This is a genomic window from Pseudomonas sp. KH_050, from assembly GCF_057838875.1.
Genome location: NZ_CM174478.1, coordinates 3,301,829 through 3,417,171 on the forward strand (window position 1 = coordinate 3,301,829; position 115,343 = coordinate 3,417,171).

At 59.0% G+C, this 115,343-nt stretch carries 91 protein-coding genes and 1 pseudogene (2 of these 92 running past the window's edge); 44 read left to right on the plus strand and 48 right to left on the minus strand.

Annotated features, from left to right (window positions below; translation table 11 throughout):
* The 4 genes from AC3IUA_RS15200 to AC3IUA_RS15215 all read left to right on the plus strand — a co-directional run.
* Nucleotides 1-577: the 3' portion of a WD40/YVTN/BNR-like repeat-containing protein gene (locus tag AC3IUA_RS15200; protein WP_489362173.1), read on the plus strand. It extends 497 nt beyond the left edge of the window; only the last 577 of its 1,074 coding nucleotides appear in the window; its start codon lies off the left edge, out of view; the stop codon is at nucleotides 575-577.
* A 31-nt stretch (nucleotides 578-608) separates the two neighbouring features.
* Nucleotides 609-3,065, plus strand: coding sequence for an efflux RND transporter permease subunit (locus AC3IUA_RS15205; RefSeq protein ID WP_489362174.1), 2,457 nt, complete (start codon nucleotides 609-611; stop codon nucleotides 3,063-3,065).
* 97 nt (nucleotides 3,066-3,162) lie between these two features.
* Nucleotides 3,163-4,941 (plus strand): acyl-CoA dehydrogenase C-terminal domain-containing protein, encoded by a 1,779-nt coding sequence (locus AC3IUA_RS15210; RefSeq protein WP_489362176.1) that lies wholly within the window; start codon nucleotides 3,163-3,165, stop codon nucleotides 4,939-4,941.
* A gap of 52 nt (nucleotides 4,942-4,993) precedes the next feature.
* A complete protein-coding gene (locus tag AC3IUA_RS15215) occupies nucleotides 4,994-6,667 on the plus strand; it encodes a fatty acid--CoA ligase (protein ID WP_489362178.1) in 1,674 nt (557 codons plus the stop codon).
* Nucleotides 6,668-6,818: 151 nt separating this feature from the next.
* Here AC3IUA_RS15215 and AC3IUA_RS15220 read toward each other — a convergent pair whose 3' ends face one another.
* The 5 genes from AC3IUA_RS15220 to arcD (AC3IUA_RS15240) all read right to left on the minus strand — a co-directional run bounded on the left by AC3IUA_RS15220 (nucleotide 6,819) and on the right by arcD (AC3IUA_RS15240) (nucleotide 12,099).
* Nucleotides 6,819-7,181, minus strand: coding sequence for a DUF5064 family protein (locus tag AC3IUA_RS15220; protein WP_489362179.1), 363 nt, complete (start codon nucleotides 7,179-7,181; stop codon nucleotides 6,819-6,821).
* A gap of 64 nt (nucleotides 7,182-7,245) precedes the next feature.
* Nucleotides 7,246-8,175: a carbamate kinase gene (gene arcC / locus AC3IUA_RS15225; RefSeq protein WP_489362181.1), complete on the minus strand. Its 930-nt coding sequence runs from the start codon at nucleotides 8,173-8,175 to the stop codon at nucleotides 7,246-7,248.
* 116 nt (nucleotides 8,176-8,291) lie between these two features.
* The gene (locus tag AC3IUA_RS15230) at nucleotides 8,292-9,302 is read right to left on the minus strand and encodes an ornithine carbamoyltransferase (protein ID WP_489362182.1); all 1,011 of its coding nucleotides are present in this window, start codon (nucleotides 9,300-9,302) and stop codon (nucleotides 8,292-8,294) included.
* Nucleotides 9,303-9,379: 77 nt separating this feature from the next.
* Nucleotides 9,380-10,636: an arginine deiminase gene (gene arcA / locus AC3IUA_RS15235; RefSeq protein ID WP_489362184.1), complete on the minus strand. Its 1,257-nt coding sequence runs from the start codon at nucleotides 10,634-10,636 to the stop codon at nucleotides 9,380-9,382.
* A 35-nt stretch (nucleotides 10,637-10,671) separates the two neighbouring features.
* Nucleotides 10,672-12,099, minus strand: a complete 1,428-nt coding sequence (arcD, locus tag AC3IUA_RS15240; protein ID WP_489354979.1) for an arginine-ornithine antiporter — start codon at nucleotides 12,097-12,099, stop codon at nucleotides 10,672-10,674.
* Nucleotides 12,100-12,539: 440 nt separating this feature from the next.
* Here arcD (AC3IUA_RS15240) and arcD (AC3IUA_RS15245) point away from each other — a divergent pair, with 440 nt between their 5' ends.
* A complete protein-coding gene (arcD, locus tag AC3IUA_RS15245; protein WP_489354981.1) occupies nucleotides 12,540-13,967 on the plus strand; it encodes an arginine-ornithine antiporter in 1,428 nt (475 codons plus the stop codon).
* A 60-nt stretch (nucleotides 13,968-14,027) separates the two neighbouring features.
* Here arcD (AC3IUA_RS15245) and AC3IUA_RS15250 read toward each other — a convergent pair whose 3' ends face one another.
* On the minus strand, nucleotides 14,028-15,740 hold the full coding sequence (locus AC3IUA_RS15250; protein WP_489354983.1) for a cation:proton antiporter: 1,713 nt from the start codon (nucleotides 15,738-15,740) through the stop codon (nucleotides 14,028-14,030).
* 296 nt (nucleotides 15,741-16,036) lie between these two features.
* Between AC3IUA_RS15250 and AC3IUA_RS15255 the strand changes: the two genes are divergently transcribed.
* The 3 genes from AC3IUA_RS15255 (at nucleotide 16,037) to AC3IUA_RS15265 (ending at nucleotide 19,517) form a co-directional block, all read left to right on the plus strand.
* Nucleotides 16,037-16,699, plus strand: a complete 663-nt coding sequence (locus AC3IUA_RS15255) for a hypothetical protein (protein WP_489354985.1) — start codon at nucleotides 16,037-16,039, stop codon at nucleotides 16,697-16,699.
* A gap of 147 nt (nucleotides 16,700-16,846) precedes the next feature.
* Nucleotides 16,847-17,668 (plus strand): polyphosphate kinase 2, encoded by an 822-nt coding sequence (ppk2, locus tag AC3IUA_RS15260; RefSeq protein ID WP_489354987.1) that lies wholly within the window; start codon nucleotides 16,847-16,849, stop codon nucleotides 17,666-17,668.
* A gap of 49 nt (nucleotides 17,669-17,717) precedes the next feature.
* The gene (locus AC3IUA_RS15265; RefSeq protein ID WP_489354989.1) at nucleotides 17,718-19,517 is read left to right on the plus strand and encodes a SulP family inorganic anion transporter; all 1,800 of its coding nucleotides are present in this window, start codon (nucleotides 17,718-17,720) and stop codon (nucleotides 19,515-19,517) included.
* Nucleotides 19,518-19,544: 27 nt separating this feature from the next.
* Here the strand turns inward: AC3IUA_RS15265 and AC3IUA_RS15270 are convergent, their stop codons facing one another.
* From AC3IUA_RS15270 to AC3IUA_RS15325, 12 genes are all read right to left on the minus strand, one after another.
* Nucleotides 19,545-20,999, minus strand: a complete 1,455-nt coding sequence (locus AC3IUA_RS15270; RefSeq protein WP_489354991.1) for an efflux transporter outer membrane subunit — start codon at nucleotides 20,997-20,999, stop codon at nucleotides 19,545-19,547.
* A gap of 1 nt (nucleotide 21,000) precedes the next feature.
* Nucleotides 21,001-24,210 carry an efflux RND transporter permease subunit gene (locus tag AC3IUA_RS15275; protein ID WP_489354993.1) on the minus strand — a complete coding sequence of 1,070 codons (3,210 nt, stop codon included), beginning with the start codon at nucleotides 24,208-24,210 and terminating at the stop codon, nucleotides 21,001-21,003.
* On the minus strand, nucleotides 24,207-25,577 hold the full coding sequence (locus AC3IUA_RS15280; RefSeq protein ID WP_489354995.1) for an efflux RND transporter periplasmic adaptor subunit: 1,371 nt from the start codon (nucleotides 25,575-25,577) through the stop codon (nucleotides 24,207-24,209). The genes AC3IUA_RS15275 and AC3IUA_RS15280 overlap by 4 nt, the downstream gene beginning before the upstream one ends.
* 1,562 nt (nucleotides 25,578-27,139) lie before the next feature.
* Nucleotides 27,140-28,321 carry a hypothetical protein gene (locus tag AC3IUA_RS15285; RefSeq protein ID WP_489354997.1) on the minus strand — a complete coding sequence of 394 codons (1,182 nt, stop codon included), beginning with the start codon at nucleotides 28,319-28,321 and terminating at the stop codon, nucleotides 27,140-27,142.
* 395 nt (nucleotides 28,322-28,716) lie between these two features.
* The gene (locus AC3IUA_RS15290; protein ID WP_489354999.1) at nucleotides 28,717-29,448 is read right to left on the minus strand and encodes a hypothetical protein; all 732 of its coding nucleotides are present in this window, start codon (nucleotides 29,446-29,448) and stop codon (nucleotides 28,717-28,719) included.
* A gap of 530 nt (nucleotides 29,449-29,978) precedes the next feature.
* Nucleotides 29,979-31,346, minus strand: coding sequence for an ATP-binding protein (locus tag AC3IUA_RS15295; RefSeq protein ID WP_489355001.1), 1,368 nt, complete (start codon nucleotides 31,344-31,346; stop codon nucleotides 29,979-29,981).
* Nucleotides 31,343-32,005: a response regulator gene (locus AC3IUA_RS15300; RefSeq protein ID WP_489355003.1), complete on the minus strand. Its 663-nt coding sequence runs from the start codon at nucleotides 32,003-32,005 to the stop codon at nucleotides 31,343-31,345. The genes AC3IUA_RS15295 and AC3IUA_RS15300 overlap by 4 nt, the downstream gene beginning before the upstream one ends.
* 11 nt (nucleotides 32,006-32,016) lie before the next feature.
* Complete coding sequence (locus AC3IUA_RS15305; protein WP_489355005.1) at nucleotides 32,017-32,661, minus strand: tetratricopeptide repeat protein; 645 nt, start codon at nucleotides 32,659-32,661, stop codon at nucleotides 32,017-32,019.
* Complete coding sequence (locus AC3IUA_RS15310) at nucleotides 32,658-33,467, minus strand: SDR family oxidoreductase (RefSeq protein ID WP_489355006.1); 810 nt, start codon at nucleotides 33,465-33,467, stop codon at nucleotides 32,658-32,660. The genes AC3IUA_RS15305 and AC3IUA_RS15310 overlap by 4 nt, the downstream gene beginning before the upstream one ends.
* A complete protein-coding gene (locus tag AC3IUA_RS15315; RefSeq protein ID WP_489355008.1) occupies nucleotides 33,454-34,146 on the minus strand; it encodes an iron-containing redox enzyme family protein in 693 nt (230 codons plus the stop codon). The genes AC3IUA_RS15310 and AC3IUA_RS15315 overlap by 14 nt, the downstream gene beginning before the upstream one ends.
* Nucleotides 34,143-35,624, minus strand: coding sequence for an AMP-binding protein (locus AC3IUA_RS15320; protein WP_489355010.1), 1,482 nt, complete (start codon nucleotides 35,622-35,624; stop codon nucleotides 34,143-34,145). Before AC3IUA_RS15320 ends, AC3IUA_RS15315 begins: the two co-directional genes overlap by 4 nt.
* Complete coding sequence (locus tag AC3IUA_RS15325) at nucleotides 35,614-36,291, minus strand: thermostable hemolysin (protein ID WP_489355012.1); 678 nt, start codon at nucleotides 36,289-36,291, stop codon at nucleotides 35,614-35,616. Before AC3IUA_RS15325 ends, AC3IUA_RS15320 begins: the two co-directional genes overlap by 11 nt.
* 453 nt (nucleotides 36,292-36,744) lie before the next feature.
* Here AC3IUA_RS15325 and AC3IUA_RS15330 point away from each other — a divergent pair, with 453 nt between their 5' ends.
* Nucleotides 36,745-37,203 carry a hemerythrin domain-containing protein gene (locus AC3IUA_RS15330; RefSeq protein ID WP_489355014.1) on the plus strand — a complete coding sequence of 153 codons (459 nt, stop codon included), beginning with the start codon at nucleotides 36,745-36,747 and terminating at the stop codon, nucleotides 37,201-37,203.
* A gap of 136 nt (nucleotides 37,204-37,339) precedes the next feature.
* On the opposite strand, the gene AC3IUA_RS15335 is transcribed toward AC3IUA_RS15330, so the two are convergent.
* A complete protein-coding gene (locus AC3IUA_RS15335) occupies nucleotides 37,340-37,873 on the minus strand; it encodes a hypothetical protein (protein WP_489355016.1) in 534 nt (177 codons plus the stop codon).
* Nucleotides 37,874-38,304: 431 nt separating this feature from the next.
* Between AC3IUA_RS15335 and fnr the strand changes: the two genes are divergently transcribed.
* A complete protein-coding gene (fnr, locus tag AC3IUA_RS15340) occupies nucleotides 38,305-39,057 on the plus strand; it encodes a fumarate/nitrate reduction transcriptional regulator Fnr (RefSeq protein ID WP_489355018.1) in 753 nt (250 codons plus the stop codon).
* A 253-nt stretch (nucleotides 39,058-39,310) separates the two neighbouring features.
* Nucleotides 39,311-39,853 carry an Hsp20/alpha crystallin family protein gene (locus AC3IUA_RS15345; RefSeq protein WP_489355020.1) on the plus strand — a complete coding sequence of 181 codons (543 nt, stop codon included), beginning with the start codon at nucleotides 39,311-39,313 and terminating at the stop codon, nucleotides 39,851-39,853.
* A gap of 72 nt (nucleotides 39,854-39,925) precedes the next feature.
* Here AC3IUA_RS15345 and AC3IUA_RS15350 read toward each other — a convergent pair whose 3' ends face one another.
* The gene (locus tag AC3IUA_RS15350; RefSeq protein ID WP_489355022.1) at nucleotides 39,926-41,287 is read right to left on the minus strand and encodes an MBL fold metallo-hydrolase RNA specificity domain-containing protein; all 1,362 of its coding nucleotides are present in this window, start codon (nucleotides 41,285-41,287) and stop codon (nucleotides 39,926-39,928) included.
* 296 nt (nucleotides 41,288-41,583) lie between these two features.
* Between AC3IUA_RS15350 and AC3IUA_RS15355 the strand changes: the two genes are divergently transcribed.
* The gene (locus tag AC3IUA_RS15355) at nucleotides 41,584-42,009 is read left to right on the plus strand and encodes a potassium channel family protein (RefSeq protein WP_489355024.1); all 426 of its coding nucleotides are present in this window, start codon (nucleotides 41,584-41,586) and stop codon (nucleotides 42,007-42,009) included.
* Between the two features lie 69 nt (nucleotides 42,010-42,078).
* Here the strand turns inward: AC3IUA_RS15355 and AC3IUA_RS15360 are convergent, their stop codons facing one another.
* From AC3IUA_RS15360 to AC3IUA_RS15375, 4 genes are all read right to left on the minus strand, one after another.
* Nucleotides 42,079-42,246 carry a hypothetical protein gene (locus AC3IUA_RS15360; protein ID WP_489355026.1) on the minus strand — a complete coding sequence of 56 codons (168 nt, stop codon included), beginning with the start codon at nucleotides 42,244-42,246 and terminating at the stop codon, nucleotides 42,079-42,081.
* A gap of 42 nt (nucleotides 42,247-42,288) precedes the next feature.
* On the minus strand, nucleotides 42,289-43,179 hold the full coding sequence (locus AC3IUA_RS15365; RefSeq protein WP_489355028.1) for a universal stress protein: 891 nt from the start codon (nucleotides 43,177-43,179) through the stop codon (nucleotides 42,289-42,291).
* 156 nt (nucleotides 43,180-43,335) lie between these two features.
* Complete coding sequence (locus tag AC3IUA_RS15370) at nucleotides 43,336-45,699, minus strand: phosphoketolase family protein (protein ID WP_489355030.1); 2,364 nt, start codon at nucleotides 45,697-45,699, stop codon at nucleotides 43,336-43,338.
* A gap of 118 nt (nucleotides 45,700-45,817) precedes the next feature.
* On the minus strand, nucleotides 45,818-46,729 hold the full coding sequence (locus tag AC3IUA_RS15375) for a universal stress protein (RefSeq protein WP_489355032.1): 912 nt from the start codon (nucleotides 46,727-46,729) through the stop codon (nucleotides 45,818-45,820).
* Between the two features lie 260 nt (nucleotides 46,730-46,989).
* Between AC3IUA_RS15375 and AC3IUA_RS15380 the strand changes: the two genes are divergently transcribed.
* From AC3IUA_RS15380 to AC3IUA_RS15405, 6 genes are all read left to right on the plus strand, one after another.
* Nucleotides 46,990-47,556 (plus strand): GNAT family N-acetyltransferase, encoded by a 567-nt coding sequence (locus AC3IUA_RS15380; RefSeq protein ID WP_489355034.1) that lies wholly within the window; start codon nucleotides 46,990-46,992, stop codon nucleotides 47,554-47,556.
* A gap of 246 nt (nucleotides 47,557-47,802) precedes the next feature.
* Nucleotides 47,803-48,369, plus strand: coding sequence for a phosphoribosyltransferase family protein (locus AC3IUA_RS15385; RefSeq protein ID WP_489355037.1), 567 nt, complete (start codon nucleotides 47,803-47,805; stop codon nucleotides 48,367-48,369).
* Between the two features lie 302 nt (nucleotides 48,370-48,671).
* Nucleotides 48,672-50,030 (plus strand): benzoate 1,2-dioxygenase large subunit, encoded by a 1,359-nt coding sequence (gene benA, locus AC3IUA_RS15390; RefSeq protein ID WP_489355039.1) that lies wholly within the window; start codon nucleotides 48,672-48,674, stop codon nucleotides 50,028-50,030.
* A complete protein-coding gene (gene benB / locus AC3IUA_RS15395) occupies nucleotides 50,030-50,518 on the plus strand; it encodes a benzoate 1,2-dioxygenase small subunit (protein ID WP_489355041.1) in 489 nt (162 codons plus the stop codon). Before benA ends, benB begins: the two co-directional genes overlap by 1 nt.
* Nucleotides 50,519-50,686: 168 nt before the next feature.
* Complete coding sequence (catA, locus tag AC3IUA_RS15400) at nucleotides 50,687-51,625, plus strand: catechol 1,2-dioxygenase (RefSeq protein ID WP_489355043.1); 939 nt, start codon at nucleotides 50,687-50,689, stop codon at nucleotides 51,623-51,625.
* A gap of 444 nt (nucleotides 51,626-52,069) precedes the next feature.
* Complete coding sequence (locus tag AC3IUA_RS15405; protein WP_489355044.1) at nucleotides 52,070-57,685, plus strand: putative Ig domain-containing protein; 5,616 nt, start codon at nucleotides 52,070-52,072, stop codon at nucleotides 57,683-57,685.
* Between the two features lie 278 nt (nucleotides 57,686-57,963).
* Here the strand turns inward: AC3IUA_RS15405 and AC3IUA_RS15410 are convergent, their stop codons facing one another.
* From AC3IUA_RS15410 to AC3IUA_RS15420, 3 genes are read right to left on the minus strand one after another with little or no spacing between them, the layout of a single operon-like run.
* Complete coding sequence (locus AC3IUA_RS15410) at nucleotides 57,964-59,313, minus strand: TolC family outer membrane protein (RefSeq protein WP_489355046.1); 1,350 nt, start codon at nucleotides 59,311-59,313, stop codon at nucleotides 57,964-57,966.
* A gap of 2 nt (nucleotides 59,314-59,315) precedes the next feature.
* Nucleotides 59,316-60,680, minus strand: coding sequence for an HlyD family type I secretion periplasmic adaptor subunit (locus tag AC3IUA_RS15415; protein WP_489355048.1), 1,365 nt, complete (start codon nucleotides 60,678-60,680; stop codon nucleotides 59,316-59,318).
* Nucleotides 60,673-62,394, minus strand: a complete 1,722-nt coding sequence (locus tag AC3IUA_RS15420) for a type I secretion system permease/ATPase (protein ID WP_489355050.1) — start codon at nucleotides 62,392-62,394, stop codon at nucleotides 60,673-60,675. The genes AC3IUA_RS15415 and AC3IUA_RS15420 overlap by 8 nt, the downstream gene beginning before the upstream one ends.
* Before the next feature lie 434 nt (nucleotides 62,395-62,828).
* Here AC3IUA_RS15420 and pcaQ point away from each other — a divergent pair, with 434 nt between their 5' ends.
* The 4 genes from pcaQ to AC3IUA_RS15440 all read left to right on the plus strand — a co-directional run bounded on the left by pcaQ (nucleotide 62,829) and on the right by AC3IUA_RS15440 (nucleotide 67,981).
* A complete protein-coding gene (pcaQ, locus tag AC3IUA_RS15425) occupies nucleotides 62,829-63,758 on the plus strand; it encodes a pca operon transcription factor PcaQ (RefSeq protein WP_489355052.1) in 930 nt (309 codons plus the stop codon).
* Nucleotides 63,759-63,884: 126 nt separating this feature from the next.
* Nucleotides 63,885-64,604 carry a protocatechuate 3,4-dioxygenase subunit beta gene (gene pcaH, locus AC3IUA_RS15430; protein WP_489355054.1) on the plus strand — a complete coding sequence of 240 codons (720 nt, stop codon included), beginning with the start codon at nucleotides 63,885-63,887 and terminating at the stop codon, nucleotides 64,602-64,604.
* A 12-nt stretch (nucleotides 64,605-64,616) separates the two neighbouring features.
* Nucleotides 64,617-65,219, plus strand: coding sequence for a protocatechuate 3,4-dioxygenase subunit alpha (gene pcaG, locus AC3IUA_RS15435; protein ID WP_489355056.1), 603 nt, complete (start codon nucleotides 64,617-64,619; stop codon nucleotides 65,217-65,219).
* Nucleotides 65,220-65,557: 338 nt separating this feature from the next.
* Nucleotides 65,558-67,981: a glucose/quinate/shikimate family membrane-bound PQQ-dependent dehydrogenase gene (locus AC3IUA_RS15440; protein WP_489355058.1), complete on the plus strand. Its 2,424-nt coding sequence runs from the start codon at nucleotides 65,558-65,560 to the stop codon at nucleotides 67,979-67,981.
* Nucleotides 67,982-68,332: 351 nt separating this feature from the next.
* On the opposite strand, the gene AC3IUA_RS15445 is transcribed toward AC3IUA_RS15440, so the two are convergent.
* The gene (locus AC3IUA_RS15445) at nucleotides 68,333-69,412 is read right to left on the minus strand and encodes an SDR family oxidoreductase (protein WP_489355059.1); all 1,080 of its coding nucleotides are present in this window, start codon (nucleotides 69,410-69,412) and stop codon (nucleotides 68,333-68,335) included.
* Nucleotides 69,413-69,485: 73 nt separating this feature from the next.
* Here AC3IUA_RS15445 and AC3IUA_RS15450 point away from each other — a divergent pair, with 73 nt between their 5' ends.
* Nucleotides 69,486-69,875, plus strand: a complete 390-nt coding sequence (locus AC3IUA_RS15450) for a MerR family transcriptional regulator (RefSeq protein WP_489355061.1) — start codon at nucleotides 69,486-69,488, stop codon at nucleotides 69,873-69,875.
* A 344-nt stretch (nucleotides 69,876-70,219) separates the two neighbouring features.
* On the opposite strand, the gene AC3IUA_RS15455 is transcribed toward AC3IUA_RS15450, so the two are convergent.
* On the minus strand, nucleotides 70,220-71,188 hold the full coding sequence (locus AC3IUA_RS15455; RefSeq protein WP_489355063.1) for a DNA-binding protein: 969 nt from the start codon (nucleotides 71,186-71,188) through the stop codon (nucleotides 70,220-70,222).
* A 181-nt stretch (nucleotides 71,189-71,369) separates the two neighbouring features.
* Between AC3IUA_RS15455 and AC3IUA_RS15460 the strand changes: the two genes are divergently transcribed.
* Nucleotides 71,370-72,317 carry a site-specific integrase gene (locus tag AC3IUA_RS15460; protein WP_489355065.1) on the plus strand — a complete coding sequence of 316 codons (948 nt, stop codon included), beginning with the start codon at nucleotides 71,370-71,372 and terminating at the stop codon, nucleotides 72,315-72,317.
* Nucleotides 72,318-72,351: 34 nt separating this feature from the next.
* Here AC3IUA_RS15460 and AC3IUA_RS15465 read toward each other — a convergent pair whose 3' ends face one another.
* The 4 genes and pseudogenes from AC3IUA_RS15465 to AC3IUA_RS15480 form a co-directional block, all read right to left on the minus strand.
* Complete coding sequence (locus AC3IUA_RS15465) at nucleotides 72,352-73,383, minus strand: patatin-like phospholipase family protein (protein ID WP_489355067.1); 1,032 nt, start codon at nucleotides 73,381-73,383, stop codon at nucleotides 72,352-72,354.
* Between the two features lie 7 nt (nucleotides 73,384-73,390).
* On the minus strand, nucleotides 73,391-76,576 hold the full coding sequence (locus AC3IUA_RS15470; protein ID WP_489362366.1) for an adenylate/guanylate cyclase domain-containing protein: 3,186 nt from the start codon (nucleotides 76,574-76,576) through the stop codon (nucleotides 73,391-73,393).
* 123 nt (nucleotides 76,577-76,699) lie between these two features.
* Nucleotides 76,700-76,840 (minus strand): annotated as a pseudogene (locus AC3IUA_RS15475) (zinc-ribbon domain-containing protein); the annotation flags it as partial.
* Nucleotides 76,841-77,020: 180 nt separating this feature from the next.
* On the minus strand, nucleotides 77,021-77,917 hold the full coding sequence (locus AC3IUA_RS15480) for a LysR family transcriptional regulator (protein ID WP_489355069.1): 897 nt from the start codon (nucleotides 77,915-77,917) through the stop codon (nucleotides 77,021-77,023).
* Between the two features lie 170 nt (nucleotides 77,918-78,087).
* On the opposite strand from AC3IUA_RS15480, the gene AC3IUA_RS15485 reads away from it, so the two are divergent.
* The 7 genes from AC3IUA_RS15485 (at nucleotide 78,088) to AC3IUA_RS15515 (ending at nucleotide 86,570) form a co-directional block, all read left to right on the plus strand.
* Nucleotides 78,088-80,178, plus strand: a complete 2,091-nt coding sequence (locus AC3IUA_RS15485) for an acetate--CoA ligase family protein (RefSeq protein WP_489355071.1) — start codon at nucleotides 78,088-78,090, stop codon at nucleotides 80,176-80,178.
* Nucleotides 80,175-80,966, plus strand: a complete 792-nt coding sequence (locus AC3IUA_RS15490; RefSeq protein ID WP_489355073.1) for an enoyl-CoA hydratase/isomerase family protein — start codon at nucleotides 80,175-80,177, stop codon at nucleotides 80,964-80,966. The genes AC3IUA_RS15485 and AC3IUA_RS15490 overlap by 4 nt, the downstream gene beginning before the upstream one ends.
* On the plus strand, nucleotides 80,963-82,402 hold the full coding sequence (locus AC3IUA_RS15495) for an aldehyde dehydrogenase family protein (RefSeq protein WP_489355075.1): 1,440 nt from the start codon (nucleotides 80,963-80,965) through the stop codon (nucleotides 82,400-82,402). Before AC3IUA_RS15490 ends, AC3IUA_RS15495 begins: the two co-directional genes overlap by 4 nt.
* Entirely contained in the window at nucleotides 82,399-83,220 is an 822-nt protein-coding gene (locus tag AC3IUA_RS15500; protein ID WP_489355077.1) for an enoyl-CoA hydratase, read from the plus strand. Before AC3IUA_RS15495 ends, AC3IUA_RS15500 begins: the two co-directional genes overlap by 4 nt.
* A gap of 120 nt (nucleotides 83,221-83,340) precedes the next feature.
* Entirely contained in the window at nucleotides 83,341-84,657 is a 1,317-nt protein-coding gene (locus AC3IUA_RS15505; RefSeq protein WP_489355079.1) for an MFS transporter, read from the plus strand.
* Between the two features lie 388 nt (nucleotides 84,658-85,045).
* Nucleotides 85,046-85,435, plus strand: a complete 390-nt coding sequence (locus AC3IUA_RS15510) for a GlcG/HbpS family heme-binding protein (RefSeq protein ID WP_489355081.1) — start codon at nucleotides 85,046-85,048, stop codon at nucleotides 85,433-85,435.
* Between the two features lie 118 nt (nucleotides 85,436-85,553).
* Nucleotides 85,554-86,570 (plus strand): aldo/keto reductase, encoded by a 1,017-nt coding sequence (locus AC3IUA_RS15515; protein ID WP_489355083.1) that lies wholly within the window; start codon nucleotides 85,554-85,556, stop codon nucleotides 86,568-86,570.
* Between the two features lie 197 nt (nucleotides 86,571-86,767).
* On the opposite strand, the gene AC3IUA_RS15520 is transcribed toward AC3IUA_RS15515, so the two are convergent.
* From AC3IUA_RS15520 to AC3IUA_RS15560, 9 genes are all read right to left on the minus strand, one after another.
* Nucleotides 86,768-88,126, minus strand: a complete 1,359-nt coding sequence (locus tag AC3IUA_RS15520) for a carbohydrate porin (RefSeq protein ID WP_489355085.1) — start codon at nucleotides 88,124-88,126, stop codon at nucleotides 86,768-86,770.
* A gap of 133 nt (nucleotides 88,127-88,259) precedes the next feature.
* Nucleotides 88,260-89,189, minus strand: coding sequence for an electron transfer flavoprotein subunit alpha/FixB family protein (locus tag AC3IUA_RS15525; RefSeq protein ID WP_489355086.1), 930 nt, complete (start codon nucleotides 89,187-89,189; stop codon nucleotides 88,260-88,262).
* Nucleotides 89,189-89,938 (minus strand): electron transfer flavoprotein subunit beta/FixA family protein, encoded by a 750-nt coding sequence (locus AC3IUA_RS15530; RefSeq protein ID WP_489355088.1) that lies wholly within the window; start codon nucleotides 89,936-89,938, stop codon nucleotides 89,189-89,191. Before AC3IUA_RS15530 ends, AC3IUA_RS15525 begins: the two co-directional genes overlap by 1 nt.
* 113 nt (nucleotides 89,939-90,051) lie before the next feature.
* Nucleotides 90,052-90,999 carry an ABC transporter permease gene (locus tag AC3IUA_RS15535; RefSeq protein WP_489355089.1) on the minus strand — a complete coding sequence of 316 codons (948 nt, stop codon included), beginning with the start codon at nucleotides 90,997-90,999 and terminating at the stop codon, nucleotides 90,052-90,054.
* Nucleotides 91,000-91,011: 12 nt separating this feature from the next.
* Nucleotides 91,012-92,514, minus strand: a complete 1,503-nt coding sequence (locus AC3IUA_RS15540; RefSeq protein WP_489355091.1) for a sugar ABC transporter ATP-binding protein — start codon at nucleotides 92,512-92,514, stop codon at nucleotides 91,012-91,014.
* Nucleotides 92,515-92,523: 9 nt separating this feature from the next.
* Nucleotides 92,524-93,507: an ABC transporter permease gene (locus tag AC3IUA_RS15545; RefSeq protein ID WP_489355092.1), complete on the minus strand. Its 984-nt coding sequence runs from the start codon at nucleotides 93,505-93,507 to the stop codon at nucleotides 92,524-92,526.
* 59 nt (nucleotides 93,508-93,566) lie between these two features.
* On the minus strand, nucleotides 93,567-94,670 hold the full coding sequence (locus AC3IUA_RS15550; RefSeq protein WP_489355094.1) for a sugar ABC transporter substrate-binding protein: 1,104 nt from the start codon (nucleotides 94,668-94,670) through the stop codon (nucleotides 93,567-93,569).
* A gap of 192 nt (nucleotides 94,671-94,862) precedes the next feature.
* Nucleotides 94,863-96,515 (minus strand): GMC family oxidoreductase, encoded by a 1,653-nt coding sequence (locus tag AC3IUA_RS15555; RefSeq protein WP_489355095.1) that lies wholly within the window; start codon nucleotides 96,513-96,515, stop codon nucleotides 94,863-94,865.
* Nucleotides 96,516-96,552: 37 nt separating this feature from the next.
* Nucleotides 96,553-98,064, minus strand: a complete 1,512-nt coding sequence (locus AC3IUA_RS15560; protein ID WP_489355097.1) for an aldehyde dehydrogenase family protein — start codon at nucleotides 98,062-98,064, stop codon at nucleotides 96,553-96,555.
* Nucleotides 98,065-98,294: 230 nt separating this feature from the next.
* Between AC3IUA_RS15560 and AC3IUA_RS15565 the strand changes: the two genes are divergently transcribed.
* Nucleotides 98,295-98,951, plus strand: coding sequence for a TetR/AcrR family transcriptional regulator (locus AC3IUA_RS15565; RefSeq protein WP_489355099.1), 657 nt, complete (start codon nucleotides 98,295-98,297; stop codon nucleotides 98,949-98,951).
* Nucleotides 98,952-99,007: 56 nt separating this feature from the next.
* On the opposite strand, the gene AC3IUA_RS15570 is transcribed toward AC3IUA_RS15565, so the two are convergent.
* A complete protein-coding gene (locus AC3IUA_RS15570; RefSeq protein ID WP_489355101.1) occupies nucleotides 99,008-100,519 on the minus strand; it encodes a CoA-transferase in 1,512 nt (503 codons plus the stop codon).
* Between the two features lie 190 nt (nucleotides 100,520-100,709).
* Between AC3IUA_RS15570 and AC3IUA_RS15575 the strand changes: the two genes are divergently transcribed.
* The 9 genes from AC3IUA_RS15575 to AC3IUA_RS15615 all read left to right on the plus strand — a co-directional run bounded on the left by AC3IUA_RS15575 (nucleotide 100,710) and on the right by AC3IUA_RS15615 (nucleotide 108,919).
* Complete coding sequence (locus AC3IUA_RS15575) at nucleotides 100,710-101,855, plus strand: acyl-CoA dehydrogenase family protein (protein ID WP_489355103.1); 1,146 nt, start codon at nucleotides 100,710-100,712, stop codon at nucleotides 101,853-101,855.
* Complete coding sequence (locus AC3IUA_RS15580; protein ID WP_489355104.1) at nucleotides 101,852-102,622, plus strand: 3-ketoacyl-ACP reductase; 771 nt, start codon at nucleotides 101,852-101,854, stop codon at nucleotides 102,620-102,622. The genes AC3IUA_RS15575 and AC3IUA_RS15580 overlap by 4 nt, the downstream gene beginning before the upstream one ends.
* Nucleotides 102,623-102,641: 19 nt before the next feature.
* Nucleotides 102,642-103,817, plus strand: coding sequence for a dihydrodipicolinate synthase family protein (locus AC3IUA_RS15585; protein ID WP_489355106.1), 1,176 nt, complete (start codon nucleotides 102,642-102,644; stop codon nucleotides 103,815-103,817).
* A 67-nt stretch (nucleotides 103,818-103,884) separates the two neighbouring features.
* Nucleotides 103,885-104,742: a sugar phosphate isomerase/epimerase family protein gene (locus AC3IUA_RS15590; protein ID WP_489355108.1), complete on the plus strand. Its 858-nt coding sequence runs from the start codon at nucleotides 103,885-103,887 to the stop codon at nucleotides 104,740-104,742.
* 43 nt (nucleotides 104,743-104,785) lie between these two features.
* A complete protein-coding gene (locus tag AC3IUA_RS15595; RefSeq protein ID WP_489355110.1) occupies nucleotides 104,786-106,066 on the plus strand; it encodes an MFS transporter in 1,281 nt (426 codons plus the stop codon).
* A gap of 81 nt (nucleotides 106,067-106,147) precedes the next feature.
* The gene (locus AC3IUA_RS15600) at nucleotides 106,148-106,867 is read left to right on the plus strand and encodes an IclR family transcriptional regulator (protein ID WP_489355112.1); all 720 of its coding nucleotides are present in this window, start codon (nucleotides 106,148-106,150) and stop codon (nucleotides 106,865-106,867) included.
* A gap of 83 nt (nucleotides 106,868-106,950) precedes the next feature.
* Nucleotides 106,951-107,220 (plus strand): hypothetical protein, encoded by a 270-nt coding sequence (locus tag AC3IUA_RS15605; protein ID WP_489355114.1) that lies wholly within the window; start codon nucleotides 106,951-106,953, stop codon nucleotides 107,218-107,220.
* A complete protein-coding gene (locus AC3IUA_RS15610; protein WP_489355116.1) occupies nucleotides 107,217-108,428 on the plus strand; it encodes an MFS transporter in 1,212 nt (403 codons plus the stop codon). Before AC3IUA_RS15605 ends, AC3IUA_RS15610 begins: the two co-directional genes overlap by 4 nt.
* Before the next feature lie 224 nt (nucleotides 108,429-108,652).
* Nucleotides 108,653-108,919, plus strand: a complete 267-nt coding sequence (locus AC3IUA_RS15615) for a hypothetical protein (RefSeq protein WP_489355118.1) — start codon at nucleotides 108,653-108,655, stop codon at nucleotides 108,917-108,919.
* Nucleotides 108,920-109,118: 199 nt separating this feature from the next.
* Here AC3IUA_RS15615 and fdhA read toward each other — a convergent pair whose 3' ends face one another.
* The 4 genes from fdhA to AC3IUA_RS15635 form a co-directional block, all read right to left on the minus strand.
* A complete protein-coding gene (gene fdhA / locus AC3IUA_RS15620; RefSeq protein ID WP_489355120.1) occupies nucleotides 109,119-110,318 on the minus strand; it encodes a formaldehyde dehydrogenase, glutathione-independent in 1,200 nt (399 codons plus the stop codon).
* A 268-nt stretch (nucleotides 110,319-110,586) separates the two neighbouring features.
* The gene (locus tag AC3IUA_RS15625; RefSeq protein WP_489355122.1) at nucleotides 110,587-111,390 is read right to left on the minus strand and encodes an alpha/beta fold hydrolase; all 804 of its coding nucleotides are present in this window, start codon (nucleotides 111,388-111,390) and stop codon (nucleotides 110,587-110,589) included.
* Between the two features lie 20 nt (nucleotides 111,391-111,410).
* On the minus strand, nucleotides 111,411-111,713 hold the full coding sequence (locus AC3IUA_RS15630; RefSeq protein ID WP_489355124.1) for an AzlD family protein: 303 nt from the start codon (nucleotides 111,711-111,713) through the stop codon (nucleotides 111,411-111,413).
* On the minus strand, nucleotides 111,710-112,447 hold the full coding sequence (locus AC3IUA_RS15635) for an AzlC family ABC transporter permease (protein ID WP_489355126.1): 738 nt from the start codon (nucleotides 112,445-112,447) through the stop codon (nucleotides 111,710-111,712). The genes AC3IUA_RS15630 and AC3IUA_RS15635 overlap by 4 nt, the downstream gene beginning before the upstream one ends.
* A gap of 119 nt (nucleotides 112,448-112,566) precedes the next feature.
* Between AC3IUA_RS15635 and AC3IUA_RS15640 the strand changes: the two genes are divergently transcribed.
* Nucleotides 112,567-113,031: an Lrp/AsnC family transcriptional regulator gene (locus AC3IUA_RS15640; protein WP_489355128.1), complete on the plus strand. Its 465-nt coding sequence runs from the start codon at nucleotides 112,567-112,569 to the stop codon at nucleotides 113,029-113,031.
* 157 nt (nucleotides 113,032-113,188) lie between these two features.
* Here AC3IUA_RS15640 and AC3IUA_RS15645 read toward each other — a convergent pair whose 3' ends face one another.
* Nucleotides 113,189-113,536 (minus strand): hypothetical protein, encoded by a 348-nt coding sequence (locus AC3IUA_RS15645; protein WP_489355130.1) that lies wholly within the window; start codon nucleotides 113,534-113,536, stop codon nucleotides 113,189-113,191.
* 184 nt (nucleotides 113,537-113,720) lie between these two features.
* On the opposite strand from AC3IUA_RS15645, the gene AC3IUA_RS15650 reads away from it, so the two are divergent.
* Both AC3IUA_RS15650 and AC3IUA_RS15655 read left to right on the plus strand, forming a co-directional pair.
* Nucleotides 113,721-114,629 (plus strand): peptidyl-prolyl cis-trans isomerase, encoded by a 909-nt coding sequence (locus AC3IUA_RS15650; RefSeq protein WP_489355131.1) that lies wholly within the window; start codon nucleotides 113,721-113,723, stop codon nucleotides 114,627-114,629.
* Nucleotides 114,629-115,343, plus strand: partial view of a HupE/UreJ family protein gene (locus AC3IUA_RS15655; protein ID WP_489355133.1) — the 5' portion only. 284 nt of this gene lie beyond the right edge of the window; the window shows 715 of its 999 coding nt (coding positions 1-715); the start codon lies at nucleotides 114,629-114,631; its stop codon lies off the right edge, out of view. The genes AC3IUA_RS15650 and AC3IUA_RS15655 overlap by 1 nt, the downstream gene beginning before the upstream one ends.

The following is a 115,343-nucleotide window of genomic DNA, read 5'->3' on the forward strand; positions in this document are numbered from 1 at the left end:
GCTCGACGTCTGGTTCGCCAACGACAAACTCGGCTATGCGGTCGGTGCGTTCAACCTGATCCTGCGTACCGAAGACGGCGGCCAGCACTGGACGCCTTTCCAGGACCGTACCGATAACCCCCAGGGCTTGCACCTCAACGCCATCGCCTCCACCGGTGACGCGCTCTACATCGCCGGCGAACAGGGCCTGCTGCTCAAGTGGGATGACTCGCTCCAGCGTTTCATGGCCGTCCAGACACCTTATCAGGGCAGCTTTTTTGGTGTGGTCGGCAAACCTGGGGAAGTACTGGCCTACGGTCTGCGCGGTCATGTGTTTCGCAGCACCGATGGCGGTGCCAGCTGGAGCCCGCTCAACACCGGCCTGCAGGTCAGCATCTCCGCAGCCACGCTGGACGCCGCTGGCCGCTACCGGCTTTTCACCCAGGCCGGGCACATGCTGCTCAGCCAGGAGAATGGCACGCGATTGCAAGGGGTGGCGCAGCAAAACCAGACACCGGTAGCCGGCGCCACCCTGGCCGCCGATGGCTCGCTGGTGTTGGTGGGCAGTCGTGGTGCGCGTGCGCTTCGCGTCGAATAAGAACTGGATCAATTAGAGCGAGTACCCTGACATGGGCAATATCAAGCAAGACACCATGCCGGTGATTTGCGACTTGCATGACTTCGATCGAAGCACCGGTAACCTGCTGGAACGGTGGGTGTTCAATCACCGTCCGCTGTTCATGCTGCTCATGGCGCTGATCACCCTGGTGCTCGGTTACATGATGGCGACCCGCCTGGAACTGCGTCCCAGTTTCGAGAAAATGATTCCGCAGAGCCAGCCGTATATCCAGAATTTCCTCGAGAACCGCAAGTCATTGCGCGGCCTGGGCAGTTCGGTGCGGGTCGTGGTGGAGAACACCCAGGGCGATATTTTCGACCCCGAGTATCTGAGCGTGCTCAAGCAGGTCAACGACGACTTGTTCCTCACTGAAGGGGTCGACCGCGCCTGGATGAAGTCACTGTGGAGTTCGGCGGTGCGCTGGACCGAAGTCACCGAAGAGGGCTTCCAGGGCGGTCCGGTGATGCCCGATACCTACCAGGGCTCGGCCGAAGACATCGAGCAGCTGCGCCAGAACATCAACCGCGCCGGCATCGTTGGCAGCCTGGTGGCCAGCGACTTCAAATCGAGCATGTTGATCGTGCCGCTGCTGGACAGGGCCTCGGCCACCGGGCAAGGCATCAACTATCATCAGTTCGCCCGGGTTCTCGAAGAGCAATTGCGGGACAAGATCGAGTTCGCCGGTGACAGCAAGGCGCGCAAGGCCGGGGAGGAGGGCGAGGGCAAGTACAAGGTCCGGGTGATCGGTTTCGCCAAATTGATCGGCGATCTGATCGATGGCCTGATCCAGGTGATGATGTTCTTCGGCCTGGCGGTGATTACCTCGTTCGTGATCATTTACCTCTACACCCGGTGCATCCGCAGCACCCTGCTGGTGATTTTCTGTTCGCTGACGGCGGTGGTCTGGCAGCTGGGCATCGTCGCCTGGCTGGGTTACGCCATCGATCCCTACTCGGTCCTTGTGCCATTCCTGATCTTCGCCATCGGCGTGTCCCACGCCGCGCAGAAGATGAACGGCATCATGCAGGACATCGCCCGCGGCACCCATAAACAGGTGGCGGCGCGCTACACTTTCCGTCGCCTGTTCATCGCCGGCGTCACCGCGCTGCTGGCCGACGCGGTCGGTTTCGCGGTGCTGATGCTGATCGATATCCCGGTGATTCAGGACCTGGCCATTACCGCCAGTATCGGCGTGGCCGTGCTGATCTTTACCTCGCTGCTGCTGATGCCAGTGGCCCTCTCGTATATCGGCGTCGGTCGCAAGGCCGCCGCTCGTGCATTGAAGATCGATAGCCGGGCCGCCGAGCATCGCGGTTTCGGCAAACTGTGGGATTTCCTCGACCGTTTCACCACGCCCAAGTGGGCCTTGGGCATTGTGCTGGGTGCCGTGGTCATGGGCATCGCAGGTTTCGTGGTCAGCCTGCAGCTGAAAATCGGCGACCTCGACAGTGGTGCCCCGGAGCTGCGCGCGGACTCACGCTACAACCGCGACAACGCTTACATCACCAGCCACTATGCGCTGTCCAGCGACCTGTTCGCAGTGATGATCAAGACCCCGGCCGAAGGCTGCCTGAACTATCAGACGCTGATCCTGGCCGACCGCCTGGCCTGGGAGCTGCAGCAACACCCGGGTGTGCAAGCGACTTCATCGCTGGTCAACGCGGTACGCCAGATCACTGCCGGCTCCTTCGAGGGCAACCCCAAGCTGAACAGCATCCAGCGCAATCAGAACGTGCTGAACTACGCCGCGCAACAGGCCTCGGTCAATGCGCCGGAGTTGTTCAATACCGACTGTTCGGTGATGCCGGTGATCGCGTTCCTCAAGGACCACAAGGCCGAAACGCTCGACGCAGTGGTCGCCATCGCCGACACCTTCGCCAGGGAAAACAGCACCGAGGATCGCCAGTTCCTGCTCGCCGCCGGCACCGCCGGCATTGAAGCGGCGACCAACATCGTGGTGCGCGAGGCCAACCGTACCATGCTGCTTTATGTCTACCTGGCCGTGACGCTGTTCTGCCTGATCACTTTCCGTAGCTGGCGCGCGACGCTGGTGGCGTTGTTGCCGCTGGTGCTCACCTCGATCCTTTGCGAGGCGCTGATGGTGATCATGGGTATTGGCGTGAAAGTCGCGACGCTGCCGGTCATCGCCCTGGGGGTAGGCATTGGCGTGGACTACGCGCTGTACCTGCTCAGTGTGCAGCTGCACTACCAGCGCAGCGGCATGTCGCTGTCGGAAGCCTATCGCAATGCGGTGGCCTTCACTGGCCGGGTCGTCGGACTGGTCGGCATAACCCTGGCGGCCGGCGTGGTGTGCTGGGCCTGGTCGCCGATCAAGTTCCAGGCCGACATGGGCATCCTGCTGACCTTCATGTTCATCTGGAACATGCTCGGGGCACTGATCCTGATTCCGGCGCTGTCGTATTTCCTGCTGCGAAGCACCGGGAGCCAGTCGATCCGGCTCCACTGATGGCCCCCTTGGAATTTTTTAGCACTCACCCGCGAGGGTGACACTTCCACTGACCAGGGCATGTTCAATGCCCTGGCAATGCCTGAGTAGTTCAATCATGTCTGATTACAAAGCGCCCCTGCGCGACATTCGTTTCGTACTCAACGAGGTCTTCGAAGTCTCCAGGTTGTGGGCCGCAATGCCGGCCCTGGCCGAGGTGGTGGATGAAGACACCGCCAATGCCGTCCTCGAGGAAGCCGGCAAGATTACCGCAGACCTCATCGCGCCGCTCAATCGCGGTGGCGACGAGCAGGGCTGTTCCTGGTGCGCCGGCGAGGTGACCACACCAGCCGGTTTCCCGGCCGCCTATCGGGCGTTTGCCGAGGGCGGTTGGGTCGGCGTTGGCGGCGATCCGGCGTACGGCGGCATGGGCATGCCCAAGGTGATCGGCGCCCAGGTCGAGGAAATGGTCAACGCAGCCAATCTTTCCTTCGGCCTGTATCCGATGCTGACCGCCGGCGCCTGCCTGGCCATCAACGCTCACGCCAGTGAATCGTTGAAAGCGACGTACCTGCCAAACCTGTATGCCGGCGTCTGGGCTGGCTCCATGTGCCTGACCGAACCGCATGCCGGGACCGATCTGGGGATGATCCGCACCAAGGCCGAACCGCAGGCCGACGGTTCCTATAAGGTCAGCGGGACGAAGATTTTCATTACCGGCGGCGAGCACGACCTGACCGAAAACATCATCCACCTGGTGCTGGCCAGGCTGCCCGATGCACCGGCAGGCCCGAAAGGCATCTCGCTGTTCCTGGTGCCGAAGTTCATGGTCAATGCCGATGGCAGTCCGGGCCAGAAGAACGCGCTGTCCTGCGGCTCGATCGAACACAAGATGGGGATCAAGGCTTCGGCCACCTGCGTGATGAACTTCGACGGCGCCACGGGCTGGATCGTCGATGCGCCGAACAAGGGCCTGGCGGCCATGTTCACCATGATGAACTATGAGCGCCTGGGCGTTGGCATCCAGGGTCTGGCTTGCGGCGAGCGTTCCTATCAAAGCGCCGTCGAGTACGCCCGTGATCGTCTGCAAAGCCGATCGCCGACCGGTCCGCAAGCCACGGACAAGGTGGCTGACCCGATCATCGTGCATCCGGACGTGCGCCGCATGTTGCTGACCATGAAAGCCTGCAACGAAGGCGGTCGAGCGTTTTCCACCTACGTGGCCATGCAACTCGATACCGCCAAGTTCAGCGAGGACCCGACTACACGCAAACGCGCCGAGGCACTGGTGGCGCTGTTGACGCCGGTCGCCAAGGCCTTCCTCACCGACCTGGGTCTGGAAACCACCATTCATGGTCAGCAGGTATTCGGCGGTCACGGCTACATCCGCGAGTGGGGCCAGGAGCAACTGGTGCGCGACGTGCGTATCACCCAGATCTACGAAGGCACCAACGGCATTCAGGCGCTGGACCTGGTCGGGCGCAAGGTGCTGGGCACCGGCGGCGCGTCCTACCAACTGTTTGCCGACGAAGTTCGACATTTCACCGCCACCGCGGGTGCGCAGCTGGGCGAATTCGTCAAACCGCTGAATGCGGCCCTGGACAACCTCGATGAATTGACCGCCTGGGTGCTGGATCGCTGCACAACCAACCCGAATGAGATCGGCGCGGCTTCCGTGGAGTACCTGCAGGCTTTCGGCTACACCGCCTATGCCTACATGTGGGCGTTGATGGCCCAAGCCGCCATGGGCAAGGAAGCGCAGGACGATTTCTACGCCAGCAAACTGGGCACCGCACGCTTCTACTTTGCCCGCCTGTTACCGCGAGTTCATTCGTTGGCTGCGTCGGTGAAGGCCGGTAGCGAGTCGCTGTACTTGCTCAATGCCGAGCAGTTCTGACCCCCATGAGCTGGAGAGTGATCTCCAATTAATAAAAATCAGGAAGACTACCGTGGTGACAACAAAAATAATCGCGCCCGCGCAAGGCGCCTATGCCTATCCATTGCTGATCAAAAGCCTGCTGCTCTCGGGTGCGCGATACGCACCGGAGCAGGAGATCGTCTACGCGGACAAGCTGCGTTACAGCTACCGGACGCTCAATGAACGAATCAGGCGATTGGCCAACGCGCTGACGAATGCCGGCGTCAAGGCAGGAGACACGGTGGCGCTGCTGGATTGGGACAGCCACCGTTATCTGGAGTGCTTCTTTGCCGTGCCCATGATTGGCGCGGTGCTGCACACGGTCAATATTCGCCTTTCCCCGGAGCAGGTGCTCTACACCATGAACCACGCCGAGGATGACCTGGTGTTGGTGCATGATGATTTCCTGCCGTTGATCGAGCAGATTCAGGGCGAGCTGACGACCGTCAAGGGCTATATCCAGCTCAGTGATGTCGGCACGACACCGACCGGGCTGCCGGTGGTGGGGGAATATGAATGCCTGCTGGCGCAGGCTGACGCTCACTTCGACTTCCCTGACTTCGACGAGAACTCGGTGGCGACCATTTTCTACACCACCGGCACCACCGGAAATCCCAAGGGCGTCTACTTCACGCACCGTCAGTTGGTGCTGCATACCCTCAATGCCGTGGGTACCCTGGGCGTGTACCAGGGCTTGCCGTTGTTACGCTCGGACGATGTGTACATGCCCATCACGCCGATGTTTCATGTGCATGCCTGGGGCGTGCCCTATGTCGCGACGCTGATGGGGATCAAGCAGGTTTACCCGGGGCGGTATGAGCCCAATAGCCTGGTCAGGTTGTACCGCGAAGAAAAGGTCAGCTTTTCCCATTGCGTGCCGACGATTCTGCAGATGATCCTGGGGTGCGACGAAGCCGCGCAGACTGACTTCAACGGCTGGAAAATGCTCTTGGGTGGAAGTGCGTTGACCCAGGGCATCGCGGCCCAGGCGACCGCAAGGGGCCTGCAGGTCCATAGCGGATACGGGATGTCCGAGACCTGCCCGTTACTGTGTTTGACTCACTTGCGTGAGGCAGAACTTGCACAACCCGCGCAAGCGCAGGTGGCCGCTCGAATCAAGACTGGGATTGCGGTGCCGATGGTCGATTTGCGGATCATCGATGCCAGCGGCAATGACGCACCTCACGATGGCGAGGCGCTGGGCGAAATCGTGGTACGTGCGCCCTGGCTGACCCAAGGCTACCTCAAAGAGCCGGAGCAGGGGGCACAGCTTTGGCAAAACGGTTGGATGCATACCGGTGACATCGCCTCGATCGATGCCCTCGGCGTGGTGGAGATCAAGGACCGGATCAAAGACGTCATCAAGACGGGAGGGGAGTGGATCAGCTCGTTGGAGCTGGAGAGCCTGATCAGCGAACACCCGGCAGTCAGCTCGGTCGCGGTGGTGGGCATTCCTGACCCGCAGTGGGGTGAGCGGCCAGTGGCCCTGGTAGTTTGCGCGTCAGGAGCAGGCATTACCGCCGAAATACTGGAAGTCCATCTGCATCAGTATGTCGAGAGTGGCCGTATCAACAAGTGGGCGATCCCCAGGCAGATCAGGATCGTTGCCGACATTCCCAAGACCAGTGTCGGGAAAATCAACAAGCGGTTGATCCGAGAACACGAACTGAGCGCGGGTGAGAGAGGAACGGGAGCAGATCTCTAGCGCTTTCAAGACCTGGTAACTACACATCTCGTTGGCCGAACACTCTACCCGTGGCGAGGGAGCTTGCTCCCTCGCCACAGTATTCGGTAGCCCTTAAAGATGTGTAGATACCTCTCCCCGGTGGGGAGAGGGTGAGGGCTGGCCTTCGGATTCATTCCAGATGTTCAGGCTTCACCGGGTCCCCCGATTTCATATTCAGCTGTACCCGCACGTCTTCGAACATCGCGTCGTAGTGCTTGTGTACCGAACCGATGCTGCTCAGCATCTTGGGAATGCCGTACTTCTCTGCGATTTTCGTGACATTGCTGGCGAAGTTGTAGGCCTGATCCTTGGGCAGGTAGAAGTTCTCCTTCATTTCCTTGCCCTGGATGCTGCCATGCATCGTGAACAGCATCCCTTTGCCTTCCTTGGGATCCTGGGTGACTTCATAGTCGATGAATACGTTGTAGCTGACATCGTCCTTGTTCAGCGCGTGGCGCTCGATGTGCAGATGACCGGGCTCGAACGTGGCCATTGGCGTCTCTCCTGCAAAAGGCATTATTGAAGTGGGGGCAGGCGAGGATCCTGCCCCGAGGTTTTTACTGGTAAGTGATACCGGGTTTCGCCGTGCTGATACGGGTGCCGGCCTTGCCCTCGACGATTGCTTCGATGTCCGAGAGTGAACCGATCACCGCGACTTTTCCAGTGTTGCGGGCGAACTCGCAGGCGGCCTGGACCTTCGGTCCCATGGAGCCGGCGGCGAAGCCCAGAAGTTCCAGCTCGTCCGGGTGGGCCTGGGCGATGGCCTTCTGGGTCGGTTGGCCCCAGTCGACATACGCCGCGTTGACGTCCGTGGCGATCACCAACAGGTCGCTTTCAAGCTGCTCGGCCAGCAGCGCCGAGCAGAGGTCTTTGTCGATCACCGCTTCGATGCCCTGAAGTTTGCCGTTGGCGCCGTACATGGTCGGGATCCCGCCACCGCCGGCGCAGATCACGATGCTGCCTTTTTCCAGCAGCCATTTGATCGGACGGATCTCGAAGATGCGCTTGGGTTTCGGGCTGGCCACCACCCGGCGGAACTTGTCGCCGTCGGGGGCGATGCTCCAGCCTTTTTCCGCGGCGAGTCTTTGTGCATCAGCCTTGGAGTAGACCGGGCCGATGGGTTTGCTCGGGTTCTGGAAGGCCGGGTCCTGGGCGTCGACTTCAACCTGGGTCAACAGCGTGGCAAAGGGTACTTCGAAATCCAGCAGGTTGCCGAGTTCCTGTTCGATCATGTAGCCGATCATGCCTTCGGTTTCGGCGCCGAGGACGTCCAGCGGGTAGGGCGTTACCGAGGTATAGGCGGCCGCCTGCAACGACAGCAGGCCGACCTGCGGACCATTGCCGTGGGCAATCACCAGTTCGTTGCCGGGATGAATCCTGGCGATCTGTTCGGTAGCGGTGCGGATGTTGATGCGTTGATTGTCCGCGGTCATGGGTTCACCACGACGCAGGAGGGCGTTACCACCCAGAGCAACGACGATACGCATGATGCAGTCTCCCGTAGGAGCTGCCGAAGGCTGCGATCTTTTGATCTTCAGTCAAAAGATCGCAGTCTGCGGCAGCTCCTGCCCGTCAATGGTTGATCATGAAAAAGTGGTCAGCTTTAGATATCCGCCAGCGCCGACACCAGGATCGCCTTGATCGTGTGCATGCGGTTTTCCGCCTGCTCGAAGGCGATGTTGGCCGGCGATTCGAACACCTCTTCGGTGACTTCAACGCCATTGGCCAGGTGCGGATACCGCGCGGCGATGTCCTTGCCGACCTTGGTTTCACTGTTGTGGAAGGCCGGCAGGCAGTGCATGAATTTCACTCGTGGGTTGCCCGAGGCCTTCATCATCTTGGCGTTGACCTGATACGGCAGCAGTTGCTCGATCCGTTCGTCCCAGGCTTCCACCGGTTCACCCATGGACACCCAGATATCGGTGTGGATGAAATCGACGCCCTTGACCGCAGCCAGCGGGTCTTCGGTGATGGTGATGCGCGCACCGCTGTCTTCGGCGAAGGCTTTGCACTGGGCGATGAAGTCGGCATGGGGCCACAGGGCTTTGGGGGCGGCGATGCGCACGTCCATGCCCAGCTTGGCGCCGATCATCAGCAGCGAATTGCCCATGTTGTAGCGCGCGTCACCGAGGTAGGCGTAGCTGATGTCATGCAGCGGCTTGTCGCTGTGTTCGCGCATGGTCAGGGTGTCGGCGATCATTTGCGTCGGGTGGAATTCGGCGGTCAGGCCGTTGAACACCGGCACGCCGGCGAACTGGGCCAGCTCTTCGACGATTTCCTGTTCGAAGCCACGGTACTCGATGGCATCGAACATCCGCCCCAGCACGCGGGCGGTGTCTTTCATGCTTTCTTTGTGGCCGATCTGCGACGACACCGGGTCGATGTAGGTGACGTGAGCGCCCTGGTCGTGGGCCGCGACTTCGAAGGCGCAGCGGGTGCGGGTCGAGGTTTTTTCGAAGATCAGCGCGATGTTCTTGCCTTTGAGGTGTGGCCGTTCGGTGCCGGTGTACTTGGCGCGTTTCAGGTCCCGGGACAGGTCCAGCAGGTAGTGCAGCTCGCGAGTGGTGTGGTGCATCAAGCTCAGCAGGCTGCGGTTGCGCATATTGAAAGCCATGATGGATCTCCTTGGATGTCGGTCGTCCACTTGCCGAGGCTCTTCGTGGGGGCCGCGGCAAGCACGTCAATAATGGGTTAGTAGTCGATCGGGTCGCGGATGATCGGGCAGGTCATGCAATGGCCACCGCCACGGCCTCGACCGAGTTCGCCGGCGGTGATAGTGATGACTTCGACACCGGCCTTGCGCAGCAGGGTGTTGGTGTAGGTGTTGCGGTCGTAACCGATCACCACGCCGGGTTCCAAGGCCACTACGTTGTTGCCGTCGTCCCACTGTTCGCGTTCGGCGGCGAAGCTGTTGCCGCCGGTTTCGACCACGCGCAGGGTTTTCAGATTGAGCGCTGCGGCGACGGTGTCGAGGAAGTTGGTCTCTTCGCGACGAATGTCCATGCCGCCCGGTCTGCTTTCGTCAGGGCGCAGGGTGAAGGCAACGATCTGGTTCACCACTTCCGGGAAGATGGTCACCAGGTCGCGGTCGCAGAAGCTGAACACGGTGTCCAGGTGCATCGCCGCGCGGGACTTCGGCAGGCCGGCAACGATCACCCGCTCAACCGCTTTGTGCTTGAACAGATTCAGCGCCAGCTGGCCGATGGCCTGGCGCGAAGAGCGCTCGCCCATCCCGATCAACACCGCGCCATTGCCGATCGGCATGACGTCGCCCCCTTCAAGGGTGGAACTGCCGTGCTCCTGGTCCGGGTCGCCGTACCAGATCTGGAAGTCGGCGTTGGTGAACTGCGGGTGGAATTTGTAGATGGCCGTGGTCAGCAGGGTTTCCTGACGGCGGGCCGGCCAGTACATCGGGTTCAGGGTCACGCCACCGTAGATCCAGCAGGTGGTGTCGCGGGTGAACTGGGTGTTGGGCAGCGGCGGCAGAATGAAGCTCGAGTGGCCGAGGAAATCGCGGAACATCTGGATGGTCTTGCCGCCGAAGCTGTCCGGCAGGTCATCGGCGGAGACCCCGCCAATCAGGAATTCGGCGATCTTGCGCGGCTCCAGGCTACGCATCCAGGAGTCGGTTTCGTTAACCAGGCCCAGGCCCACTGAATTGGCGGTGATCTTGCGCTGCAGAATCCAGTCCAGGGCTTCAGGGATGGCCACGATATCGGTCAACAGGTTGTGCATTTCCAGCACATCGATGTTGCGTTCGCGCATTTTGGTGACGAAATCGAAATGGTCGCGCTTGGCCTGGGCGACCCACAGCACGTCGTCAAACAGCAGTTCGTCGCAGTTGTTCGGGGTCAGCCGCTGATGGGCCAGGCCGGGGGAGCAAACCATGACTTTGCGCAGTTTGCCGGCTTCGGAATGGACGCCGTACTTAACTTTTTCCTTGGTCATTACAGTTTTCCTCCAGATGACAAATCATTCAGGTGCTACAGAGTCAGGAAGCCGTCATACAGTCCGTAAGCTGCCACCAGGGCACCCACGACGACCGCGACGAAAATCAGCTTCTCGACGTTGGTGAAAACCGGTTTGTTGACTTCAAGCTTGGCCTTGGCGAACAGAATCGCGCCGGGGGCGTAGAGCAGGGCGGAGAGCAACAGGTATTTGACGCCGCCGGCATAGATCAGCCAGACCGCGTAAATCAGGGCGATGGCGCCGATGACCAGGTCTTTCTTGCGTTCGGCCAGGGCGTTCTCATAACTCTCGCCGCGCACCGCCAGCAGCAACGCGTAGGCCGCCGACCACAGGTAAGGCACCAGGATCATCGAGGTGGCGAGGTAGATCAGCGACAGGTAAGTACTGGCCGAAAACAATGTGATGATCAGGAACAGCTGCACCATCGCGTTGGTCAACCACAAGGCGTTGACCGGCACCTGGTTGGCGTTTTCCTTGCGCAGGAACGCCGGCATGGTGTGGTCCTTGGCGGCGGCGAACATGATCTCCGCGCACAGCAGCACCCACGACAGCAGCGCCCCGAGCAGCGAGATGATCAAGCCGACGCTGATCAGCACCGCGCCCCAGTCACCGACCACATGCTCGAGCACCGCCGCCATCGACGGGTTCTGCAATTTTGCCAGTTCCGGTTGAGTCATGATCCCCAGCGACAATACGTTCACCAGCACCAGGAACAGCAGCACGGTGATGAAGCCGATCACGGTCGCCTTGCCGACATCCGAACGCTTCTCGGCACGGGCCGAGAAGATGCTCGCGCCTTCGATGCCGATGAACACCCAGACAGTCACCAGCATCATGTTGCGCACCTGGTCCATCACGCTGCCCAGGTCCGGGTTTTTCAGGCCCCAGATGTCGGCGGTGAAAATGTCCAGCTTGAACGCGAAGAGTGCGATCAGCACAAACAACAGCAGCGGTACGACTTTGGCAACGGTGGTCACCAGGTTGATAAACGCCGCTTCCTTGATCCCGCGCAGCACCAGGAAATGCACGGCCCAGAGCAGCAGCGATGCGCCGATCACCGCGGCCACGGTGTTGCCTTCGCCGAAAATCGGGAAGAAATAACCGAGGGTGCTGAACAGCAGCACGAAGTAGCCGACGTTGCCCAGCCAGGCACTGATCCAGTAGCCCCAGGCCGAGGAGAAACCCATGTAATCGCCGAAACCGGCCTTGGCGTAGGCGTAGACACCGCCGTCCAGGTCAGGCTTGCGGTTAGCGAGGGTCTGGAACACAAACGCCAGGGTCAACATGCCCACGGCGGTGATGGCCCAGCCAATCAGTACGGCACCGACATCGGCACTGGCCGCCATGTTTTGCGGCAGCGAGAAGATCCCGCCACCAATCATCGATCCGACCACCAGAGCGACTAATGCGCCTAGCCGGAGTTTTCCGGGTGATTCAGACATTGCATGACTCCAATTCAGGAGAAGAGAGACAACAGAGTAATCTGCGCGCTATTCAAACAGCTGACTTAGATCAATGCATGGCGCCATTCCTTTGTTAATGAAAGACTTATGAATCTTTCACGCCCGAGCATCACGGCGTTGCCGAAAAAGCCCTGTCCAGAGATGTCGATCAGAACTAACAGGAACATAGCTTATCGGTGGAAGTTTAGACGCTAGTTTGTTCCTGTGTTTTAAAAATGTTGATCTTTGCTTTTAGAGTGGTTGATGAGGAAACACCGACAAAACTGCTATTTGGATTTGTCTCCATAGAGTGATTGGTTATAAATAAAAGACATTCATTGGCGCTAATTGATATACGTTATTACGCTTTAGCTATTAAGTTAAACCCACTATGTGACGGTCTCGCGGCGGTAGTCGCACCGGGCAAGGGAGACGCAGGAATGTCGCAACCGACGCAAAAGCTTCGCTTGGGTGCGCTGATTGCCTTGGTGGTGGGCTCGATGATTGGCGGCGGGATCTTTTCCTTGCCGCAGAACATGGCGGAGCGAGCCGATGCCGGTGCCGTGCTGATCGGCTGGGCGATCACCGCCGTGGGCATGCTGACCCTGGCCTTTGTCTTCCAGACCCTGGCCAATCGCAAACCGGAACTGGATTCCGGGGTGTATGCCTACGCCAAGGCCGGGTTCGGCGACTACATGGGATTCTCATCGGCCTGGGGCTATTGGATCAGCGCCTGGCTCGGCAACGTCGGCTACTTCGTGCTGCTGTTCAGCACCCTCGGTTATTTTTTTCCGGTCTTTGGCCAGGGCAACACGCCGATCGCCATCGGCTGCGCCTCGGTCCTGCTGTGGGCGGTGCACTTTCTGGTGCTGCGCGGGATCAAGGAGGCGGCGTTCATCAATCAATTGACCACCGTGGCCAAGATCGTGCCGCTGATCATGTTCATTGTGATTGCCGCCGTGGCCTTTGAGGCAGACATCTTCACCCGCGACATATGGGGTCGCAGCAACCCGAATTTCGGCAGCGTGATGGACCAGGTGCGCAACATGATGCTGGTGACCGTGTTCGTCTTCATCGGCATCGAAGGCGCCAGTGTCTATTCGGCCAGGGCGCAGAAACGTTCGGACGTCGGCCGGGCGACGGTCATCGGTTTTGTCGGGGTGCTGGCGCTGCTGGTGTTGGTGAACGTGTTGTCGCTGGGGATCTTGAGCCAACCGGAACTTGCGAAACTGCAGAACCCGTCGCTGGCGGCAGTGCTGGAGCACATCGTCGGCCCTTGGGGTGCGTTGCTGATCAGCATCGGGCTGGCGGTTTCGCTGCTCGGGGCCTTGTTGTCGTGGGCGCTGCTGTGCGCCGAAATCCTCTTCGCCACGGCCAAGGACAAGACCATGCCGGCCTTCCTGAAAAAGGAAAACGCCAACCATGTGCCGGTCAACGCGTTGTGGCTGACCAATGTGATGATCCAGATTTTCCTGCTGATCACGCTGTTTTCCGCGGGTACTTACACCAGCCTGATCTACCTCGCGTCCTCGATGATTCTGGTGCCGTACCTGTGGTCGGCGGCCTATGCGGTGCTGTTGAGCGGGCGCGGTGAAACCTACGAACATGCCTCGGCCGAGCAGACCAAGGATCTGTTGATTGGCTGCGTTGCGCTGAGTTACGCGGCATGGCTGTTGTATGCCGGCGGGGTGAAATATCTGCTGCTCTCAGCGTTGCTGTATGCGCCCGGGGTGATTCTGTTCGCCAAGGCCAGGCATGAGCAGGGCGAACCGCTGTTCACGCCTATCGAGAAGGGGATTTTTACCTGCGTCATCGCCGGGGCGGGGCTGGCGGCCTATGGGTTGTACAGCGGCTTGCTGTCGTTATGAGGTTGTTGCTGGCGTATCAGTCGTGGCCGGAATGGGCATTTCAAGGGATTTTGTACAGAATCAGGATTCGTCATCTTCGGCGCCGGGATAAAAACCGTGCAGCAGGCTATAGCGGTCATGTCGTACCTGGTCGGCCCGGTCCTGCACCTGCTGCTCGGGAAGACCCAACATGATCAGCGCATGAGAGGCGAGCATCAGGCTGGATTCCAGCAACTCAGGCACGACTTCGCTGGCACCGGCCGCCTTCAACTCGGCCCTCTGACTGTCGTCCCGAGTGCGCACCAGGATTGGCACGCTCGGGTTGATTCGGCGTGCCTCCTGCAACACCTGCAATGCGGTGTCCGTCTTGTCCACGGCGATTACCAGCAGGCTGGCGCGCTCCAGGCCTACCGCGACCAGCAGTTCACCACGATGTGAATCGCCGTAGTGCACACTGCTTTCACCGACCGCTGCTTCCCGAACCCGTACCGGGTCGTTATCCAGTGCGATGTAGGACTGTTGGGCATTGCGCAGAAAACGTCCGATGGATTGCCCCACACGACCGTAACCACAAATCACCACATGGCCCTGCACCCCCGCGTTGAGCGCGCTGATCTCCTCGAGTTTGGCTTCTTCGTTGGGCTTGCGGTGCAAGCGTGCGGCAATGTGCGGAGCGGCGCGCAGCAGCGACGGGGTTACTACCATTGAGCAGAAGGTCGCGGCCAGCAGCAGGCCACCGAGGTCGGCGGGCATCAGTCGGGTTTGCTGCATCTGCGCCATCAGTGCAAAGCAGAACTCGCCGCCCTGGGCCAATGCCAGGCCGCTGCGCCAAGCGGTTTCATTATCGCTGCCGCGCCATTTGACCAACAGCGCGACCACGCTGCCCTTGATCAGCAGCAACCCCAGGGTCAGACCGAGGATCAGCAGGCCGTGGCTGGCAAACAGTCGCAAGTCGATCAGCATGCCGATACTGACAAAGAACACGCCGAGCAGGATGTCGCGAAAGGGGCGGATGTCGGCCTCGATCTGATGCCGGTAGTGGCTTTCCCCCAGCAGCATGCCAGCGAGAAATGCGCCCAGGGCAGGGGAGAGGCCGATCAGGTGAGTCAGCCCGGCGGTCAGCAGAACGATGACCAGGGCCAGCAGCACGAACAGCTCTGCGGAACGGGACGCGGCCACTTCATGAAACAAGTGTGGCAACACCCAGCGACTGACCAGCGACAGCCCGACGAACAGCACGAGGGTCTTGCCCAGCGTCAGGGGCAATGCCCAATACCAGGCTTGATCGCTGGTACCAGCGAACACCGGCACCAGGGTCAGCAACAACACCGCCACCACGTCCTGGAACAGCAACACGCCGATGGCATTCTGGCCGTGGCTGCTGAAAATCTCGCCGAGGCTGCCGAGCTCTTTACTGACAATGGCCGTGGAAGACAGCGCCAGACCGCCGCCGAGCAAAAACGCAGACGTGGCCGGCATGCCTGAGATCATCAGCAACGCGCCCAACAGTGCCCCGGACATCAGCACTTGAAGGCTGCCGAGGCCAAACACCACCTGACGCAGTGCAATCATTTTCGACAGGGAAAACTCCAACCCCAGGGAGAACAGCAAAAACACTACGCCCAGTTCGGCGAGGAGCGGCAACGCTTCGCTTTCGTTCACCCAGTCGAACGCCGTCGGCCCGACCAGCAGCCCCACACAGAGGTAACCCAGCACCGGCGGCAATCGCAGGCGATGGAACAGAGCAATGACTACCAGGGAGGAGGCGAGGATGATTAACAGGCTGACGAACATAAAAACTCCGCTGACGGCTCTGGTGCATTTATATGAGCTTCCTGCTTGATCGATAAGCCACCTATGAGCCTAGACCGAAAACGGCTCATGTCATTTAGTGGCTGGAGCTGTCGACCGCGCAAGTAGCGCATGTGTGTCCCGTTGAATGCGTTCACCCTTGCCCGTCTGTCATTGCGGCAACAAAATCGTTTCAAACTACAATGAAAGGGGGCTGGAAAAGACCTTCCCCGAAAAACCGGCCCATGAACCTGCCCCAAAGGGCATCACACAGGCCCGGATCCGCCGAGGTTGGACGCATGCAAAGCACTGGAGATCAAAAACCGCCACGTGTGCTCGATCCGATCGAGCGTGTCACCGAGGTGATCTTCGGCCTGCTCATGGCGATGACCTTCACCGGAACGATCAGCGTGGCGACGGCTGGCCAGGAGGCGGAACGGACGATGATGATCGCCGCGCTCGGCTGCAACCTCGCCTGGGGGCTCGCGGACGCGGTGATGTACCTGCTGCGTACCCTGATCGAGCGCACGCGCAACCGCACGTTACTGGCAAACCTGTGCGGCGGGGCGGACGCGGCCACCGGGCAGGCGCTCATTGCTGATGCGTTACCGCCGCGTCTGGCGGCAGCGGCCGGCACCGACGGGCTGGAATTGTTGCGCCGCCGTCTGGTCGAAGATCCCGCCATGCCGGTGCCGCCGCGCCTTGGCCGGGATGACTTCAAGGGCGCACTCGGCGTTTTCCTGCTGGTCGTGTCCTCGACATTCCCGCTCGTGGTGCCCTTCCTGTTGCTCGACCAGACGACTCTCGCAGTACGGGTGTCCAACCTGGTCGGACTCGGGGTGCTATTCGTGGCCGGTTGGATTCTTGCGCGATACGCCGGTGCAAAACCGTGGCAGGGCGGGATGGCGCTGGCAGTCACCGGCACGCTGCTGATTGCCGCGATCATAGCGCTCGGCGGATAAGGGGAGTGCACATGCGCGCTTGATCGGGTCATGGACTAAACTCACGCGATTAGTTACCGGAGTCAAACGTAAAGAGCAGAGGGGCCGTCCAAAACCGACGCTGCGCTTTGCTCGAAGCAATGCGCGATCTACTGCGAGGACTTGGTCATGGCAAAGGATAAGAAGGGCGCCCCTAAGAGTAATTCCGCTGAAAGCTTGAAGCTGACGAACAAAGACTATCTTGATCAGCTGCGCCGACTGCATGTCGAACTGGTCAAGTTGCAGGAGTGGGTCAAACAAAAGGGCATCAAGGTCTGTATCGTCTTCGAGGGGCGCGACGGTGCCGGCAAGGGCGGGACGATCAAGGCGCTCACCGAACGGGTGAGCCCGCGGGTCTTTCGAGTGGTGGCGTTGCCTGCGCCGACCGATCGCGAGAAGAGCCAGATGTATATGCAGCGCTACCTGCCGCACCTGCCCGCGGCGGGTGAAGTGGTGATCTTCGATCGCAGTTGGTACAACCGTGCGGGCGTCGAGCGCGTGATGGGCTTCTGCACCGAAAAGCAGGTTGCCAGTTTCCTGAAGTCAGTACCCCTCGTGGAGCATGCGATCGTCAACTCGGGAGTTATCCTGCTCAAGTATTGGCTGGAAGTCAGCCCGGAGGAGCAGACCCGCCGACTCGAGGCGCGGATCAAGGATGGACGCAAAATCTGGAAACTTTCCCCTATGGATCTCAAGTCGTACGGCCGCTGGTATGACTACTCGCGCGCACGTGACGACATGTTCAAGGCGACCGACACCGAATATGGGCCGTGGCTGGTGGCCAACTCAAACGACAAGCGCCGGGCTCGCCTCAACATCATCACCGACTTGCTCAGCCGCATCCCGTACAAGAATGTGCCGCGCGAGAAGGTGACGTTGCCCAAGCGGCAGAAGCCAGGCGGCTATCGCGAACCGGATTATCCGTTCAGGCGAATCCCTGAAAAATTCTGACGGGTACGTTTAAACGAATTTGCGCTGTATACCAAAGGGCCACAGTCCTATGAGCCATCCGGATTCTTCGCCCCCCCTCCCGGAGCCGGGCCGGATTGCGCGCCGGGGTACGGGCGACGATCAAACCGGCTGGGGCCGTTGGCTGCCGGGACTGCGCACGTTGCGCGGATACCCGGTGGCCTGGTTGCGGCACGACATCGTGGCGGGGCTGGTGCTGACCACCATGCTGGTGCCCGTCGGCATCGCCTACGCGGTGGCATCGGGCGTACCCGGCATCTATGGCCTCTACGCGACCATCGTTCCGCTGCTCGCCTATGCGTTGTTCGGCCCCAGCCGGATTCTGGTGCTGGGGCCGGATTCCTCGCTCGCTGCCGTGATCCTCGCCGTCGTCCTGCCACTGTCCGGCGGCGATCCGCAGCGCGCAATCGCCCTTGCGGGCATGATGGCGATTGTCTCGGGGACGGTGTGCATCCTCGCTGGCGTAGCGCGCCTGGGCTTCGTCACGGAGCTGCTGTCCAAACCGATCCGCTACGGGTACATGAACGGGATCGCGTTGACGGTATTGATCAGCCAACTGCCCAAGCTTTTCGGCTTTTCGATCGAAACCGACGGACCGCTGCGAAACTTATGGGCCATCGTTACAGCGGTGATGGATGGAAAGACCAACTGGACCACGTTCATGGTCGGCGCATCCACCCTGGCGGTGATCCTGCTGCTCAAGAACCACAAGCGCGTGCCGGGCATCCTGATCGCCGTGGCGGGCGCGACCGTCGCCGTTGGCGTGCTGGACCTTGCGGCGCGGGCTAATGTGGCGGTCCTCGGCTCACTTCCACAAGGCCTGCCTGCGTTCGCCATCCCCTGGATCACCAGCGCCGATATCGTCCCCGTGCTGATCGGCGGTTGCGCCGTCGCCCTCGTCTCGTTCGCTGACACCAGCGTGCTCTCGCGTGTCTATGCGGCGCGGACCCAAACCTATGTCGACCCGAACCAGGAGATGGTGGGGCTCGGCGTCGCCAACCTGGCCGCGGGATTTTTTCAGGGCTTCCCGATCAGCAGCAGTTCGTCACGTACTCCCGTGGCCGAGGCCGCAGGCGCCAGGACCCAGCTGACCGGAGTCGTCGGCGCGCTGGCGGTTGCCTTGTTGCTGATGGTGGCGCCGGACCTGCTGCAGAACTTACCCTCCAGCGCACTGGCTGCGGTGGTGATTGCATCGGCTATCGGCCTGATCGAGGTCAGCGACCTGCGACGAATCTATCGCATCCAGCGTTGGGAGTTCTGGCTGTCAATTGCCTGTACGGTAGGCGTGGCCGTGCTGGGTGCAATTGAGGGCATCGGCCTGGCCATCGTGATTGCGGTCATCGAATTCCTGTGGGATGGCTGGCGCCCGTACTCGGCGGTTCTGGGACGCGCCAAAGGCATTCAGGGCTACCACGACATCACGCGTTATCCCGACGCGCGCCTGATCCCCGGCCTGGTCCTGTTTCGCTGGGATGCGCCGTTGTTTTTTGCCAACGCCGAGCTGTTCAATGACCGAGTGCTGGACGCAGTGGCGACATCGCCTGCACCCGTGCGCTGGCTGGTCGTTGCGGCGGAACCGGTCACCAGCGTGGACGTGACCTCTGCCGACATGCTGGCCGAGCTGGACGAAACCTTGCACACGGCTGGCATCAAGTTGTGCGTGGCCGAGATGAAGGACCCGGTCAAGGACAAGCTGAAGCGCTTCGGGCTTTTCGCGCGGTTTGGCGAAGCGGCGTTCTTTCCGACGATAGGTGCCGCCGTCAGCAGCTATCTCGAGACCCATCCGGTGGATTGGAGGGATGAGGGGGATCGGGAGGACGAGGATCGCTGAGCGGATGACCGGCGATCTGCACCCCGCTCATTGCCGCGGTTTGCCGCTGCTCGCTGACGTGGGCACCTCAGTGGCCGTCAGCCTGGCAGCCTCGTTCACCCAACCTCCGCCAGTCGCCTTGTACACATCAATCATGGCGGTGAACACCTGGCCCTGGGTGCGGGTGTAATTCAACTCGGCGTCAAACAGGCTGCGTTCGGCATCCAGAACTTCAATGTAGCTGGTGTAGCCATTGTCATAGCGCAGCCGCGCGAACCGGGCGTAAGTCCGTAGCGCCTCGACCTGATTTGCCTGGAAGGCCATCTGCTCGCGGGATTTGCTCGATACGATCAGGGCATTTTCCACATCCCTGAAGGCCGATTGAATCGCCTGCTGGTAGCTCAGCAGCGCTTGTTGTTGAAAGGCTTGCGCTTGTTGCACCTGCCCGGAGATTCCACCGGCAGTGAAGATCGGCATGCTCGCGGCGACAGCATAAGACCAGGTTTCGGCGGGCCCGGTGAACAGGTTCGAGAGTTGGTTGCTGACAGAGCCCAGCAGCCCGGTCAGGGAAATGGTCGGGAAGTACAGGGCCTTGGCCGCACCGATACGGGCGTTCGCCGAGATCAGGTTCAGCTCGGCCTGGCGCAAATCAGGTCGCCGTTCCAGCAAGTCCGAAGGTAAACCGGCGGGCACCGACGGTAGCGTCAGTCGGGCCAGTTCACGCCCCCGTATGATGGGCCCCGGGTTGCGGCCAAGCAGCACTGCCAGGGCGTTTTCCTGTTGCGCCACCAAGGGCTCGAATTGCGCGACCGAGGCCAGGGTCCGCTGGTACTCGGATTGGTTCTGTGCCAATTCCATTTCGGAGATGGTGCCGGCGCCAAAGCGCAGTTTGAATATGTCATAGGAGTCCCCCCGCGCCTTGGCAGTTGTGCGGGCAATTTCCAGCTCCCGATCAAGATCGCGCAGCGTCACGTAACTCGACGCCACCGACGATACCAGGCTCAGTATGACGCTACGGCGACCTTCCTCCGAAGCTAGCAGATCGGCGCGGGCGGACTCGTTGAGGCGCCGCAAACGGCCCCAGACATCCAGCTCCCAGTTCACGCTGAGGATGGCCTGGTAGTTGTTGAAGACCGGATCGACGCTGGAATCCAGGGGGACGGGGCCGTTGTCTCGGGGAGCCTTGGTCCGCTCACCTTGCGCGCCAGCCCCGACTTGGGGAAACAACCGGGAACGGGTCTCGCCGTAACGGCCCTGGAATTCCTCCACCCGTGCGGCGGCGATCTTGATGTCTTTGTTCTCGAGCAATGCGGTCCGGATCAGGTCATTCAGGACGGGATCCTGAAACTGCTCCCACCACAGGGTATTGGATAGATTCCTGGCCTCCTGGTCCGCGTAGCGATAGGCCGCCGGGGTGTCAGTTTCAGGGCGCTGGTAGTCCGGGCCGACCATGCAGCCAGCCAGGCCCAGGCACAGCAATAGTGGGAGAGGGGGTTTGTGCATCTCAATCTCCCTCATGTCTGTTTTGCGCTGCGCCACCTGGAATCTCTGCACCTGGCGTCGGTTCTCCGGGCTCACCAGCCTTATTGACCTCGCCCTTTTTCTCGGTCATCCGCTCCACCAGGTAGTAGAACAGCGGGATGAAGAAGATCGCGATGACTGTCGCCGCCAGCATCCCGCCGATCACCCCGGTACCGATGGAGTGGCGGCTGTTCTCGGATGCGCCGACGGCAATGGCCAGTGGCACGCAGCCGAGGATGAACGCCAGGGACGTCATCACGATAGGCCGCAGGCGTTCCCTGGCGGCGGTCATCGCGGCATCGTAGGCGGACATTCCGTGTTCCCGGTTCAGTACCGCAAACTCGAAGATCAGGATCGCGTTCTTGGCGGCCAGGGCCACCAGCATGGTCAAGCCGATCTGGAAATACACGTCATTGCTCAATCCCCGGATCAACACGGCGAGCAGGGCCCCGAACAACGCAAAGGGCACCGCCAGCAGCACGCCCACGGGCAGTGACCATTTCTCGTACTGGGCCGCCAGGATCAGGAACACCATGATCAGGCCGAAGATGAATACCTGGGAGGAGGTGCCGCCGCTTTTCTTCTCCTCGAACGCCTCGCCACTCAAGGCGAGGGCATAGTCGTTGGACATGATCTCGGCGCTGACTTCCTCCAGGGCCTGGAGCGCTTGCCCGGAACTGTAGCCGGGGGCCGCGTTGGCAGTGAGTTTGACCGCCGGGAAGTTGTTGAAGCGGGTCAGCAGATCGGGCCCGGTGACGTACCGGGTGGTCAGCAGGGCTTTGAGTGGCACCATCTCGTGGGTGCTGCTGCGCACGTAGATCTGTTGCAGATCCTCGGCCTTGAGGCGATAGGCCGGCTCGGCCTGCAGAATGACCTGCCACAGGCGGCTGAACTTGTTGAACTGCGAAACGTACAGGGAACCGAACATGGTTTGCATGGTGCTGTAGACATCCTCCACCGGCACACCCAGTGTTTCGGCCTTTTCCCGGTCCACGTCGACCAGCAACTGCCGGGAGAAGACGTTGAAGGTGGAGGTAATGGCGCCGAGTTCCGGACGCTGCCTGGCCTTTGCCACGAGGTTGCCGACCACTTCCGCCAATTGGTCGGTGCTGGCGTCCCCCTTGCTCTGGACCCACACCTCCATGCCGCCGGTGGTGCCCAGGCCGGGAATGGAGGGCGGGTTGACGGGCAGGATGATACCGCCCTGCACTTGGGAAAAGGCCTTGGCAGACGCCTGGATCACGGCAGGGGCGCTTTGCTCCTTGATAGTGTCCGAGTCCTTGTAGCGCTCCTCGAAATCCTTGAAGCCGACGAAGAAGGCTGCGGCATTGTTCTTGTTCTGGCCGTCCAGCAGGCTGTAACCGTTAACGATGGCGACGCCCTCGACGGCCTCATTATTCATGTAGTAATCGCTGGCCACTTTGCCCACCTCGCCCGTGCGATCCAGGCTGGCAGCGTCGGGCATGATCACGGCGCCCAGCAGATAGCCCTGATCTTCCGGCGGCAGGAACGCACCGGGGATGCGCTGCGCCATCAACAGGATCAGTCCAATCATGCCGGCAAAGAGCAACAGCGCGAGCACGAAGCGCTTGATCATGAACGCCACCGAGCGAGAGTAACTTTCGGTCATGCGTTCGAAGCTGTGTTCGAACCAACGGAAAAAGCGGTTCTTTTCTCCGTGCTGAGGCTTGAGCAGCAGCGCTGCCAGGGCCGGTGAAAGCGTCAGCGCCACCAGGCCGGAGATCACCACGGAGATGGCGATGGTGATAGCGAACTGTTTGTAGAGCTGGCCGGTGATACCACCCATGAAGGCCACTGGAATGAACACTGCGCACAGCACCAGCACGATGGCGACCACGGGGCCTGCCACTTCATCCATGGCCCGTTTGGCGGCCTCCTTGGGCTGCATCTTGTGGACCTGCATGTTGCGTTCGACGTTTTCGATCACCACGATCGCATCGTCGACCACGATGCCGATGGCCAGCACCATGCCGAACAGCGTCAGCATGTTCACGGAAAATCCCAGGGCCGACATGCCGATGAAGGTGCCGACGATGGACACCGGCACCGCAAGCACCGGGATCAGGGTGGCACGCAGGCTTTGCAGGAATAGGTAGACCACCACGACCACCAGCACCAAGGCTTCGAAGAAGGTGTGGATCACCTCGGAAATCGAAGCACGGGTAAACGCAGTGGTGTCCATCACGATCTTGTATTCGATGCCCTCGGGAAAGGTCGTTTTCATTTGTGCCAGGGTCGAGGTGACCGCCGCGGAGACGTCGAGGGCGTTCGCGCCGGGTTGTTGATACACCGCAATCAGTGTCGCCGGACGGCCTTGGTAGGTGCTGCGCAGGGAGTAGTCTTTCTGCCCGAGCTCGGCCCGTCCGACGTCCTTGAGCCGAACGATCGCGGCCCCACCGTTGCTGGCGCGCAAGATGATGTTCTCGAATTCCGCCGGCTCGGTCAGGCGTCCCTTGGTGGTCACGGCAAACGACTGCTCCACTGCCTGGCCGGTGGGGGATTGGCCGACGCGGCCTACCGCGAACTGCTGGTTCTGGTTGGCCACGGCTTTCTGCACGTCGGCGGCGGTGATCCCCAGCTGGGCCATGCGGTCGGGCTTGAGCCAGATTCGCATGGCGTAGTCCGGGGTGCCGAAGATGCTGGCCTGGTTGGCGCCCGGGATGCGCTTGATCGCATCCAGAATGTACAGGTTGGCGTAGTTGGCGACGTAGGTGCTGTCATAGCGGTCGCCGGCGGAGAACACCGCAAGGACCATCATGAAAGCTGACGACTTCTTCTGTACCTGTATGCCCTGACTCTGGACGGCGGAGGGAAGTTGCGGCAGGGCCAGATTGACCCGGTTCTGCACGTCCACCTGGGCAAGGGACGGGTCGGTGCCAATCTCGAAGAACACATTGAGGGTCATGTTGCCCGTCGCGGAGCTCGACGAGTTCATGTAGATCATGTTGTCGGCGCCGTTGACCTGCTGCTCGATGGGCGCCGCCACGTTATTGGCCACGACCTGCGCATCGGCTCCCGGGTAGGTGGCGGCAACGGTGATTTGCGGTGGCGTGATGTCCGGGTACTGGGCGACCGGCAGCGTGACCATGGCCACTGCGCCGGCCAGGGTGATGATGATGGAAATCACCGAGGCGAAGATCGGCCGATCGATGCAATAGTGGGAAATGCTCATGGGCTATTCCCGCTGGCAGCCCCCGCCGGGGCGGCCTTTTCCGGTTGTCCTGGTGCTGCGCCTGCCGCCGCAGCGCCAGGCGCCTCGACGATATTTAGCGGCCCACCGGGAGTGACCCTGATGGCACCATCGACCACTATGCGCTCGCCGGCACTCAGGCCCTTGCTGATAAACCAGTCATCGCCGTGCCAGTCACCCACTTCGACAATGCGTTGCTCGGGCTTGCCCTCGGCATTGATCACCCAGACGAAACGGCTCCTGGCACCCTCCAGGACTGCCTTCTGCGGCACAAGAATGGCGTTCGGTCGGGATGCCCCTTTGACCAGGGCCCGCACGAACTGACCGGGCCGCAGCACGCCCGCCGGGTTGGCGACCACTGCCCGGACCAGAAAGGTGCCGGTTGCCTGACTAAAAGAGGGCGCTAGAAAATTCACCTGACCGCGGTCAGGCACCACCGTACCGTCAGCCAACATCACTTCGACGACAAAGTCGCTGCGCAATGGAAACTTGAGGCGTCCGGCGGCAATCTCGTCGCGGTATTTCAGCGTTTCGTTTTCCGAGAGACTGAAGTTGACGTAGATAGGGTCCATCTGTGACACGGAGGTCAGCAGTCCCGATTCACCTGGCGTTACGTAACTGCCTTCCTGCTTTTTGGCAAAGCTCGAAAGGCCGGTGAGGGGAGAGGTGATGGTGGTGTAACTGAGGTTCAACTGCTCAGTGCGCACGGCGCCCTCTGCCGCAAGCATGGCGGCCCGGGTCTGACGCTCGTCGCCGACGGCATTGTCCAGATCCATCTTGCTCACTGCGTTCTGCGCCGCCAGGGGGCGAACGCGGGCCAGGGTAGCCTTGGCCACTTCCCAGCGCGCCTGTTGCTGGGCCAATTGCCCCTGGGCCGACAGCAGCGCTGCCTCGAAAGGTTTGCGGTCCATCTGGAACAGTGTTTGCCCGGCTTTCACCAAGTCGCCTTCGGTGTACAGGCGTTTATCCAGAAAGCCGGCGACCCGGGCGCGGATTTCCACCTCACGGGAACTCTGCGTCTGGGCGACAAATTCAAACGTAACCGGGGTATCGCGCGCGGTGACCGTCATGACAGTCACATCCGGGGGCTGACGCGCCGGGGAAACCGGCTCTTTGTCGCAGCCTGCAAGCAGGCCGAAGACCCCCGCCAGAAAGGCGATTGGCAAGCCGATACAGCTCGAAAACCTGATGCCACCCAGGCGCATGCACGGTGCGGGGCAGGTGTGTTTTTCGAGGTTTTCTACTTTACGAGAGCCTTCGCAACTGTCATTGCCCTGGGGAGTGGCAAGTGGTGACAGCCAGTCGCCTTCGAGCCGGGCGGCAATGTCCATGTTCATGTTCACGCCCATGCCCATGCTCCATAAAGGTCTTTCGAAGAGAAGCGTTGTATTACTAGCTTATAAAGGGTAGTCCAATATCCTGACTGCGAAGACGATGCTGGCCAGGCGTCGTGGGCCGAACCAGCGGATGGCGGCGATGCCGATGAGAGTCTGACAAACAGGCTACATTGGCGAAGAGAAACGAGGGGGTGAGCTCGATCTATTTCCAGGGTGGTACATGCACGAGATTATAACTCAACTAAACAGTCATTTAGTTGAGTTATAATTAAATCAACTAAAAGAGAGAGCAGGGCGCAAGAGCGTTTTTCCTTTATTCAGGTCTTTTTTTCCAGAAAAATCTTACTCTATTCGAGTGTTTCCAGATGATCCGTCAGTTCATCTTCGTCTTGGATCTGGAAATGTCCGTGCACCAGGTTCGCAAACTGCGCTCTAGACCTTTGCGGCTTGTCTGGTTGTGGCTTTGGGTTGCCAATCACCTTGCCAACTCTCGCTGCAATACCGGCTTTGCGTAACATTACTTCAGGGTTGGCCACGCCGAATCAACATCAACATCGACCCTGACTCGGCATGAGCCCTGATTACCGCGAACATGCGTCGCTGATCTGCCTGCGACAAATGAAAGAACTGTTCCAGGCCAGGATCCCGGCAAACTTTTCACCCAGCTGCAGACTTCGCCTATCAGCCGTCAGTCAACGCTGATGTGCAAAACGATGGCGGTATAAACGCACAAGCGAATCTCAAGCGTCGACGCCCGTGACGTTACATCCGACTTCGATCAGATAACGAGCGACAGGTTCACCGGAACCACAGCCCGGATCCAGTACAGATCCATGGCCACCCATGGCTTGAAGAAAACCTGTCGAACCAATGGCGCTCGATAAACTGATTGGCACGCAGACGATCCCATGTCGGAGCGTGACGTGATTGGAGGTCGATGAGGTGATTGGCCGATTCGTGCATGGAGTGGACCCCTGAATGTTCAAAGAGTGAAAAGGCAAGATCGCTGCTTGAAAAGCACCCTGGGGAAGACCCACGAGGAATATCCAGCACTACGCATAATGTATATTATGTTAAATCATGTGCTATGTCAGATATGTTCATGAGCAGCTTAACCCACTGATTCGACAAACCCGCTTCTGGCGTCCACTCTCTCAACGGGCCATGTACTTCGTGTTCATGGCGCGTCATTGAATATCGATTGCGACCAGGTTTTCTCCGAACTGTCCCAACTGCTGACACAGTGTTGACGGCGTCGGCGACAACAACCTCGAACACCGGAGCAAGCGAAATTGGATTTTTCGCACTGGCCTTTATAGCCGGCTTCAACGTCGACAAGTTCGTGGCGAAAATTGAAGAAGTCACGAAGGCAGTTTGGGGCATTGATACAACGCGTAGCGGGCAGGCCAAAGCGGATCAGGCCGAGCCATCCAAACCGTCTACCCTAAAGGTGCCTCAAGCCTGACCTTGATTCCGGCTGGGAATGTAGAACAACAGGTTCTCAGCCTGCCGCCCGAGACTTGGCATGGGCTCTCAATCGTGTAGCCATGCCTGGGACTTCGTCATTCAGCACCTCAAAGCAGGCTTGGCAGGAGAATCTTCAGCTGTAGGAAAACAAACCACACGAAGCAGCCACCGCTGGCCAGGAACAGGCTAATGAGTACGAACCGACTCAATGGGCGCACCGTGTTTTGCCACTGCGCAATAATTCGAGTGAATGTCAGCGCAGAAGCGTCGGTGCGAAACAGGTAGATGAGACCTTCTGCGTAGGCAGACACCATCAGATTTCGATGCGTCGGTAGCTGCGAGTGGAAGTTCAGTGGGCAGTCAAGCCAGCGCACCACTAAATCGCCCTCCTTGCCCACCTTAGCCATTTTCACCTCACTCCCATTCATGACGCTCAAGTGGAGGCTACGCAGAGGCGTATTAAGTGGGCAAAATCGATGTCCCGGCGTGAACTCTTGGTACTCGTTCGGCTTGAAATCTTCCCGCCAGATCGCTGTAGATGTCAGCAGGGCGTACTCATGAAGTGCATATTCGATCCGTGCGGATGCGAATTCACTAAAGCCACCGAAGCCTGGAATGTCACCATGCTGAGTGATTGCAAGCGCAAGCTGGTGTTTATTGGACTCTGACTTAATTCTGCCCACATCCAGCTCATAGTGTTTAACGCTCCACCAGCGTCGCAGCTCATCCTCAACGAGCGCGAGCAACCAACGCCGCCCTTCAATGCCAAGGTACTCATCCTTCCCGGCAAGCGTGCGTTTTAGCAGAACCGGACATTTCCACTCGAACCAGATCACCGCCAACAAGTAGAAGCCCCCGCCGACCAGCAACCAGCTCAAGGGCCCGACCGCCGCCTCCGCGCCTTTCAGCGATGGAGCTGCCTGAAGGAATGCGGCAACCAAGCCCCCCACCGCTGCGAGCTTGATACCGGCGCCAGACTTCATCCGCGACCAGAACGACCAGCTCGTCATTTGTCGAAACCGGTGATACGCCATTTCCTGGCGCGTGTTGCGTCGCTCAGCCAGAGCTGGCCTGTTGACCTCTTCATTCGGAAATTCATCGCAAAACCAGGAAATCCAGCTGAACTCAAACCGTTTCTCCCGACGCTTGTAACGACGGTGCTCCTTTTCCGATTCCGCCATCCGCTGCCGCGCCTCGTCGGTGAGCACGAAGGCCTTTTTAGGCTTGTCGATTGAGTCGCTTTGTTCGTTTTGGCTTTCGGGTTCTGATGGTTGGTTTTCAGCTGACAATGTGTTGCTCCTTGTCTTTTTTCTTCCTCGCGCTCCGGGCTTCGGCACTGCAAGATCAGAGGCCTAGGTCGCGCTACAGACGAAACTCCAGCAGGTCTGGGGGAAAAGTTTCCAAAGGGCAGATTTCGAAAGCTTTCCAGATCAGCGTGCGCCAGATGTCAGCCTGAATGATCATCATGCCATATATACTCCGGACTCCCCTTCTTCTACATAGTCAACCGGGTAGATTACTCTAGGACGAAGCATTTCCTGGATGAGCTCGGTGACAGGCCACGGGTAGACGATCTACCAGCGCCGGGCGTATAGACAACTTGGCAGAACCCTATATGCCTTGACCCGCACGCTGTAGCGAACCACCGCCTGCAAGTGAAAGCAGGCGGTTCACAGCAAGCAAGTTAACGCACCAGGTCAATGTCCTTGGCGTATACGAAGCCTTCGGTGGTGGTAATTGGTACGTTGAACGGGCTGCAAAAAACGTCGTGCTTGCCTATGTTGTTTTCAGCACGATAAGACCAATCGAGCTCCTGGATCACCTTCTTTTCGCGAAGCTCTGGGATTTCTCGGCATTTGTCTGCAATAGTATTCGTAATGTTGAAAACGAATTTGTACATATCGAATCCGAGCTCGTAGACCTTTCCGTCAAGTCTTAGGCTAGGCTTTTGGCAGAACATTTCGAGATCTTTCATGAGATTTGCCACGTAGTCGAAGATCTCAGCGATGTCACTCATTTCCTTCTGCACGAATCGCAACTTGGTTTTGTAATTTTTGTTTTTTTCGTCAGGTATCGTGTTGTCGATAAATGATTTTACGCTTTTTGCGAGCACTTCTAGTGGTATTAGAAGGTGTTGTGAATGGCTAACGAGAACATTTTCCTCGACCTTGACATGCAGACGAATTTCGTCGACGTCGCCGACATGGTGAAAATAGTTTCTGATAATCCGAAGCATTTTGAATTCTGGAGCAGTTTTGATGCTGCAGTTGAATAGCTCAAGCAGCTTATCAGCCGTAGAGTGGAGGTTATTCAGGTAGGTAAACAGCGTGTTGATGTCCCGCTCTTCAGAATGCCTGATGTCCAACAGTTCGCGCTGGCTGTGAAAATACCGATCAATAAACGTGTACTTCTCCATGTGGCTAGGCTCCACTCCCCGGCTGATTTCACATCTCATATATTGAGGCGCAAGCTGGTTCGATCTCGTGCTCATTCACCCCGTTCTGTGCACAGTCCAGGTCGAGGTAAGCCATGCGTTGGCAGCCTTCAGACCGTCCAGTCTGCGCGAATAGGCCGGACTATATCCATTCTTGTGCATGACCACCACAAGCCAATGCCTGTAGGCGCTGATGCGATTTTGACCCAGGCTACCGAATTTCACTGCCCTCCCCCAATACTCCGCAAACAATAGTCGTTCGAGTGGTCTCAGAAATTGCCTATGGGTCAGTCAATATCAGCCGCCTGGGTCAAAATCGCATCAGCGTCGACACAGGAAGCTCGTCATGAACAAAATTCTGTGAACATTAAGCTTCAGAGACCGTACAAAATTCCCATTGTGATTGGTTATAGCGTTGCTCATGAACACTGAGCATCGCCCATAAGTTAAATCGTGCATTGCATCCTTTAACGCACCTAGGCCAAAAGACATTCACAACAATAAAATCGACGTTATGAATGACTGATCTCCAGAGTCGCGCGCAATCCCCCGGCAGGTCGATTCTCCAGCCTGATCTGCCCGCCCAGGCGGGTGGCGATGGTCTGCACGATGGTCAGCCCCAGACCCGCGCCCTGGTCATTTGCTCGGCTGTAGAACCGCTCGAAAAGCCGGTCACGCTCGGCTTCGTCGATGCCAGGCCCCTGATCCTCGACAGACAGCTCGAAGTATCTCTCGGTTTTTGCCAGCCGCACGGTGACAACTCCGCCTTCCGGAGAGAAGTTCGCTGCATTGGTCACCAGATTGTTCAGCGCAATGTTAATGGCCGCGGCATCGGCTTTGACCGGGTAAGTCCCGTCGCTGACATCGAAAGTCAGTTCCAGCCCCCTGCTCAATAGCCAGGGCGTCAGCTGCACCAGACCTTCGCGAACCGTGGTCGCCAGGTCGATGTACTGCGGCTCCGGAGCACCTGATTGCGGCTCAAGGCGGGCCATGGTGAGCAACTGGTTGACTAGCCGGCTGGTGCGGTCGACGCCGACGATCAAGTATTCGAGGGATTCGCGACGCTCTGCCTCGGTCCCCGCCTCCAGCAAGTTCTGCGCATGGACCCTGAGCACTGCCAGCGGTGTACGCATTTCATGGGCAGCATCGGCGATGAAGCGTCGCTCGCGCCCCAGCACCTCGCGGATTTGCACCAACATGCGATTGAGCGCTGCCTGCATGGGCTCAAGCTCACTGGGCAATGGCATCAGTTGCAACGGCTCAAGGGAGCCCGAATGCCGCGCACGCAAGGTTGCGGCCATATTCGCCAAAGGCTTGAGGCCCCAACCGATGGCCAGCCAGATCACTGCGGCGAGAATCAGGCTACCGATCAGATTCGGCACCAGCGTGTGACGAACGATGCGATCGACCAGATCGGCGCGCACATCATCGCGCTCACCGACCCAGATTTTCAGGCTGTACTGGCTGTCATCCAGCAAAAATGCCCGCCATTTATGGTTTTTCAGATCAACCACATCGCTGAAACCCGACTTGCTCGGCGCGGAAGTAAAGGACGGTGCACTGGCTGTGTGGACCAGCAGTTCACCTCGCGAATTCCATACCTGGAAAGCAATCTTGCTTTCATAGGGATGACCGTCGATTTTCGGGGTCGCCAGGCTCAACGCCTGATTGAAGGCCTGATAAAGCTCGGCGTGCTCCTTGCTGGCCATCGGCATGTGCATGACGCCTTGCAACAAGCGCGCGTTCTGGGCCAGTTGGGCATCATAGACCTCATCAATTTCATGCTTGCTGTCGTGGAGGTTGAACACACTGATAATCAACAGGCCGACGAACAGCAGCCCGAGGATCAGTATCAGTGTCCGGCGCCTGATGGACATCATCGGCGCTCTTCCACCAGATAGCCGACACCGCGAATAGTGCGGATCAAATCCGTGGAAAACTTCTTGCGCAGATGATGAATGTGCACCTCCAGGGTGTTGCTTTCCGCTTCTTCGTTCCACCCGTAAAGCAGCTGCATCAACCGTTCACGGGTCATCACCCGCCCCGGAGGAGACAGCAATTCGTAGAGTAGCTGGTATTCCTTGGGGGTCAGCGCCACGGCTTGGTCGTGATAGGTCACCTGCTGGGTACTGGGGTCCAGACTGATACCGGCATGCTCGATCAACACCCGCGCGCGGCCGGCACTGCGACGCAAAAGTGCTCGCAGCCGGGCTTTCAGTTCAGCCAGGTCGAAGGGTTTGACCAGGTAATCATCGGCCCCGGCATCCAGGCCGGCAATACGGTCTTCGGTGGCGTCACGGGCGGTGAGAATCAGCACCGGCAGGTTGGACCCGCTCTGGCGCAAGCGCCGCAACACTTCAAGGCCGTCCATGCGTGGCAAGCCAAGGTCGAGTACGGCCAGGTCAAAGGTTTCACTGAGCAGCGAATGCAAGGCACTGCTGCCGTCTTTCAGCCAGTCGACGGTGTACCCCTCTCGACTCAGAGCCTGATGAATCCCCTCGCCCAACGCCACGTCATCTTCAATCAGTAATAGGCGCACAACGACTCCTGTCAGTTCAGTTTCTTGCCGACATCGACCAGCAGCGCCTGAATCTCCTGGCGCCGGCCACTATCCGCCACTTCCCGTCCTGGACGGGCAGGCGCTTGCAGAGCCTTGAGCAACGCCGCCTTGGCTTCGCCGTAACGAGCCTGACGATAGAGGTGGTCACCCCAGAAGTACAGACTGTCGATGCCATCGGGATTGAGAGCCAAGGCTTGCTTCAACAGTTGCTCGGCTTTGTCCGCGTCACCAAAACCGATGGGCCAGCCAGGCACTCGATCATACAGCGCCGCCAGGCTGGTATAGGCCGAGCCTTGCAGGGCTCGCGGGTCCAGCGCCAGGGCTTTTTCGAAATCGATACGGGCGGCCTTGGCCTTGCTCAGCGCGCCCAATCCACCCTGCGCACCCGCCCAACTGCTGGTGACGATGCCGGACCAGATCCAGGCTTCGGCGGCATTCTGGCGGGTCTGAGTAAAGGCTGTCGCTTCCCCGGCGAGTTTCTCAAAGGCTGCTGTACGCTGTTCGGCTGGTAACTCGTACTGGATGTGCGCCCAGCGTTGCTGAATGCTGGCAAGACGCTGTTGATCCGCACTGTCGAGTGCCCATGCGGAGCCGCTTAACACGCCTAAAAGGACGCAGAAAATCATCTTTTTCATGGTTTCGGCTTCTCGTTTTCTTGTGGGTGGCTAAGTCGGCGAATCAATGGCAGCTGCTTGCGCAAGCCACGGTCCACCAGATTGGGCAGCAGACTGTTCAAGCGCACGAAAAAGCGCTCAGGCCAGCCCAGGTAAAGATCCCGATGATCCCCGGCAATCGCATGGACCACTGCGTTGGCAACGGTTTGCGGGTCGTCGACACTGGACTTCAGCGCATCGTTCAAGGCTTGCGCCGCCGGACTGTTCATCGAGGTACGAGTAGCCCGGGGGGCCACATACAGAACGCCAACCCGCGTATCCGCCAGTTCCCGGCGCAAGGCCTCGGAAAAACCGCGCAGGGCGAACTTGCTCGCGCAATAACTGGCATAACCCGGATAGCCGATGGAGCCGTAGATCGATCCGACATTCACCACCATCGCGGTTTCAGCCTCCTTGAGCAGCGGCAATAGTGTGCGGGTGAGGCAAATCGGCGCGCTGATATTCAACGCCAGCATCGAGCTGATTTCGTCATCCTCCAACTGTTCGAGCATGGCGAAATGGTTGATGCCAGCAGCGTTGATCAGCATATTCACGCCGCCGATAGCTTTTGCTGTAGCGAGGATCTTACGACGGTCGACGATGCAGGTCAGGTCCGCGGCGATCCACCAGAGCTGGTCGGGATAAAGAGCCAGCAAGGGTTCCAGGGGCTCCCTATGCCGTGACACCGCCAGCACATGGGCGCCACTGGCACACAGCGCGCGGGTGATGGCCAGGCCGATCCCGCCGCTGGCCCCGGTCAATACGACCCGTACTTCAGAGAGGCGCACGCTCGGCCTCCCCTGCTCCGTTCCCGGCTACCATTCCGGGCAGTTCGCGGAACATGTCGGTGTAGAGCTTGTAAACGACCCTGGAGGCGTGGATGACCGCGGCCTGGTCGGCCGAATCCTCCAGGCGATTCATCAGCCGGCGATAGGTCTGCATGTGTTCCACATCTAGCGCACCGTGAGAACTGAGGTAGCTGAAGGCGGTTGCAGGCAGTTCGAGTCGCTCCCGAATGCTATCGGCGGCATAGGTCGCCAGCGCGATGCTGGTGCCTTCCAGTACATTGACCATGCCGAACAGCCCCACCGGGTTACCCCGCTCGATCAAGTCGTAAAGAAAGCTGACCATCAACTCGATCGGCAAGCCGGGGCGCCCTTCCATGACGGTGTTCCTGCTACCGCCACAGGCAACGATGTCATCGAGCACCCACTGCTCATGACCGTACTCTTCTTCGATGTACTCGCAGACCGCACCGCGCAGCCATTCGAGGCGAACCGGCAGGCGCGCACCACAGGCCATCATCAGCGGGACGGTGTGACGGACGTGGTAATAGGCCTGGGTCAGAAAGGCCCGATAACTTTCCAGGCTGACTTGCCCGGCAAGGGCATCGCGGATGACGGGCAGGTTGAACAGCGTGTGACGCTCCTGCTGAGTCGCCTCTTGCAGGGTGTCGAAAAAACTCATGATGTGGACTCCTCGGAGGGGAAGGATGAGGTGAGCCATCGCCGGTAGTGTTCGACAATGGCTTCGCGACGCGGTCGGCCATTGGCAGTCAACAAGCCGTTGGCTGGGGTAAAGGGTTGGTCGAGACGGGTCCAGTGGTGAACCCGGGCATAATCGGGCAGTACCTGATTGACCTGTGCCACGGCGCCAGCAAGCTCGGCATCTGTGCAATCCGGTTTGTGCGGCCACAGCAGCGCGTGGTTGCTCGGCAGCGCTTCGCCATAGACGAACGCCTGGGCGATGTGGCTGCGCTGGGTCAATTCGGCCTCGACCCATTCGGGGTTCACGTTGCGGCCAAAGCTGGTGACGAACTGGTGCTTCTTGCGGCCACGGAGGTAGAGAAACCCCTCGGTGTCGAACTCACCCAGATCACCGCTGTGCCACCAGTCACTGGACTCCGGCGCCTCCCCCAGATACCCCAGCATCGGTGAACCGCTGATCAGTACCTCGCCGTCCTCGGCCAGACGAATCTGCACATGGGGCAAGGGTTTGCCGACGCTACCAGGGCGAAGAGCACCTGGACGGTTGAGACACACCACCGAGGCGCATTCGGACAAGCCGTAGCCCTCGTAAACCGGCAGACCAAGACGTTGTGCCCGTTGCAGCAATTCCAGCGAGACCCGGGCGCCACCCACCGCGGCGAAGCGCAATGTCGACGCGTTAAAGGCTTTTTGCTCAGCGGCGTTGACCAGCAGCAGCAACAATTGCGGTACCAGAATCAAACTTTCAGGTTTGCGCTGGGCCAGACAGCCGAGCAGCTTCGGAATGTCCACCCCGCTTGCCCCTTGAATCCCCAGTGTTCGCTGGCTTGGCAGGCTCAAGGTGGCACCGGCATACAGCGCAGCGTAACAACCGAGGTTTTCCAGCAGGATCGCCATCGGCAGTAATGCCAGGTGATGGCGCGGATTATTGGATCGGCTGGCTTGGTCCAGTTCGCGAGCAACCGTCAGCAGGCTATCGGCACTCAGGCAGACGCCTTTCGGGGTGCCGGTGGTGCCGGAAGTGAAGGTCAGCTTTGCCGTACCCTCGGGTATGCGTTTGGGACCGGTGAAAGTCCGGCGCCAGAATTCGCCGCTCTTTACATAACCGGCGCGTTCCAGTTCAGCGGCCAGATCAGTCTCGGCGATGACCAGCTGCGCCTGGCTCTGCTCCAGGCAGTAACTACGCTGGGCAGGACTGAAGAAGCCCGGCAATGTCAGACAGGTCAGCCCTTCGAACAGCACCGCAAGATCCCAGAGCATGGCGTCCACGCCGTTCTCCAAGACCAGGGCTACAACATCAACCCGTTCATCACGCAGGCGTTGTTGCCGATAGACCACCTCCGCGTACAGGGTGGCGTAGTCCAGACGCAACTCATTACCCCATATCGCCAGGGCGTTGGTCTTTTGTTCGGCATGTTTGCGCAATGCTTGTTGGAATCGCACCACTTCAGGCGACATGACTGGTTTCCTCGAGCGACGACGGCAAACCGAGACGGTTGAACGTCCCCATGTTGCGCAAATGAATGAAACCAGCGCGAATATTGCCCACATGCACGGACGGCCGACTCTCGTAGTAACTGCCCCAGGCGTGTCGGTCTTCCCCCAGACGCTGTGGATCGGCGACGCACAGCGTTACAGGACGCAAGCCCAGGCGATGGAAGCTGTTGACCAGGCCGATGCTGCCCGTAAACGCCACCCACTCCAGACCGCCCATCGCCAGCACATAGGTCATGGCGACGATGCTCAGGCGGGCGCTGCCGGTATCGATGGCGGCAAGATTGCCAACCTCGACAATGCCCGCACGGTCAACCGGGCGATCGGCAGCCGCACAAATCTGCGGCTCGATCGGATCGTCCAGGTAGCGCTCGAGAAACATCGACCCCGTGCTGGCCAGTCGCACGCCGACCACAGCATTCAGCGTGCCTGTTGCATTATTGAGGCCGAACAGCTCAGGCATGAAATGGTGAATCTCGGCGCCGTGGGCCTGACGAAAGCGCTGTTGAATAAAGGCTTCGAAGCTCGGGCGCGACTCATCATCGGGCAATGCCCTGAGCAGGCTCATGGCGGGCGTCTGGGCATTGCCGAAATGCAGGGGTAAACGGATGTTCCAATCGAAACCGGGCATTGGAAGAACTCCTCCCATGAATAATCTCGGGTGGAGTATCCGTGGCGATTCTTAACAGAATCTGAAGGTGCATCCGGATCAGGGATGAGCGCTCTTCAGACTGTCTTAAGACTGGCAAGTCAAGGTGTCGCACACCAACAAGCCGAGACACCCACGAGGTCCATTCATGAATCCTGATTTACCGCAGCGGCACCAGTTGTTCAAGGTTTCCTGAAGTAGATCAAATAGCGCATATGAACATTTACTTGATATTTCAAATTTATCCAAGGGTGGCACATTTCCCGGGGCGAGAATTTTGCTCTCAGCTATACTAAAATATTAAATACGTGCTGGTGAGTATTTATGGGTGGAGGTGTTAGAAGTTATGGGAATTTATATATGTGGCTATCCTTGGTGGCGGGTGGTTAATAATAGTTATCCTGTAATGATTGGGTGTAGTGGTGAGGATTTGATATGAACGTCTTATTGGAACAACTGCATGCCTATCATCATGAGGTGGCTATCAAAATTACTCAGATCAAAGGATTGCTGGGGAAGTTGAGGCATGAATCCGCTGATGCCGATGACTGCAAGCTGTTGTTTAAGATACTGGAAGCCTTGCATGGTGATGCAGAGCGGCACCACCATGAAAATGAAGAGCTTATTCGGCGGGCCTTGCTAGCGACTGAAGCACCGATCCACCAACGGGTGAAGGATATCGAGCGAGACCATCAGGCATTTGAGCGCATTGCTGGACAGCTCAAGATGTTGGAGGACTCAAATCAGGAGACAAGAGTTATCGCTGACGCCATCGATGACTTCATCAAGAAATACTATGATCATATGGATGCCGAGGAGAACATTTTCTTTCCGGTGGCAGATAAGTGGCTGTCAGACGTCCAGTGGCAGGAAATAAAGCGTCAGTGGCATTAATCGGAGTGCTGACCGTCTTCCTTCAAGGCAAGGCGCGAACCGGTGAATGGTTCAGCGCCTCCTCAGGTGTCGGGAGCACTCGATAAGTACCACAGTCGGTACTCCCTTCCAGGAAATTCAAAAAGTATGGCGAGCATCATTCAAGTTTTGTGTAATAAGCAGGTGATTTGGTTATGTCGTGCTTGTTTTCGGTGCCCAACACTGCATGAGCTTTAGAGCGTTCATCCGCGGCACCATGAATCATTAACAGGAATTTGTCAGCCTTAAGTGCTGTCTCATATTTAACGATTTCGTCATTTGGCACGCCAATTTCCGACAATGCCGCAGCCAGCGCCGAAACACCTCCGACTACCAGGGCTCCTTCCAACACCCCTACCAGAAGCTGAGTAAATGGTCCTGCTAACGCGATAATCCCCACGCCAGGCAAGAAAAAAGCAGCCGGCGCAAACAACAATCCCCATATGCTTCCGCAAAAGAGGCCCATTGTTCCCCATGTTTTCACTTTATCGCCAACCGTATAAAACCCAATCGGATGTTCTTCACTGTGATATCCCTTACCCACCAGCGAAAGTTTTTTGACGTCAAAGCCCGATTTACTCAACGCTCGAATGGCGGCCTCTGCATCATCATGGCTATTGAATACGTATACCGATGGATTGTTGGACATCATGTTAGCCACCTCGCTCAAAACAAATCAAACGGATTGAAAACCTGTTTATGCCTGTCTGTTTTAATAGAACTTTAACTTCATGCAGTGCGCCGCTGGTCATCTTTTAGGGGGGCAGGTGGAATCGGCGGAAAAAGATCAGGCACTGCTCCTGATGCTCATCCATCCTCGCTCGTGACAAAAGCCTAGCGCTTGTCAGCGTATAAAACTTGATCAATATCAGTAAATACGATCATGAACTGACTTGGCTGTGAAAGCCTGAGACCCGCGACGGCAATAGCAATGAAACCAAGGATGATTCAGTTATCTATCCGACGCACACAAAGAATATGGAACGTGCCTCCCCGCCTGTCGTAATTTACCTCTTTGTGCCCCCAATTAAGGTACATCATCCATAGGCGACTTCTATGCTTGGAGCATCCAGAGGAAACCGTATGCATCGGCCCGAAGCCCAGCCACTTCAAAACCATTACCTCAAAGCAGCCTGTTCCAGCTGCAGCGTGTTGGAGTTGTGTCTGCCCATTGGCCTGACTGGCCAGGAAGTCGAGCGGCTGGACACGATCATTACCCAGCGCGTGAAAGTGAAAAAGGGTGCCGCGCTTTACCGCACCGGTGACCCGCTACGCTCGCTGTACGCGGTGCGGTTAGGCTTTTTCAAGACCAGTGTGTTGTCACTCGATGGCAGGGAGCAGGTCACCGGTTTTCAGATGCCTGGGGAAATGCTTGGCCTGGACGCCATCAGCACTGATCAGCACGCCTGTAACGCCTTCGCCCTTGAGGACAGTGAGGTGTGTCCCATCCACTTCGCTCAACTGGAGAAGCTCGCCCACGATCTGCCTTCATTGCAACACAACCTGAACAAACTCATGAGCCGGGAAATCGTGCGCGATCACGACATGTTGCTGCTACTGGGCAATATGAGCTCGGATGAACGCCTCGCCGCCTTTCTTCTGAACCTCTCCCAGCGTCTGAACATGCGCGGATACTCTTCAAGGGATTTTGTTCTGCGGATGCGCCGCGAGGAGATCGGCTCCTATCTGGGGCTGCGTCTGGAAACCATCTGTCGGGGCATTGCCCACCTTAGAGAGCAGAACCTGGTCGATGTATCCGGTCGAGACGTCAAAATCCTGAGTTTACCCGGACTCAAGCAACTTGTTGCCGGCTGTCATCGACACGCCCCTGAATAAATCACGCCTCCTTGACAGGCGTTCTGCGCTTGCTCCGATGATTAACACTGACCTGATCCAGATCAAGTCCTGCCTGTCCTTTCGCGTAAAAATTGAGATCACGCGTTTGAGCCATCGCATTTTCCGTGAGTTCGAGTTTCTCGACACATGGGGAATGGGTTCGAGCGGGGTCTGTTCGTCGTCCGGGTAGCCGCCGTGTTCGCCGCACGGAAGCTGGCGGCCACCTCAACCCCACCCAAACAGGAGAAATGACATGTCCGACTCCGTTAAGAAAATGCCGGTTCCCCCTGAACAAAAAGCCAGCCAAACATCAATAAGCAAGGATCTCTGGCGCCCCTTTGAAACCCTGCGCCAGCAGGTCGACCACCTGTTCGAAGACTTCGGTCGAGGTTCGGCACTTTCGCCGATCAGCCGCGGCCTATTTGATGTCGAGCCCTTCTGGCGTCGCGAGCTGAGTGGCCATCGCCTGCCCGCCGTGGATATTGTCGAGCAGGATAAAAGCTACGAAATCACTGCCGAGCTTCCCGGTATGGATGAGAAAAACATCGAGATCAAACTGTCCAACGGCAGCCTGATCATCAAAGGCGAGAAAAAAGAAGACAAGGAAGAAAAGAGAAAGGGCTACCACCTCACTGAACGCCACTACGGTTCATTCGAGCGGATCTTCAGCCTGCCCCAAGGGGTCGATGCCGATAAGATCGACGCGCATTTCAGCAAGGGTGTGCTGACGGTGTCTCTGCCGAAAAAGCCCGAGGCCATGAAGCCGGAAAAAATCGTGCAAATCAAAGCCGTCTAAAGCCCTTTGCCCATTGGCCCCTTGCAAGGAGCACCTGGCAAGGGGCTTTTTACTCGCGGTTCCAGCGACCTGCTAAGCGGTAAGCTCTACCGTATCGCGATACTCCGGCACCGAGACTGACCACCCCAGCTCGACACTGATACGCCGGCGCAGCACATCCGATGCATTGGGCTCGCCATGCACCACATAGGTATGTTTGGGGGGGCTCTTGAAACTACGCAGCCATTGCATGATTTCATCCGCGTCGGCGTGGGCCGAAAGCGTCTCCATCGGTACTACTTCAGCCCTGATCGGCACGTCCTTGCCGTGTATGCGCACCGAACTCGCCCCGCCTACAATTTGCGCGCCGCGCGTGCCTCCGGCCTGGAAGCCGGGCACCAGAAGTGTATTTTGCGCATTGGGCGCAAGGGCCTTGAGGTGATAGAGCACGCGACCACCTGTGGCCATGCCGCTGGCGGCGATGATCACCGCCGGGGTATGCAGTTGATCCAGATCCATGGAGTCTCTGGTCGAACGCGCAATATGCGCGACGTGGCACATCCCCTCACACTCCTCCTGGGAGAGTCGATGTTCGCTGCGAAAGCGTCGATACAACCGGGTCACATCGGTCGCCATAGGGCTGTTGAGGTAGACCGGCAGATCAGGAATCGCCCGTTTCTGTTTCAGGCGGTACAGGTGATACAAGAGTAACTGCGCGCGACCGACCGCAAATGAAGGCACCAGAGTGATCCCATGGCGCAATGCCGTGCGGTTGATGACCTCGGCCAGCTGCTGTTCCGGAGAGTCCGTGGGGTGCTGACGGTCGCCATAGGTCGACTCCACCAGCAGGTAATCCGCCTGCTCGATGGACTCTGGGGCAAACATCAGCGGATCGTTCAGACGCCCCAGATCCCCGGAACACACTAACCTCACCCCTTCAGCCAACACTTCTACAGTAGCTGCCCCCAGGATGTGTCCGGCACCGCGCAGTTGAACACTCAGCCCCGGAACAATTTCGACCCGGTGATGCAACTCCAGGGGGCGCAGCAGCTTCAGCGCCCGTTGTGCAGCCTGTTCGGTGTAAAGGGGCAATGCCGGGTCATGTTTGGAGAAGCCGTGGCGATTGGCATACTCGGCCTCTTCTTCCTGCAAACGACCGCTGTCGAGCAGGAGGATTTTGACCAGTTCACAGGTCGCCGCCGTGGCATAGACCGGGCCTCGATAGCCGTTGCGCACCAGCACCGGAAGGTAGCCACTGTGGTCCAGGTGAGCGTGGGTCAGGACAATCGCGTCGAGGTCACGCATGGGCAATTGAAAACGGTCCCAGTTGTGCAGGCGTAATTGCTTGTAGCCCTGGAACAGCCCGCAATCGATCAACACACGATGATCGTCGTGCTCCAACAGGTATTTACTGCCAGTCACCGTGCCGGCCGCGCCGAGAAATGTCATTCGCATGCCCGTCTCCTTGAACACCGATAGCTGATACATGCCCTATTGGTCGCTCATTTTGTTCCCGGGCCGCTTGATTTTTATCAACTGAGTTGTAATTTCCAGCAGCGAAGGGTCGCTCACCAGCAGGTCCATCCCCGGCCAGAACATGACGTCAAAAACCCATTGAAGTACCCGCAACGTACTGTCGGGCTCATGGCTGGCGCCATAGCGTCTATTGTTTAGGCAACCTGGCTGCGCGTCTCTTGCTGGCAGTGCGCGCCGGCCTCGCCGCAATAGCACCTGGACGTTCGAGACTCCCCATGCTTTCGATTTCCTTAATCAATACGCTGGTGGTGGTGGTCGCGGTGATCATTCATTACGAATGCTTAATGCGCCTGAATGAATGGCTGCCCAAGCTGAAAGCCTGGAGCCGATTCAGAATGGTTGTGGGGGTATTCGGGGCACTGATAGCCCACGCAGTCGAAGTCTGGTGTTTCGCGCTGGCCTATTACCTGATGATCCGCGCTGGCCAGTGGGGCAGTTTGCAGGGCAACTTCGATGGCTCATTCATGGACTGCGTGTACTTTTCCTTTACGACCTATACGACCATTGGTTTTGGCGATATCTCCCCCATCGGCAATCTCAAGTACCTGACAGGACTGCAAGCGCTGACAGGTCTGGTGCTCATCTCCTGGACCGCGTCATTTCTATTCGTCGAAATGCAGAAGTACTGGAAAATTAAATAACATGCGAAGCAGGAACAGGTCGGGCATACCGAGGTACACCCCGAACATCCCAGGCAATGCAACCCCACTTCATCCCGACATCGCATAGCTGGTGGCCCATCCCTTGGAGCACAGTCGGCCTTGGCTGACCGGATGTCCGGGCTGGGGTTTAACACCGATGAGCCGGTCGTTTTCTACCCGCAGCCCGAGACCGCAACCAACCCCGCAGAACGTACATATGCCTGGCACGACGTGCATCGCATGTCCCTCGCCAGTTGTTCTGGATCAATTGCGGGCGTACTAGACCGCCAGAACGCTGCAGGGTACCTGGTACAGAATATGCTCGGTGGTGCTGCCGATTAGTTTTTCCAATCCACGGGATTGGTTTCTGCCCATCACGATTACATCCACTTGATTCTCGTGGGCAAATTCACTGAGTGTCGATACCGGTTGACCCATAATGAAATGTCGACGGTCTGAGGGCACGCCGAACCGACCCGCCAACGTGAGAAAGGATTTTTCCAGGTCCCTGCGCAGTTCCTTTGTCAGGTCCGCCAGTGTCAGACCGGCACCGCCCATGTCGCCCAGATAGGCCGCCGAAATGTCACATGCATACAGCAGATGCAGTTCGGCATCACACTGCAGCGCCAGGCTGGAAGCCTGCTTGATGATCCGCTCATTAAGCTCGCTGTCTGGCGCCTGAGTATCGGAAGAGTCAACCGCTGCCACCACCTTGCGCGGCAACGCATGACCGCTCGCACCGACCAGGTAAATCGGAACTGGACATTTTCGCAGCAGACGCCAGTCCAACGGGGTGATGAAAGCACGCTTGAGTGCCGGTTCATGCTCGACCTCCTTGATCAGCAGATCAGGCTGCATTTCCGTGACGTGCTGAAGGATGTCCTCCCGCACGTCATCAGTCCATGCCACCTCGATCGTCACGTTGATTCCCCTGCTGCGCATTCTCTGCGCTTGCTCTTTGAGCCACTCGCGATGGTCCTGCAGGTAGTTCTCGCGGGCTGTCTCCCGAACGCCTTGTTCGAGCAGCGAAAGAACGTCCAGCGATTTCAACAATGCAGCGATATGCAAGCTCGCCCCACTGACCTTTGCCAGGGCCTCGGCATGGTGTATCACCGGTGAATGGCGCAGGACCGGGTTGATGATCAGTAGTAAGCGTTGATACTGGCTCATGGTCTGACTCCAGGAAAATCGGGGTTGGACGCCTGCGGCTGGCCAATGATCGCTACCAGCCCCACGTTAATGCCGGATCGAGCACCAGCATTGATCCAGACTGCTCTCCTGACATGCACCCGTGCTTGATTTATATCAAATCTCTGCGCAAGGATTTCAAGACGTCCATCGCCACTCCAGAACCTCGGGCATGTCCTGCCCATGTTCGATGATGTAGAGCTTGTGCTTCTCCATCGTTTCCCAATACCGCGCCGTGGCTGTTGCAACCTGGTCTTGCAAGCGGGGAACCCGCTGGATGACGTCCAGGGCCAGCTGATAACGGTCCAGGTTATTGATCACCACCATGTCAAAGGGGGTCGTGGTAGCGCCCTCCTCCTTGAAACCACGCACGTGAAAGTTGTCGTGGTTTTTTCGTTTGTAGACCAATTTGTGAATGAGCGATGGGTAGCCGTGAAACGCGAAAACCACCGGTTTGTCGACAGTGAACAGTTCATCGAACGCACTGTCCTGCAGCCCATGGGGATGTTGAAACGAAGGTTGCAACACCATCAGGTCTACCACGTTGACGACCCTGATCCGAATATCCGGTACGTACTCGCGCAACAAGGTTACGGCAGCGAGTGTCTCGAGGGTCGGGACATCCCCCGCGCAGGCCATCACCACGTCGGGATCCGCATCATTACGACAGGCCCAGGCCCAGCGGCCGATCCCGATCATGCAGTGACGGATGGCCGAATCTATATCGAGCCACTGCCACTCCGGCTGTTTGCCGGCGACGATGACATTGACGTAATCGCGACTTCTCAAGCAGTGGTCAGTCACCGATAGCAGGCAATTGGCATCGGGGGGCAGGTAGATACGAACCATGTCGGACTTCTTGTTCGCGACATGGTCGATAAACCCTGGGTCCTGATGGGAAAAACCATTGTGGTCCTGACGCCAGACATGAGATGTGAGCAAGTAATTAAGCGAGGCGACAGGTTTGCGCCACGGGATTTCTGCTGCGATTTTCAGCCATTTGGCATGCTGATTGAACATCGAATCGACGATATGAATGAAGGCTTCATAGCAGGAAAACAGCCCATGGCGACCGGTCAACAAATACCCTTCGAGCCAGCCTTCACACACCTGTTCACTGAGAATCTCCATTACACGGCCGTCGCAGGCCAAATTGACATCATCACTTTCCCGAGCACCCATCCATTCCTTGGCGCTAACCTCGTAGATGGCATCGAGACGGTTGGAAGCCGTTTCGTCCGGGCCGAACACGCGGAAATTACCCTGTTGCAGGTTGTTCTTCATGACATCCCTGAGAAAACTGCCTAACACCCTGGTGGCCTCGGCGCGCAGGCAGCCCGGTGCTGACAACCCCACCGCGTAATCGGTAAAGCCGGGGATATCCAGCGGCTGCAACAACAATCCACCGTTGCCATGGGGGTTGACGCCCATGCGCCGGTGTCCCGTCGGGGCCAATGCGGCTATCTCGGCCAGCAGAGCACCATTAGCGTCAAACAACTCCTGGGGCCGGTAGCTGTTAAGCCATTGCTCTAACTGCAGTAGATGAAGTGGCTGCTGGAAGTCGCCCAAGGGCACCTGATGCGCACGCCAGGTGCCTTCGACCCGAATGTCATCAACGAACTTCGGGCCCGTCCAGCCCTTTGGCGTACGCAGCACCAACATCGGCCAAAACGGGCGTTCCAGCTCCTGGGTGGGTGAACGGCTTCGCGCCTCGCGCTGAATCTCGCGAATCTTCAGCAGGATAGTATCCAGCGTTTGGGCCAACAGTTGATGGACCTGCTCGGGGTCGTCTCCCTCTACAAAGTAAGGGTCATAACCATAGCCGTACATCAAGGCCGACAGCTCGTCCTCGCTGATCCTGGACAGCACCGTGGGATTGGCGATCTTGTACCCGTTGAGATGAAGGATCGGCAGTACAGCCCCGTCCCGCTCGGGGTTGAGGAATTTGTTGGAGTGCCAGCTGGCGGCCAACGTACCTGTTTCGGCCTCGCCGTCGCCGATCACGCAGGCAACGATCAGGTCCGGGTTGTCGAACGCTGCCCCATAGGCGTGGGCCAATGAATAGCCCAGTTCGCCACCTTCGTGGATCGACCCGGGAATCTGCGCCGATACATGGCTGGAGAGCCCATAAGGCCAGGAAAACTGTCGGAAGAGCCGGGTCAGCCCATTGATGTTCTGCTCCACCGAAGGATCGAATTGTGTGTATGTCCCTTCCATATAGCTTTGAGCCACGATCGCTGGGCCACCATGGCCCGGCCCAGTGATGAACAGCATGTTCAGGTCATAGGTCTTGATCAGCCGATTGAGGTGGACGTAGATCAGGTTCAGCCCCGGCGTCGTTCCCCAATGGCCCAGCAGGCGCGGCTTTATGTGTTCCCGTTTGAGGGGCGTGCGCAACAACGGGTTGTCCTTGAGGTAGATCTGGCCCACAGCAAGGTAATTGGAAGCCCGCCAATAGGCGTCGATACCGTGCAACTGATCGGCACTCAGAAAGTTACTCATGAAGTCCTCCTTCCAGTCTGGATCAGGAACGTCGGCTGCCGCTGGATATTTGCGTGCTAAAGGGGGCAATTGACACTGAAACAATGAGCATCGATCACTCCCCCCCGGCCTCGCATGGTTATTGGTGGCTCGGCGGTTTGACGGCCAGAATGCTGCCCGGTACCGAATACAGGGCGCGCTCCGTGGTACTGCCCAATATTCTGTCGATTCCCACGCGATGCACGGTGCCCATGACCACCACATCGGCCAGGTACTCCTCCACAAACTCACGAATCACGCTGACCGGCAGCCCCATGATGAAATGCCGGCGCTCGGGCGGTACGCCGTATTGATCGGCCAGTGTCACGAAAGCCGCGTGCAATGCCTCGCGCAACTCATCAATGAAACTGGAGCCCCATGACCCGCCGGCAAGTGGTGCATCGCCATTGAAGGCAGGTGTCAGATCATAGGCGTACAGCAGGTGCAGCGGAGCATCACATTGCAGGGCCAGTGCATTGGCAGTCTGGATGATTTTGTCGTTGAGGCCGCAGATAAGCGTCTGCGGGTTGGAGGGATCCACGGCCGCCACGACCCTGCGCGGCAGCCCGTGCCGGACCTGGTTGACCAGATGGACGGGCACCGGGCACCCGCGCAACAGGTGGCAATCAAGCGGGGTAACGAATACCCGCTTGAGTGCCGGTTCCAGCGTCACATCCTTGATCAGCATGTCGGGCTGAAACTCTTCAACATACTGCAGCATGTCCAACAGCGGTTGAGTGGTCCAGACCACCTCCGTGGTCACCTCCAGCCCTTGGCTGCGAAGCCGTCCGGCCTCGTCCAGCAACCATTCGCGATACCGCTGCAGGTAACGCTGGCTTGACGCCTCGTCAGTTACTTCCTCCCATAAATGATGTCGCGGTGGTGGTTCGACAAAGGCACAAAAGTGCAAGGCCGCGCCGCAGACCTTGGCTAAAGCGGCTGCTCGCAGCATCGCCGGAGACTGATGCAAGGTTTGATCGATAATCAGCAATAAACGTTGGTATTGCCTCATCACACACCTCGATTCGGGTAGCGCCGTGAGCGAATGAAACAGGCTGATCGCGTTGACACGACCAGCACGACATAGCCTCAAGGCTGCGCCCAAACACCTGCCTTGCGATTTGATTTACATCAAACTTATGGGGGTTCTGGTGTGGCTTGCGTGACATCTGATCCAGATCAAATTCTGGTTGCACCCAAGGTGTACAACATCACCAATCGCGTGGGCTGTTGCCACGCGGGTCATCTTCTACGCCTGATGGAGATCGCATCATGCTCACTATCGAAGACCAAAACACTCAAGCTGCCGCCACTTATGCTGCGGTGCCGGGTGAACACTGGATTGAACCGCTCTCGGACGGCCGGCATGTACTCATCCGACCGTTGTCGGCAGAAGACCGAGAGCGCGAATATAACTTCATCAAACGCTTGTCCGGCGAGTCACGGCATCTGCGTTTTCTCGAAGCCATTAACGAACCCGGTACGGCCCTGCTCGACCAACTGATGGACGTCGATTACCAGAGACGCATGGCGTATATCGCCCTGGTTCATGAAAACGGTGAACTGCTCGAAATTGGCGTCAGTCGCTATGCTGCCGGCACCGAGGAGTATCAATGCGAATGTGCGGTGACGGTCGCCGACGAGTGGCAGCACCTGGGGCTTGGGGTTGCCTTGATGCGCCATCTGATCACCGCCGCCCGCCAAAACGGCTTCCGCCAAATGTACTCCATTGACTCCGCCTCCAATACTCATATGCGTGAACTGGCGCACTTTCTCGGGTTTGAATGTTCCCGGGACCCCGACAATGCAACCCAGGTCATTTACCGCTTCAAGCTTTGAACGCCAGCGGTAGAAGCATGCGGCTCAGAGGGCCTGATTCAGGTCCTCTGAACCTTGGCCGGCTGCTCCAGCAATAAAAACGGCATGGGATTTCACCTTAGCCTATATGAAGGGGGAAACCTCTGGGTGCTGATCCTGTCCGACGCGTTGCCAGATCATTCCCCCTGGAGTTACCAAATGGGCAGCCACTCCGAAACCGCCACCATGTTCTAAGGTTAAACAGACAGTCACCGACGGGAGACTTCTATGCCGAGCACACCTGCGGGGCAGCGGTTGCGCTTGTACGATACCGATGAACTCAATGGCGTAATGCAAACGATGGCGCGCCATGCGGCAACTCTGTTGCCGGCCTCTCAAGCGGCACTGATCGGCATACAACGCCGCGGCGAGCCTTTGGCACGACTCTTACAGCAGCATCTCTCACAGCAGACAGGGCAGCCTGCAATGCCGCTCTTTCCACTGAAGGTCAAGCGCTATGCCGATGATCTTAGCGTGCTGCATTCACAGACGGAGTTGATCGAGAACCCGCTACTGGGCACGCTGGACCTTGCCAGCACCACCCTGTTAATTGTCGATGATGTACTTTTCGAAGGTCATTCGCTGTTGCGTACCTGCGCCTATCTGGCACAACTTGGCGCACGCCGGGTCTACACTGCGGTACTGGTCGATCGACACGTCTGCCAGCAGCCGGTCCATGCTCATATTGTCGGTGTGCATCTGCAAGTAGGTGCCAATGACATTGTCGAATGCAACGTGCCTCCCTATGAAGCAGAGTTTTGCATCGAGGTCCTGCGTCATGGTGCAGCCCGCTGATCTCGCTCCTTCCTGACCAAGTCGCTCTCCATGACAGCCTCTGAGGAGCCAGAGCATGCTCACTCAGCGCCCTATTCTGTTCGCTCTGCAAGGCAGTGAGCATTACGCGACCCGCGTGGCGCAGCTACGGGCGGTATTGCGCGCACATCATTGAAAACCGGGCATTGACCGTGCCGCCACCTATACCTCGATGCTCTGGTGAGCTGCATGAAACGGATAGAGGTCTGCAAGGATAGGATATTGCCCGGCCCGCCGACACTCCACCCTGTGCTTACCCAATAATAACAATGGAGTCTCAGACCATGTCCATCGGCATCGAGTATCTCAATTCTTTGCTTGAAGAAGACCCGGATCAAGGCGTTTACCGCTGCAAGCGCGAGATGTTCACTGACCCGCGGTTGTTCGATCTGGAAATGGAGCACATCTTCGAAGGGAATTGGCTGTACTTGGCCCATGAGAGCCAGATCCCCAACAAGAACGACTTCTACACCACCACCATGGGCCGCCAGTCGATCTTTATCGCGCGGAACAAGGACGGTGTACTCAATGCCTTCCTCAACGCCTGCAGTCACCGCGGTGCGATGCTGTGCCGGCACAAGACCGGCAACAAGGCGTCCTATACCTGCCCGTTCCATGGCTGGACCTTCAACAACTCCGGCAAGCTGCTCAAGGTCAAGGATCCGTCCGAAGCGGGCTACCCGTCGAGCTTCAACTGCGAAGGCTCCCACGACCTGACCAAGGTCGCGCGGTTCGAGTCCTATCGCGGTTTTCTGTTCGGCAGCCTGAACGCCGACGTAGTGCCGCTGGTCGAGCATCTCGGTGAGTCGGCGAAGATCATCGACATGATCGTCGATCAATCCGCCGACGGCCTGGAAGTGCTGCGCGGTTCGTCCAGCTACATCTACGAAGGCAACTGGAAACTCACCGCCGAGAACGGTGCCGACGGTTATCACGTCAGTTCCGTGCACTGGAACTACGCGGCCACCCAGAACCAGCGCAAACAGCGCGAGGCCGGCGACAGCAATCCGACCATGAGTGCCGGCAGCTGGGCCAAGCAGGGCGGTGGCTTCTATTCCTTCGAGAAGGGCCACATGCTGCTCTGGACCCGTTGGGCCAACCCGGAAGATCGTCCGCTGTACGAACGTCGCGATGAACTGGCCCAGGACTTCGGCAAGGCTCGCGCCGACTGGATGATCGAGAACTCGCGCAACCTTTGCCTGTACCCCAACGTGTACCTGATGGACCAGTTCAGCTCGCAGATCCGTATCGCCCGGCCGATCTCGGTCAACCAGACCGAAATCACCATCTACTGCATTGCGCCTAAAGGCGAGAGCGACGATGCCCGTTCCAAGCGCATTCGCCAGTATGAGGATTTCTTCAACGTCAGTGGCATGGCCACGCCCGATGACCTGGAAGAGTTCCGCTCCTGCCAGGTCGGTTATCAGGGCAGCGGTGGCTGGAACGACATGTCGCGCGGCGCCATGCATTGGGTCGAAGGGGCCGATGCGGCAGCACAGGAAATCGATCTGCACCCGCTGCTCAGCGGCGTGCGCACCGAAGACGAAGGTCTGTTCGTGCTGCAACACAAGTACTGGCAGGAGACCATGCTCAAGGCGCTCGCGGCCGAGCAGTCGAAAACCATTCCCGTGGAGGCCGTGTGATGAGCATTTCTCACGATGCGGTGCGCGACTTTCTCTACCGCGAAGCGCGCTACCTGGACGACAAGGACTGGGACAACTGGCTGGAGCTGTACGCCGCCGATGCGAGTTTCTGGATGCCGTCCTGGGACGACAACGACGAGCTGACCGAAGACCCGCAGCGGGAAATTTCGCTGATCTGGTACGGCAACCGTACGGGTCTCGAGGACCGAATCTTCCGGATCAAGACCGAGCGCTCCAGCGCCAGCGTGCCGGACACCCGGACCTCGCACAACATCAGCAATATCGAGCTGCTGGAAGTTGCCGATGGCCAGTGCAAGCTGCGCTTCAACTGGCACACCCTGAGCTTTCGCTACAAGACTGTGGACAGCTATTTCGGCACCAGCTTTTACACCTTGGATGTCAGTGGCGAACAGCCGCTGATCAAGGCCAAGAAAGTGGTGCTGAAGAACGACTACGTTCGCCAGGTCATCGATATCTATCACATCTGAATGAGGCCGTATTCAGCTGTTGTCTTCGCTGGGTGTCATGCCGCTTTGCTGCATGCCGCCAACTTCGGAAATGGCATTTTGAATGCGGTTCTATGAGTCAGCGCTGCTGACGTTTGGCCAGTACCGAAAAACCGTGGATTAACAAAACCATAAGAGAGGTTTACCAGCATGAACGTGAAGATTTCCCATACTCCCGAAGTCCAGGCCTTCTTCAAGGAAGTGAGCGGATTGGGTAATGACCAAGGCAGCCCGCGCCTGAAGCAACTGATGTTTCGGGTCGTCAATGAAATCGCGAAAATCGTCGAGGACATGGACGTCACCGAAGACGAGTTTTGGGTGCTGGTCGACTATCTGAATCGCTTGGGAGGCAGTAACGAGGCCGGCCTACTGGTGGCAGGTTTGGGCATCGAGCACTTCCTGGACTTGCTCCAGGACGCCAAGGATGAGCAGGTTGGTCTTGTCGGTGGTACTCCACGCACGATCGAAGGTCCTCTCTATGTGGCCGGTGCTCCGCTTTCTAAAGCAGAAGCTCGGCTGGATGACGGAAGCGAAGACGGTGTCGCCACTGCGATGTTTCTGCAAGGCGTGGTGCGCGATGCCGACGGCAATCCGGTGCCGGGCGCTGTGGTTGACCTCTGGCACGCCAATACCCAAGGGACTTACTCCTACTTCGATTCGCGCCAGTCGGAGTACAACTTGCGTCGACGTATCGTCACCGATTCCGAAGGCCGCTACCGGGCACGCTCCATCGTACCGTCGGGTTATGGCTGCAACCCTCAGGGTCCGACCCAGGAATGCCTGGACCAGCTGGGCCGCCATGGTCAGCGGCCAGCGCATATTCACTACTTCATCTCGGCGCCAGGCCATCGCCATCTGACGACTCAGATCAACCTCTCCGGGGACAAGTACCTGTGGGATGACTTTGCCTATGCTACCCGTGATGGTCTGGTAGGTCAGGTGAACTTTGTCGAGGGTAATGCACAGGCCGAAAAGCTTGGCATAGTGGGGCGTCACGCTGAACTTGAATTCGATTTCCAGTTGCAACATGCGCCGAGCCTCGAAGCCGAACAGCGCAGCAATCGTCCAAGGGCCTTGCAGGAGGGCTGAGTCGTCTGTCTGACGGGGAACCGGGCTAGCATTAATCCGAGGCCCGGTTCCTTTTGTTCAGCTTTCTTGAGGCTGGTTTCAAGCGGGTGATGCATGGGATCGCGTCTCATCGTCGCCCGCTGTTGCTCGACACCCGTGGCCACAGCCGGCGTGACCAGACGCGCACCACTGGTAGCGCCGATGGACGCCGTACCCGTGCCCACCTCTGCAATAGCTGATCGGGACAAGCCCGCTCCCACAGGGGCACCGCTCGCTACCTGAGCGAGCGTCAACAAAGCGTTACTTTTTTTAAAACGCCTCACAACCGCTGATCAGTTATCTCGGTTTTTTGACACTTCCCCGATATGCGGTCACAACTTTTACGCTCCGCCGGGTCAAAACACGGTGCCCGCCGATGGAATATTGGCATTTACCGAGGTTTTAGCCTGATACGGAGATATGCTCATGATTTTTAACGTACAGAATTTTGGCGCCAAAGGAGATGGCATCACTGACGACACAGCGGCGATACAAAGTGCAATTGATGCGGCGGCCGCTGCAGGCGGGGGGCAGGTGTATATGCCGACCGGAACTTATATCGTTTCGGGAGGTGAGGAACCTTCCGACGGCTGCCTGATGCTCAAGAGCAACGTCTACCTGTACGGCGACGGAATGGGCGCAACCACCGTCAAGGTGGCTGACGGCTCCGACACCAAGATCACGGGGATCATCCGCTCCGCCTATGGCGAGGAAACCCACGACTTCGGCGTCAGCAACCTCACCATCGACGGCAACCGTGACAACACCACGGGCAAGATCGACGGTTGGTTCAATGGCTACATTCCCGGCGAAGAAGGCTACGACTCCAACGTCACCCTCGACAGCGTCGAGATCAAGGATTGCTCCGGGTACGGTTTCGACCCCCATGAGCAGACCGTCAACATGGTCATCAAGAACAGCGTGTCCCACGGCAACGGCCTGGACGGTTTCGTTGCTGACTTCCTCAGCGACAGCACCTTCGAAAACAACGTCGCCTACGACAATGACCGGCACGGTTTCAACGTCGTTACCAGCACCCACGACTTCACGCTCACCAACAACGTTGCCTACAACAATGGCGGCAGTGGCATCGTGGTGCAGCGCGGCAGTGAGAACATCCCCTCCCCCAGCAACATCACCATCACCGGTGGCGAGGTGTACGGCAACGGCGCCGAAGGGGTGCTGATCAAACTGTCCAGCGAGGTGACCGTCAGCGGCGTCGACATTCACGACAACGCCAGCGCCGGTATCCGCATCTACGGCAGTAACCACGTCGAGATCATCGACAACACGCTTAACAATAACTCCCTGGGCAGCCCCGTACCGGAGATCATCATCCAGTCCTACGACGACACCCTGGGTGTGTCCGGCAAGTACTTCAACGGCAGCGATAACACCATCCAGGGCAACATCATCAGCGGCAGCAACCTGTCGACTTACGGCGTTGCAGAGCGCAATGAAGACGGCACTGATCGCAACGCCATTATTGGCAACACTATCAGTCACACCAGCAAGGGTGCCACGCTGGTCTATGGTGACGGCAGCTACGTCAGCGCCACGGTGCCAATGACCACCGTGCAGGGTACGGCTGGCAACGACACCCTGCTGGGCAGCGCCGCCAGCGAGATTTTCTACGGCGGTGCCGGCAACGACACCATCAATGGCGGGGCCGGTGGCGACATTCTGGTGGGGGGGGCAGGCATCGACAAACTCACCGGCGGTACCGGCGCCGATACGTTCCGTTTCGCCGCTCAGTCCGACAGTTACCGTAACGCAACCGCAAGCTTCGATGACACCATCACCGACTTCGACGTCACCCAGGACAAGATCGACCTCGCCGGCCTCGGTTTCACCGGCCTGGGCAATGGCCGCGGCGGCACCCTGCAGGTCAGCTACAGCGCCAGCAGCGACCGCACCTACATCAAGGACTACGATGCCGACGCCAGCGGCAATCGCTTCGAGTTGATTCTCTCGGGCAACCTCGCCAGCACCCTGACTGCCAGCAACTTCATTTTCAATCGGGTGGTCACCGGCACCAGCGGCAGCGACTCGCTGCTGGGTAGCGATTCGGCCGACACCCTGCTCGGCCTGGCGGGTAACGACAGCCTCAGTGGCGGCGCGGGCGACGACAAGCTCGACGGCGGCGCCGGCATGGATACCCTCACCGGTGGCGTCGGGGCGGACACCTTCGTGTTCTCCAATCGCCTGGACAGTTACCGCAACTACAACACCGGCGGTGTCAACCTTGGCGACCTGATCACCGATTTCGATATCAGCGCCGACAAGATCGACCTCTCGGCCATGGGTGTCACCGGCCTGGGGGATGGCAGAAACAACACCGTATACATGGTGCTCAATACTGCTGGCACCAAGACTTACATCAAATCCCTGACCGCCGACGCCAATGGCAACCGCTTCGAAGTGGCGCTGGACGGCAACTACCTCAACACACTGACCAGCGCCAACTTCGTCTTCGCCACGTCGTCACCGACCAACCAGGCACCGGTGCTGGCCACGCCGCTGCTGGATCAGAACGCGACCGAAAACACCCCATTCAGCTACGTGGTGCCGGCCACCAGCTTCACCGATCCGGATAACGACAGCCTCAGCTACACCGCCAAACTGGCCAATGGCAGCGCCCTGCCCGGCTGGCTGACCTTCGATGCAGCCACCCGTACGTTCAGCGGCACACCCAGCGACACCGCGTCGGGCACTTACTCCATACAAGTCACCGCGACCGACGGCAGCAACGCCACCGTTAGCGACAGCTTTACCCTCGCCGTGCAGGACGTACCCGCCACACCCACTGTGATCAATGGCACGCCGAACAACGACACGCTGACCGGCACCGCAGCCAACGAACAACTGTTCGGTGGCGCCGGTAACGACACCCTTAATGGCGGCGCGGGCAACGACATCCTGGTCGGTGGCACCGGCGTGGACAAACTCACCGGCGGCGCGGGTGCCGATGTGTTCCGCTACACCTCAACACTCGATAGTTACCGCACCAGCTCCACCAGCGCCAGTGACCAGATCCTCGATTTCGACGTGGCCGCCGACAAGATCGATGTCTCCGCGCTCGGTTACACCGGCCTGGGCAATGGCCTGAATGGCACGCTGCAAGTGACCTACAGCGCTTCGAGCAACCGCACCTACCTCAAGGACCTCACCGCCGACGCCAACGGCAACCGCTTCGAAGTGTCGCTGGCGGGCAACCTGGTGAGCAGCCTGACGGCCAGTCATTTTGCCTTCGCCAACCAGAACCCCCCCAGCAACGTGGCGCCGGTGGTGGCCATCCCCCTCGTCGACCAGAACGCCACCGAAAGCACGCCGTTCAGCTACACCATGACCCATGACAGCTTCACCGACGCCAACCAGGATGTATTGACCTACACCGCGACCCTGGCCGATGGCAGCGCCCTGCCCGCGTGGCTGAGTTTCAACACCACCAACCTGACCTTCACCGGCACGCCGACCAGCACCGCGTCCGGCAATTACAACGTGCTGGTCAAGGCCACGGACCCGGCCGGTGCATCGGTCAGCGATAGCTTCGCCCTGGTCGTGGCCGATGCGCCCGCCAACACCGTCACCGGCACCAACAATGCCGAAACCCTCAACGGCACGGCGGGTGCAGACCTGATCCTCGGCCTCGGTGGCAACGACACGATCAAGGCCGGCACTGGCGCCGACACCGTCGACGGCGGCGCCGGACGCGACTCGCTGTACGGCGGCGACGGTGCCGACACCTTCCGCTACACCAACGTGCTCGACAGCTACCGCGACTACGACACCGGCGGTGTCACGGCCACCGACACGATTTATGACTTCACCGCGGGTGTCGACAAGATCGATGTTTCAGGCCTGGGCTTTGTCGGCCTTGGCGATGGCAGCAATGGCACGCTGTACATGACCCTCAACGCGGCCGGCGACAAGACCTACATCAAGTCCGCCGAAGCGGATGCCGATGGCAATCGTTTTGAAATCGCCCTCAGCGGCAACTACCTCAACACCCTGACCGCCAGCGACTTCGTGTTCGGCGAGCGCGCCCAGCAGGACATCCTCTACCTGCCCACCCTCGGCCAATCCAATGCGCGCCTGCTGCGCATGACGGAGGACGACGATCAGTCCGGCACCTCGATGCTGGTCGAGGACCTGGACCGCTACACCCCCTATGACGTGCGCAGCCAGTTCACCGATGCCGATGGCAACGGCATCGACATCGCGGTGGGTGGCAGCACGGTCAACGGCCTGTCGACCCTGAGCGCCGAGGAACTCAAGTTGTGCTGGTGGCTGACCGACACCAACCAACCCGGACCTGCGCTGTTGCGTGCCGTGGCGTTGCTTCGGGACCAGCTCACCGAACTGCAATCCATCGATAACGTCACCATGGGCATCATTTGGGGCCAGGGCGAGGAAGCCGCCCAGGAGATCGCCCGCGCCACGGACAAAACAGCGGCAGCGGCGGCCTACAAGGCCGCGACCCTGAAGGTGTTTGATTACCTGCATGCCCAGTTCGGCAGTTTCAGCGTGTACATGATGGAAACCGGCCACTACCAGCAGGACGCGGCGCGTGCCCGTGGTTATTCGGAAGAGAAGATTGCCTCCATCGTCGAGGGGGTTGGCTATGTCCGCGCCGCCCAGGAAGCCATCGCCGCCGAGCGCGCCGACGTCAAGCTGGCGGTGGACTACACCGACCTCCCCTTGCGCTACGAAGTCGATCCGCTGGTGTATCCCGACGACGTCTGGCACCTGCACGAGGAGTCGGCGGAGATCGTTGGCCAGCGCCTGGCCGACTACATTGCCGATGACCTTGGCTTCCAGGGCAACCCCAACGACAACAACAGCGTGCAGGACATTTTCGGCAACGCCCAGAACCAGGGCGGGATGATTTCCGGTACCGACCAGGCGGATACCCTGGTGGGCAGCTCGGGCAACGACACGCTGGATGGCGACCTGGGTGCCGACACCACGACCGGTGGCGATGGCAACGACATCCATGTGGTCGATAACGCGTTCGACAGCGTGGTGGAAACCAACACCTCGACCTCGCAGATCGATACGGTGCAGGCCTCGGTCAGTTGGACCCTGGGCGCCAATCTCGAGAACCTGGTGCTCACCGGCGTGTCGGACATCGACGGCACCGGCAATGAGCGGCGCAACTTCATCACCGGCAATGCCGCCAATAACGTGCTCGATGGTTCCGCAGGGGCCGACAGCATGAGCGGTGGCGATGGCAACGACACCTACTATGTCGACGACGCCGACGACACCGTGATCGAGACCAACAGCAATGCGGCGCCTGGAGGGATCGACAGCGTGCACAGCAGCCTGGCGGCCTATACCCTTGGCAACAACGTCGAGCATCTGTATATCGATAGCACTGGCGCCGCCAATGGCACGGGCAACGCGCTGGACAACACGCTGTTCGCCGGAGCCGGCAACAACGTGCTGGACGGGCGCGATGGCAATGACACCGTGTCTTTTGAACGCGCCCAGTCCGGCGTTACCGTAAACCTCTCGACGTCAGCGCAACAAAACACCGTGGGTTCCGGGCTCGACACCTTGAAAGTCTTCGAGAACCTGACGGGAAGCGCCTACGCCGACAGTCTGTCGGGCAACAGCGCCGCGAACGTTCTGAACGGTGGTGCGGGCAACGATACGCTGGTGGGCGGTTCGGGCGATGACCGGCTGATCGGCGGTGCAGGCACCGACAACCTCACCGGTGGCACTGGCGCGGATACCTACGCGTTTGGTGCGCTGTCGGACATGGGCGTCGGGGCTCTGCGCGATGTGATCAACGGTTTCAAGAGTACCGAGAGCGATCATCTGGATTTCACCGGCCTGGACGCCAACCCGCTGACCGCCGCTGTCGACGCCTTCACCTTCATCGCCAGCAACGCCTTCGACCCTGCCAACGCCACCGGCCAACTGCGCTTTGCCGATGGCATTCTCTACGGCAGTGTCAACGCCGACGCCAGCCCCGAGTTCGAATTCGAACTGGTGGGTGTCAAGGAGCTCAACGCCAGCGACTTTACAGCCTGAGTCAAGCCCACATCCTGTGGGAGCGGGCTTGCCCGCTCCCACAAAGGGTTTGCAGTGCCCGAAAAATCGAGGACAAACCATGTCCCCGAACACCTCCACTCGGCCTGCCGAAGGGGCGGGTAGATCAAAAGCCAAAGCAACGGCAAAAGCGAGGCGGCCTACGCGTCCCCCTGTAGGAGCTGCCGCAGGCTGCGATCTTTTGATCTTGATTTTGTGGGGCTTGCTCGTGATGAAGGTGGCTCTGGCGTCAATCTTGAACCTGGTTGCAACCCTACGACTCAAAACAGGCTTTGCACCTGCTCCAGGACCGCGCGGTTCATCTGGCCGGTGTGGGTGTGCAGGCTCACATAGCTTTGCAGCATGTCGAGCTTGGTGTTGAGCAGGTCTCGGCGGGCCTGGAACACCCGCTGCTGTGCATCAAGAATATCCACCGTGGAACGCACTCCACCCTGGAAGCCTTTTTCCGTCGAGGTCAGGGCTCGCTGATTGGACTCCACCGCCCGCTGCATCGCCTTGCTCTTGGCGAACCCGGCCACGACGCCCAGATAATCGGCCTCGATGTCCTCGGCCAACTGTTGACGCTGCACATCGTAGTCGGACTGGGCTCCGGCCAGTTGCGCTTCGGCCTTCGCCACCGAAGCGCGTACCGCCCCGCCGCGATACAACGGAATATCCAGCTCAATCCCCACGTAATAAGAATCCTGGCGCGGATCGAGGTCCTGGTACTGAGGGCTTTCCCGGCGGGTCAGCTGGGTGGTCAGCGACAAGGTCGGATAATGCCCGGCGCGCTGGCTGTCGGCCTGCGCCTCGGCGACTTTCACCGCCGCCAGCCGGGCCGCCAGCTCGGGGCTGGCTTCACGGGCAATCGCGGTCCAGTACGACAAATCCCGCTCCGGCGCAATGGGGCTACCGGCGGGCAGTTCTTCGCGCATCGGCTGGATGTCGTCGATGGGCACGCTGGCGCGACCGGACAAAGCCCGCAGCGCAGCCATGCGGCGGGCCTGGGCTTCGGCCTCCTGGGCCTCCACCAGATCGAGCCGCGCCTGGGCCTCATCGATGTCGGTGATCGTGCCCTGGCCGCCCTGATAAAGCTTTTTGCTCTGTGTGACCAAGCCATTGATGGCCGTCTTTTGCTGGGCGATCAACTTGATCTCGTTCTCGGCCCGGGCGATGTCGAAATAGCCTTTGGCAACCCGGTCGTACAGGGTCTGGCCGGCAACGTCGAATTGCTGGGTACCCAACTGCCCCCGCGCCTTGCCCTCCTGGTACGCCGCCCAGCGCCCCTTGTCATAGAGCGGTTGTTGCGCCGCCAGGGTGACGTTGTTCGCCTGGTAATCGTTACTGTTGACGTAGCTGCGGTCGTCGCCGCCATCGATACGTCCGCCGTAGCCGTAGCGCGACGTCAGCGACACGTGCGGATAGAGGCCGCCGCGGCCAATCGCCTCTTCATGCTTCGAAGCATCAAAGGCATGGGCCGCCGATTGCACGGTCGGGTCATTGAGACGCGAGGCGTCGTACGCAGCGGTCAGGTTCAGGCCTCCTTCGGCGGCCCCTACGGGATTGATCGCGGCCCAGCTGGTACACAAACCCAGTAGTACAGCGCAGCGATAGCGGCAACGGTCGGTCATGCTCATTCCTCTTTGAAGGCCGCAAGCAAGCGTTCACGCAAAGGTTTCATCAGGTAATTCATCAAGGTGCGTTCCCCCGTCACCACCGTGACATCGGCAAGCATGCCGGGGCGCACCAGCAGGCCGGCGGCCTGCAGCGAGGCGACGGTGTCGGCGGGAATTTCGACCTTGGCGGAAAAGTACGGCTGGTGCGTCTGTTCATTGATCAACTGGTCCGCCGACACCGTAGTCACCGTGCCGGTGACGGTCGGCGTATCCACCCGTTGCAGCGCGGTGAAATGCACGTGCACCGGCAGGCCCGGGCGCAACTTGTTGGCCATCAGCGGCTCGAAACGCGCGGTGATCGCCATCGGCGCATCCAGCGGCACCACCTGCATCAGGGTTTGACCGGCCTGTGCAACGCCCCCGACCGTGTGGATGCTCACGTCCATGACCTGCCCGGACACCGGCGCACGGATCGCACCGTTGTCGACTTCAAACTGCAAGGCATGAATCTGATCGGCATAACCTGCCGCCTCGGCAGAGACCTCGCTGAGCCGGGTTTCGGCATCGCGGCGAAATTCCTGCTGCGCCTGCAAGGCCTTGAGCCGGCTTTCGTTGATCGCCTGGCGGGTCCTGCCGACATCGCCCACCCCGGAGGCAATCTGCCCGGCCATTTGGGCTGCGTTGCGCTCTGCCTCGAAGAGTTTATTGCGCGCAACGTAGCCTTCACGGGCCAAATCGCGCAGGCCTTCCAGCTCCTGCTGCTGGAAGCGCATCTGCGCCTCGTAGTTGCGCTTGACGCCTTCGTAGCCGAGCAATTGCTGCTGCAATGCCGCGGTTTCGTGTTCGATGATCTGCAAGCGGCTGCCCAGTTCTGCGCGGCGGGTCACAAACAACTGGCTCTGCAAGGCCATGGCAGCCTTGACCCGCGGCTCGTCGGCGCGTTCCAGCAGTTCAGCGGGCCATTGGATCTCGGCTGAGCCCAGGCGCTCGGCAATCAACCGGGCCTCGACGCTGCGATCGTTGAGCAACTTGCCCAGGGTCACGTCCAGTTGCGACTGCGCCTGCACCGTATTGAGCTGCACCAGCAACTGCCCCTGGGTGACGCGGTCGCCATCGCTGACCAGCAGCTTTTCCACCACCCCGCCGACCAACGACTGCACCGCCTTGCGCTCGCCCGCCACCACCACGGTGCCGCTGCCCACGACACCCTGGTCGAGCGGCGCCAGGCAGGCCCAGAGCAGGAAGCCACCCAGCGTCAGGACCAGGAAACCCACACCATAGCGTGCCGCACCGCTGGCGTCGGTACTGGCGTTGGGCAGCGTTGTGGTGCTACGCACGCTCAGGCCTTGCTCGGTTTGTGCCTCAGGGGTCAGATCACGCATCTTCGCCAGCCTCCCTGACCTCGGCCGGCCTCGGCCCCGGCATCAATGCCTTGAGCACCCGGTCCCGTGGACCGAATGCTTGTTGAGTGCCGTCCTTGAGCACCAGGATGTGATCGACCACCGCCAGCACATTAGGCCGGTGGGTAATCAGCACCACCGTGCTGCCAGCGGCCTTGAGCGCACTGATGGCCTGCACCAGCGCCAGCTCTCCGGCTTCATCGAGGTTGGAGTTGGGCTCATCGAGCACGATCAGCGACGGGAGCCCATACAGCGCGCGAGCCAGGCCCAGGCGTTGCTTTTGCCCACCGGACAACCCAAGCCCGCCGGGGCCCAGCGGCGCGTCGTAACCCTTGGGGAACCTCAGGATCATCTCGTGAATGCCGGCGTGACGCCCGGCGGCGATGATCTTGTCGGCGTCTTGCTCGCCGAAGCGGGCAATGTTGTCGGCCACACTGCCGTCGAACAGCTCGATGTCCTGCGGCAGGTATCCAAGGTGCGGACCCAGGGCGTCATGGGACCATTGACTGATTTCGGCGTCGTCCAGTCGCACCGACCCGCCCATGGCCGGCCATACCCCGACCAGCGCCCTGGCCAGCGTTGATTTACCACTGGCGCTGGGGCCGACGACGGCGAGCACATCACCTTTGACCAGGCTGAAATTGATGCCCCGCAGGATCGGTTGCGAGGCGCCGGGCGGGCCGACATACAACTGCTCCAGGCGCACCGCGCCGGTGGGCGGTGGCAAAGGCATGCGCAGGCGCTCGCGCGGATGCTGGGCAAGCAGTTGGCTCAGGCGCTGGTAGCTCTGGCGGCCGGAGTTGAATTGCTTCCACGAGCCAATGGCGATTTCCACGGGCGCCAGGGCACGCCCCAGCAGCAGCGACATCGCAATCATCATGCCCGCCGACAATTGGCCTTCAAGCACCAGCAACGCCCCCAGGCCCAGGGCCAGCGACTGTCCGGAGATGCGCACGAAACGGGTGGTAGACGTGATACGCGCGCTGCGATCGCTGGCATGGGCCTGGGCGGCAATGATGCGTTGCTGCAGAAGGCTCCAGCGCTGGCGCAACGGCCCGAGCATGCCCAGGGCCTGGATGACTTCGGCATTGTGTAATGTACTGTTTACATAGCTCGACGACTGCACGCCCAGGCGATTGGCTTCGCCCAGGCGCGTGCGAGTCGCCAGCTCGCCCCACAGCGCCAGGCCGATCAGCACCAGGGCCAGAACCAGCGTCAGCACGCCGAACCAGGGATGAAAGATGAACGCCACCAGCAGGAAGATTGGCAACCACGGCGCATCGAGCAAGGCAATCAGGCCCTGGCCGGTGATCAACTGCCGCAGCGTCGCCAGATCGGTGAGCACCTGCGCCGGGTTGGCGTTGTGCTCGCGCAGGCTGCGGGCGAAGGCGGCGTCGAAAATCCGCTCGCCCAAGGCATCGTCCAGCCCCGCGCTCATGCGAATCATCACCTCGCCGCGTGCCCACTCGATCAGGGCGCTGAACATGAACAGTCCCAGGGCGATCAAGGTGAGCATGAACAAGGTGGTTTCGTTGCGGCTGGTGAGAACCCGGTCGTACACCTGCATCATGTAGAGCGACGGCACCAGCACCAGCAGGTTGATCACCCCACTGAACAGCGCCAGCGACCAGAACACCCGGCGATAGCTTAATAAAGCGGCATCAATGTCATGACGCGGATCGAGAAGCAAACCCATAGAATGTTGCTCGCAAAAGAAATAGTCGGTCCAGGACGCAATCCATCGCGGGCGTTTTGCCCTAAGGGGAGAAAACACTATATGTAACCTGACGTGCCGCTATCAGAGACAGTCCTCGTCTCTACCGGCGCCCATTACTGACAACGCGACGACGGGTTAGTGCCGGTTCTACGGGCCGGGTTTTCATGTGGGTGACGGGCGGGAATGTTGCACAGTGCCACGGTCGCTTGTCGCTCGACCTCGCTCAATGCATTGCGCAGCACGGGTCGTACGGTGGTCGTTCGGGCATCGGCCTCGATAACGTCTGCTTCGGTAAAGTTAACTATCGTATTACGCTGGGATGCAAAAAGGCGTTGAGTTTTCCGATGCAACCGCCACAACTGATTTTTCGCGTCCAAAAAAATGTACGCATATCTCGAAGGTAGCGAACCCGATTGAACATCGATACCCGAATCAAATTCCGTCATCTGGTGTGTTTTCTTGAGGTGGCGCGCCAGGGAAGTCTGGCACGCGCTTGCGACAAGTTGGCAATCAGTCAACCTGCCCTGTCCAAGACACTAAAGGAACTGGAAACGCTGCTCGCTGCCAAGCTGTTTGAGCGCAGTAAAAAAGGCTCGACGCTGACGGAGGCCGGCGTGGCTTTTTTGCGGTATGCGGGACCGAGCGTGCAATCGCTGCGTGAAGGGGTCAACAGTTTGCGCTCCGGTGAACATGAGCCCATTGCCGTGCGGCTCGGCGTACTGTCCACCGTCGAAAGTCTGCTGGTCCCTGAAGTGGTCTGCCGTTTACACGACCGACATCCCGCGCTAGCGGTCAGTGTCGTGACCGGGCCAAGTGCCTATTTGCTGTCCCAACTGCGTGTCGGAGAGCTGGACCTGGTGGTCGGCAGAATGACTGATAGCCCGTTGATTCAGGGGCTGACGTTCGAGCACCTCTACAGCGAATCCATGACCCTGGTGGTGCGTAAAGGCCATCCGGTGCTCACTGATCCACTGGGGCATAAAAACCTCGAAGACTATCCGGTGGTGTTGCCGTTGGCGGGGACGACGATCCGCAAATTCGCCGACGGCCTGTTTGTGCAGCACGGAATGACTCCATCACGCCAACGCCTGGAAACCCTGTCGGTAGCCCTGAGTCGGCGCTACGTTCAATGCAGTCAGGCCATCTGGGTCGCGCCTTTAGACGCCGTCAGGCAGGACTTGAAGCAAGGTGAGTTGGTGGAGCTGGACCTGGGGATGCGTGAACCCGGCGGTTCTGTGGGGCTATGCACAAATCCCGTGTTGCCGCTGACACCCGCCGCGCAGTGGTGCGTGGAGGCGCTGCGTGAGGTCGGGCAAGAATATCGTGAAGGGCAATATCCATAACCTTTTGGATATGTATCCAGTCGGTTTTTTCAATTTTGCGTCAGGTCGCATAAGAGGAGACTGGGTCACAAGCAACTGCCAACGCGGCGGTTGTCTCTGACTAACCATAAGAATAGGAAGAACGACATGTCTGATGCGCATGACAGCCGGTTCGTCATTCGTGACCGTAATTGGCATCCCAAAGCCCTGACACCTGACTACAAGACTTCGATCTTGCGATCCCCGCGCCAGGCACTGGTGAGCATCCCCCAGTCGCTCTCGGAAACCAGCGGCCCGGACTTTGCTCATCTGAAGATGGGCCGGCACGATAACGATCTGCTGCTGAATTTCAATCATGGTGGCCTGCCCATCGGCGAACGCATCATCGTCGCGGGTCGGGTCTGTGACCAGTTTGGCAAGCCGATTCCACATACCCTGGTGGAAATGTGGCAAGCCAATGCCGGTGGTCGTTACCGGCATAAAAAAGACAGTTATCTGGCGCCCCTTGATCCGAATTTCGGCGGAGTCGGCCGCGCGTTGACTGATCGCGATGGCAACTACAGCTTTCGCACGGTCAAACCCGGCCCCTACCCATGGCGCAATGGTCCCAACGACTGGCGACCGGCCCATATCCATGTCTCCATCAGTGGCCCATCCATTTCCACGCGTTTGATTACCCAGCTGTATTTCGAAGGTGATCCGCTCATCCCCATGTGCCCGATCGTCAAGTCGATCTCGAATCAGGAAGCGGTGCAGAGCTTGATCGCCAAGCTCGATATGAGCATGGCCAATCCTATGGATTGCCTCGCTTATCGCTTTGATATCGTCCTGCGCGGTCAGCGCAAGACCCACTTTGAAAACTGCTGAGGAGGCCTGCGAATGCCCGTCCAACTTCTGCCTGAAACCCCGTCGCAAACAGCCGGCCCCTATGTGCATATCGGACTGGCACTGGAGGCGGCAGGCAACCTGCCGCGTGAGCAGGAAATCTGGAACGTGATGGCTAAACCTGGTGCGCCCGGTGAGCATATTTTACTAAGGGGACAGGTTTATGACGGGAATGGCCACCTGATTCGTGACGCGTTTCTGGAGTTCTGGCAGGCGAATCACGAGGGCGTCTACGACGCCGGTTACGACCTGGAAAAGCCATTCAACTGTTTTGGCCGTACCGCCACTACCGATGCCGGTGAATGGACTATCGAAACCGTGAAGCCTGGCATGCTGAAAAACGCCTCGGGTTTCCCCATGGCGGCGCATATCAATGTGTCGTTGTTCGCTCGGGGCATCAACATTCACTTGCAGACGCGACTGTATTTCGACGACGAACCCGAGGCGAATGCAGTGGATCCCGTATTGAATCTGATCGAACAGCCACATCGGCGTGAATCCCTGATTGCCCGGCGCTGCATGGTTGATGGCAAGTTGGCCTACCGGTTCGATATTCACCTTCAAGGCGAATCGGAGACAGTGTTTTTCGACTTCTAACCATGACAGCCTCCCCTTTGCGGCTTAGGTATCTACACATCTCGCCGTAATACACATCGAACCTGTGGCTAGGGAGCTTTACGACCGCTTCGCGTCCGAGCGGGAGCAAGCTCCCTCGCCACAGTTATTCGACAGCCTTAAAAGATGTGTAGATACCTATGCCTTTGCGGGGAGGCTGCCTCAGTAATGGGCCGAGATTGCTTATCTCCCGTTGGACGTCAGCCACTCTCGCGTAGCTCCCCCAGCGACTGTGGTTCCACAAACAGCTCCCAAGGCTGGTGTCTTTACTACTCTTAACCCACCCCACAAACGTTCATGCGCCAGCAGGATCATGCAACATGACTAACTCTCGACCTTCGGTATCCGTCAGTCGCTGGCTCATCCGGGTCGTCGCCTTTGGCGTGCTGGTATTTGGATTACTCTTCGCGGCAGGTGGCGGTTACCTCGCCACGCTTGGTGGCAGCTGGTACTTCCTGCTCGCCGGTCTCGGTTTGATCGTATCTGCCGTACTGCTCCTCAAACAGCGTCTCCAAGGTGCCTGGCTGTTCGCGGCGGTGATGGTGCTTACCGTGGTCTGGGCGCTGGTCGATGTCGGGCTGAGCTTCTGGCCACTGATCTCTCGCTTGTTCGCCCTGGGCGTGCTGAGCCTGTTGGTGGCGCTGGTCTACCCGTCCCTGCGCAAGGCCAATAGCCTGGCCAGCGGTCGCGGTGGATATGCCCTGGGCGGTGTGCTGGCAATCGCCGTGGTTGCAGCTGGAGCCGGCATGTTCGTACCCCATGACCCTGTCTCGCCGACCGGTGACGGCCCAGGCCTGACAAAGGTCGACCCTGCCAAGGCCCAGAAAAACTGGGAACACTACGGTAACGACGAAGGTGGCGGCCGCTTCGCCGCGCTGGACCAGATCAACCGTAGCAATGTCTCGAAGCTGGTGCCGGCATGGACCTACCGCACCGGGGACATCGCGATCAGCGACGGCAATGGCGCCGAAGATCAGATGACTCCGCTGCAGGTTGGCGACAAGGTGTTCATCTGCACCCCGCACAACAACCTCATCGCACTGGATGCCGACACCGGTAAACAGCTGTGGAAAAATGAGATAAACGCCAAGACAGCTGTTTGGCAACGTTGCCGCGGTGTCGCCTACTTCGACGCTACCACTGCGCTCGCCCAGCCTGCCGACGGCAGCACACCTGCCAGGCCCGTGTCGGTACCGGCCGGCGGCAATTGCCAGCGCCGTCTGCTGACCAACACCATCGATGCGCGCCTGATCGCAGTGGACGCCGACACCGGCGAGTTCTGCCAGGGCTTCGGTAACAATGGCCAGGTTGATCTGAAAGTCGGTCTGGGCAACGTCCCTGATTCCTACTACCAACTATCCTCGCCACCGCTGATGGCCGGGACCACCGTGGTCGTTGGCGGCCGCGTTGCGGACAACGTCCAGACCGACATGCCCGGCGGCGTGATCCGTGGCTTCGACGTCGTCACCGGCGAGATGCGCTGGGCATTCGACCCGGGCAACCCCGAAGACAAGCAGGCTCCGGCTGCCGGCAGCACCTACGTGCGCAGCACGCCCAACAGCTGGGCACCGATGTCCTACGACCCGGCGATGAACACCGTGTTCTTGCCGATGGGCAGTTCGTCCACCGACCTCTACGGTGTGGAACGTACCGCACTGAACCACAAGTACGGCGCTTCCGTTCTTGCACTGAACGCATCCACTGGCGAAGAAAAGTGGGTCTACCAGACCGTTTACAACGACCTGTGGGACTTCGACCTGCCCATGCAGCCGAGCCTGATCGACTTCACCAAAGCTGACGGCAGCAAGGTGCCCGCCGTTGTGATCGGTACCAAAGCCGGTCAGATCTTCGTGCTTGACCGCGCCACCGGCAAACCGCTGACCGACGTGGAAGAGGTTCCGGTCAAAGCGTCGAACATCCCGAACGAACCTTACTCGCTGACTCAGCCGAAATCGGTGGGCATGCCTCAGATCGGCGCGCAACACCTGACAGAGTCGGACATGTGGGGGGCTACCCCGTTCGATCAACTGCTGTGCCGTATCTCGTTCAAGAAAATGCGTTACGACGGGCTGTATACCGCACCAGGCACCGATATCTCGCTGAGTTTCCCGGGTTCGCTGGGCGGGATGAACTGGGGCGGTATCTCGACTGACCCGGTACACGGTTTTATCTTCGTCAACGACATGCGCCTGGGCCTGTGGATCCAGATGATTCCAGCGAAGAAAGATGCGAAGGCCTCTTCCGGTGGTGAAGCACTGAACACCGGCATGGGTGCGGTACCGCTCAAAGGCACCCCGTATGCCGTGAACAAGAACCGCTTCCTGTCGGTCGCCGGTATCCCTTGCCAGGCACCGCCCTTTGGCACGCTGACCGCGATCGACATGAAAACCCGGAAAGTCGCATGGCAAGTGCCGGTTGGCACCGTCCAGGACACCGGCCCAATGGGTATCAAGATGCATTTGCCCTTGCCGATCGGCATGCCGACGCTGGGCGGTACGCTCTCCACCCAGGGCGGCCTGGTGTTCATCGCCGGTACCCAGGACTACTACCTGCGCGCCTTCAACTCGGCCAACGGAGAAGAAGCCTGGAAAGCCCGGCTGCCCGTGGGTAGCCAGGGTGGCCCGATGACGTTTGTGTCGCCGAAAACAGGCAAGCAGTACATCGTCATCACCGCGGGTGGTGCGCGTCAGTCGGCCGATCGCGGCGATTATGTGATCGCTTACGCGCTGCCTGATAGCAAGTAAACCAGTAACACCTGAAAGCCGCTGTCGCCGTGTGAGGGTGGCAGCGGCTTTTTGTTGCCTGCACGCCTGGCAGTATCAGAAAGTGATGAGCTAGCCTAAATATACAAGGTCGTCTTTTCGACTAGAGCGCAACGAACTGTCGTACGTGGTCGGTGAGTACCGTATCGCCTTGCTTTACAACTTTGGCGGCGGATGTGCCCCCTGCTCTCCCGGCATGGGATCGACAATGACCCGACAAGGGCCGATTTCAACCACAATGGTTGCACTTCTGAGTTGATGAATCCGCATCACTTCCCTCTGTGAAAGTCCTTTTAATCGGGTCGAAGGGGCCTTGTCGCCTCTAGCGAGAAGTCAGCGTGCCCTGCCCTTGTCCAGGCAATATGAGTTGACGAACGTTGCAGTGTGCTGCAAAGACTGACGGATATCCGGTTTGACAATGCCATGCCTGTTGGCAAACTGCTCGACCGCCGCTGTATCAAAACGAGTGGTCTGGATGAAGTCCAGGGCCTCGACGTTTGTATTCAATAACCGCGCGATGGGGGGAATACTCAGTAGCACCCTCAGTAGTCGAAGCGAAATGTGATGCTTGGGCGGCTTCAAGCCAAGGGGGTGTGCCACCTGGGCCAGGAGTTCTCGCAAATTGGGCGTCTGATCATCAAGTACCAGCAGTTCCTGACCCGCCATGGCTGGATCGAAAGCACAAACCGCCACCAGCTCAACCAAGTAATCCACCGTGACCAGCGGCAACCAGTGCTCGGTGGTACCGGGCACTGTAGCCAGCTTTCCCTGCACCAGGTTGCGTATCAGTTCCGCCAGCGGTTGACCGCCAAGAATATGACCCGTGCGGCTATGACCGCAAACCGTCGCGGGGTGAACAACGGTCATCTCCCCACCCTGGGCCGACATCACCTCCAATGTCGCAAAGTGCGCCTCCAGCTTGCTGCCTTCGTAGCCGCCGACACGCCGGTAGACCGCAGGCCAATTCGTCGACGCCGGGCAACCGGGGTCGATGCCTATACGCCGCAAGTGCTCATGGTTCTTCAGCATATAGCCGCCTATCATCACCAGCCGGCTTTTTTGTCCGGACGCCAGCAGCGCCACTCGCCTTGCACCTTCGACGTTGACCGCGCGCGCCTGCTCCAGTGAAAGCCCCCAGGCAAACTGGACGCCCAGATGGAATACACTACTGGCTTGCCTTAGCACTTCTCGGTCAGCATGACTCATACCGAGGTTGTCCCGCCCTAGATCGCCCGCTATGGCAAACACCCGGGCGGCGTTTCCTCCCAGGTTGCCGACTTGCTCACGCAACGCGGCCAGTCGCTCTGGGCTGCGCATCAAGACCCGAACTGTGTACCCCTGCGCACTCAAGTGCGCCACCAGATGCTGACCGATGAAACCAGTACCCCCTGTGACAAAGCATTCCACGCTCATTTCCCTGCTCCTTGGTAAGGTGAGAAATCAAGCGTAAACTATCGACCCAACTCTACAGTCAAGCGATGTTTCAATGAGAATCGGTGAACTAGAGGCCCGCAGCGGAGCAAGTCGACACACCCTTCGTTACTACGAACAAATCGGCTTGATCTCACCCCAGCGGCGGACTAACAACTACCGCGTCTACACCACGCAAACCCTGCAGGATCTGGACTTTATCCAGCGCGCACAGAGCATGGGATTTTCCCTCGGGGAAATTGGCGAGATTCTGGATGCGCAGCGCAACAAGCTGATCGATTGTGCTGCCGGCGCGAAGCTCATTGAAAAGAAGATGGCAGAGATCAAACAGAAAATCGCCAGCCTCCAGAGTATTTATCGGTATCTGGATGAAGAGCGCATAAACCTTGAACTCAGTGCTGCCAGGCAAATTGAGCTTCAGAAGCTGAACAGCTCTTCCAACTGAACTGTCAGCATTCAGAAAAACGAAGGCAATGGCCCAACGCCGAGTTTGAAGTTCAGCACGGTCCCCCGTAGCAGCTGCCGAAGGCTGCGTTCGGCTGCACAGCAGTCGTAAAAACAGGCACTGCGGTATTTCAGACAAACCATGCAAGCAGGATTTACGACTGCTGCGCAGCCGAACGCAGGCTTCGCCAGCTGCTACGGTCCGCATAACAGTCTTGACTGAATGGCCTGCTTCCAGTTTCAAATTTCCTGGAAGCTTCTGGTTTGGCTCTGGACAGTGCCCTACAATCCCTCCAAATCGCAGAATGGTTACATCCTGCGAACTCACGGAGCCAGCTTCCAGCCTTAGTCATCGACTTCTTTTGCGATGGATTTGCGAACGGCATCCAGCTCCGCTACCAACTCCGTCGCTTCTCGCGTCCTATCCTCTAGAGCCTCAGTCAGTTCGTTGATGTCGCGTTGCAAGTGGCTGACCTGCTCCAGCAACACCTGCTTGCCGCCCTCGACTTGCGCAATCAGCGTTTTGAACGAGTTTATTTCACCCGCCTGGCGTTCCTTGATTGTCTCCTGATCCAGGTACGCCCTCTGCTGCTGTCGAGCCTCAGTCAGTAGACGTTCGTTGTCCCGGTTCAGCTGAGTCAACTCATCCTGCTTGATGATCAGCGTCTGCTGCAGATGACGCAGCTCCATCTGGACCTGTTGCAGCTGCCCTTCATGCCGGCGCTGTTCCTGTTCACGCTGCTCCTTGATTGCACTGCGGTAGTGCTCCAGCGCATCTCGCGCATGCAGGTGTTTCTCCTCCAGCGAACGAATCTGTTCGTCTTTGTCCTTCATCCGCAGTTCCAGGTCGCTGCAAGACTGACTGAGCCGTGCATTGCGGGTCTGTTCGACCTGTAATGTCGTACGGCAGGTCTGCAATTCACTCGACTCGGTTTCCAACGCGCTACGCTGGATATTGAACTGTTGCTGGAGCTGGCCAAGAGCGTTCTGACTGGCTTTGAGCTGCTCGGTCAATGCTGTCTTATCGGCGTCAAAGACTGCGAGCGCCCGCTCGATCTGCTCCTCGCCCTCCTCTTGCAGGCGCTGCGCCAGGCGCGCCACCAGCTCACCGAGCTCATCACTGAGCGCCTGCCGGGGTGCACCGCGGCGCTGATCGACCTCTTCGAGTTCCTTCAAATAACGGTGAATTGTGGTCTTTGAGCCGGTATTGCCCAGCTCGACGCGCACCGCATCGATGCTCGGATTCTGCCCGCGAGCCAGCAGCGCTTCGCGCGCTTTCTGCACAATTGCCTTGTTGACGCCGCCACGGGCCATTTTCTGCTCCTACGATTTCGTACTGTTTTACATACCATGTATTTACATTCTATTTGCTCATGTTCTAAAGCGCTATATAAACGCATTTATCTGATAAAATAATTGAGCGTTATCGCATCATAGCGTTGGTTTTCGTCTTTTCCGTCGCTGGAAAAGGTACGTTTGGCGTAGAAGGGTCGAGATGAACAAGGCGGATCGCTACCTGCAGGCCGGTACCCGGGAAAACACCCGGCGCAGCTACCGCGCGGCGGTGGAACACTTCGAAGTGACCTGGGGCGGGTTTCTGCCAGCGACCGGGGACAGCATCGTGCGCTACCTCGCGGAGTACGCCGATCAGCATGCCATCAGCACCCTCAAGCAGCGTTTGGCCGCCCTGGCTCAGTGGCATATCACTCAGGGATTCCCAGATCCAACCAAGACGCCCACCGTTCGGCAAATGATCAAGGGCATCCGGACTTTGCATCCGGCCCAAGAGAAGCAGGCAGCCCCGCTCCTTCTCCTGCACCTCGAACAAGCCGTCGGCTGGCTCGAGCGGGAAGCTGAACTCGCGGCGCAAAGGCATGACTTCAAAAATGTAATGCGGCACAGGCGCGACATTGCCTTGGTGCTGATCGGGTTCTGGAGAGGATTTCGCGGTGACGAACTGGCACGCCTGCAGGTCGAGCACACCCAGGCAGACGCCGGTGCCGGCATCACCTTTTATCTGCCCCACAGCAAAGGCGATCGACAACACCTGGGTGCGACCTTCCATACCCCTGCCCTCAGGAAGCTCTGTCCCGTGCAGGCTTACCTCAACTGGATCACCGTGGCCGGCATTGCGCGCGGGCCCGTGTTCAGAAAGGTGGATCGTTGGGGCAATCTGGCAGACGGCGGCATCAATTCCAACAGCCTGATCCCGATGCTTCGCCGCATCTTTCAGCAGGCCGGTGTCCCGGCAGACCTGTACAGCAGCCACTCAATGCGGCGCGGGTTTGCCACCTGGGCCTCAGCCAATGGCTGGGACATCAAATCGCTGATGAGTTATGTGGGCTGGAAGGACGTGAAGTCGGCCTTGCGGTACGTGGACGCTGGGGCCTCGTTCGCGGGACTCGCCGTTCGAGTCCCGATACCACAGGTAGAGGGCTTGTAGCGCGTTCGAATCAACGCCGGCGCCATGGCGGCGTTCAAAGAAATTCCTTTCGGATGTCGATACTCGACCGTTCGCCAATATTGCGGTAGTTCTCCGTGAGCCACGCCTCGGCCTCGCGTCGTCCGTTGTCGCGCAGTCCGCAAAGGAAGTCCCAGCCCGCGTTGTACTTGCTGGACACGCTGAGCGCGCACATCGCCTCGTCGGACCGAATGGAGTGGATCAGCATCTCCTTCGTCTCGTCGCGATCGACCTTGCCTTGCTGGATGAGGTCGGTGACAAAGGCAATGGTGCGCATCTCACGCATCAGCGACGAGTTGAAGCTGATTTCATTGATGCGATTGAGGATATCGGCAGCTGTAACGGGCACGCCCGGGCGGACGAGCGGGTTGATGTGGACGATCACCACATCGCGCGTAGTGCAGTGGTAGATCAACGGAAAAATGGCCGGGTTGCCCATATAGCCGCCATCCCAGTAGTGCTGGCCGTCGATCGCGACCGCCTGGAACAGTGTCGGCACACAGGCCGAAGCAAGCACCGCTTCGGCGCTGACGTCCTCGCCCGAGAAGATGCGTATCTTCCCCGTCTCGACATTGGTCGCGCACAGATAGAGGTGGAGCGGGCATTGCTTTCGCAAGGCGGCGAAATCGACCTGACTCTCCAGCATCTCCCGCAACGGATTCAAGTTCTGGCGATTGAACTGGTAAGGCGAGAAGAGACGAAGCGCCATGTCCGCGAACGCATACATGGGCGAATGGTCCAGCCCGAAGCTGTGGGTCCCTTTCAACCATGGCATCCAGCGCAACGGGTTATGACGCTCGGCGGACTGCGCCACGGCGTGCCAGAAATCGTGCAGCGCCTGGCGCGCGCCGGCCTCGTCACCCTGCAGCATACCGTAGGCCAGCACGACGGCATTCATCGCGCCGGCACTGGTTGCGCTCACCCCTTCAATGGCAAGCCTGCCGTCCTCGAGCAACCGATCGAGCACGCCCCAGGTGAACGCACCGTGCATCCCGCCGCCCTGCAAAGCCAGCGCGACCGGCTTACGCTCATCGCTGCCATGCGTCATCGATCGTTCACCCCCCGCTGGGTGCCCATGCATCGAGCAGCGCCTTGGCTTGTCGCAAATCAACGCTGTCGAAGCCTTCGGTGAAGAAGCTATAGATGTCGGCCAGCATTTGCCTGGCCGCCTCCCTGTCTCCTGTTTCCCATAGCTGAGCAAGGCTCACTGTGGCTCGTAGCTCGAGGGACTTTGCCCCTCGTTGTCGAGCGACCGAGATCGCCTTCTGAAAACAGGCTTGCGCTTGCTGCTGCACGGCAGAATCCTGTCGGTCTTCGCCCGGACATTGGAGGGTAAGAGCGCCCTTGAGCCGGTACAGTTCTGCTTCATAAAAGTGCTCGCCTGTTCTGTTCACCATAGCCAGAGCGTCAGTCACGGCATCCAATCCTGCCTGCGGTTGCCCGGCGCGTCCGTGAGCTGCGGCCAGCAGGGAAAGAAAATAAGAGCATCCAAGCTCTGCTCCGGCTGCCTGGTAAGTGGCGATACCTTTGGTTATCTGAGCGATTCCCTCGTCAAGGTTTCCCTGCTCGGCGCGAACCCAACCCTGGAGAATAGTCCCCCACGCCAAATAAAACGGGAACCCTTGTTCGACTGAAAGCTTGATGGCGGCATCAGCACACTCTTCGGCAAGTTGTACGTCGTGCCGAAACTGTCCCAGTATCGACGTAGCGGACAGGGTGAAGGCCAGGCTGAACGGGTCGAAAATCTTATTGGCCAGAGCAAGGGCTTCCCGGCTGCGCGTGCTTGCCTGATCGGGGAAACCCAGGAACCAAAGGGACCAGGCCGAATGTGACAGGGCGTAGCCCGGGTCTATGCCGTACGTAATGGCATGTGTGCGATGACGGTCCGGGTTGTAGAGGGCACGCACCCGCTCCTGGTGTTCAAGGGCATTGCTCAGATCACCCCGTAAAAGCAATGTCGCCCCGAGTGCCGCATGGGCTCCCACGAGCAAGTCCGGATCCTGCGCAGCTTGCGCAACACTGAGCAATCGTTCACCCAGCTCGCATGCCGTTGAGTATTGCGCACGCAACTGGTAGTACATCCGCAATCCCATCAGCGCAGGGAAAAGCGAGTCGTCGCCTACTTGCTCGCATAGCGCCAGTGCACGGGTGTAGGTGGCCGCCACCTCGGGCACACCATAGCCGCGCACGGCCATCAAGGCCGGCCCCAGGCAAAGCAGCAACGTCAGTTCCTGATGAGCACGCGTGGGCGTGTCGGGCAACTGCTCGAGCAATTCCAGCGCCGCGCCGAGGTGACGCATCGCATCGAGATGAGCGCAGTGCTGGAGGGCCTGTTGCCCGGTGCGGTACAGGTATTCCACGGCCTTCGGGACATTGCCGCTCAGCCGGTAGTGGTGCGCCAGTTCGCTGCTGTAATCCGCGATGCGGCTGGGGAACAGTGCCTCGATGGCCTGCGCCGTGCGTTCGTGCAGTGCGCTACGTCGCTCCGTGAGCAGCGAGTGGCCCGCGACCTCCTGGGTCAGCGCATGCTTGAACGAATACTCCACTTCCGGAAATGCGGGCCGCTGGTAAATGAACTCCGCGGCCTCCAGTCGGGCCAGCAGATCGCGCAAATCGTCGTCCATCCGAGCGTCCCGTCCATCATAGATGCGCTGGATCAGACTGAATGCAAACTCCTTGCCGATGACGGCGAGCGTCTGCAGCAATTCCTTCTCTGCAACGGGGAGCCGGTCGATACGGGCGGCGAGCACCCCCTGCACGGTGGTGGGAATATGCAGCGCAGCCGGAGTTTGCTCGATCCGGTAACGGCCGGGTTCGCCGAGCAGCGATTGCTCCTCGACCAGCGTTTGCACCACTTCCTCCATGAAGAAAGGGTTGCCCTCCGTCTTCTCCAGGATGAGCTGTTTGAGGGGGACGAGGGAGGGATCATCCCCAAGCAGCGCCGCCAGCATGCCCTGGGCTTCGGCCGGGCCCAGCGGTTCGAGCCGCAGCTGGCTGCAATGACCCGTGTGCGTCCACGCAGGCTGATACTCGGGCCGGTAGTTCACGAGGAGCAGGATCGGCGCACTCGCCACGCGGTCGATGAGGCACGCGAGGAATGCTTCGGTCTCGCGGTCCAGCCATTGCAGGTCCTCGAACAGCAGTTCGATCGGCTGATCGCGGCTCTCGCGCGCCAGAAGTTGCGTAATCGCGTCGAAGATGCGATCGCGCCGGATCTGCGGATCCATTTCCGCGAGCGCCGGAGTGAGTTCGCCAACACCCAGCAGATAAAGCAGGTAAGGCACGAGATCCTCGAAGCTGCGCTCAAGTGTCAGGGCCTTGCCCATGACCTTTTCCCGGCACCGCCGCTCGTCGTCCAGGGCCGTGATCTGAAAATAGTTTTTCAGCAGCTCGATGAGCGGGAAATAGGCAAAGGCCTTGCCGTGCGACACCGAGAACGTCTCCAGCACCAGACAACCGCGCCGCGAGCGTTCCTTGAACTCATGGAACAGCCGCGACTTCCCGACCCCGGCCTCGCCTACTACCGCGACGACCTGCCCGTGGCCCGCTTTGGCCTGGTCGAGCGCCTGATGCAGGTGGTCGAGTTCGACCAGGCGGCCGACAAACCTGGCCAGCCCGCGATGTGCCGCCAGTTGCAGGCGCGTGCGCAGCGCGCCGAGCCCCTGTACTTCGTACACGACGAGCGGCTCGGGAATGCCTTTGACCTGTGTGGCCCCCAGGGTCTTGAACTCGAAATAGCCCTCCGCCAACTTGTAGGTGGATTCGCTCACCAGGATCGACGAGGGCGCGGCGATGCCCTCCATCCGGGACGCAATGTGGATCGTGTGCCCGACCGGATCGTAATCGGTGTGCAAACTGTCCGTGCGGATCGAACGCACGACGACCTCTCCAGTGTGGATTCCGACGCGGATTTGCAGCGGAATGCCTTTCTCCAGACGAATTCGGTCGCCATGTCGGTGTATCGCCTCCTGCATGCGCAGCGCCGCATACAACGCCCGCTGCGGATGGTCCTCATGGGCGATAGGGGCGCCGAACAGCGCGAGGATGCCATCGCCCATCGTCTTGGCCACGTAGCCTTCGTAGTAGTGGACGGCTTCCATCATCATCGCGACGACAGGCTCGATCAGGCGCTGGGCCTCTTCCGGATCGAGGTCGTGGATCAGCGCCGTGGAGCCGGCCATGTCGGCAAACAGCGTCGTAATGGTCTTGCGTTCGCCGGAGGTCTCGCCCCGGGCTTGCATGGCCGCCTGTTCGGCGCGGATACGCTCGGCAAGGTAGTGGGGCGTGTAATGAATGGGCGCTGGAGAAGGCTCTGAAACAGGCCGGGGGGGCGGTGATGGCACAGCAGGCGCATCGGTCAGCGGCGCGCCGCATTCACTGCAGAATTTGGCGCCAGGACCCGCCTCGTGGCCACAGCGCGGACAGCTGCAAGACAGCCTGGCACCACAGGCTTCACAGAAGCTGGCCCCGGAGGGACTCTCGGATCCGCAGTTTGCGCAGCGCATACGACCTCCTCCCTTGCCTGGTGGTGCCTACTCCTTAACATTAGGCGCCGAACCCGCTGGCGGCAAGACGCGAGCGGATGAGGCACCCTCCCCTGGTCCCTGATGCAAGCGCCCAGACCGGCCTTTGCAGCCCATTGAAGGACCACTTTTTCCCGACTTCGAAAATACAGCTATCACCCGTTAACCAAGAAGCGGCCTGGCAAGTGCGCGCACATGACCACCTACCACCCTGGCGGCTTTAGAGAGCGGATGGTGATGGGTGAAAGCCAAGGCTATGGTTCGTTTGATATCCGGTTTTTTGATCCGCACAGCGTCCAGCAAACCACGCTCGACATCTTCCTGTATTGCCAGAAACGGCAGGATGGTAAACGCCCCTCCGACAGCCGCGACGTCCTTCATGGCATTCAGCGTGTCGACCTCGATGACTACATTCAACGCGACTTGATGCTTGCGCGCCAACTGATCAAGGGTGGTTCTCAATCCGTTAGGGCGAGACGGCAGGATGAGCGGAAAATCCGCTAATGCAGCGAATGCGATCTGTTGCCCGTGTCCCGCCAGGCTTGCGGCCTTGCCTACCAGATAGGTATCAACAATGCCTAATGTCTCCTCATCGCGTGCGTTGGTTACCCCGTAACGGTTAACGACAATTAAATCCAGCTCACCCGCCGCCAGTTTTTCATCAAGATCGCCACTGAAACCTTCCACCACATGAAGGCGTACAGCAGGCGCATGGTTTTGTAATTCAGTGAACAGCGACGGCAACAGCCTGCGCGACATCGATGGCAGAACACCGATATGCACGGTGCCTGCTGGTATGCCAGCAGATTCTCTGACCATGGTTTCAAGTCGCTCCGCCTGCTCCACAAGCAGACGAATCTCAGGCAGCACAAGCCGCCCAAAATCCGACACAACCAGTCCCCGCCCGGTGCGCACGAACAGTTGATCGCCCCACTCCGCCTCCAGTTGCGCTAATTGGCGACTGATCAACGATTGAGCCGTGCCTAACGCAATAGCCGTCCGGGAAATTGAGCCCAGTTCGTCCATCAGAAGCACGCTCTGCAGTTGTTTGAGGTTCATCGATGCCCTGCTCTCCACGCGGTTTCAGTCGTCAAACCATAAGTCATAGTTCACGACCAGGCCATCACTATTTGATGTATCTGATATCGCCTATATGACACTTCCAGATAGCCATAGGGCTCCCTAGACTCGAATCAGACCTGAAGCCAACCCTCAGAATCGAGAGCCCCATGGCCCATAACAATAAAATCGGATCGGCAGTTGTATCGCTGTTCGACCCATCCAGCGTCGCCATCATTGGTGCGTCGGACGATCCCAATAAAGTGGGCGGACGGCCCATTCACTACATGCGCAAGTTCGGTTACGCCGGCCGCATCTTGCCCATCAACCCTAAGCGCGAGTCGGTTCAAGGCATTCAGTGCTATCCCGATCTCGGCGCACTCGACGTTATCCCGCAGGCAGCAATCATCGCAGTCTCGGGCTTGGCGGCAGTGGAGGCTATCAAGGAGTGCGCGCGGCTTGGTGTCGCGACGGCAGTAGTAATGGCCTCAGGGTTTGCCGAGACCGGCGAAAGCGGCCGCCAGTTGCAGAATGACCTGGTGGAATTCGCCCGCTTGCATGGCATGCGATTGATCGGGCCCAACGCTCAAGGCTTCGCCAATTTCGCCAACGGCGCTGTGCTGAATTTCAGCACCATGTTCATGGAAGTGACGCCGGCGGACGGGCCCATCGCCATTGTCAGCCAAAGTGGTGCGGCAAGTGTGATGCCTTACGCGATGTTGCGTGAACAGGGCTATGGCGTCCGCTATCTGGCAGCCACCGGTAACGACGCGGATTTGGGGGTGTCGGAGCTGACTCGGCTACTCGTGGACGACCCGCAGATTCGCCTGATTCTGGTTTATGTAGAAACAGTCTCCAATCCGCAATTGCTTGCGCAGGCAGCACAAGTTGCCCGTCAAAATGGCAGTCACATTGTGCTGCTTAAAGGGGGTGTCAGCGATAAAGGCGCGGCAGCCGCAGCGTCCCACACTGGCGCGATGGTGGGTCAGGATGGGGCACTCGATGCCTTTCTCGAAAAACATGGCATCTGGCGTGCCCACGACATTCATGAGTTGGTTAACGCAGCACCGCTTTACCTGAATGGCTTTGCACCGGGTGCTGGCCGAACAGTTGTGATGAGCCACAGCGGCGCGGTAGGTGTGCTGTGCGCTGACGCCGCCGAGCGTGTCGGGCTGCCATTGACCGAACTGGCGGTACATACCCGAGAACGCCTGAAAGGCCTTATTCCCGACTTCGCCAGCGCTGCCAACCCACTGGATCTGACGGCCGCCCTGCTCGGCAACGGCGAGATGTTCCCGGCCGTTCTCGATGCCCTCGGCGAAGACCCGGAGGCCGACATGTTTCTCATCGGGATTCCCGTGGCGGGCCCAGGCTACGACGTACCGGGACTCGCCCGGACCACTGCGCGATTTATGCAGCGAACCGGCAAGCCAGTCATCATGACGGCGCCCCAGGCGGATGTCAGAGCGCATTTCCAGCAGGTGGGAGTACCGAGCTTTCGCAACGAAAGCGATGCGGTATCAGCGCTTCGTCAGTATGCCCGACATTGCCAATGGCGAGGTTTACCTCTGCCCGCCCCAACCGCCACAGCGCCGGCCCTGTACGCCGGCCTGCTTGACGAGGCCGACAGCCTGGCCTTGCTGGCGAACGCAGGCGTGCCGGTGGTCGAACACGTGGTGTGCCATGACCCCGAGAGCGCAGCGCGCATCGCTGCTGACCTCGATGGGCGCGTCGTCATCAAAGGTTGCGCCGCACAGGTGCCGCACAAGAGCGAGCATGGTTTGGTGCATCTCAATCTCGCCGATCCGCAGGCGGCTTTGGCCGCGGCGGTTCTCTGCCTGGGTGCATTGGACAAGCTGGGTGTTCCCCATGGGCGGCTGATCGTGGCCCGCTCAGTCAAGGGGCTGCATGAATTCATGCTGGGAGTCGTCGTAGATCCGCTGTTCGGACCGCTGGTCATGATCGGCGAAGGAGGCACCCTGGTCGAGATTCGCAAGGACACCGTTTCACTGCTCGCCCCGTTCACCGAGGCGCAGGCGCTGGAAGCGATCAGTCGACTGCGCATTGCCCCGGTACTCAAGGGTGCGCGCGGTCAGCCGCCACTCGACGCGCCGGCCCTGGCCCGGGCGGCAGTGGCGCTTGGCAACTTTGCCCTGCAACACCAAGCGAATCTGCTGAGCGTCGACGTCAATCCGGTGATGGTCATGGCCGAAGGGGTGGTGGCAGTCGACGCCGTTATTGAATTCCGGGAGGCACCATGAGCATCAGTCATATCGATACCCCGCGCAGTGTCCTGGTCGATATTGAGGATCAGGTTGCGTTAGTCACTCTCAATCGCCCTGCCAATCTGAATGCAGTCAATCACAGCCTGCGCAGCGCATTGATCGCTACGCTGGAGCAGCTCAATCAGGATCCGGCGGTAAAAGCAGTCGTACTGACCGGTGCCGGTGATCGAGCATTTTGTGCCGGCCAGGATCTGGAAGAAGCCAGCGCTGTCGACTGGAAGCAGATTGCCCCTTGGCTGAACGCGCAGCGCGCCATGTACCAGGCCGTACGCGACCTGGACAAACCCTGTGTGGTCGCCATCAACGGCGTGGCGGCCGGTGCGGGGATGCAATTGGCGCTGTGTGGCGACTGGCGTATCGCCGCACCTGATGCCCGGATTGGTCAACCGGAGGTAAAAGCCGGTCTGGCCAGCATCGTCGGATCCTACTTGTTGTCGCTGCACGTCAGCCTGACCCATAACACGCAGCTGTCTTTGTCGGGTGAACTGATCAATGGGCAGCGTGCTCATGAGATCGGGTTGGTGACGGAGCTGTACCCAGACGTTATCGGCGCCGCACTCGCTCGTGCTCGCTACCTCGCCAAACACCCTGCAACGGCCATCCGTTTATCCAAACAACGCTTGCGGGCGATCACCCAGCCGGGCTTCGACGACGCCTGTACGGCCGGCATTCGCGCTCAGCTTGAGTGCTACGCCAGCGGTGAACCGCAGACCTTGATGAGCGCGTTTATAGACGCGCGTGCACGCAAAGGAAATACGCCATGACTACCTATCAATATCACCTGATCAATGGAACCTGGACGGCGGCGCAATCAGCCGACAACACAAGGATCTACAACTCTGCAAGCGAAGCTGAGCTTGGGCAAGTGGTCCACGGCACAGCCGAAGAAATCAACCTTGCCGTTCAGGCTGCAAAAAGTGCCCTCGCCTCATGGTCAGCGTTACCGGTGAGCACAAGAGCTGACTACGTACGCGGTATCGCCGATCAATTGGAAGAACATATTGACCAGCTTGCGCAAGGGATCGCCGCGGAGGTCGGCATGCCGCTCAAGTTGTCACAACGGATACAGGTTCAGGCGCCGATCCTGGCATGGCGCGCAACCGCTGATCTCGCTGTCGAGTGCCTGGCAGACTCCTCGCTCGGACATTCCACCATCACTCATGTCCCGGTTGGCGTTGTCGGTGCAATCACACCATGGAACTACCCGCTGAACCAGATAACCGGCAAGGTCGCGGCAGCCTTGGTTGCAGGTTGCACCGTGGTACTCAAACCTTCGGAGCTGGCACCTTGTACGGCTCGCGCATTGGGTGAAGCTGCGCTGGCAGCCGGCCTGCCAAACGGCGTGCTGAATATTGTCATGGGGGATGCGGCTACCGGCCAAGCGCTCGTCGATCATCCCGATATCGCCTTGCTGTCCTTTACCGGCTCCACAGCAGTGGGCCGACGGATCGCAGCCTCGGCAGGTCAGGCGTTGAAACGTGTGGCCCTGGAACTGGGAGGCAAATCAGCCTGCATAGCTACCGCGGATGCCCCCGCCGAAAGCGTGGTTCGTCAGGTGGTCGGGTCGTGTTTTCTTAACTCGGGGCAATCATGCAACTCGCTGACCCGCTTGATCGTCCCTGTCGAGTTGTATGACACCTATCGCGCTTTGCTCGCTGACGCCGTGACACGCCTGACGCTAGGCGACCCCATGGACTCAACCACACGCATGGGCCCCTTGGTGTCAGCGGCGCATCGGGATCGTGTACACGCGATGATCACTGATAGCGAATCTCAAGGTTTCGACCTGATTGCCGGCGGCAGCCAAGCGGCAGTGCCTGCGAGCGGCTACTTCATCGCCCCGACGATTTTCGGTCGGGTTGCCCCTCGATCCGCGCTCGCGCAGCAAGAAGTTTTTGGCCCGGTGCTCAGCGTCATCACCTACGAAAGTGAACAGCAGGCCGTCGAAATTGCCAACGGCACGGCCTATGGCCTGGCCGCTGCAGTGTGGGCAGGCAGTACCGACCATGCGCTGATCCTCGCTCGTCAATTGCGTGCAGGTCAGGTCGACGTCAATGGCGCGCCATATAACCCGGCGGCACCCTTCGGCGGCTTCGGCGATTCGGGTCTGGGCCGTGAAGGCGGGACATACGGAATCGAGGAGTTTGTGGAGGTACGTGCCATTCAAATGCCCGTTGCAAGCACGAGGGAAAAATCATGACCTTTAAACAGATCGAACTGAGTCGCTTCGGGGCACAGGAACATGTCGCTCTGGTGACGCTGATGCGCCCGGACAAGATGAATGCGCTGACCAAGGTGATGGAGGCGGAACTGCGTGAAGCCTTCGCCCGGCTGGATCGTGACGACACTGTTCGCGTCATCGTGCTGACCGGCAACGGTCGAGCATTTTGCGCCGGCATGGACATCGATGAACTTGAGGTGCTGCCCCCCGACGACATCAGCGAGATGTCCTGGATGCGCCCTTATGACATGAACCGTCGTGCCGACTATCAGAGCCGCTATTCGTACTTTCCCGGGGTTCGCAAACCCATCATCAGCGCGATCAACGGCGCCGCAGCGGGATTGGGACTGGTGCTGGCGCTGTACAGCGACATGCGCTTCGCCAGTGAGTCGGCGGTATTCTCCACTGCCTTCGCCAAACGCGGGCTGATTGCAGAGCATGGTATTGCCTATCTGCTGCCGCGCATTGTCGGGCCAGGCCATGCTGCTGACTTGCTGTTCTCTTCACGTAAGGTCTCGGCGCAAGAAGCATTGAGCATGGGGTTGGTCGAACGCCTGTTTTCGGCAGAAACCCTGCTGGATCAGGCGCTTAAATACGCCGAAGAGCTGGCCCTCACTGTATCGCCTCGCTCTGTGCGAGTCATCAAACAGCAGTTAGGTGAATCCCCGTTCCAGACACTCACGCAATCCATTGCGCTGGCCAACCGCGAGATGTTTCTGAGTATTCAGAGCGATGACTTCAAGGAAGGTGTGGCGCACTTCATAGAACGACGACCGGCGCGCTTCAGCGGCAGCTGATTATCCCGAAAGCCTTCAGAACTGCCACAATCGCCAACGGATAATCCCTTCGACTGTTCCGCTGGCGATCACAGGGCATTGATATCACGAGCACTCCATAAAAATAACAAGGAGTCAGCGATGACTATTCTCAATACAGCAGAGCAACACCCCGGCGTGCAGAGCCCTGCCCTCGCCGAATCGACGTTCAAGAAAATAATGTGGCGATTCATGCCCTTGTTGTTTCTTTGCTACGTAGTCAGTTACCTGGACAGGATCAACGTCGGCTTCGCCAAGCTGACCATGCTCAACGACCTGTCCTTCAGCAATGCGGTATATGGCCTCGGTGCCGGTGTTTTCTTCATTGGCTACTTCTTCGCCGAGGTGCCCAGTAACATGATCCTGCACCGCATGGGAGCGCGACGCTGGATCGCTCGTATCATGATCACCTGGTCGCTGATTTCGGCGGCTACCGCGCTGGTTCAGACTCCGATGCAGTTCTACATAGCGCGATTTTTCCTGGGCATTGCAGAAGCAGGCTTTTTCCCGGGCATCGTGCTCTACCTCACCCTTTGGTTTCCGGCCCATCGACGGGGCAAGATGGTCGCGCTGTTGATGGCGGGCAATCCGGTCTCCGGAATTCTCAGCGGCCTGGTATCGGGCTATATCCTGCACACCATGAACGCCGTGTATGGTCTGGCGGGCTGGCAATGGCTATTCATCATCGAAGCCGCGCCCGCACTGATACTGGGCATTGTTGTGCTGTTCTTTCTCACCGACAAAGTCGACGACGCTAATTGGCTGAGCGAAGAGGAAAGGACATTGGTAGCCGAAGAGATCAGAAACGACAACGCCACCAAGACCCACAGTTCTGTGCGTCAAGGATTACTGGGTGGCCGGGTGTGGCTGATGTGCGCCATTCTGTTTTTGTTGGTCATGGGCACCAGCACCATCGGCTTCTGGCTGCCCAGTATCATCAGCAACTCGGGTATCGCTGACCCCAGGATGATCGGGGCCATTTCGGCAGTGCCTTATCTGGCAGCATTGCTCGGCATGTATCTGGCTGGCAAAAGCTCTGACCGCCATCGTGAGCGCCGTTGGCATGCCGTCATCCCGCTGCTGGTGGCGGTACCGGGTTTTCTTATCTGCGCGTTCTTCCCGTCAACCCCGTGGTTGGCCATTACTGGCCTGATCATCGCCACCGGCGGGATCATCACTTCACTGCCAATGTTCTGGGCGCTTCCAACGTCTTTTCTGGGCGGTGCGGGGGCCGCAGCAGGAATCGCTCTGATCAACTCCACGGGCAATCTGGCTAGCTTCGCCGGCCCTGCCTTACTGGGTACCCTGAAGGATCTGACTCAATCAATGACCACCGGGCTGGTCATCGTCGCCGGCTGCGTATTCATGTCGGCAATGATCATTCTGGTGTTTGTTCCCAAAAAGCTGGTCAATCGATGAGTCTCAAACTTCGCTGATGAAACAGTTGCAGCTCCTGAGATTCCACCTGTCAGGAGCTGCACTGACAGACCGTTCCCGGCAATCAAACCCGGGGAGTCAGTTTCGCAAATGAAAAAGCCGGCTTGTGAATTCTCCAAAGGCCTCCATCGCTGCTTCGCTTTTAGCGTTCATCGAACCTGCAAAGACGCGTTCTCTGCAACGTTTTCTGCGGGCACGCTGTGCGCTTCCATGGAGCAATCGCTACGCCGAACGGCCAGTGCATGCCGGTAGACGGGCTAAATATTCGACATCATCAAACTTTCCCCCCCAAACGCCTTTACCACCTTCACGCAAGCATAAAGCCCCCGGATGATCAGGGCTCCTAACCTTTAGAATCAAGGAACCAAACATGCTGGATCAACAGTCTCAGGAAATTGTAAGCCGCGCGATATCGCTGGCGAACGAGCAAGGTTTCGCAATTTGCATCAGCGTGGTCGACGATGCGGGCCTTCTTCGGGCCTTCCTGCGTATGGATGACGCCATACCCGGCGCAATAGAGGTCGCAATCAAGAAGGCCCGCACCGCGGCGCTGTTTCGTACCGACAGCGCTGAAATTGGTGCGCGGGCTCAGCCAGGCGGTGATATCTACACCCTGGAGGGCACCAATGGCGGGCTGATCAGCTTCGGTGGCGGAATTGTCCTGCACGACTCCCACGGCAAGGTCATAGGGGGACTCGGGATCTCAGGTGCGACGGTCGAGGCGGATCAGGACATTGCCCTGCGAGCCGGACGACCATGAGTTCTCTGAAGCGACAGCCCATCTGCCGGTAAAAGAATTCACGAAGGAATGCAGATGGCCAACGACAGTGCGTTGGCCACAATGAAATTCAAACAGTTATCTACTTGAGGAGTAACTCATGCAGCCGTCAACAAAAAGAAAACTCGGCCGAGTGAACCTGGATGTGTCCAATTTTGCCTTTGGGACCTCCCCCGTCGGCAACCTGTTTCGTCCCACCGACGAAGCCACTTCAGATGCGATGTTCCAGCGTGCCTGGGACGGTGGCGTCCGCCTCTTCGACACAGCCCCCATGTATGGACACGGTCTGGCCGAACTGCGCACTGGACACTCATTGCGCTGGAAGAATCGCGATGAGTTCGTGATCTCCTCCAAGGTCGGGCGCATTCTCAAGGCCAAGCCCCGTTCGCAAATCGACTTCAGTCCCTGGAGCAACGCTGCCCCAAACGAAATGACCTTCGACTACAGCTATGACGGCACCATGCGGTCGTTCGAAGATTCTCTCCAAAGGTTGGCTCTGGAGCGAATAGACATTTGTTTCATCCACGATATCGACATCTTCACTCGTGGATCGGAACAACCGCAGGTATTCAAGCAAGCCATGGACGGCGCCTGGCGAGCCCTCTCGCGGCTGCGCGACGAAGGCGTGGTGAAAGCGATCGGCATTGGGGTAAACGAATGGCAAGTCTGCCATGAAGCCCTGAAACAGCGGGATTTCGACTGCTTCCTGCTGGCCGGCCGCTACACGCTGCTCGAGCAGGATTCACTGGATGCGTTCTTGCCGCTCTGCGAAGAACGGGGCGCCGCCGTGTTGATCGGTGGGGGATTCAATTCAGGGATACTGGCCACTGGAGCCATCGAAGGCGCTCGATATAACTATGCGCCAGCCCCGGCCCACATCCTGGAAAGGGTTCGCGCAATTGAATTGATCTGTAAGGAGTATGGAGTCCCTCTACCGGCCGCGGCCATGCAATTTGTAGTCGCTCACCCGGCTATTCCCTCATTCGTGGCAGGCACTCGAACTGTGGAACAATTGGATAAAAATCTTGAGTGGTTCAGTCATCCCATCCCTGTCGAGTTTTGGCAAGCACTGAAGCGTAAAGGGCTGCTGAGGGAAGACGCTCCAACCCCAAGCTGATATCCGGGGGCTTAACAGGTGCAAGGGCTGGTTTTCCTGACTACGCCCTTGCACAACCCAGCGGGGTCGACCTTGAACGAGCCCGTCTGTGAGACGTGACCCAGGCGCTTGACGATAAAGCCACGACGTACTCGTCATGGCTCCAGAACGACGGGCCCACACTCTCCAGTGCGGGCCTCACGGATCAAGCCAAACCGTTAAAAAACGGTCTGAATTTTTACCCCCGCCACCCAGGCATTGTCGACCTCGCTGACTCCCCCCGGATGGCGTACGTATTGAATATTGGGTCGGATGATCAACCACTTTGTCGCGTGGACGCCATAGTACAACTCGGCGTCATATTCGTTGCCTTGCACAGGTTGATAGGCAGGATTGTCGTAGTCCGTCTGGTTGTTGGCCAGGTTGATCGCTTTTTGATTGTTGCGATAACGCGAGTTGGTACTGATGCGCGCCACGCCGAAGCCGATATCGTCCTGGGGACGGGCATCGAATAAGCCTTTGTAAGTCAACCCTGCCTGAATAAAGTGCCCGACCTGACTGGTTTCCCGGTCCTGCACCGTTACGTTGGCGAACAGCGACAAGCCGCGCGCGGGATCACCGTCATGAGCGCTCACCTGCTGCTGGGCTACCAGCCAGTAACCGTATTTGCTGTCGCGTGAAACCAGCTCGCTGCCGACGTCACCGGGTACTTCACGGCTTTCTACGTCGGTGGCATCGGCCGTACTGTAATAAGCGCCGATCCGGTATTCGCCCGGCAGTGAGTTCACGGTCGGCGTCCACAGCAGCTCCACCGGCATGATCAAACCTTTACCGCCACTCATGTTCAGTTTGAAGCCGTTGTTGTCTTCCAACAGCGACGGGTTGTGTTCGTAGGCCCCCACCTGCACGAACACGTGCGGTGCCAGTTCGTACTTGACCCTTGCAGCCCATTGCGAGATCGGCCAGTTGAACCAGATTCCGCTGCCAGCCCAGTTGCCCATTTGTGAGCCGCATAACGCCAGGTTCTGGAAGTCGCAGGGAAAACTGTTGAAGTCTTCGCCTTCACCGAAACGCCCGAATTTGACGTTGAGCTTCTGGTCGAGGTACGACTGGCTGATCCACATCTGCGTCAATCGCCACGTCTGCCCTCGCCCCCAGACTTCCTGGGTCGACGAATACATCGGCGCACGTGGGTCGCTGATACGGTCATTGGTGATGTTGCGACCTTCGCGTTCGGTGATGGCTAACTTGAACATTGCATCGTGCCAACCGAGAATCTTCTGTAAGTCCAGCTGCGCACCCAAAGTGAATTGCCCGCTCCAGCGTGCTGTTCGATCCTGGTCATAACCGCCGTGAGCGTTGTAACCAAGTTCCCCGATATAATCGAGAGTGAAGTTGTAACCCTTCTCCAGAAGTTCGCTGCGCGTACCGCCCCAATCGCCGGTCATGCCCGGCGCATCTTTGTCGAAAAGCCCCGCCGCCATGACCTGGCTGGCACCTGAGAGTGCCGAGCCAGCAGCGATAAAACCAGTAATGAAGGCGCAGGAAAGCCTTGCGCGCGAATGAGCGTTATACATTTTGTGGCGACCTCTGTTGTTATTAATATGAGTCTTGAGCGCACAACCCTTCGATCACGGCATGCTTGAGTACATGCCGCGTCGATTCACTGACAGCGTTTAAATCAATGCTTGAATGAGGTTCCAGCTGCCCTTACAGCGAAGACTGAAGCTGCGGTAATGCCTCGAACAAGTCCGCCACCAGGCCGTAATCCGCCACCTGGAAGATCGGCGCTTCTTCGTCCTTGTTGATCGCCACGATCACCTTGGAGTCCTTCATACCGGCCAGGTGCTGGATCGCGCCGGAGATACCGACCGCGATGTACAGCTGTGGCGCAACAATCTTGCCGGTCTGGCCGACCTGCATGTCGTTGGGGACGAAACCGGCGTCGACCGCCGCACGCGAGGCACCCACGCCGGCGCCGAGCTTGTCGGCCAGGGTGTACAGGTGCTTGAAGTTGTCGCCGTTCTGCATGCCGCGACCACCGGAAACGACGATACTGGCAGCGGTCAGTTCGGGACGATCGGACTTGGCCAGTACCTCAAAGACGAAGCTGGAAGTACCCGCGTCGTAAACAGCCGCGACCGCTTCAACGGCCGCCGAACCACCAACAGCGGCCACCGGGTCGAAGGCGGTGGCACGCACGGTGATCACTTTCACGGCCGCCGAAGATTGCACGGTAGCGATAGCGTTACCGGCATAGATCGGACGCTTGAAGGTGTCAGCGCTTTGCACCGAGATGATCTCGGAGATCTGGTCAACGTCAAGCTGCGCTGCGACGCGTGGCAGGATGTTTTTGCCGTTGGAGGTCGCAGCAGCCAGGATGTGGCGGTAGCCAGCGCCCAACCCGGCAACCAATGGCGCCACGTTTTCCGGCAACTGGTGAGCGTAGGCAGCGTTGTCGGCTACCAGCACTTTGGCCACGCCAGCGATGTTCGCCGCGGCTTCAGCCACCGCGCCGACAAATGCGCCGACCACCAGAACATGGATATCACCACCGATTTTGGCAGCGGCAGCCACGGTATTCAGTGTGGCCGGAGCCAGCACTTTGTTGTCGTGCTCAGCGATTACCAGAATACTCATCAGATCACCTTCGCTTCGTTTTTCAGTTTCTCGACCAGTTCAGCCACCGACTTGACCTTGATACCGGCGCTGCGGGTAGCCGGCGCTTCGACTTTCAGGGTCTTGTTGGTGGAGGCGGTGCAAATGCCCAAAGCATCTGCAGTCACTACTTCGAGAGGCTTCTTCTTGGCTTTCATGATGTTTGGCAGGGACGCGTAGCGCGGCTCGTTCAAACGCAGGTCGGTGGTGACGATGGCCGGCAGTTTCAGGGAAACTGTCTGCGCGCCGCCGTCGATTTCGCGGGTCACGGCAACGCTGTCGCCGCTGACTTCGACGTTCGAGGCGAAGGTGCCCTGACCGTAGCCGGTCAGCGCGGCGAGCATCTGGCCGGTCTGGTTGTTGTCGCTGTCGATGGCTTGTTTGCCAAGGATCACCAGCGAAGGCTGTTCCTTGTCGACCACCGCCTTGAGCAACCTGGCCACGGCCAGGGAGTTCAATTCATCAGCGGATTCGACGAGGATGGCGCGGTCGGCACCCAGCGCCAGGGCGGTACGCAGCTGCTCTTGAGCAGTGGACGGACCGATCGACACCACGACGATTTCAGTCGCCACACCTTGCTCTTTCAGGCGCACCGCTTCTTCCACGGCGATTTCGCAGAACGGGTTCATCGACATCTTGACGTTAGCGAGGTCGACGCCGGAGTTGTCCGCTTTGACGCGAACCTTGACGTTGTAGTCGACCACCCGTTTGATTGACACGAGAAGTTTCATTGTTGTTTTCCACCGTTTTGTACATGATCAGTTTCAAGGCCGGATACCGTCGCAGATAATCAGCGAACGCCCGGTCGTACCGGGCCATGTTGTCCGCGTCGGCGGGCGATGTATTACTTGACGACCGGAATCTTCGAACGATCGATGGTGAAGGCCACGGCGATGATCAAAATCACGCCGAAAACAATCTGCTGAGCGAACACACTGACGCCGACGAACGTCATGCCGATCCGCACCACGGAAACCAGTAGCGCGCCGATCAGCGTTCGCCAGACACCACCCACACCACCGGTCAATGCCGTGCCCCCTACCAGTACCGCAGCGATTGCCGGTAGCAGGAACTCATTGGCCAACGTTGGCGAACCGCTGGACAGCCTCCCGGCCATGATGATTCCGGACAACGCCGCCAGACCCGCCGAGACGACGAAGGTCATGATCTTGATCCGGTTAACGTTGATACCCGACGCCCAGGCAGCAGACTCGCCGGACCCGATGGCATTGCTGAAACGCCCGAAGGGTGTCTTGCGGTGCAGGAAAATGCACAACATCAGCACCATAAAAGCCACGCACACTTCATTGGGTATGCCAGCTGTCTGTCCGGTGACCCAACCAAACCAGGCATCACGTTCTGCGCCATCGATATTGATCGTCCGGTTGCCTGACGCGAGCATGGTGATGCTGGTAACGACCCCGCCAATCGCCAGGGTGACGATGAACGAGGGAATTCGCAGCCATGTGTGCAGCAGTCCGTTGAGTGCACCGGCGGCGATTCCCAGGCCCAGGCCAATCGGAAAAGCCCAGAATCCGTATGCCGGCAAAAGCAGCGCGACGATCACGCTGGCCATGGACGCCACGGCCTGGGATGACAGGTCGATACCACCAATCAGCAACACAAAGGTGATACCGGTTGCCATCACAAACAGTGTCGAGGTGTCGGCCAGCAGGCCTAGAATAGCGCTGGGCTGAATGAAACCGGGGTCATACCCGGCGATCAGTGCAATCAGGACAATCAAGGCAAGCAACGGCGCCTGACTGCGAAATCCGCTAAGGGAAATTGGCATTTTTGTGCTCTCTCAAACCATGTACTTGATCAGGTCTACCTGCTGCGGCTTGGCACCGGGCAAGCAGTCGAAGGACTGAACGACTTCACCGTCACGCATGACCAGAATGCGGTGACTCAAGCCAATCATTTCCTCCAGGGTATCGGCGGTCAGAATCACCGATACACCCTGGCGAGTGATCTCACGGATCAACTGGTAAACGTCCTCCTTGGCGCCCACATCCAGCCCGCGAGTCGGGTGATCGAGAATCAGAATCATCGAGCCTGCATTGCGCCACTTGGCCAACACCACTTTCTGCTGGTTGCCACCACTGAGGTTGAGCAGCAACGCATCCGGACCTGGGGTTTTGATGCTCAGGCGCTTGATCCAGTCTTCGGCAATCGAGCGCTCCTTGCGCTCGTCGAGCAGGCCAAACGAGGTCACTTGGCCGATGCGCGCCAAGGTCATGTTCTGCGCCACGCTTAACATCGAAACGATGCCTTCGACCTTGCGCTCGCGGGGGATGTAACCGATCCCGGCGCGAATCGCCGGCCCGGGACCCGCCCCTTCCAGTCGCCGGCCATTGACCTGGACCTCACCGCCACTTTTGGCCATCAAGCCTGCCAGGACCCGGCACAATTCTTCACGACCGGAACCAATGACCCCGGCAATACCAAGGATTTCACCGCGATGCAGATCAAAGTCCAGGCTGGAAAAACTTCCGTCCAGCGCCAGTTCGCGAGCCGACATCACCACGTCAGGCAAACACGGCTGCTGGAGGGATTCGCGGTAGTACTCAGCGTGTAGCGAGCGGCCGACCATCAAGGTGTGCAAACGGTCTTTCGAGGCCTCGGCAGCGGGCATTTCGGCCACCACTTCACCGTCCTTCATCACATACACCCGATCGCTGAGGTCGAGCAACTCGTCCAGCCGATGGGACACAAAGATGAACGAGGCACGGGATTTGAGTTGCCGCACCAGGCGGAACAAGGTGTCGATTTCCCGTTGTTCGAGTGCCGAAGTCGGTTCATCCAGGAGAATGACCAAATGCCCGTCAGTGCGTTCTTCCAGCGCCAGGGCTTTGACCAGTTCAATCATTTGCCGCTGGCCGAAGCTCAACTCACTGCACAGCAGGCCCGGGTCGATATCCAGATTGACTTTGGCCAGTTGCAGCCGTGCAGCGCTGTGAAGCTTTTTCCAGTTCAGGCAACCGAAACGCGAGAACTCGTCTTCGCGGCCCATGAACAGGTTTTCAGCGACCGACAGGTTGAGCAGAATCGATTGCTCCTGGTACACCATCGCGATGCCATTCGCCGTTGCTCCTCGCGGTCCGTCGAGCACGATCGGCGAACCATCGAGCTCCAGATGCCCTTCATCGGGTTGGTAGACCCCCGTGAGGATCTTCATCAGCGTCGATTTGCCTGCGCCGTTTTCGCCGATCAGCCCGATTACTTCGTGCTTGCGAACTTCAAGGGAGATGTTCTTCAGCACCGTGATGCCATTGAACCGCTTACTGACATTATTGAGCGTGAGCATGGGGCCTCCTCACTTGACGACCCGTGCTTTCGCACGGTCGAGGGCGATAGCGACAGCGGCGATAATCAGCACGCCCTGAACACCTTGCTGGACGTAAGGCGCGATACCCATCAGCACCATGCCGTTGCTCACCACCACCACGATTAACACGCCCAACAAGGTCCCCAACGGGCTGCCATTGCCACCCGCCAATGAGGCTCCCCCGACAACGATCGCGGTGATCGCCGTAAACAGTTGGCCTTGCACAATCAACGCATGCCCTTGCCCGAACTGGGCCACGGCGAGGATGGCCGCGAGCCCGTAGAAGGCACCGGCCAGAGCGAAAATGCTGATGCGTGTGCGGTTGACGTTGACGCCGTTCAGTCGCGCCAGGTCTTCCCCGCCGCCGATGGCCAGTGCATGGCGTCCCAGCACGGTATGCCGAGAGACGAAGTGGGCAACACCGAGCGCCAGCACCACCAGCCAGACCGACAAAGGCAAGCCCATCAAGCGATGCAGGGCGATCGCCCGGATACTCGTATCGAGCACCCGCACGGTGTTGCCTTCAAGTAATGCAGTTGCCAGACCAATACCGACAAAGCCGATACCCAGCGTGGCCATGAACGAAGGGATTCGCAGTTTGACTTGCAACAGTCCGTTGATCAGACCGGCCAATGCACCGACCAGGATCGCTATGGGTAAGGCCCACAGGCCAATGGCATGGCTATTGAAGGTGTTGCCGATCAGCAAGGCAAAACACACTGCCGCGACCGCGACCACCCCTTCTACGGAAAGATCGATGCTTCCCATCTGGATCACGAACATTCCACCCAATGCCATCAGCAGCGGGATCGAAGACGTGGTGGCGATTCGCGCCAGGTTCATCGGGTCAAAGAAACTGGGATTGACCGAACCAATGAGCAAGCCGATGAGCAGCAGAACAATAAGCGATGAAAACCGTCGCAGGCGGGCCATGACGATAACTCCGGAAACAGGCATTAAAAAAACGTTCATGCGCCACCGCCCCTCAGGGCCGAGGGGCAGCAGAAACAGGAAAGACCGTGACTGAGCGATTACGAGTTGTAGCGAATAGGCCCGGCAATGCGTCCCCAGAAATCAGTGACATCTACTGCCTGCGTCGCTTTGATATGGGTCGCGTAAAACGCTTCGACGTTATTTTTCGTGATCAACTGCGGACGAACATAGAACTCGCGATGCTCGTGAGGCTCTTTGGCCGGATCCAGCCGGCCCGTTTTGGCCGCATGCGCCAATGCCAGCCCCATGCTGCCGAGCCAGTTCGGATCCAGGCTGCTAGTCGCGATGTATTCACCGGCGCGAATGGCTTCAACCGCCTGTTCGATAGCATCGATACCGACCACCGGAATCGCACCCGCCAACCCTTCGCCGCGCAACGCTTCAAGCGCGCCCATGCCCATGTCGTCATTGGCGCACCAGATGCCTTTGATCTCGCTGCCAAAACGCGTCAGCCAGGACTGTACGATCGGGAACGCTTTGTTTGCGCTCCAGTCGGCCGCCTGGAAATCCAGCAGCTTGATGTCCGGGTATTTTTTCAATGCGGCGTCCAGACCGCTGCGGCGCCCGATTGATGCAACGTTGCTGAAGATACCGCCCAACGCGACAATGCCGCCCTTGCCACCCATCGCCTCGAACAGCTCGGTGGCTACCGCTTCACCCACGGCTTGGCCATCCTCGGCAATGTGCGCCACCCAATACGGGCTGTAGTCCCAAGGATGCATATCATCCGGTTTGTTCCAGATAGTGGTGACGTACACGCCAGCCTTGACGCATTGCTCGATGATCACCCGGGCATCGGCCGAATCGTTCGGTTCGACGTTGAGGATCAGGTTGCCGTTGGTCTTGGCAATCAACGCGCGAATGTCGGCAATGCCCTTCTGGCTGTTGCCTTCGGTCACCAACGGGGAATACGGCAGCGTCTGACTGGCGGCATAGGTTTCACCGCCACGATTGAAAGTCGCATGGTAGGGGTTTGTCAGCGAACGGAAGGAATTGGAAAACGTCAGCGGCGCCTGCGCCCACAGCAGGGTGGGAAACAAACTTGCCACCGCACCGGCTCCAGCCAGACTGGCGGCGCCGATCAGCAGCTTGCGACGGCTCATCTCGAGGAGCCGGCCTGGATCATTTTCATTGTTATTCATGTGACCTCCGGGTGCGCAGCACCGGGTGATTAACGCTTTATTGTAGTTTTTAGTAACCAACTAGTTATTTATAAAACTATTGCAGCGAGGATGCAATCCTTAGCGGTTGGGCAGGCAAAAAAATTTACAGAGGGTCGGTAATGGCGAGTTTCCTGCGCATCGAAAAGCTATCGATGCGCAGGAACCCGAGCCTTACACGGTTTGATCGAGGGATTGACGACCGGTACTGGTCTGCACTTCAGAAGGCGCCAAGGTGCGCCCCAACAGCAGGTCGGCGCCTTTCTCGGCAATCATGATCGAGGGGGCATTGGTGTTGGCGCTGATCAGTCGTGGCATCACTGAAGAGTCGATGACACGCAGCCGTTGTACACCTCGAACGCGCAGTTGCGGGTCGACCACAGCCATGTCGTCGACCCCCATCTTGCACGTCCCGACCGGGTGATAACCGGTTCGGCCACAGCGCCGCGCATAGTCCTCATAGTCCGCCTGGGTGCGCACACTGGTGCCAGGAAAATGCTCGGACTTGAGGTAGCGGCTCAGAGAGTGCTGCGCCATGATTTCACGGCTCAGCTTGATGCCTTCCACCGAAATATGCAGGTCATAAGGGTCGCTGATGTAGTTGGGGTCGATCGAGGGCGGTTGCAGCGGATCGGCGCTGCGCAACCTGACACTGCCGCGACTGCGGGGACGCAGGAAGTAGGAGTTGAGCGTACAACCGGAACCCGAAGGAACCGGCGGTATACCCGCCTCGACACCCGCCCCCGGCAAAAAGTGAAATTGCAGATCGGGCGTGCTGGAACGCGAGTCGCCGTACCAGAAAGCCCCTGCCTCGGCGATGTTCGAGGTCACTGGACCTTTGTTGAACAGCTTATATTCCAGCCCGGCCATCAGCATCATGTGCGGTTTGGCGTACTTGTCCAGACTCTGCGAACCCTTGAGCTCATAGACGATATCGATGTCGAAATGGTCTTGCAGGTTCTGCCCGACACCCGGCAAATCCTGCTGGACGGTAATACCCAGACCAGCCAGCTCCTGACTCGGGCCGATACCCGACAGCATCAGAATCTTTGGTGAGCCTATGGCGCCCGCCGCGACCACTACTTCGCGCTCGGCCGCGGCGAATTTCACCTCCCGTGAACCGCGGCCCTGAACATACTCCACACCGGTGGCCTGACCGTCTTCGATACGAATCCGCGTCACAAGGCATTCGGTCTGGATGGTCAGATTGGGTCGATTGCGAATCTTGCTCAAATAACCCTGTGCCGCGCTGCAACGGCGTCCGCCACGCTGAGTCACTTGATACGCGCCGCAGCCTTCTTGCCGGGCACCATTGAAGTCGGCGTTATACGGAATGCCCGCTTCCTGTGCGGAACGGATGAATGCCTTGGTCACTTCGTTGACACTGATCAGGTCGCAAACACCCAAGGGGCCGTCGGTGCCATGGTACTCATTGGAGAGTCGCTCGTTGTCCTCCGCCTTGCGAAAGTACGGCAGCACATCGCGATAAGACCAGCCGCGACACCCCTCCTCCTGCTCCCAATCGTCATAGTCTTTGGCGTTGCCGCGGGTGTAGACCATCGCATTGATCGAACCGCCTCCGCCCAGGACCCGGCCTTGAGGGAAGAGGATCGAGCGATTCTGGATATCACCCTGGGCCACCGTGTCATAACCCCAGGTCAAGGGCCCACCGGTCATCTTGAAAAAACCGACCGGCATATGAATGTAAGGGTTGGTATCGGCAGGCCCGGCTTCAAGCAGCAGTACTCGGACATCGGCCGGCTCGCTCAGCCGCGCGGCCAGTACACAACCGGCCGAACCGCCGCCGATAATGACGAAATCGTACATTTTGTTGTCTCCTGTCTTATTTTTGTACTGGCGCGGTTCAGACTTGAACCCAACGGGGGCGCTCGCCCAGCTGCACATGGACAGATTTAAGCTCAGTGTATTCCTCAACCCCGTAGCGTCCGGTTTCACGCCCGATACCTGACTGTTTGAAGCCACCGGACGGCAGTTCCGGGCCACCGGCAATGGTGGTATTGACCCAAACCCGACCGGCCTTGATTTGCCGTATCGCTTGCAATGAAGTTTCCAGATCACGACTCCAGATACTCGCGGCCAGGCCGAACGGTGTGTCGTTGGCCAGGCGCATGGCTTCATCGAAATCGTCAAAGGCACTAATGGTCAGCACCGGACCAAATATCTCTTCGCGGGCGATGACCATGTCCGGAGTCACCTGACTGAAGACCGTCGGCTGCAGGTAAAAGCCTTGCGCTGAATCGATCCGGCTTCCGCCCTGAACCAGCACTGCGCCCTCTTTGCGGCCTTGCTCGATGTAACCCAGGATTCGCTCCAGGTGACGTTGTTCAGTGATCGAACCGACCTGGGTCAACTCTTCAAGCGGGTCGCCGATCCGTACTTTTTCGATAAGCACAAGGATTTTTTGGGTCAATTGCTGTTCGACAGAACGATGCACCAACAACCGGCTGCCACTGACGCAGCATTGCCCGGCATTGAAACAAATACCAAAAACAATGGCATCGGCCGCGGCGTCCAGGTCAGCATCGGCGAAGACGATCTGCGGGTTTTTGCCGCCCAGTTCCAGACCGATTTTCTTCATATTACCCGCAGCGGCGGCCATGGTCAGGCGACCGACTTCAGTGGAGCCTGTAAAGGACACCATATCGATGTCCGCATGCTCGGAAATCGCCTGGCCAACCACCGACCCCGGCCCGGTCAGCACATTCACCACGCCGTCGGGCAAGCCGGCCTGCTTCAGTAGCCCGGCCAGCATCAAGGTGGTGCCGGAAGTCAGTTCGCTGGGTTTTACCACCACGGTGCAGCCCGAGGCGAGAATGAATGGCAAGCGCTCTGCGAGAATGAAGAACGGAAAATTCCACGGTGTGATCAGCCCCACCACACCCACCGGCTCGCGCGTCACCAGCCCGAGGAGGCTGTCGCCCAGATTGTTGAACGAATCACCGTGCAGCGCCCTCGCCTGGCCTGCGGCATATTCCCAGATACCCGCGGCGCCGAGCACTTCACCACGAGACTGGCTGATCGGCTTTCCGGTTTCGAGGGTTTCGCAAAGCGCCAATTCTTCACAGTTCTGGCGAATCAAGGCGGCTGTTTGCAGCAGCACACCGGCACGAAAGTCCGCTGCGGACCTGGCCCATTGCCCGTGGTCGAAGGCCCGGCGGGCCGCTGCCACCGCCTGATCGACATCTGCCACGCCACCCGATGGATAGAGGCTCACCGGTACGTTGTGGGCCGGGCTCAAGCGCGTCACCTGCTTGACCGCCGAACCCCGGGTCCATTGCCCGTCGATGAACATGTCGAAGTGTCGCGGCTGCGCCGGCAGTTGATTGATCCGGGTGTTGCCATTGTTGTTCTTCACAAAAACTTCCTCTGCACAACGTTTCATTCAGGCAACCGATGCTCGGATACTCAGAGCGAATGGCCTACCCGTCAAAGTATATAACTAACCAGTTGTTTACATGCAAGCGTCAGGATAAGCTTTATTTGTCAGCCGCATGCCCCCGCGGCTAAGCTCATCGCCCATAACGCTGGCGGTAATCCATTTCAGCGTTATGAGGAACAGTACCTATGCTCTGGAGAGCGTTTTAAATGCCCACGAAACCCATCGAAGAGGCGTCGGCACGTCCGACTCGCGATTCCGATGCCACGCGCCTGAGGATTCTCAACGCGGCAAAAGTCGAGTTTGCGAAATTGGGCCTTGGCGGTGCTCGCATTGACAGCATCGCGCTGAGGGCCAAGTCCAATAAACGGATGATTTACGAGTATTTCGGCAATAAAGAAGGCCTGTTCGAGGCGGTGCTTGAGTCGGCTTATCAGGACATTCGCCAAGCCGAACGCAAGCTCAAACTCGAAGAGCTGGAACCGGTCGAGGCGATTCGCAAACTGGTGAGCTTCACCTGGAAGTACTACCTGAAAAACCCTCACTTCCTGACCCTGGTCAACAGCGAAAACCTGCACAAGGCAGCCCACCTGAAGCGCTCCAGGGAAAAGATGCATGACATGCATGCGCCGATGGTCTCGATGGTCGCCGAGATCCTTGCTCGCGGTGTCGCACAAGGCGTGTTTCGCGAAGGCATCGATCCGATCCAGTTGAACATCTCGATTGCTGCGATCAATTACTACTACCTCAACAACCGCTTTACCGGCGAGATCATTTACGGCTTCGATCTGATGTCCCCCGAAGCGCTGCAAACCCGTATCGACTTTAATATCCAGACGATCCTCGGCATGCTGCGCCCCGACTGATACAGCCCCATCCGGCAGCCCCTTTGAGCTCGAACCAAAGCCAAAAGGGGCCGTCATCACGCCAACCCCGCCACTCTCACATCGCGCACGATGGGCACGAATGCCATGCGATCCAGCACGTCACGCTGGACATCGATGCCTTGTGCGACCTCGATCAATTCGATGCCGTCGGGCAAAAGCCTGAACACCGCACGTTCCGTGACATAGAGCACTTCCTGGCCGGCAAGCACTGCTTGTGGACCGCTGAAGGTGATGTGACGGACTTTTTCCACCAGCTTGGGAACCTCACCGAGGCGATTCAGCCGCAATTCCACACCGACCTTCGCCACCTCAAGCCCCTTGGCTTCAAACGCCCCGCAAAACACCACCTTGCGTGCACCCTGGGTGATGTCGATAAAACCACCCGGGCCGACCAGCGTGCCACCCAGGTTCGAAACGTTGACGTTGCCCTGGCTATCCATTTCGCCCATGCCGAGAAAAGCCAGGTCCACCCCGCCACCGCTGTAAAAGTCGAACTGATCAAGGGAGGTCACAATCGCTTGCGGATAACGCGCCGCGCCAAACATCGCGCCGCCCATCATGCGGCCGTTGTGAATGCCCTGTTCAATGCTGCCCCAATAGCTGTCCTGCAAACCGCGTTCAGCGAGCAATGAAGGAATGCCGCCAGGGATGCCGAAACCGAAATTCAAGGACATGCCGGGCATGAACTCGTCAGCTGCGCGTTGCGCGATGATTCGACGAATGTCGTCGGCCATGGCTTTTTCGGTCTCTGCCGACTGCGCAAGGCATTCGCCACTGATGGCCGGGTCATAATCAGCCGCTACACACTGACGCTGCTCAGGCACGACCACTACCTCATCGACCAGCACACCGGGAATTCGTACCGAGCGTGCTGGAACAAAAGCACGGTCGCTCAGTTCACGCACCTGCACATACACCTGGCCGCCAGTGTTATGGGCCGCCAGTGCCAGCGCATAAGCATCCAGATCCGCCGCTTCGTGGCACAAGCTGATATTGCCGCTTGGGTCGGCCAGGCTGCCCCGGACAATCGCCACATCGACCTTGAACGGCTTGTAGCGCAAGTAAGTTTTGCCATCAATGTCCAGGCGCTCGACGATGGTTTCTGTTGCCCGCGCGTTGCACTTTCCACCTGCTACCAGCGGATCGGCGAACGTCCCGAGGCCGATATGCGTAATCAGACCCGGACGTGCCGCGCCGATTTCACGCATCAAGCTCATGATCACTCCGGCGGGCAAGCTGTAAGCCTCGATTTGATTGTTGCGCGCCAAGGCCTGCATCTTTGCCGACCAACTCCAGTGCCCGCCGATGACTTTACTCACCAACCCTTCGTGAGCGAGCCGCTCCAGGCCGCTGCCCTGCCCGTCTCCGATTCCCAACGCGTGCACCACGGTGAGCCCGCAGGGATGGCCGGTGCGCAAAAACGCAGCCTCGATCGCCGCGAGCAACGCGTCAGGCTCCAGCAGCGTCCCTGAACCACAGACCGCGATCGTTGCCCCGTCGGGAATCCGGCTGGCCACTTCTGACGCTGATGAACAGCTTCTTTTCATTGTTGTTTCCTCATCAATACGTTGCCGCAAGCAAATCCACGATTTTTCAGAGAGCGCTTGACGCCTTCCGAAAGGACGCTTTAAATAAATAACCAGTTGGTTACTTGAAGTCACTTTAATCGAGCTGAAAAAAGAACACAACCCAAGCGACGAAGGTCTTTCCCGTCGCGCAACAGAAAGGAAAAAAACAATGCAGCTTTCTGAAACTCACCTGCAGATCCGCGATGTGGCCCGCCGTTTTGCCGACCAGGCGATCCGTCCACAGGCCGAAAAGCTCGATCACGACGAAAGTTTTCCCGCCGCGCTATACCGTCAAATGGGTGAACTGGGCCTGTTCGGCATCACCGTGCCCGAGGCCTTCGGCGGTGCCGGCCTGGACACCACTGCCTATGCGCTGGTGATGGAAGAGTTGTCGCGTGGCTATGCCTCGGTTGCCGACCAATGCGGTCTGCTGGAACTCATCGGGACCCTGCTGTCCGCTCATGGCAGCGCCGAGCAGCGGGAGCGCTACCTGCCGTCACTGCTCAGTGCGCAGAAACATCCGGCGTATTGCATCACCGAGGCAGAAGCCGGTTCAGATGTTTCCGGTATCCGCACCACTGCAGTGCGCACCGAGAATGGCTGGGTGCTCAACGGTTCGAAACTGTGGATTCACAACGCACCGGTGGCCGATCTGGCGTTCGTCCTGGCGCGCACCGATCCGGCGGCTGGCAAGCGTGGCATGAGCATTTTCATCGTTGATTGCCATTTGCCGGGCGTATCGAAAGGTCCCAAGGAACACAAGATGGGGCAACGCGCATCGCAGGTCGGCGGCTTGAATTTCGACAACGTCGAACTCTCATCCGATGCCCTGCTCGGCCAGGAAGGTCGTGGTTTTCACATCATGATGAGTGCCCTGGACAAAGGCCGGATCGGCATCGCCTCGCTGGCGGTCGGCATTGCTCAGGCCGGACTTGAAGCGGCGCTTGAGTACGTGCCGCAACGCAAACAGTTTGGCAAACCCATCGCTGAAAACCAGGGGCTGCAGTGGATCCTCGCGGACATGGCCAAGGATATTCGCGCCGCGCGTTTGCTGGTACTTGATGCGGCGGATCGCCTGGATCGCGCTGACAACGCCACCATCGCCTGTTCAATGGCCAAGTGTTTCGCCGCCGATATCGCCGTGGCGCACACCGCGAATGCGGTACAGCTGTTTGGCGGCAGCGGGTTTATCCGTGGTTTTGAAGTCGAGCGCCTGTACCGCGACGCCAAGATCACCCAGATCTACGAAGGCACCAACCAGATCCAGCGCACGATCATCGCTCGCGAGCTGTTCAACCAAGGGGCACGCACATGATGACTCGTCCAACGGTTCTGGTCACCGGCGCGCGCGGTGGCATCGGCCGCGCCATTGCAGTGGGCCTGGCGCAAGCCGGTTTCGATCTGGCCGTGGTGGATTTACAGGTCGATGAGGCGCTACTGGAAACCGTGCGGCTGGCCGCTGATCTGGGGGCCAACGCCGTGGCGCTGGCCGGTGACATCTCGGCCATCGAACAACATGAAACACTGCTGGACGCGGCACAGCAAGCACTCGGTTCGCTGTCTTGCCTGGTCAACAATGCCGGGGTTTCAGTGCTGTCACGAGGCGACTTGCTGGAGGTCAGCCCGCAGAGTTTTGATCGCTGCCATCAGGTCAACACCCGGGGTACGTTCTTTCTGACCCAGGCGTTCGCCCGACGCCTGCTGCTGCAAACGCCGTCCGGACACCATCGCTGCATTATCACCATCACCTCCTCTAACGTGCACGCAATCTCGACCTTGCGCGGCGAATACGGCATTTCCAAGGCCGCTTTGTCCATGGCTTCGCGGCTGTTCGCCGTGCGTCTGGCGGATGAAGGCATTGGCGTCTACGAGGTGCAACCCGGACTGATCGCCACCGAGATGACGGCACCGTCCAGGCTGCGCTACGACGCTGAAATCGAACGTGGCCTGACCGCCATCAAGCGTTGGGGACAGCCCGAAGATGTCGCACAGGTGGTCACCACCATGGCTACTGGCGGCTTGCCCTACACCGTCGGCCACGCGGTGCCGGTGGACGGTGGCTTGCTGATTCCGAAGTTTTAATCTGCCGAGAGACAAACCCATGCCTTTAACAATCGACTTGTTGACCTCTGACGCGGATCGTCCGCTGCAGCAATACACATTGACTGGCGAGCCGCTGTTGCCGCCTGTCAAGCCGTTGCCCGCCAACCGAATCGCGCTATCGGCCGCGCACGTCGTCGCTGATCCGTTCAGCGCGAGCCAGCCCGGCAGCAAAGCCGCCATTGATTGGGAACAAACCCTTCACTATCGGCGTTACCTCTTGCAGCAAGGCCTGGGTATCGCGGAGGCGATGGACACCGCCCAGCGCGGCATGGGCCTCGACTGGCCGACTGCGCTGGAGCTGATCGAACGCACGCTCGAAGAAACCCGCGACATCAAGCATGCGGTTATTTTTTCCGGCTGCGGTACTGACCAGCTGGCGACGAACGATGCCAACAACCTCGACGATGTGCTGCGGGCCTATGACGAACAGCACAGCGCAATCGCCAGGCTCGACGGACGCATCATCCTCATGGCCAGCCGCGCCCTCGCCCGTGTCGCAAAAGGCCCGGACGACTACAGGCAGGTCTATCGCAGGGTGTTGTCCGATGCCCCGCAACCGGTGATTTTGCATTGGTTGGGAGACATGTTCGACCCGGCCTTGAGCGGTTATTGGGGCAGTCAGAAGTATGAGGAGGCCTTGGAAACCTGTCTTGAAATCATTCACGAGAATGCCAACAAGATTGACGGGATCAAAATTTCGCTGCTCGACAAAGAAAAGGAGATCCTCCTGCGCCGGCGCTTGCCGGAGTCGGTGAAGATGTACACCGGCGACGACTTTAACTACGCGCAATTGATCGCCGGCGATGAACAGGGTTACTCACATGCCCTGCTGGGGATCTTCGACGCCATCGCGCCTGCTGCCTCCCACGCACTGGCGGCGTTGGCGCAAGGCGATATGGCGCGCTATCACGCGCTACTGAATCCGACCGTGCCGTTGGCGCGACTGATCTTCAGCAGTCCGACCCAGTACTACAAAACCGGCGTGGTGTTCCTCGCCTACCTCAATGGCCATCAGGAGCACTTCATCATGCTGGGTGGTCATCAAGCCATGCGCCCCCTGCCCTATTTCTGCGAGATCTTCCGTCTCGCCGACCAGGCCGGGTTGCTCCGCGATCCTGCGCTGGCCGTGAACCGAATGAAAACATTCCTTCGGCTCTATGGCATAGGCGCTTAGCGCTATGCGCGGAGCGCTGCACAGGTAGCGCTTCGCGATTGACCCATCAGCAATCGTGGAGAATTCAATGCCATACCGCACGCTGGAAAACCGGCTCGATCGCTGCTCGATAAACACCGCAACACTCGGTCATCGCCTGCCGATAGAGCAGACCCTGGACCTCATCGCTCAAGCGGGATTTGGTTACGTCGCCCCTTGGCGCAAGGATATGCAAGGCCGCACGCCAAGCCAGATCCGTCGACAACTGCGCGACACCGGGCTCAAGGTAAATGCCTATTGCCGCTCCACCTTCATCCCGGCCGCCACGCGCCAGGACTTCGACGCAGGCATTGCCGACAATCGCCAGGCCATCGAGGAAGCCGCCGAACTGGAAGCTGAGTGCTTCATTGTGGTGGTCGGTGGCTTGCCCGGTGATTCCAGGGATCTCTCGGCAGCTCGCGATCAGGTTACTGAAGGGGTGGGCCTGCTGCTCGAGCACGCCAGACAGCATCACGTATCGCTGGCTCTGGAACCACTGCACCCGATGTATGCGGCAGACCGTTCCTGTTTGTCGACACTGGAGCAGGCACTGGATGTGTGTGAAGTGCTGGAGCCGGGAAGCTATCAGCGCCTGGGCGTCGCCGTGGACGTTTACCACTGTTGGTGGGATCCCAAACTGCACGAGCAAATACGACGCGCAGGAACGCTGAACCGAATACTGGGTTTACACCTGTCCGATTGGCTGGTGCCTACTCAGGACCTGCTGCTCGATCGCGGCATGATGGGGGACGGTGTCATCGATTTGCGTGGCATTCGCCAATGCGTAGAAACGGCCGGTTATGACGGCGCTGTCGAAGTTGAAATTTTCTCCCGCGACAACTGGTGGAAACGCGACGCAGCCGAGGTTCTGCAGATGTGTGCCGAACGCTTGCAACGCGACTGTTAAATCGTTGCCCCCACACCAGAACAATAAAAAGAGAGATGTCCTCATGTCCCATCATTATCGCTGGCAGATCTGTGCGCTGTTGTTTTTCGCCACCACCATCAACTACCTCGACCGACAGGTGCTTGGCCTGCTCAAACCGATACTGGAGCAACAATTTCACTGGAGCGAGACTGACTACAGCTATCTGGTCATCGTATTTCAAGCAAGCTACGCGGGCGGCTTATTGGTCTTCGGCAAACTGATCGACCGCCTGGGCACCAAACTCGGCTATGGCCTTTGCATCACGGTCTGGAGCCTCGCGGCGATCGGCCATGCCGCGGCACAGTCCACCTTGAGCTTCATGTACATGCGGGCCTTGTTGGGGCTTGGCGAGGCCGGAAACTTTCCGGCGGCAATCAAAGCCGTCTCTGAGTGGTTCCCAAAAAAAGAACGAGCGTTGGCAGTGGGCATTCTCACTTCCGGGACCAGCGTTGGTGCGATACTGGCACCGGCCTGCGTGCCTTGGCTAGCAGCGACTTACGGGTGGGAGTCGGCGTTTGTCATCACCGGGTTGACTGGTTTTGTCTGGCTGATTTTCTGGAAGATTTTTTACCACGCACCCGCCGCACACCCACGGATCAGTGCCACAGAACTGGCCTATATCAACCAGGGTGCTCAGGTTGAACCCATCGACAAGGCCAAATGGGCCGATCTGCTTAAGTTGCGCGCGACCTGGGTGTTTGTCACCGGCAAGTTCCTGACCGATCCGATCTGGTGGTTCATGTTGTTCTGGTTGCCGTCCTACTTCTCCAGCCGGTTCGAGCTGGACCTCAAACACCTCGGTTTACCGCTGATGATCGTTTATTGCGCGACGTCTATCGGTAGCGTCGGTGGTGGCTGGCTGTCGTCACGGATGATCAGCGCCGGCTGGTCGACGCAAAAGGCCCGCAACAGCGCAATGTTGATCATGGCGGTGCTGGTATTGCCGATCGGATTTTCCAGCTACGTCGACAACATGTGGGTCATGGTCGGTCTGTTGAGCCTGGCAGCGGCTGCCCATCAGGGATGGTCGGCCAACCTGTTCACCACCGTTGCGGACAATTTCCCGCGCTCGCAAGTCGCGTCGGTCATGGGCATTGGTGGCACCGCGGGTTCAGTCGGAGGGATGATCTTTCCGCTTATCGTCGGTATTGTTCTGGAGCACTACAAAACAATGGAAAACCTCACTCTCGGCTACAACCTGATTTTCATTGTGTGCGCGAGTTCTTACCTGACTGCGTGGATAATCATGCGATTGATGGCCCGTCGCGGCGCTTCACTGCTTCAAGAACCCTTGAAGTCCTGAAAGCCGGGGCTCTTGCCGAACCACGAGGCAATGATGTCTCGTGGACCTCAAACTCACTGCAGGCCAACGAACGCTGCGCACATGATCAACGAGAACAAAGGCATACAATCCGTCGAACGTGCGATGGTGATTCTTGAAACCATCGCGGCGGCTGGGGGCGAGATCCGGTTGGTGGACCTTGCGGCGCAATCAGGTTTACACAAAAGCACCTTGCACGGTTTGCTCAATACCCTGGCCGCCATGGGCTACATTTCGCGCCGCGGCACCCACTATGCCCTGGGTTTGCGTCTACGTGAGATCGCGCAACCGTTGAGCGACGCTGATGCTTTGCTGCGCGAAACCTTCGCCCCTGCGCTACGCGCGCTGGCTGAACGCAGTGGCGAAACCTGTTTCCTGGCAGTGCCCTGCGGCACTCGCGAATACCTTTACATGGATGCCCAGGAAGGCAGTGGCAGCCTGCGCGTTGCGAGCCCGCGTGGACGCCGCGCTGGATTGACCACCTCGGCCATCGGCAAAGTATTCCTCGCGTTCGACGAGGACTTGCGCCGCAGCCTGCGCCGGGCGCAACTGCTACCTGCGGAACTGGAAAACGAGTTGGCCGTTATCGTCACGCAGGGTTATGCGTTAGACCTTGAAGAAGCCGAGCCAGGGCTCAACTGCGTGGCGCTGCCGTTGCGCTTGCAAGGTCGGGTCGTGGCGGCGCTCGGGGTTGCCGCACCCGCTTCACGCTTGCCCACAACCGCGTTGCGCAAGCTGGCGACCCACGCCATGCGTGAAATGTTCGACATGCTCAAACTTTAGCCGCAAGTGGCTGGAACATATTCCCTTGAAAAGCAATCGTCGGGATCATCGGGGTTCTGTCGTTTGATTCAATGGAGTCCCGAATGTTTGAGCAACTGCCCCTGCAAGTCATCAACCGTGCAAAAGCACAGGCACGCGATCAAGGCTTCGCCGTCTGCCTCTGCGTGGTCGACGATGCCGGACTTTTACGCCATTTCGTCCATATGGATAACGCCGTGCCCGACGCCATCAGCTTGGGTGGTGGCGTGGTGCTGCGCGATGACCAGGGCAAGGTGATCGGAGCCGTTGGCGTCGCCAGTGCCACGGTCGAGGTTGATCAGGTGATCGCCCAGCAGGCGGCGGACCGTCCATGAGTCAGGCCAGGCAACGTATTCACCCGGGCGTGCTGGCGCTGGCGGTGACAGCCTTCGCTATCGGCATGGCCGAGTTCATCGTCGTGGGTATCCTGCCAGCTATCGCTACTGACCTCGACGTACCATTGGCGCGCGCGGGCAGCCTGGTCGGGCTGTATGCGCTGGCGTTGGCCCTCGGTACGCCACTGACGGTTCTGGCGCTGGCGCGTCTGCCGCGAAAACCGGTGCTGCTGACGCTGATTGCGGTGTTTCTGGGAGGGAACCTGTTGGCAGCGCTGTCCACCGATTACCCATCGTTATTGGCAGGACGCATTGTGACCGCGCTCGCTCATGGCAGCTTCTTTGCCATCGGTGCCACCGTCGCCGCCAGCCTGGCGCCGAAGGGACAGGCGGGTAAAGCCATCGCCGTGATGTTCGCCGGGCTGACGCTGGCGATGGTCATCGGTGTGCCGCTTGGCAGTTTCCTGGGTAACGGAATGGGGTGGCGGCTGCCGTTTTATGCTGTCGCGCTGCTGGCCGCATTGGGCTTGGTGGCCACCGCGCTGTGGTTGCCGAACGTACCGACGCCGCCGTCGGGCAAGGCTTTCACTCAGCTGGCGGCACTCAGGCATCCGGCTATTCTGGCGATGATGGCCGTGACGGTGTTGGGCTTTGGTTCAAGCTTTGCGGCCTTCACCTTTATCACGCCGATACTGACCGACATCAGCGGTTTTTCCACCACGACCGCCAGTTTGCTGTTGGTGGTATTCGGCGCGGCAACCCTGGCGGGCAATCTTGCAGGGGGTCGTCTGGCCTCCACGATGGGCTGGCAACCAGCACTGCGAATGATCTTTGTGCTGCTGACGGTCGTGCTGGCTGCGCTCGCGCTGCTGCTGCCCTATCAGGTGCCGATGGTGGTCATGCTGTTTATCTGGGGGGCGCTGGCGTTCGGCCTGTCTCCCGCCGCCCAGGCCGGCATGCTGGTCACCGCCGAGCGCTACACCCCACAAGCGGTGGCTTTCGCCTCGGCGCTGAACATTTCAGCATTCAACCTGGGCATCGCCCTGGGAGAAACCAGTGGCAGTGCCTTGGTCGACAACGGGCAGATCGCCTTCACGCCTTGGGCGGGAGTTGTGACGGTGATCGTTGCGCAGTTGCCGCTGGTTTGGCTGGTGTCGCTCAGTCGCAGAACTCAGTGCATTCATCGCCCGAGTTCGACTGTCGGTTGATAGGGCCGCGAGTCCCTTTCGATTTGCGCGGCCCTCTCTCCGGAGTTAGCACCATCATTCAACTTTCACAATCTCGGGTTAAATTGTGTATGAAATAAAGTTGAAACAAACTTATTATTATGTGTGACCTGCTCCACCCCTTAGCACATCAGTACTAAAAATCAGCCGACCGGTAAGCCTGACCGACGGCACATCATTTGTTTGGGTACAAGGAGAGAAGACCCATGAGCACCCCACTGCGCATCAACGAAGCACTTTTGATTGCCGGCCACGCATTCGAACCTTTTCAATGCGTCGCCTGGGCTCCGCAAAACGGCAATGGCGAACTGAGCCTGACCGTCATCGACCGGAGCAACACTCGTATTTGCCGCAAACAGATTCCAAGCAGTGCCTATTCCGACCCGGCGCAGCTGGAAAGCCTGCTGAAAGAGGTGCGCGCCGAGTTGAGCCAGGGGGGCTACACGCTGCAATCCTGGACAATGCCAGAGTAAGCATACTCGCGGATCGCTACCGGTGATCCGCGTTGCCTTTGGCTAACACTTCCCCTTGCCGGGTGTGTAGAGGACTTTCACCTCCAGGTCACCAGCGTGGCCACCACAGCCAAGCTGGTTGCGCTTGCGCGCAACGCGCCATGCCTGGCGCACCCATAAAAAAGGGCAGCTCAACGCTGCCCTTTACCCAACCTGCTCCTTAGGCGGCGCTAAACAGTTTGTGCGGGTCCATGACGAATTTCTTCGGCACCCCGGCATCGAACTCGTGGTAACCGCGGGGCGCGTCGTCCAGGCTGATCACCTGCACGCCGACGACCTCGGCAATGTTGATCCGGTCCCACATGATCGCCTGCATCAGCTGACGGTTGTACTTCATCGTCGGGGTCTGGCCGGTGTGGAAGCTGTGGGACTTGGCCCAGCCGAGGCCGAAGCGGATGTTCAGGCTGCCATGCCTGGCGGCTTTGTTGACCGCGCCCGGGTCTTCGGTGACATACAGACCGGGGATCCCGATATTGCCGGCGACCCGCACCACGCCCATCAGCGCGTTGAGCACGTCGGCCGGGGCCTCGTGCTGCGCGCCGTCATGGCCGTGGCCACGGGCTTCGAAGCCGACCGCATCGACCGCACAATCGACTTCCGGCTCACCGAGCAGGTCGGCGATTTGCTCGTGCAGCGGGGTGTCCTGGGTCAGGTCGGCGATCTCGAAGCCCTGGGCCTTGGCATGCGCCAGACGCAGCGGATTGACGTCGCCGACTATGACCACCGCCGCACCAAGCAGACGGGCGGAGGCTGCGGCAGCCAGTCCGACCGGGCCGGCACCGGCGATATACACCGTGCTGCCAGGGCCGACACCGGCGGTCACCGCGCCGTGGTAGCCGGTCGGCAGGATATCGGAGAGGCAGGTCAGGTCGCGGATTTTCTCCATGGCCTTGTCGCGGTCGGGCAGCTTCAGCAGGTTGAAGTCGGCATACGGCACCAGCACGTATTCGGCCTGGCCGCCAACCCAGTCGCCCATGTCCACATAGCCATAGGCACCGCCGGGGCGCGCCGGGTTGACCGTCAGGCAGACGCCGGTGTGCTGTTCCTTGCAACTGCGACAACGGCCGCAGGCGACGTTGAACGGCACCGAGACCAGGTCACCGATCTGCACGTTTTCCACGTCACGGCCCTTCTCGATCACCTCACCAGTAATCTCATGGCCAAGCACCAGCCCGACCTGGGCCGTGGTCCGACCACGCACCATATGCTGGTCGGAGCCGCAGATATTGGTTGAAACCACGCGCAGGATCACGCCATGGTCGATGCGCTTGCCGCGCGGGTCTTCCATTTTCGGATAGGGGATGGTCTGCACCTCGACCTTGCCTGCGCCGAGATACACGACACCACGATTACCAGACATGTTTTCACCTCGCTGTTGTTGTGAGAACACGGCCCTTGTACTGCGAAGGGATACAGATTGATTGGAAGTCACCTTCCAGCGACGGGTGATTAGCAATCATCGTATCGATCCTACGCCTGGTATCAGCACCCCGCGAGAGCATTAAACACCCAATCACCACCCGTTTCAGGACTCCAGGCGAGCAGGTTCTCCGGTGGTAGCCGTGCCTGGGTTCAGGCGAACTGAACATCCGGTTTTTTCAACAGAATCGACCAAGAGCGGTCATTCATCAGTGGCTGATTCGAAGGAGTCGATCGACGGCATCCAGAACGACGTCGGGGGCCTCTCGATGGGGGACATGATGACAATTTTCCAGAATCAGGTATTTCCCGGATGCCGTCGCAAGCCTGGCGATGCGCATCGGATGCAGAACGGATCCGTACTCGTCTTGCTCTCCATGAAGCGCAAGCAGTGGGCAGTGAATCGAGTCAATGGCGTCTTCAATAGTCCAGCCGCTAAATGCCTCCGAAAACCAGGTATCCGTCCAGGCTGACAGCACCCAATGCGCTTTATCGCCATGATACTTTTCAATACGCGCCATTTGTCCTGGCGCCTCAAACTGCGCCTTGGCGTCCCGAATGCCGCGCAGCGTCTGCTCTTCAACGAACGCTTGCGCTGAAAGGGTGACCAATGCAACGCAGCTCTGCGGGTACAAGGAGGCGCAATTCGTTGCCATCGCGCCGCCAACACTGTGACCCAAGGCGACAAACCGGTCGAATTGCAATTGGGCCCTGACAAGCGCGAAGAAGCGCTCGGCTTCGTCGCGAATGAAATGCATGGGCAAATTCTCCGGGTACGGATCCGACTGCCCGTAGCCGAGTCGGTCATAGGCGATCACTTCGCGCCCAGTGGTCTGACAGAGTCGTTCAGGAAAATCTCGCCACAATTCGACGCATCCAAGGGAATCATGAAAAAGAATGATTGGCGGTTTTACCCGGCTGCATACCACGCCCGCGGGGAGCCAGCGTCGAGTAAACAGCCGCCCATGCGGCGTATCGATCCAAAGCGTTTCGGCACTGACAAACGATGACATTGGAATCCTCAATTGATCATTCAGGCGGACAAGAGAAAACGAAGTGTTCCGGTTGCGAGGACAGCGATTAGCACGACAGGAAGAATCGGCAAACGGGTGACGGCTAAAAGCGTCATCGCCAGGGCAACAAGGTCGGCAGGGTTTCCACTGGCGAATTTGGGTGCGATGACGGCGATCAGCACGCAGCCTGGCGCCGACTGCATGACCTCTTGCGCAACGGGGCTCAGAGTCCTGTTGCGCAGCAGTATGAAGCCCGTCACGCGGGTGAGGTACGTTACGAACGCCATCGCTACAACGACTTGCAAGGTCAGGCTATCGATCATGATTTCGCCCATAGATAAGCGACCACAAGCCCTGCCACGGTACCTGCCAGTACATACCAGCCTCCGGGAATCAGCAGATAAAACGCAGCGCCAGTGACCAGGCTGAACAACCAAGGCACCGCTGCATGTACACCCCGCCACATGCCTCGCAGCAATACCAGAAATACCGCTGCAAAAGCCATATCAAAACCATAGCTATGCAGGTCTCCCAGCACCGGCCCAATGACTGCACCCAGCGAGGTGAACATTACCCAAGTCAGCCAAAGACAGAGCGACACACCCAGAAAATAAATCAGGCTGAATCCGGGAATACCCGACTCCTCTTCCCTGCGCTTCGCATCGGCCAAGCCCAGAGCCCAGCTCTCGTCACACATCAAGAACAGAGATGGCAGTGTTTTTTTCAATGGCAAATGCTGGAGGTAAGGGGCTAACGTCGCTCCCATCAGCAAGTGCCGGCTGTTGACCAGCAGCGTCATCGCCACTATCACCAGCCCTTGAAGTGGCGAAGACCAGAGCTCTATAGCGGCGAACTCTGAACCGCCGCCGAAATTCAACCCGGTCATCAGTGCCACCTCATAAGCACTCAAACCTTTGTGCGAGGCTTGCGCGCCCAGCACTAGCGCAAATGGGATGAACCCCAACAGCACTGGTAAAGCCGCCTTTGCACCTCGAACCATTTCACTATCGAATCCCCTGCTGCGGATGGCTGACAGGGTTAATTTGTTTTCAGTCATGTCGTTCCTCCAGGTCGGATAATTATTCCAGTACCTGAGGAAAATTTGATTGCTAAAATGCTACAAATTCCTTGAGTATTAGCATCAGAAGCCAATACATATACAAACAGTAGAATCTGATGCCAATGAATCTGGATGCAATCGATCGCCGGATACTGCGCGCCCTGCAACGAGACGGGCGCTTGCAGAATCTCGAGCTGGCCAAACAGGTCGGGCTCTCGCCCTCGCCTTGCCTAAGGCGGGTTCGGCTACTGGAAGAGGCAGGTGTGATTGAACGCTATGTGGCGCTGATCAATCCGGTGAAGGTGGATGTGGCCCTCACCCTATTCGTACGGGTGTGGCTGACCGGACAGGACGAAGTTACGGTGGATCGGTTCATCAATGCCGTGCGAGAACGCCCTGAAGTGCTGGAGTGTCACCTGATGGCAGGCGATTGTGATTTTCTGCTGCGGGTAGTGGCTTCGGATCTGGAGGCTTACCGTCAATTCCAGATCAAGCATCTGGCACGGATCAAGGGCGTGCAGAGCTTGAAGACTGAAATCCCTATGCAGAAAATCAAGTTAACCACCGAGCTGCCGATTTAGCGCGCAGGAGAATGGACGGGAACTCATTCGGCCCTCCAGCCGACCGCTTTTGGCTTCGAATCATCAGGCGTACTGCAACCGACAAGGAGTAGATAAGCATGCCCCTGATAACCGCAGGATTTGCCGGCGCCTGAAAACGTATATAGCCAGGCGTTGACTACGTCTGTGAGTTCCTCCTCTGGCTTGTCATTGCTCGAATCAAAAATACCGTCATGATCCCGTGCAAGACGACCACTGGCCACAATAGAACCCCACTCGATTCCCCCGAGATGCCAACGTAGGCGAGATAAAGCGTAGCGGCTGCGTTATAGATCAACATCCCGAGCATTGCTGGTCCGGGCCAGCAGGCGATGGCCAACGCGATGAGGGCGATGCCGGCCACGCGGACGATGACGCCCGTTAGTTCGATGCCAAGCAGAAGTTGCCCGACCAGCGACGGGACAAGTATCAGCGCCACGCCAGTGGCTGCCTCGATGATCGCGGCAAAAACAAGCAGTCCTTTCATCACATGGGCGCTCCGTCCCGGGCTGTATAGGTGCAAGACTCGACGGTCCTGGGGAATTGGTTAATCCGATTGCTACTAAGCCTTAGTGCTTATCGTGATTAGCCTTGGTGGAAAGTTCCGGTACAGCAGCAATACTCCACTCTGCTGCGAAAACTATTCGCAGTATAGCGTGGGGCAATAAGTCATGAACTTAAGCGTCTGCGAAACGAAAGAATCTCGACTTTCGTTAATCAAGCGATGTATTCGTCAGCCGTTATTGCACTTTCTAATCGCCGGCTTTGCACTCTTTGTGTTGTACGGAGGTTTACACCGTTCAACCCATAATCAGGATCCGCAACGCATCGAAATCACCCCTGAAGTTGTTCAGCGGATCGCGATTTCCTGGCTGGCGCGATGGCAACGACCCGCATCGGAGCAACAGTTGCAGGGCCTGATTGAGGAATATGTGAAAGAGGAAATCCTCTACCGCGAAGCACTGAAACTTGGCCTGGATAAAGACGACACTATTATTCGCCGCCGACTGGCGCAAAAAATGGATTTTCTCGCCGAGGATGTAGCGTCACTTCGCGAACCGGCACCCGGTGTACTTGAGGCCTGGTACAACCAGCATCAGGACCAATATGTTCCGCCGCCACTTTTGACCTTCCATCATTTGTTTTTCGCCTTGGACAAACGCGGTGCGGATGCGCAAGCGCAGGCTCAGTCCGCACTAAGTGGGCTGTCTGACAAGAACAGTGGTGAAGGCGATGCCTTCATGTTTGAAAACGCCTACACAGAACAATCCCAGGATCAGGTGGCGCGGGTCTTTGGTTCAACGTTCGCCATTTCATTGTTCAAGCAAACGCCGGGTAGTTGGGTGGGACCTGTGGAGTCGGGTTTTGGCTGGCATCTGGTGTGGATTGATGCGCAGGCCAAATTACCTCCTCCGTCCTTCGAAACCGTGGCCCGGCAGGTCAAGTCCGATTGGTTGTCCGAACAACGCAGCGCATCGAAACGCGCGAATTTCGATGCGCTGAAAGCACGCTATGAAGTCGTGGTGATGATACCTGCTTCCGCCGGTGCGATTAGCGCCACATACACGGAGCGGCCGTGATGAGGCGCACGGCATGGCTGCTGTTGGTGCTCTGGTTCATGGGGCTAACGGCCATGGCCCATGAGTCGCGCCCCGCTTACCTGGAACTCAACGAAACGGCCGCCGGCCGCTATGACGTACTGTGGCGCACGCCGGTGCTTTCAGGCATGCGATTGCCGATTGCGCTGCGGTTTGCCGAAGGTGTGCGCACTGTCGTTGAGCCCGTGGAAAGCGAACTGAACGATTCACTGATCGAGCGTCGGGTCATTGATGCCGGTCCCGCAGGACTGGTCGGGCAACGTATTGAATTCATCGGCCTGCAAGCGAGCATCACCGATGTGCTGGTGCGTGTCTCGCGCCTGGACGGCAGCTTGACGACCAACCTCGTCCACCCTGCGCAACCCTGGATAGAGATCGCTGCCACGCCGGGAGCGTTCTCGGTGGCCGGTGCATTTCTGGTCCATGGCATCCAACACATCCTGGGGGGCTTCGATCACCTGCTGTTCGTCTTCGGTCTCCTGCTGCTGGTGGGTAATGGCTGGATGCTGGTGAAGACCATCACTGCATTCACCCTCGCCCATTCCATCACCCTGGCACTCGCTACACTGGGTGCGGTGCGGCTTCCCGGCCCTCCTGTGGAAGCGACGATTGCGCTGAGCATTCTGTTGCTGGCGGTGGAAATCGCCCGCAAGAACCGTGATGAAACCAGTTTCACCCTCCAGTGGCCATGGGTGG

Coding starts and splice junctions, on each gene's coding strand:
- AC3IUA_RS15205 (WP_489362174.1), top strand. CDS start 609: ATGGGCAATATCAAGCAAGACACCATGCCGGTGATTTGCGACTTGCAT.
- AC3IUA_RS15210 (WP_489362176.1), top strand. CDS start 3,163: ATGTCTGATTACAAAGCGCCCCTGCGCGACATTCGTTTCGTACTCAAC.
- AC3IUA_RS15220 (WP_489362179.1), bottom strand. CDS start 7,181: ATGGCCACGTTCGAGCCCGGTCATCTGCACATCGAGCGCCACGCGCTG.
- arcC (WP_489362181.1), bottom strand. CDS start 8,175: ATGCGTATCGTCGTTGCTCTGGGTGGTAACGCCCTCCTGCGTCGTGGT.
- AC3IUA_RS15230 (WP_489362182.1), bottom strand. CDS start 9,302: ATGGCTTTCAATATGCGCAACCGCAGCCTGCTGAGCTTGATGCACCAC.
- arcA (WP_489362184.1), bottom strand. CDS start 10,636: ATGACCAAGGAAAAAGTTAAGTACGGCGTCCATTCCGAAGCCGGCAAA.
- arcD (WP_489354979.1), bottom strand. CDS start 12,099: ATGTCTGAATCACCCGGAAAACTCCGGCTAGGCGCATTAGTCGCTCTG.
- arcD (WP_489354981.1), top strand. CDS start 12,540: ATGTCGCAACCGACGCAAAAGCTTCGCTTGGGTGCGCTGATTGCCTTG.
- AC3IUA_RS15250 (WP_489354983.1), bottom strand. CDS start 15,740: ATGTTCGTCAGCCTGTTAATCATCCTCGCCTCCTCCCTGGTAGTCATT.
- AC3IUA_RS15255 (WP_489354985.1), top strand. CDS start 16,037: ATGCAAAGCACTGGAGATCAAAAACCGCCACGTGTGCTCGATCCGATC.
- ppk2 (WP_489354987.1), top strand. CDS start 16,847: ATGGCAAAGGATAAGAAGGGCGCCCCTAAGAGTAATTCCGCTGAAAGC.
- AC3IUA_RS15265 (WP_489354989.1), top strand. CDS start 17,718: ATGAGCCATCCGGATTCTTCGCCCCCCCTCCCGGAGCCGGGCCGGATT.
- AC3IUA_RS15270 (WP_489354991.1), bottom strand. CDS start 20,999: ATGCACAAACCCCCTCTCCCACTATTGCTGTGCCTGGGCCTGGCTGGC.
- AC3IUA_RS15275 (WP_489354993.1), bottom strand. CDS start 24,210: ATGAGCATTTCCCACTATTGCATCGATCGGCCGATCTTCGCCTCGGTG.
- AC3IUA_RS15280 (WP_489354995.1), bottom strand. CDS start 25,577: ATGGGCGTGAACATGAACATGGACATTGCCGCCCGGCTCGAAGGCGAC.
- AC3IUA_RS15290 (WP_489354999.1), bottom strand. CDS start 29,448: ATGGAGAAGTACACGTTTATTGATCGGTATTTTCACAGCCAGCGCGAA.
- AC3IUA_RS15295 (WP_489355001.1), bottom strand. CDS start 31,346: ATGATGTCCATCAGGCGCCGGACACTGATACTGATCCTCGGGCTGCTG.
- AC3IUA_RS15305 (WP_489355005.1), bottom strand. CDS start 32,661: ATGAAAAAGATGATTTTCTGCGTCCTTTTAGGCGTGTTAAGCGGCTCC.
- AC3IUA_RS15315 (WP_489355008.1), bottom strand. CDS start 34,146: ATGAGTTTTTTCGACACCCTGCAAGAGGCGACTCAGCAGGAGCGTCAC.
- AC3IUA_RS15320 (WP_489355010.1), bottom strand. CDS start 35,624: ATGTCGCCTGAAGTGGTGCGATTCCAACAAGCATTGCGCAAACATGCC.
- AC3IUA_RS15325 (WP_489355012.1), bottom strand. CDS start 36,291: ATGCCCGGTTTCGATTGGAACATCCGTTTACCCCTGCATTTCGGCAAT.
- AC3IUA_RS15330 (WP_489355014.1), top strand. CDS start 36,745: ATGAACGTCTTATTGGAACAACTGCATGCCTATCATCATGAGGTGGCT.
- AC3IUA_RS15335 (WP_489355016.1), bottom strand. CDS start 37,873: ATGATGTCCAACAATCCATCGGTATACGTATTCAATAGCCATGATGAT.
- fnr (WP_489355018.1), top strand. CDS start 38,305: ATGCATCGGCCCGAAGCCCAGCCACTTCAAAACCATTACCTCAAAGCA.
- AC3IUA_RS15345 (WP_489355020.1), top strand. CDS start 39,311: ATGTCCGACTCCGTTAAGAAAATGCCGGTTCCCCCTGAACAAAAAGCC.
- AC3IUA_RS15350 (WP_489355022.1), bottom strand. CDS start 41,287: ATGCGAATGACATTTCTCGGCGCGGCCGGCACGGTGACTGGCAGTAAA.
- AC3IUA_RS15355 (WP_489355024.1), top strand. CDS start 41,584: ATGCTTTCGATTTCCTTAATCAATACGCTGGTGGTGGTGGTCGCGGTG.
- AC3IUA_RS15360 (WP_489355026.1), bottom strand. CDS start 42,246: ATGCACGTCGTGCCAGGCATATGTACGTTCTGCGGGGTTGGTTGCGGT.
- AC3IUA_RS15365 (WP_489355028.1), bottom strand. CDS start 43,179: ATGAGCCAGTATCAACGCTTACTACTGATCATCAACCCGGTCCTGCGC.
- AC3IUA_RS15370 (WP_489355030.1), bottom strand. CDS start 45,699: ATGAGTAACTTTCTGAGTGCCGATCAGTTGCACGGTATCGACGCCTAT.
- AC3IUA_RS15375 (WP_489355032.1), bottom strand. CDS start 46,729: ATGAGGCAATACCAACGTTTATTGCTGATTATCGATCAAACCTTGCAT.
- AC3IUA_RS15380 (WP_489355034.1), top strand. CDS start 46,990: ATGCTCACTATCGAAGACCAAAACACTCAAGCTGCCGCCACTTATGCT.
- AC3IUA_RS15385 (WP_489355037.1), top strand. CDS start 47,803: ATGCCGAGCACACCTGCGGGGCAGCGGTTGCGCTTGTACGATACCGAT.
- benA (WP_489355039.1), top strand. CDS start 48,672: ATGTCCATCGGCATCGAGTATCTCAATTCTTTGCTTGAAGAAGACCCG.
- benB (WP_489355041.1), top strand. CDS start 50,030: ATGAGCATTTCTCACGATGCGGTGCGCGACTTTCTCTACCGCGAAGCG.
- catA (WP_489355043.1), top strand. CDS start 50,687: ATGAACGTGAAGATTTCCCATACTCCCGAAGTCCAGGCCTTCTTCAAG.
- AC3IUA_RS15405 (WP_489355044.1), top strand. CDS start 52,070: ATGATTTTTAACGTACAGAATTTTGGCGCCAAAGGAGATGGCATCACT.
- AC3IUA_RS15410 (WP_489355046.1), bottom strand. CDS start 59,313: ATGACCGACCGTTGCCGCTATCGCTGCGCTGTACTACTGGGTTTGTGT.
- AC3IUA_RS15415 (WP_489355048.1), bottom strand. CDS start 60,680: ATGCGTGATCTGACCCCTGAGGCACAAACCGAGCAAGGCCTGAGCGTG.
- AC3IUA_RS15420 (WP_489355050.1), bottom strand. CDS start 62,394: ATGGGTTTGCTTCTCGATCCGCGTCATGACATTGATGCCGCTTTATTA.
- pcaH (WP_489355054.1), top strand. CDS start 63,885: ATGTCTGATGCGCATGACAGCCGGTTCGTCATTCGTGACCGTAATTGG.
- pcaG (WP_489355056.1), top strand. CDS start 64,617: ATGCCCGTCCAACTTCTGCCTGAAACCCCGTCGCAAACAGCCGGCCCC.
- AC3IUA_RS15440 (WP_489355058.1), top strand. CDS start 65,558: ATGACTAACTCTCGACCTTCGGTATCCGTCAGTCGCTGGCTCATCCGG.
- AC3IUA_RS15445 (WP_489355059.1), bottom strand. CDS start 69,412: ATGAGCGTGGAATGCTTTGTCACAGGGGGTACTGGTTTCATCGGTCAG.
- AC3IUA_RS15450 (WP_489355061.1), top strand. CDS start 69,486: ATGAGAATCGGTGAACTAGAGGCCCGCAGCGGAGCAAGTCGACACACC.
- AC3IUA_RS15455 (WP_489355063.1), bottom strand. CDS start 71,188: ATGGCCCGTGGCGGCGTCAACAAGGCAATTGTGCAGAAAGCGCGCGAA.
- AC3IUA_RS15460 (WP_489355065.1), top strand. CDS start 71,370: ATGAACAAGGCGGATCGCTACCTGCAGGCCGGTACCCGGGAAAACACC.
- AC3IUA_RS15465 (WP_489355067.1), bottom strand. CDS start 73,383: ATGACGCATGGCAGCGATGAGCGTAAGCCGGTCGCGCTGGCTTTGCAG.
- AC3IUA_RS15470 (WP_489362366.1), bottom strand. CDS start 76,576: ATGCAAGCCCGGGGCGAGACCTCCGGCGAACGCAAGACCATTACGACG.
- AC3IUA_RS15480 (WP_489355069.1), bottom strand. CDS start 77,917: ATGAACCTCAAACAACTGCAGAGCGTGCTTCTGATGGACGAACTGGGC.
- AC3IUA_RS15485 (WP_489355071.1), top strand. CDS start 78,088: ATGGCCCATAACAATAAAATCGGATCGGCAGTTGTATCGCTGTTCGAC.
- AC3IUA_RS15490 (WP_489355073.1), top strand. CDS start 80,175: ATGAGCATCAGTCATATCGATACCCCGCGCAGTGTCCTGGTCGATATT.
- AC3IUA_RS15495 (WP_489355075.1), top strand. CDS start 80,963: ATGACTACCTATCAATATCACCTGATCAATGGAACCTGGACGGCGGCG.
- AC3IUA_RS15500 (WP_489355077.1), top strand. CDS start 82,399: ATGACCTTTAAACAGATCGAACTGAGTCGCTTCGGGGCACAGGAACAT.
- AC3IUA_RS15505 (WP_489355079.1), top strand. CDS start 83,341: ATGACTATTCTCAATACAGCAGAGCAACACCCCGGCGTGCAGAGCCCT.
- AC3IUA_RS15510 (WP_489355081.1), top strand. CDS start 85,046: ATGCTGGATCAACAGTCTCAGGAAATTGTAAGCCGCGCGATATCGCTG.
- AC3IUA_RS15515 (WP_489355083.1), top strand. CDS start 85,554: ATGCAGCCGTCAACAAAAAGAAAACTCGGCCGAGTGAACCTGGATGTG.
- AC3IUA_RS15520 (WP_489355085.1), bottom strand. CDS start 88,126: ATGTATAACGCTCATTCGCGCGCAAGGCTTTCCTGCGCCTTCATTACT.
- AC3IUA_RS15525 (WP_489355086.1), bottom strand. CDS start 89,189: ATGAGTATTCTGGTAATCGCTGAGCACGACAACAAAGTGCTGGCTCCG.
- AC3IUA_RS15530 (WP_489355088.1), bottom strand. CDS start 89,938: ATGAAACTTCTCGTGTCAATCAAACGGGTGGTCGACTACAACGTCAAG.
- AC3IUA_RS15535 (WP_489355089.1), bottom strand. CDS start 90,999: ATGCCAATTTCCCTTAGCGGATTTCGCAGTCAGGCGCCGTTGCTTGCC.
- AC3IUA_RS15540 (WP_489355091.1), bottom strand. CDS start 92,514: ATGCTCACGCTCAATAATGTCAGTAAGCGGTTCAATGGCATCACGGTG.
- AC3IUA_RS15545 (WP_489355092.1), bottom strand. CDS start 93,507: ATGAACGTTTTTTTAATGCCTGTTTCCGGAGTTATCGTCATGGCCCGC.
- AC3IUA_RS15550 (WP_489355094.1), bottom strand. CDS start 94,670: ATGAATAACAATGAAAATGATCCAGGCCGGCTCCTCGAGATGAGCCGT.
- AC3IUA_RS15555 (WP_489355095.1), bottom strand. CDS start 96,515: ATGTACGATTTCGTCATTATCGGCGGCGGTTCGGCCGGTTGTGTACTG.
- AC3IUA_RS15565 (WP_489355099.1), top strand. CDS start 98,295: ATGCCCACGAAACCCATCGAAGAGGCGTCGGCACGTCCGACTCGCGAT.
- AC3IUA_RS15570 (WP_489355101.1), bottom strand. CDS start 100,519: ATGAAAAGAAGCTGTTCATCAGCGTCAGAAGTGGCCAGCCGGATTCCC.
- AC3IUA_RS15575 (WP_489355103.1), top strand. CDS start 100,710: ATGCAGCTTTCTGAAACTCACCTGCAGATCCGCGATGTGGCCCGCCGT.
- AC3IUA_RS15580 (WP_489355104.1), top strand. CDS start 101,852: ATGATGACTCGTCCAACGGTTCTGGTCACCGGCGCGCGCGGTGGCATC.
- AC3IUA_RS15585 (WP_489355106.1), top strand. CDS start 102,642: ATGCCTTTAACAATCGACTTGTTGACCTCTGACGCGGATCGTCCGCTG.
- AC3IUA_RS15590 (WP_489355108.1), top strand. CDS start 103,885: ATGCCATACCGCACGCTGGAAAACCGGCTCGATCGCTGCTCGATAAAC.
- AC3IUA_RS15595 (WP_489355110.1), top strand. CDS start 104,786: ATGTCCCATCATTATCGCTGGCAGATCTGTGCGCTGTTGTTTTTCGCC.
- AC3IUA_RS15600 (WP_489355112.1), top strand. CDS start 106,148: ATGATCAACGAGAACAAAGGCATACAATCCGTCGAACGTGCGATGGTG.
- AC3IUA_RS15605 (WP_489355114.1), top strand. CDS start 106,951: ATGTTTGAGCAACTGCCCCTGCAAGTCATCAACCGTGCAAAAGCACAG.
- AC3IUA_RS15610 (WP_489355116.1), top strand. CDS start 107,217: ATGAGTCAGGCCAGGCAACGTATTCACCCGGGCGTGCTGGCGCTGGCG.
- AC3IUA_RS15615 (WP_489355118.1), top strand. CDS start 108,653: ATGAGCACCCCACTGCGCATCAACGAAGCACTTTTGATTGCCGGCCAC.
- fdhA (WP_489355120.1), bottom strand. CDS start 110,318: ATGTCTGGTAATCGTGGTGTCGTGTATCTCGGCGCAGGCAAGGTCGAG.
- AC3IUA_RS15625 (WP_489355122.1), bottom strand. CDS start 111,390: ATGTCATCGTTTGTCAGTGCCGAAACGCTTTGGATCGATACGCCGCAT.
- AC3IUA_RS15630 (WP_489355124.1), bottom strand. CDS start 111,713: ATGATCGATAGCCTGACCTTGCAAGTCGTTGTAGCGATGGCGTTCGTA.
- AC3IUA_RS15635 (WP_489355126.1), bottom strand. CDS start 112,447: ATGACTGAAAACAAATTAACCCTGTCAGCCATCCGCAGCAGGGGATTC.
- AC3IUA_RS15640 (WP_489355128.1), top strand. CDS start 112,567: ATGCCAATGAATCTGGATGCAATCGATCGCCGGATACTGCGCGCCCTG.
- AC3IUA_RS15645 (WP_489355130.1), bottom strand. CDS start 113,536: ATGAAAGGACTGCTTGTTTTTGCCGCGATCATCGAGGCAGCCACTGGC.
- AC3IUA_RS15650 (WP_489355131.1), top strand. CDS start 113,721: ATGAACTTAAGCGTCTGCGAAACGAAAGAATCTCGACTTTCGTTAATC.